108 protein-coding genes, 4 pseudogenes and 1 other annotated feature (2 of these 113 running past the window's edge) are annotated in these 113,921 nt (G+C 61.8%); of the genes and pseudogenes, 44 read left to right on the top strand and 68 right to left on the bottom strand.

Annotated elements, in window-relative coordinates:
* The 3 genes from hisC to AABF56_RS31385 all read right to left on the bottom strand — a co-directional run.
* Positions 1–129 carry the 5' portion of a histidinol-phosphate transaminase gene (gene hisC, locus AABF56_RS31395; protein ID WP_145926141.1) on the bottom strand. Its footprint begins 909 nt before the window's first position, so 129 of the gene's 1,038 nt are visible here — the first part of the coding sequence; its start codon is at positions 127–129; its stop codon lies off the left edge, out of view.
* Positions 130–263: 134 nt separating this feature from the next.
* Complete coding sequence (locus AABF56_RS31390) at positions 264–1,364, bottom strand: FAD-binding oxidoreductase (protein ID WP_024271188.1); 1,101 nt, start codon at positions 1,362–1,364, stop codon at positions 264–266.
* Between the two features lie 11 nt (positions 1,365–1,375).
* On the bottom strand, positions 1,376–2,422 hold the full coding sequence (locus AABF56_RS31385; protein ID WP_035228497.1) for an aromatic ring-hydroxylating dioxygenase subunit alpha: 1,047 nt from the start codon (positions 2,420–2,422) through the stop codon (positions 1,376–1,378).
* A 124-nt stretch (positions 2,423–2,546) separates the two neighbouring features.
* Here AABF56_RS31385 and AABF56_RS31380 point away from each other — a divergent pair, with 124 nt between their 5' ends.
* Positions 2,547–3,488 carry a LysR substrate-binding domain-containing protein gene (locus AABF56_RS31380; protein WP_023513006.1) on the top strand — a complete coding sequence of 314 codons (942 nt, stop codon included), beginning with the start codon at positions 2,547–2,549 and terminating at the stop codon, positions 3,486–3,488.
* Between the two features lie 50 nt (positions 3,489–3,538).
* A pseudogene (locus tag AABF56_RS31375) lies at positions 3,539–4,488 on the top strand (IS3 family transposase); the annotation flags it as partial.
* Positions 3,820–3,936 (top strand) — a sequence feature (AL1L pseudoknot). (Overlaps the previous pseudogene by 117 nt.)
* 49 nt (positions 4,489–4,537) lie before the next feature.
* Here AABF56_RS31375 and AABF56_RS31370 read toward each other — a convergent pair.
* The 4 genes and pseudogenes from AABF56_RS31370 to AABF56_RS31355 all read right to left on the bottom strand — a co-directional run.
* A pseudogene (locus AABF56_RS31370) lies at positions 4,538–4,612 on the bottom strand (hypothetical protein); the annotation flags it as partial.
* 83 nt (positions 4,613–4,695) lie between these two features.
* Positions 4,696–4,887 (bottom strand): annotated as a pseudogene (locus AABF56_RS31365) (VIT1/CCC1 transporter family protein); the annotation flags it as partial.
* Positions 4,888–4,982: 95 nt separating this feature from the next.
* A complete protein-coding gene (locus AABF56_RS31360) occupies positions 4,983–5,537 on the bottom strand; it encodes a cytochrome b/b6 domain-containing protein (RefSeq protein WP_051795984.1) in 555 nt (184 codons plus the stop codon).
* Positions 5,534–5,812, bottom strand: a complete 279-nt coding sequence (locus AABF56_RS31355; RefSeq protein ID WP_035219788.1) for a PepSY domain-containing protein — start codon at positions 5,810–5,812, stop codon at positions 5,534–5,536. Before AABF56_RS31355 ends, AABF56_RS31360 begins: the two co-directional genes overlap by 4 nt.
* Before the next feature lie 129 nt (positions 5,813–5,941).
* Here AABF56_RS31355 and AABF56_RS31350 point away from each other — a divergent pair, with 129 nt between their 5' ends.
* The 4 genes from AABF56_RS31350 to AABF56_RS31335 all read left to right on the top strand — a co-directional run bounded on the left by AABF56_RS31350 (position 5,942) and on the right by AABF56_RS31335 (position 9,101).
* The gene (locus AABF56_RS31350; RefSeq protein WP_035219790.1) at positions 5,942–6,274 is read left to right on the top strand and encodes a PepSY domain-containing protein; all 333 of its coding nucleotides are present in this window, start codon (positions 5,942–5,944) and stop codon (positions 6,272–6,274) included.
* Entirely contained in the window at positions 6,274–6,933 is a 660-nt protein-coding gene (locus AABF56_RS31345) for a response regulator transcription factor (protein WP_117371557.1), read from the top strand. Before AABF56_RS31350 ends, AABF56_RS31345 begins: the two co-directional genes overlap by 1 nt.
* On the top strand, positions 6,930–8,294 hold the full coding sequence (locus AABF56_RS31340; protein ID WP_035219791.1) for a sensor histidine kinase: 1,365 nt from the start codon (positions 6,930–6,932) through the stop codon (positions 8,292–8,294). Before AABF56_RS31345 ends, AABF56_RS31340 begins: the two co-directional genes overlap by 4 nt.
* Positions 8,295–8,414: 120 nt before the next feature.
* Entirely contained in the window at positions 8,415–9,101 is a 687-nt protein-coding gene (locus tag AABF56_RS31335; protein WP_035219792.1) for a YoaK family protein, read from the top strand.
* Between the two features lie 211 nt (positions 9,102–9,312).
* Here the strand turns inward: AABF56_RS31335 and AABF56_RS31330 are convergent, their stop codons facing one another.
* The 6 genes from AABF56_RS31330 to AABF56_RS31305 all read right to left on the bottom strand — a co-directional run bounded on the left by AABF56_RS31330 (position 9,313) and on the right by AABF56_RS31305 (position 15,061).
* Complete coding sequence (locus AABF56_RS31330; RefSeq protein ID WP_051795987.1) at positions 9,313–9,696, bottom strand: hypothetical protein; 384 nt, start codon at positions 9,694–9,696, stop codon at positions 9,313–9,315.
* A 398-nt stretch (positions 9,697–10,094) separates the two neighbouring features.
* Entirely contained in the window at positions 10,095–11,117 is a 1,023-nt protein-coding gene (locus AABF56_RS31325; protein ID WP_133037114.1) for an FAD:protein FMN transferase, read from the bottom strand.
* On the bottom strand, positions 11,098–13,305 hold the full coding sequence (locus AABF56_RS31320) for a PepSY domain-containing protein (protein WP_133037113.1): 2,208 nt from the start codon (positions 13,303–13,305) through the stop codon (positions 11,098–11,100). The genes AABF56_RS31325 and AABF56_RS31320 overlap by 20 nt, the downstream gene beginning before the upstream one ends.
* Positions 13,306–13,317: 12 nt before the next feature.
* Entirely contained in the window at positions 13,318–13,785 is a 468-nt protein-coding gene (locus AABF56_RS31315; protein WP_272809018.1) for a DUF2271 domain-containing protein, read from the bottom strand.
* A 268-nt stretch (positions 13,786–14,053) separates the two neighbouring features.
* Positions 14,054–14,569, bottom strand: coding sequence for a cytochrome b (locus AABF56_RS31310; protein ID WP_023513013.1), 516 nt, complete (start codon positions 14,567–14,569; stop codon positions 14,054–14,056).
* A gap of 54 nt (positions 14,570–14,623) precedes the next feature.
* Entirely contained in the window at positions 14,624–15,061 is a 438-nt protein-coding gene (locus AABF56_RS31305; RefSeq protein WP_023513014.1) for a PepSY domain-containing protein, read from the bottom strand.
* 104 nt (positions 15,062–15,165) lie between these two features.
* On the opposite strand from AABF56_RS31305, the gene AABF56_RS31300 reads away from it, so the two are divergent.
* From AABF56_RS31300 to AABF56_RS31290, 3 genes are read left to right on the top strand one after another with little or no spacing between them, the layout of a single operon-like run.
* Positions 15,166–15,825 carry a response regulator transcription factor gene (locus AABF56_RS31300; RefSeq protein WP_024271189.1) on the top strand — a complete coding sequence of 220 codons (660 nt, stop codon included), beginning with the start codon at positions 15,166–15,168 and terminating at the stop codon, positions 15,823–15,825.
* On the top strand, positions 15,822–17,150 hold the full coding sequence (locus tag AABF56_RS31295; RefSeq protein ID WP_035219798.1) for an ATP-binding protein: 1,329 nt from the start codon (positions 15,822–15,824) through the stop codon (positions 17,148–17,150). The genes AABF56_RS31300 and AABF56_RS31295 overlap by 4 nt, the downstream gene beginning before the upstream one ends.
* Before the next feature lie 44 nt (positions 17,151–17,194).
* Positions 17,195–18,460 carry an MgtC/SapB family protein gene (locus AABF56_RS31290; RefSeq protein ID WP_023513017.1) on the top strand — a complete coding sequence of 422 codons (1,266 nt, stop codon included), beginning with the start codon at positions 17,195–17,197 and terminating at the stop codon, positions 18,458–18,460.
* Between the two features lie 158 nt (positions 18,461–18,618).
* On the opposite strand, the gene AABF56_RS31285 is transcribed toward AABF56_RS31290, so the two are convergent.
* From AABF56_RS31285 to AABF56_RS31235, 11 genes are all read right to left on the bottom strand, one after another.
* Positions 18,619–18,858: a YdcH family protein gene (locus AABF56_RS31285; RefSeq protein ID WP_023513018.1), complete on the bottom strand. Its 240-nt coding sequence runs from the start codon at positions 18,856–18,858 to the stop codon at positions 18,619–18,621.
* 35 nt (positions 18,859–18,893) lie between these two features.
* Positions 18,894–19,295 carry a hypothetical protein gene (locus AABF56_RS31280; protein WP_023513019.1) on the bottom strand — a complete coding sequence of 134 codons (402 nt, stop codon included), beginning with the start codon at positions 19,293–19,295 and terminating at the stop codon, positions 18,894–18,896.
* 315 nt (positions 19,296–19,610) lie between these two features.
* Positions 19,611–21,590 carry a heavy metal translocating P-type ATPase gene (locus AABF56_RS31275; RefSeq protein ID WP_023513020.1) on the bottom strand — a complete coding sequence of 660 codons (1,980 nt, stop codon included), beginning with the start codon at positions 21,588–21,590 and terminating at the stop codon, positions 19,611–19,613.
* Positions 21,591–21,592: 2 nt separating this feature from the next.
* Positions 21,593–22,288: a VIT1/CCC1 transporter family protein gene (locus tag AABF56_RS31270; protein ID WP_023513021.1), complete on the bottom strand. Its 696-nt coding sequence runs from the start codon at positions 22,286–22,288 to the stop codon at positions 21,593–21,595.
* A gap of 306 nt (positions 22,289–22,594) precedes the next feature.
* Positions 22,595–22,912 carry a PepSY domain-containing protein gene (locus AABF56_RS31265; protein WP_272809017.1) on the bottom strand — a complete coding sequence of 106 codons (318 nt, stop codon included), beginning with the start codon at positions 22,910–22,912 and terminating at the stop codon, positions 22,595–22,597.
* A 139-nt stretch (positions 22,913–23,051) separates the two neighbouring features.
* Entirely contained in the window at positions 23,052–23,768 is a 717-nt protein-coding gene (locus AABF56_RS31260; RefSeq protein ID WP_024271190.1) for an ABC transporter ATP-binding protein, read from the bottom strand.
* A gap of 1 nt (position 23,769) precedes the next feature.
* Positions 23,770–24,972 (bottom strand): ABC transporter permease, encoded by a 1,203-nt coding sequence (locus AABF56_RS31255; protein WP_272809016.1) that lies wholly within the window; start codon positions 24,970–24,972, stop codon positions 23,770–23,772.
* Positions 24,969–26,162, bottom strand: coding sequence for an efflux RND transporter periplasmic adaptor subunit (locus AABF56_RS31250; protein WP_023513025.1), 1,194 nt, complete (start codon positions 26,160–26,162; stop codon positions 24,969–24,971). Before AABF56_RS31250 ends, AABF56_RS31255 begins: the two co-directional genes overlap by 4 nt.
* A gap of 118 nt (positions 26,163–26,280) precedes the next feature.
* The gene (locus AABF56_RS31245) at positions 26,281–26,886 is read right to left on the bottom strand and encodes a TetR/AcrR family transcriptional regulator (RefSeq protein ID WP_023513026.1); all 606 of its coding nucleotides are present in this window, start codon (positions 26,884–26,886) and stop codon (positions 26,281–26,283) included.
* Positions 26,887–26,964: 78 nt separating this feature from the next.
* Positions 26,965–30,165, bottom strand: coding sequence for an efflux RND transporter permease subunit (locus AABF56_RS31240; RefSeq protein WP_272809015.1), 3,201 nt, complete (start codon positions 30,163–30,165; stop codon positions 26,965–26,967).
* A complete protein-coding gene (locus AABF56_RS31235; RefSeq protein ID WP_272809014.1) occupies positions 30,162–30,548 on the bottom strand; it encodes a hypothetical protein in 387 nt (128 codons plus the stop codon). Before AABF56_RS31235 ends, AABF56_RS31240 begins: the two co-directional genes overlap by 4 nt.
* Positions 30,549–30,663: 115 nt before the next feature.
* Between AABF56_RS31235 and AABF56_RS31230 the strand changes: the two genes are divergently transcribed.
* The 3 genes from AABF56_RS31230 (at position 30,664) to AABF56_RS31220 (ending at position 33,507) form a co-directional block, all read left to right on the top strand.
* Positions 30,664–31,802, top strand: a protein-coding gene (locus AABF56_RS31230) for an IS3 family transposase (protein WP_306040543.1) whose coding sequence is annotated in 2 segments (ribosomal slippage) — positions 30,664–30,922 and positions 30,922–31,802 — 1,140 coding nt in all. Because the reading frame shifts where the segments join, the coding sequence is not laid out codon by codon here.
* A gap of 117 nt (positions 31,803–31,919) precedes the next feature.
* Positions 31,920–32,162: a hypothetical protein gene (locus tag AABF56_RS31225; RefSeq protein WP_133037281.1), complete on the top strand. Its 243-nt coding sequence runs from the start codon at positions 31,920–31,922 to the stop codon at positions 32,160–32,162.
* 214 nt (positions 32,163–32,376) lie between these two features.
* Entirely contained in the window at positions 32,377–33,507 is a 1,131-nt protein-coding gene (locus tag AABF56_RS31220) for a DUF3800 domain-containing protein (protein WP_272809171.1), read from the top strand.
* Positions 33,508–33,583: 76 nt separating this feature from the next.
* On the opposite strand, the gene scpB is transcribed toward AABF56_RS31220, so the two are convergent.
* Complete coding sequence (gene scpB / locus AABF56_RS31215) at positions 33,584–34,270, bottom strand: SMC-Scp complex subunit ScpB (RefSeq protein WP_272809170.1); 687 nt, start codon at positions 34,268–34,270, stop codon at positions 33,584–33,586.
* A 2-nt stretch (positions 34,271–34,272) separates the two neighbouring features.
* On the bottom strand, positions 34,273–35,226 hold the full coding sequence (locus AABF56_RS31210; RefSeq protein ID WP_133037094.1) for a DUF1403 family protein: 954 nt from the start codon (positions 35,224–35,226) through the stop codon (positions 34,273–34,275).
* Between the two features lie 124 nt (positions 35,227–35,350).
* Between AABF56_RS31210 and AABF56_RS31205 the strand changes: the two genes are divergently transcribed.
* Complete coding sequence (locus AABF56_RS31205; RefSeq protein WP_272809169.1) at positions 35,351–36,490, top strand: tyrosine-type recombinase/integrase; 1,140 nt, start codon at positions 35,351–35,353, stop codon at positions 36,488–36,490.
* A gap of 113 nt (positions 36,491–36,603) precedes the next feature.
* Here the strand turns inward: AABF56_RS31205 and serA are convergent, their stop codons facing one another.
* Complete coding sequence (serA, locus tag AABF56_RS31200) at positions 36,604–37,842, bottom strand: phosphoglycerate dehydrogenase (protein WP_272809168.1); 1,239 nt, start codon at positions 37,840–37,842, stop codon at positions 36,604–36,606.
* Positions 37,843–38,238: 396 nt separating this feature from the next.
* Here serA and AABF56_RS31195 point away from each other — a divergent pair.
* Positions 38,239–39,102 (top strand): annotated as a pseudogene (locus AABF56_RS31195) (lytic transglycosylase domain-containing protein).
* A gap of 46 nt (positions 39,103–39,148) precedes the next feature.
* Here the strand turns inward: AABF56_RS31195 and AABF56_RS31190 are convergent.
* The 7 genes from AABF56_RS31190 to AABF56_RS31160 all read right to left on the bottom strand — a co-directional run bounded on the left by AABF56_RS31190 (position 39,149) and on the right by AABF56_RS31160 (position 46,253).
* The gene (locus AABF56_RS31190) at positions 39,149–39,559 is read right to left on the bottom strand and encodes a hypothetical protein (RefSeq protein ID WP_272809167.1); all 411 of its coding nucleotides are present in this window, start codon (positions 39,557–39,559) and stop codon (positions 39,149–39,151) included.
* Positions 39,560–39,584: 25 nt separating this feature from the next.
* Positions 39,585–40,370, bottom strand: a complete 786-nt coding sequence (locus AABF56_RS31185) for a helix-turn-helix domain-containing protein (RefSeq protein ID WP_272809166.1) — start codon at positions 40,368–40,370, stop codon at positions 39,585–39,587.
* Positions 40,371–40,650: 280 nt separating this feature from the next.
* Complete coding sequence (locus AABF56_RS31180; RefSeq protein ID WP_272809165.1) at positions 40,651–41,544, bottom strand: DUF3991 and toprim domain-containing protein; 894 nt, start codon at positions 41,542–41,544, stop codon at positions 40,651–40,653.
* 192 nt (positions 41,545–41,736) lie between these two features.
* Positions 41,737–43,020 carry a plasmid replication protein RepC gene (gene repC, locus AABF56_RS31175; protein WP_272809182.1) on the bottom strand — a complete coding sequence of 428 codons (1,284 nt, stop codon included), beginning with the start codon at positions 43,018–43,020 and terminating at the stop codon, positions 41,737–41,739.
* Positions 43,021–43,257: 237 nt separating this feature from the next.
* On the bottom strand, positions 43,258–44,313 hold the full coding sequence (repB, locus tag AABF56_RS31170; protein ID WP_272809164.1) for a plasmid partitioning protein RepB: 1,056 nt from the start codon (positions 44,311–44,313) through the stop codon (positions 43,258–43,260).
* Positions 44,310–45,533 carry a plasmid partitioning protein RepA gene (gene repA, locus AABF56_RS31165; RefSeq protein WP_272809163.1) on the bottom strand — a complete coding sequence of 408 codons (1,224 nt, stop codon included), beginning with the start codon at positions 45,531–45,533 and terminating at the stop codon, positions 44,310–44,312. Before repA ends, repB begins: the two co-directional genes overlap by 4 nt.
* Positions 45,534–45,896: 363 nt before the next feature.
* Positions 45,897–46,253 (bottom strand): transcriptional regulator, encoded by a 357-nt coding sequence (locus AABF56_RS31160; RefSeq protein WP_272809162.1) that lies wholly within the window; start codon positions 46,251–46,253, stop codon positions 45,897–45,899.
* Positions 46,254–46,348: 95 nt separating this feature from the next.
* On the opposite strand from AABF56_RS31160, the gene AABF56_RS31155 reads away from it, so the two are divergent.
* The 16 genes from AABF56_RS31155 (at position 46,349) to AABF56_RS31080 (ending at position 59,523) form a co-directional block, all read left to right on the top strand.
* Positions 46,349–46,888 carry a hypothetical protein gene (locus AABF56_RS31155; RefSeq protein WP_272809161.1) on the top strand — a complete coding sequence of 180 codons (540 nt, stop codon included), beginning with the start codon at positions 46,349–46,351 and terminating at the stop codon, positions 46,886–46,888.
* A gap of 2 nt (positions 46,889–46,890) precedes the next feature.
* Entirely contained in the window at positions 46,891–47,577 is a 687-nt protein-coding gene (locus AABF56_RS31150) for a lytic transglycosylase domain-containing protein (RefSeq protein WP_272809181.1), read from the top strand.
* A complete protein-coding gene (locus tag AABF56_RS31145; protein WP_272809160.1) occupies positions 47,574–47,873 on the top strand; it encodes a TrbC/VirB2 family protein in 300 nt (99 codons plus the stop codon). The genes AABF56_RS31150 and AABF56_RS31145 overlap by 4 nt, the downstream gene beginning before the upstream one ends.
* A gap of 4 nt (positions 47,874–47,877) precedes the next feature.
* Positions 47,878–48,219: a type IV secretion system protein VirB3 gene (locus AABF56_RS31140; RefSeq protein WP_272809159.1), complete on the top strand. Its 342-nt coding sequence runs from the start codon at positions 47,878–47,880 to the stop codon at positions 48,217–48,219.
* The gene (locus AABF56_RS31135) at positions 48,212–50,593 is read left to right on the top strand and encodes a VirB4 family type IV secretion/conjugal transfer ATPase (RefSeq protein ID WP_272809158.1); all 2,382 of its coding nucleotides are present in this window, start codon (positions 48,212–48,214) and stop codon (positions 50,591–50,593) included. Before AABF56_RS31140 ends, AABF56_RS31135 begins: the two co-directional genes overlap by 8 nt.
* Positions 50,593–51,291, top strand: a complete 699-nt coding sequence (gene virB5, locus AABF56_RS31130; protein ID WP_272809157.1) for a P-type DNA transfer protein VirB5 — start codon at positions 50,593–50,595, stop codon at positions 51,289–51,291. Before AABF56_RS31135 ends, virB5 begins: the two co-directional genes overlap by 1 nt.
* Complete coding sequence (locus AABF56_RS31125; protein WP_272809156.1) at positions 51,288–51,521, top strand: EexN family lipoprotein; 234 nt, start codon at positions 51,288–51,290, stop codon at positions 51,519–51,521. The genes virB5 and AABF56_RS31125 overlap by 4 nt, the downstream gene beginning before the upstream one ends.
* A gap of 5 nt (positions 51,522–51,526) precedes the next feature.
* The gene (locus AABF56_RS31120) at positions 51,527–52,462 is read left to right on the top strand and encodes a type IV secretion system protein (protein ID WP_272809155.1); all 936 of its coding nucleotides are present in this window, start codon (positions 51,527–51,529) and stop codon (positions 52,460–52,462) included.
* Positions 52,463–52,497: 35 nt separating this feature from the next.
* Complete coding sequence (locus AABF56_RS31115; protein WP_272809154.1) at positions 52,498–52,764, top strand: hypothetical protein; 267 nt, start codon at positions 52,498–52,500, stop codon at positions 52,762–52,764.
* Between the two features lie 4 nt (positions 52,765–52,768).
* Entirely contained in the window at positions 52,769–53,440 is a 672-nt protein-coding gene (locus AABF56_RS31110; protein WP_272809153.1) for a virB8 family protein, read from the top strand.
* Positions 53,437–54,291 (top strand): P-type conjugative transfer protein VirB9, encoded by an 855-nt coding sequence (gene virB9, locus AABF56_RS31105; protein ID WP_443021293.1) that lies wholly within the window; start codon positions 53,437–53,439, stop codon positions 54,289–54,291. The genes AABF56_RS31110 and virB9 overlap by 4 nt, the downstream gene beginning before the upstream one ends.
* A gap of 13 nt (positions 54,292–54,304) precedes the next feature.
* Entirely contained in the window at positions 54,305–55,474 is a 1,170-nt protein-coding gene (virB10, locus tag AABF56_RS31100; RefSeq protein WP_272809152.1) for a type IV secretion system protein VirB10, read from the top strand.
* A gap of 7 nt (positions 55,475–55,481) precedes the next feature.
* A complete protein-coding gene (gene virB11 / locus AABF56_RS31095) occupies positions 55,482–56,477 on the top strand; it encodes a P-type DNA transfer ATPase VirB11 (RefSeq protein ID WP_272809151.1) in 996 nt (331 codons plus the stop codon).
* 168 nt (positions 56,478–56,645) lie between these two features.
* Positions 56,646–57,386: a LuxR family transcriptional regulator gene (locus AABF56_RS31090; protein ID WP_272809150.1), complete on the top strand. Its 741-nt coding sequence runs from the start codon at positions 56,646–56,648 to the stop codon at positions 57,384–57,386.
* Positions 57,387–57,481: 95 nt separating this feature from the next.
* The gene (locus tag AABF56_RS31085) at positions 57,482–58,510 is read left to right on the top strand and encodes a class I SAM-dependent methyltransferase (RefSeq protein ID WP_272809149.1); all 1,029 of its coding nucleotides are present in this window, start codon (positions 57,482–57,484) and stop codon (positions 58,508–58,510) included.
* The gene (locus AABF56_RS31080) at positions 58,510–59,523 is read left to right on the top strand and encodes an MFS transporter (RefSeq protein ID WP_272809148.1); all 1,014 of its coding nucleotides are present in this window, start codon (positions 58,510–58,512) and stop codon (positions 59,521–59,523) included. The genes AABF56_RS31085 and AABF56_RS31080 overlap by 1 nt, the downstream gene beginning before the upstream one ends.
* 313 nt (positions 59,524–59,836) lie before the next feature.
* Here AABF56_RS31080 and AABF56_RS31075 read toward each other — a convergent pair.
* Positions 59,837–60,975 (bottom strand): IS3 family transposase gene (locus AABF56_RS31075; protein WP_168168997.1). Its coding sequence is split into 2 segments (ribosomal slippage): positions 59,837–60,717 and positions 60,717–60,975, totalling 1,140 coding nucleotides; the frame shifts between segments, so codons are not numbered across the junction.
* Positions 60,976–61,221: 246 nt separating this feature from the next.
* On the opposite strand from AABF56_RS31075, the gene AABF56_RS31070 reads away from it, so the two are divergent.
* The 3 genes from AABF56_RS31070 to AABF56_RS31060 all read left to right on the top strand — a co-directional run bounded on the left by AABF56_RS31070 (position 61,222) and on the right by AABF56_RS31060 (position 63,419).
* Complete coding sequence (locus AABF56_RS31070; RefSeq protein WP_272809147.1) at positions 61,222–62,412, top strand: hypothetical protein; 1,191 nt, start codon at positions 61,222–61,224, stop codon at positions 62,410–62,412.
* Positions 62,413–62,488: 76 nt separating this feature from the next.
* Positions 62,489–62,995, top strand: a complete 507-nt coding sequence (locus AABF56_RS31065; RefSeq protein WP_272809146.1) for a GNAT family N-acetyltransferase — start codon at positions 62,489–62,491, stop codon at positions 62,993–62,995.
* A 181-nt stretch (positions 62,996–63,176) separates the two neighbouring features.
* Positions 63,177–63,419, top strand: coding sequence for a helix-turn-helix domain-containing protein (locus AABF56_RS31060; RefSeq protein WP_272809179.1), 243 nt, complete (start codon positions 63,177–63,179; stop codon positions 63,417–63,419).
* On the opposite strand, the gene pepT is transcribed toward AABF56_RS31060, so the two are convergent.
* The 6 genes from pepT to AABF56_RS31030 all read right to left on the bottom strand — a co-directional run bounded on the left by pepT (position 63,411) and on the right by AABF56_RS31030 (position 71,168).
* Positions 63,411–64,640, bottom strand: coding sequence for a peptidase T (gene pepT, locus AABF56_RS31055; RefSeq protein ID WP_272809145.1), 1,230 nt, complete (start codon positions 64,638–64,640; stop codon positions 63,411–63,413). The genes AABF56_RS31060 and pepT overlap by 9 nt on opposite strands.
* 57 nt (positions 64,641–64,697) lie before the next feature.
* The gene (locus tag AABF56_RS31050; protein ID WP_272809144.1) at positions 64,698–65,933 is read right to left on the bottom strand and encodes a CapA family protein; all 1,236 of its coding nucleotides are present in this window, start codon (positions 65,931–65,933) and stop codon (positions 64,698–64,700) included.
* A gap of 94 nt (positions 65,934–66,027) precedes the next feature.
* The gene (locus AABF56_RS31045; protein WP_272809143.1) at positions 66,028–67,710 is read right to left on the bottom strand and encodes a dipeptide ABC transporter ATP-binding protein; all 1,683 of its coding nucleotides are present in this window, start codon (positions 67,708–67,710) and stop codon (positions 66,028–66,030) included.
* Entirely contained in the window at positions 67,707–68,582 is an 876-nt protein-coding gene (locus tag AABF56_RS31040) for an ABC transporter permease (protein WP_272809142.1), read from the bottom strand. Before AABF56_RS31040 ends, AABF56_RS31045 begins: the two co-directional genes overlap by 4 nt.
* A 16-nt stretch (positions 68,583–68,598) precedes the next feature.
* Positions 68,599–69,573, bottom strand: coding sequence for an ABC transporter permease (locus tag AABF56_RS31035; RefSeq protein WP_272809141.1), 975 nt, complete (start codon positions 69,571–69,573; stop codon positions 68,599–68,601).
* 2 nt (positions 69,574–69,575) lie between these two features.
* Complete coding sequence (locus tag AABF56_RS31030; protein ID WP_443021292.1) at positions 69,576–71,168, bottom strand: ABC transporter substrate-binding protein; 1,593 nt, start codon at positions 71,166–71,168, stop codon at positions 69,576–69,578.
* 466 nt (positions 71,169–71,634) lie between these two features.
* On the opposite strand from AABF56_RS31030, the gene AABF56_RS31025 reads away from it, so the two are divergent.
* On the top strand, positions 71,635–72,300 hold the full coding sequence (locus AABF56_RS31025) for an acyl-homoserine-lactone synthase (protein WP_272809140.1): 666 nt from the start codon (positions 71,635–71,637) through the stop codon (positions 72,298–72,300).
* A gap of 63 nt (positions 72,301–72,363) precedes the next feature.
* Positions 72,364–72,720, top strand: coding sequence for a hypothetical protein (locus AABF56_RS31020; protein WP_272809139.1), 357 nt, complete (start codon positions 72,364–72,366; stop codon positions 72,718–72,720).
* A 557-nt stretch (positions 72,721–73,277) separates the two neighbouring features.
* Here AABF56_RS31020 and AABF56_RS31010 read toward each other — a convergent pair.
* From AABF56_RS31010 to traA, 3 genes are read right to left on the bottom strand one after another with little or no spacing between them, the layout of a single operon-like run.
* Positions 73,278–75,746 carry a zeta toxin family protein gene (locus tag AABF56_RS31010; RefSeq protein ID WP_272809138.1) on the bottom strand — a complete coding sequence of 823 codons (2,469 nt, stop codon included), beginning with the start codon at positions 75,744–75,746 and terminating at the stop codon, positions 73,278–73,280.
* A 2-nt stretch (positions 75,747–75,748) separates the two neighbouring features.
* Positions 75,749–76,018 (bottom strand): hypothetical protein, encoded by a 270-nt coding sequence (locus tag AABF56_RS31005; RefSeq protein WP_272809137.1) that lies wholly within the window; start codon positions 76,016–76,018, stop codon positions 75,749–75,751.
* A gap of 31 nt (positions 76,019–76,049) precedes the next feature.
* Entirely contained in the window at positions 76,050–80,669 is a 4,620-nt protein-coding gene (traA, locus tag AABF56_RS31000) for a Ti-type conjugative transfer relaxase TraA (RefSeq protein ID WP_272809136.1), read from the bottom strand.
* A 223-nt stretch (positions 80,670–80,892) separates the two neighbouring features.
* Between traA and AABF56_RS30995 the strand changes: the two genes are divergently transcribed.
* Genes AABF56_RS30995 through traG form a run of 3 tightly spaced genes read left to right on the top strand, consistent with a single transcriptional unit; the run spans position 80,893 to position 83,331 of the window.
* Positions 80,893–81,180 carry a TraC family protein gene (locus AABF56_RS30995; protein ID WP_272809135.1) on the top strand — a complete coding sequence of 96 codons (288 nt, stop codon included), beginning with the start codon at positions 80,893–80,895 and terminating at the stop codon, positions 81,178–81,180.
* A complete protein-coding gene (locus tag AABF56_RS30990) occupies positions 81,170–81,412 on the top strand; it encodes a conjugal transfer protein TraD (RefSeq protein WP_272809134.1) in 243 nt (80 codons plus the stop codon). The genes AABF56_RS30995 and AABF56_RS30990 overlap by 11 nt, the downstream gene beginning before the upstream one ends.
* On the top strand, positions 81,409–83,331 hold the full coding sequence (gene traG, locus AABF56_RS30985; RefSeq protein ID WP_272809133.1) for a Ti-type conjugative transfer system protein TraG: 1,923 nt from the start codon (positions 81,409–81,411) through the stop codon (positions 83,329–83,331). Before AABF56_RS30990 ends, traG begins: the two co-directional genes overlap by 4 nt.
* Positions 83,332–83,345: 14 nt before the next feature.
* Here traG and AABF56_RS30980 read toward each other — a convergent pair whose 3' ends face one another.
* A complete protein-coding gene (locus AABF56_RS30980) occupies positions 83,346–83,717 on the bottom strand; it encodes a hypothetical protein (RefSeq protein ID WP_272809132.1) in 372 nt (123 codons plus the stop codon).
* 242 nt (positions 83,718–83,959) lie between these two features.
* Positions 83,960–84,229, bottom strand: a complete 270-nt coding sequence (locus AABF56_RS30975; protein ID WP_272809131.1) for a hypothetical protein — start codon at positions 84,227–84,229, stop codon at positions 83,960–83,962.
* 596 nt (positions 84,230–84,825) lie between these two features.
* On the opposite strand from AABF56_RS30975, the gene AABF56_RS30970 reads away from it, so the two are divergent.
* On the top strand, positions 84,826–85,164 hold the full coding sequence (locus AABF56_RS30970) for a WGR domain-containing protein (RefSeq protein ID WP_272809130.1): 339 nt from the start codon (positions 84,826–84,828) through the stop codon (positions 85,162–85,164).
* Between the two features lie 94 nt (positions 85,165–85,258).
* On the opposite strand, the gene AABF56_RS30965 is transcribed toward AABF56_RS30970, so the two are convergent.
* The 3 genes from AABF56_RS30965 to AABF56_RS30955 form a co-directional block, all read right to left on the bottom strand.
* Positions 85,259–85,459, bottom strand: coding sequence for a hypothetical protein (locus tag AABF56_RS30965; RefSeq protein WP_006472601.1), 201 nt, complete (start codon positions 85,457–85,459; stop codon positions 85,259–85,261).
* Positions 85,460–85,719: 260 nt separating this feature from the next.
* The gene (locus tag AABF56_RS30960; RefSeq protein ID WP_272809129.1) at positions 85,720–86,043 is read right to left on the bottom strand and encodes a DUF736 domain-containing protein; all 324 of its coding nucleotides are present in this window, start codon (positions 86,041–86,043) and stop codon (positions 85,720–85,722) included.
* A 712-nt stretch (positions 86,044–86,755) separates the two neighbouring features.
* The gene (locus AABF56_RS30955) at positions 86,756–87,292 is read right to left on the bottom strand and encodes a hypothetical protein (protein ID WP_272809128.1); all 537 of its coding nucleotides are present in this window, start codon (positions 87,290–87,292) and stop codon (positions 86,756–86,758) included.
* A gap of 226 nt (positions 87,293–87,518) precedes the next feature.
* On the opposite strand from AABF56_RS30955, the gene AABF56_RS30950 reads away from it, so the two are divergent.
* Complete coding sequence (locus AABF56_RS30950) at positions 87,519–87,956, top strand: VOC family protein (protein WP_272809127.1); 438 nt, start codon at positions 87,519–87,521, stop codon at positions 87,954–87,956.
* A 34-nt stretch (positions 87,957–87,990) separates the two neighbouring features.
* Here AABF56_RS30950 and AABF56_RS30945 read toward each other — a convergent pair whose 3' ends face one another.
* From AABF56_RS30945 to AABF56_RS30905, 9 genes are all read right to left on the bottom strand, one after another.
* Positions 87,991–88,386: a type II toxin-antitoxin system VapC family toxin gene (locus tag AABF56_RS30945; RefSeq protein WP_272809126.1), complete on the bottom strand. Its 396-nt coding sequence runs from the start codon at positions 88,384–88,386 to the stop codon at positions 87,991–87,993.
* Positions 88,383–88,649 (bottom strand): type II toxin-antitoxin system Phd/YefM family antitoxin, encoded by a 267-nt coding sequence (locus AABF56_RS30940; protein WP_272809125.1) that lies wholly within the window; start codon positions 88,647–88,649, stop codon positions 88,383–88,385. Before AABF56_RS30940 ends, AABF56_RS30945 begins: the two co-directional genes overlap by 4 nt.
* A gap of 85 nt (positions 88,650–88,734) precedes the next feature.
* Positions 88,735–89,676 (bottom strand): DUF2493 domain-containing protein, encoded by a 942-nt coding sequence (locus AABF56_RS30935; protein ID WP_272809124.1) that lies wholly within the window; start codon positions 89,674–89,676, stop codon positions 88,735–88,737.
* 323 nt (positions 89,677–89,999) lie between these two features.
* On the bottom strand, positions 90,000–91,034 hold the full coding sequence (locus tag AABF56_RS30930; protein WP_272809123.1) for a DUF7146 domain-containing protein: 1,035 nt from the start codon (positions 91,032–91,034) through the stop codon (positions 90,000–90,002).
* A 12-nt stretch (positions 91,035–91,046) separates the two neighbouring features.
* A complete protein-coding gene (locus AABF56_RS30925; protein WP_272809122.1) occupies positions 91,047–95,483 on the bottom strand; it encodes a strawberry notch-like NTP hydrolase domain-containing protein in 4,437 nt (1,478 codons plus the stop codon).
* Positions 95,484–95,600: 117 nt separating this feature from the next.
* Entirely contained in the window at positions 95,601–95,912 is a 312-nt protein-coding gene (locus tag AABF56_RS30920; RefSeq protein WP_272809121.1) for a hypothetical protein, read from the bottom strand.
* A gap of 97 nt (positions 95,913–96,009) precedes the next feature.
* Positions 96,010–96,414, bottom strand: coding sequence for a hypothetical protein (locus AABF56_RS30915; RefSeq protein WP_272809120.1), 405 nt, complete (start codon positions 96,412–96,414; stop codon positions 96,010–96,012).
* Positions 96,398–96,712: a DUF6117 family protein gene (locus tag AABF56_RS30910; protein ID WP_272809119.1), complete on the bottom strand. Its 315-nt coding sequence runs from the start codon at positions 96,710–96,712 to the stop codon at positions 96,398–96,400. Before AABF56_RS30910 ends, AABF56_RS30915 begins: the two co-directional genes overlap by 17 nt.
* A gap of 64 nt (positions 96,713–96,776) precedes the next feature.
* Complete coding sequence (locus AABF56_RS30905) at positions 96,777–96,977, bottom strand: hypothetical protein (protein ID WP_272809118.1); 201 nt, start codon at positions 96,975–96,977, stop codon at positions 96,777–96,779.
* Between the two features lie 289 nt (positions 96,978–97,266).
* On the opposite strand from AABF56_RS30905, the gene AABF56_RS30900 reads away from it, so the two are divergent.
* Positions 97,267–98,457: a DUF1173 domain-containing protein gene (locus AABF56_RS30900; protein WP_272809117.1), complete on the top strand. Its 1,191-nt coding sequence runs from the start codon at positions 97,267–97,269 to the stop codon at positions 98,455–98,457.
* A 90-nt stretch (positions 98,458–98,547) separates the two neighbouring features.
* Entirely contained in the window at positions 98,548–98,757 is a 210-nt protein-coding gene (locus AABF56_RS30895) for a hypothetical protein (RefSeq protein ID WP_272809116.1), read from the top strand.
* Positions 98,758–98,762: 5 nt separating this feature from the next.
* Here AABF56_RS30895 and AABF56_RS30890 read toward each other — a convergent pair whose 3' ends face one another.
* From AABF56_RS30890 to AABF56_RS30860, 7 genes are all read right to left on the bottom strand, one after another.
* Positions 98,763–99,740: a hypothetical protein gene (locus AABF56_RS30890; protein ID WP_272809115.1), complete on the bottom strand. Its 978-nt coding sequence runs from the start codon at positions 99,738–99,740 to the stop codon at positions 98,763–98,765.
* Positions 99,741–99,814: 74 nt separating this feature from the next.
* Positions 99,815–101,005, bottom strand: coding sequence for a DUF932 domain-containing protein (locus AABF56_RS30885; RefSeq protein ID WP_272809114.1), 1,191 nt, complete (start codon positions 101,003–101,005; stop codon positions 99,815–99,817).
* Between the two features lie 98 nt (positions 101,006–101,103).
* Entirely contained in the window at positions 101,104–101,517 is a 414-nt protein-coding gene (locus AABF56_RS30880; protein WP_272809113.1) for an antirestriction protein, read from the bottom strand.
* A complete protein-coding gene (locus AABF56_RS30875; protein ID WP_272809112.1) occupies positions 101,517–101,963 on the bottom strand; it encodes a hypothetical protein in 447 nt (148 codons plus the stop codon). Before AABF56_RS30875 ends, AABF56_RS30880 begins: the two co-directional genes overlap by 1 nt.
* Positions 101,964–102,040: 77 nt before the next feature.
* The gene (locus AABF56_RS30870) at positions 102,041–104,188 is read right to left on the bottom strand and encodes a ParB/RepB/Spo0J family partition protein (protein ID WP_272809111.1); all 2,148 of its coding nucleotides are present in this window, start codon (positions 104,186–104,188) and stop codon (positions 102,041–102,043) included.
* 100 nt (positions 104,189–104,288) lie between these two features.
* A complete protein-coding gene (locus tag AABF56_RS30865; protein WP_272809110.1) occupies positions 104,289–104,879 on the bottom strand; it encodes a hypothetical protein in 591 nt (196 codons plus the stop codon).
* Positions 104,876–106,021 carry a phosphoadenosine phosphosulfate reductase domain-containing protein gene (locus AABF56_RS30860; RefSeq protein WP_272809109.1) on the bottom strand — a complete coding sequence of 382 codons (1,146 nt, stop codon included), beginning with the start codon at positions 106,019–106,021 and terminating at the stop codon, positions 104,876–104,878. The genes AABF56_RS30865 and AABF56_RS30860 overlap by 4 nt, the downstream gene beginning before the upstream one ends.
* Positions 106,022–106,458: 437 nt before the next feature.
* On the opposite strand from AABF56_RS30860, the gene AABF56_RS30855 reads away from it, so the two are divergent.
* Positions 106,459–106,755 carry a hypothetical protein gene (locus AABF56_RS30855; RefSeq protein ID WP_272809108.1) on the top strand — a complete coding sequence of 99 codons (297 nt, stop codon included), beginning with the start codon at positions 106,459–106,461 and terminating at the stop codon, positions 106,753–106,755.
* A gap of 149 nt (positions 106,756–106,904) precedes the next feature.
* On the opposite strand, the gene AABF56_RS30850 is transcribed toward AABF56_RS30855, so the two are convergent.
* The 3 genes from AABF56_RS30850 to AABF56_RS30840 are packed head-to-tail and all read right to left on the bottom strand — an operon-like array spanning position 106,905 to position 112,355.
* Positions 106,905–110,168 carry an error-prone DNA polymerase gene (locus tag AABF56_RS30850; protein ID WP_272809107.1) on the bottom strand — a complete coding sequence of 1,088 codons (3,264 nt, stop codon included), beginning with the start codon at positions 110,166–110,168 and terminating at the stop codon, positions 106,905–106,907.
* Complete coding sequence (locus AABF56_RS30845) at positions 110,165–111,679, bottom strand: Y-family DNA polymerase (RefSeq protein WP_272809106.1); 1,515 nt, start codon at positions 111,677–111,679, stop codon at positions 110,165–110,167. The genes AABF56_RS30850 and AABF56_RS30845 overlap by 4 nt, the downstream gene beginning before the upstream one ends.
* Positions 111,597–112,355, bottom strand: a complete 759-nt coding sequence (locus AABF56_RS30840) for an ImuA family protein (RefSeq protein ID WP_272809105.1) — start codon at positions 112,353–112,355, stop codon at positions 111,597–111,599. Before AABF56_RS30840 ends, AABF56_RS30845 begins: the two co-directional genes overlap by 83 nt.
* Before the next feature lie 207 nt (positions 112,356–112,562).
* Between AABF56_RS30840 and AABF56_RS30835 the strand changes: the two genes are divergently transcribed.
* Positions 112,563–113,921, top strand: partial view of an ATP-dependent helicase gene (locus tag AABF56_RS30835; protein ID WP_272809104.1) — the 5' portion only. The gene runs 711 nt beyond the window's last position; only the first 1,359 of its 2,070 coding nucleotides appear in the window; the start codon lies at positions 112,563–112,565; its stop codon lies beyond the right edge, outside the window.

Here is a 113,921-nt window from a genome sequence, read left to right as displayed (position 1 = left end):
ATACCGCGCCGGATTGAGGCCGGCGAGGGCTGCGGCGACCTTCGGCGAGCAGCCGTCCGGGTTCTCGTTGCTGGCGAGCGCGGCGATGTCCTGCCGGCCGCTGTGCTTCTGCGCGGCGGCGATGTTCATGCCGGCATTGTAGGGCGGCAGACCGGCGACATGCGGGTTGAGCGGAATTTCATCTCGGAGCAGTTTCGTCACGGGTTCTCCTTCGGGTGGCGAGGCCCCCCCCGGTTCAGGCCGCAGCCTCTTGGTCACAGTCGCTACAGATCGAGCACGAGCGAGGATTTCGGCCGGGTACAGCACAGCAGCACCCGATCCCTCGGCATCACGTCCAGCGGCTCCTCGAAATAGTCGACCTCTCCGGAGACGAGGCCCTGCTCGCAGGTTCCGCAGACCCCAGCCCGGCAGGAGAATTCCGGCTCGATGCCCTGTGCCTCCAGGAAGGCAAGGATGGATTCGCTCGTGCCGTCCCAGGAGAGCCTGCGCCCGGATTTCTGAAGAACGATATGAGGTCCGTCGCCTGCGGGGGATTGGTCGTCGGCGGGCGGCTTGACGGGGTGCGGTGTTGTCTGCGCGGCTTCCTTGAGAAGGCTTGCCGGGCCGAAGAACTCATAGGCGATACGTTCCTTGCGGACGCCCAGGCCGGTGAGAATACCATAGAGCGCCTGCATGAAGGGGGGCGGGCCGCACATGTAGATGTCGTAATCGTCGAGCGGCAGAAGTTCCTGGAGGGTGGCGCGTGTCAGGAAGCCTTCGGAATGGCACCGCATCGTGTCGAGGTCGGCGCTTTCTGCGAAACGGTAGCAGAAATGCACGGTGACGCCGGGTCTGAGGGCGGCAAGCTGTTCGACCTCGCCGCGCAGGGCATGGACGGCCCCGCTGTCGCAGGCGTGGATGAACCAGACGGGACGGTTGCTTTCCCGCGCCAGCACATCGAGCATCGAGACCGTCGGCGTCAGCCCGACGCCGCCGGAAAGCAGCACGACGGGCCGGCGGCTCGACGTGTCCAGCTTGAAGGCGCCGCGCGGCAGGTCGATCTCGACGATGGCGCCGGGCTCGATCTCGTCATGCAGCCAGCACGAACTCACACCCGCCGGCACGTCTTGCGACGGTGCGGCCTCACGCTTCACGGTGATCCGATACGTGCCCTCCTCGCGTGGGGACGAGGAGACCGTATAGTTGCGCAGGACATGGCCACCCTTGCTATCGGGAACCCGTATCGTGAGGAACTGTCCGGCCTCGAACGGCCGCCAGTGCTGCCGGTCGAGAGGGGCAAGTCGGAAAGACGTGATGGTGGTGCTTTCGCGTGCCTTCGAGATGACTTCGAAGGGGCGGAAGCGCGAGGCCGCGGCGTCCAGCATTCGGGCGATCCTTACTCAGCCGCTGCGTGGGCAGGCCCGGCTTGCGCCTCGGCAGCGATCATCTGGGCGAGCTTGCGGCGGAAGCGCATCGGGCCGACGTCGATCTTCAGGTCGAGGTTCGGCGTCTGCATATTCGCCATCCCGTGATGGACGGCCTCCAGTACGATACGGTCCTCCTCGAAGGCGCCGCGCACGGACTTGGCGAAGCTCTCGGAAACCTTGGCGTCGTCGGGCGCGAAATTGCGCATCTGGAACCAGTAGTATTTGGTGCGGTTCTCATCGACCGGCGTCATGAAGTTGTAGCTGTCCATGAGGAAGGTGTTTTCCGGCAGCGCGCGGCCTTCGCCGCCCGTATGGGCCGGCGCGAAGATCGCCTTGATGATGGCGTTGCTCGGGTAGCGGACCTCGTAGTGCTGCTTGCGGTCCGTATTGCCCTCGAACTGCAGGAAGGGGGCATAAAAGGGTGCCGGTTCGGAGTCGATCATCCAGCGCCAAACGGTCACGCCATCGTCCTTCACGGTCGTCTCCAGCGGCGTTTCCTCGCAGGCTGAGCTTGCGAAGGACGATTGATGGACCCAAGCGACGTGGGACGGATCGAGCAGGTTGTCGGTCATGTAGAGGTAGTTGCAGTTGAGCGTCATGGACTCGCCGCGATTGATGCCCCATGCCGGGTCGTCGAAATACTCCACCTCGAAAATGTCCTTCGGGTCGGCCTTTTCCGCCTCGCCCATCCATATCCAGAGCAGGCCGTAGCGCTCGTGAACGGGGTAGGAGCGCACCTTGGCGACATGGGGAATACGCTCTGCACCCGGAACGCGGGTGCAGGTGCCCGAACAGTCGAAGGTCAGGCCGTGATAGCCGCATTCCACGTCGTCGCCCTTGATGCGGCCCATGGAGAGCGGCAGCTTGCGATGGGGACAGGCATCCTCCAGCGCGGCGGCCTGGCCATTCTGCCGGCGGTAAAGAACGATCTTTTCGCCGAGGATGGTGACGGGCTTCAGCTCGCGGCTTACCTCGTGATCCCAGGCCGCGACGTACCAGGCATTCTTGAGAAACATCTCGCTCTCCTTGCGTTTTGATAAGCGAATGTTCGTTGTTTTCTCGGCGCCAACAAGTTGCCAGCTGCTGCGTTCTATTTTAGAAAATCTAAATTGGGATGCGTCGCGGGAGGAATGCGTAAAGATGTCGAACCCGTCCTTGCGTGGCTTGCAGGCCTTTGAAGCCATTGGACGATGCGGCTCGGTGAGTGCTGCCGCGGAAGACCTCGGCGTGTCGCCGGGAGCCGTCAGCCAGCTGGTGCGCAATCTGGAGCAATGTCTTGGATTGACGCTTCTGGAGCGGCGCGGCCGGCGGGTGGAATTATCGTCCTGGGGACGGCTGTATTATCGCGAGGTTGCGAAGGGTTTTCAGCAGCTTTCCCACGCCGCCAATGTCCTGACGCGTGCGCGCAACGAAAGCGGCATCGTGCTCAGCGCCCTGTCCTCGGTCGCCAGCCGTTGGGTCAGCCGCAAGATCTTCGATTGGCAGTCGCTCTGTCCGGGCTCGAACGTGCGCATCCTCGGCCAGGAACAGGAACCTCGCCTCGGTGCGGAGGAGGTGGATTTCCGCATCACCTACGGCCGGCGTTCCTACGCCCACGAACACGTAGCAGTTCTGTTCACCGATTGGGTCGTGCCGGTCTGTTCGCCTGCGCTCATTGCAAACGGCGCTCCGCGCTGTCCGCAGGACATCCTCACATTTCCCCTGCTCAATGTGGAATGGGAGGCAGACTACAAGGCGTCGCCGCAATGGAAGGACTGGGCAAGCCTCATCGATGCCGATGGCCGGCAGACCTTTTCCGGCCTTTCTTTTACCTTGTCGAGCAGCGCCATCGACGCGGCCGCCAATGGGCGCGGATTTGTACTCGCGCAGGTTTCCATGGTGCAGGACGAGATTGCCTCGGGCAGTTTGATCGTTCCCTTCGACATTCGCATGAAGCTTTCCGAAAGCTACTATCTCGCCTGGGACAGGACCGCTCTTGAAAAGCCGTTCGGCCAAAGGTTCCACAAATGGCTCCTCGGAATTGCCAGGCAACAGGATCAGTATTCGGCGCCAGCGCTTCCAACAGCCGTCGCGTCATTGTGAACCGCGCCGGGTTTGCCGGAGGCTCCAACTTCTGAGAAAGTGGAGCCGATATGAGCAAGACAACAAACAAATTTTCACCGGAAGTCCGCCAACGCGCCATCCGTATGGTGCTGGATCACGAGGCAGAGCATCCGTCGCGGTGGGCAGCCGTTTCATCTATTGCGGGCAAGATCGGTTGCTCGCCAGCCACGCTGCATGAATGGGTGAAGAAGACCGAGGTCGACAGCGGCAAACGAGCAGGCCTGCCGAGCGACGCGGCCGAGAAGATGAAGGCTCTGGAGCGGGAGAACCGCGAGCTTCGTCAGGCCAACGAGATTTTGCGTAAGGCGTCTGCTTATTTCGCGATGGCGGAGCTCGACCGCCCCTTCAAACGATGATCTCGTTCATTGACGAACACCGTGGCGTGTTCGGGGTCGAGCCGATCTGCAGGCTTTTGCCGATTGCCCCGTCAACCTACTATGAGAACGTCGCCAAGCGCCTGGACGTGGATCGCCTGTCGACCCGCGCCCGCAGCGATATCGGCCTGAAGATCGAGATACGCCGGGTGTTCAATGAGAACTTCCAGGTCTATGGCGTGCGCAAGGTCTGGCGGCAATTGCAGCGGGAGGGCTTCGACATCGCCCGCTGCACTGTCGCTCGGCTTATGAGGGTGATGGGGCTGCAAGGCATCATTCGTGGCAAACCGATCCGCACGACGATCAGTGACAAGACCGGCCCATGCCCGCTCGACCGGGTGAACCGGCACTTCTTCGCGCCTGCGCCGAACATGCTCTGGCTTTCTGATTTCACGTATGTCGCGACCTGGCAGGGCTTCGTTTACGTCGCGTTCGTAATCGATGCCTTTGCTCGCCGCATCGTCGGTTGGCGGGCAAGTCGGACTGCCCATGCGGGTTTCGTTCTCGATGCACTCGATCAGGCGCTTCATGATCGGCGGCCCGTGCACCGTGGTGGACTGGTCCACCATTCCGACCGCGGATCGCAATATGTGTCCAGACGCCATCGGCCGGCACGCGGGCGCCGGGCCGCAGGATCACGACATCCCCGACGACAAGCTCCGCTGCGGGAACCTCCAGCACCGAGCCATCGGCCTGCCAGCGGAACGCCGTTTCGGGACGAAGCGCCATCAGCGCCTCGACGGCGCGGCGCGCACGGCCGAGCGCCTGGTGCTCAAGCGTCGTCGACACGCTGAACAGCGTCAACAGCACCGCGCCATCGACATCGCGCCGGCCACCAGCCCGGCGACACCGGCGACGAGGATTTCCTGCGATGCAGCGGTCGCCGCCGCGACACCGACGATGAGGCTCGACGTCGAGATCAGCCCGTCATTGGCACCCAGCACCGCCGCGCGGAGCCAGCCGATACGTTCGATGAGTTGGCTTTCCCTGTGGACGGCGCGCATGGCATCTCCGATTTCAGCAGATCGGCTGTGGTTACACGACTTCAGGCAATGGATTTAGAATTATTCTAAATGTATGCCATAGAGACGGCAGCACATCAATCTTCGCGGCGCTTTCTTCCCGTCACCATGGCGCGAACGAGGTTTTCCCGGTGCTCGACGCTGGCTAGAACAACGCCGGCGATATGCAGGGCGACCAGCCCGATGGTCGAATAGACAAGGGCCTTATGGACATCCTCCACCCAGCCGACACCCCAATAGGCATCCGTGGTCATCATATAGCCGGTGGTCACGATGCCGGACACCGCCGCGAGCAACAGAACGACCATGGCGCCCCCCGCCGGATTGTGGCCGAGATACCGCTTGGCGCGGAAGGCGAGGCTGTCACGGAGGAACGCGAGAATCGTCGTAGGGGCATAGAGGAAATTGGCGAAGCGGGCGTGATGCGGCCCCAGCAGCCCCCAGACCAGGCGCAAGGCGATCAGCCCGGCGATGGCATAGCCGGAGAGGATATGGGCCTTCTTCCATTCGTCGCCGGTGACGAAGGAGAAAACGAAGAGGCAGACCAGCGACCAGTGAAAGACCCGCACGAGCGGGTCCCACACCTTGACGCTTTCCCCCGCCCCGCTGGTTCGGGAGAGTGGCGCCATCATTCCGCTCCTTCCGAGCCGACCGGCTCGCCGGTCTGCGGATTGAAGATCGTCTCGACCTTGGCGCCCTTGGCATCGATCGCATAGACTTCGTAGCAGCCGTTCTCGACCTTTATCCGCCGGACGTCGAGGCCCATCGCCTTGGCCTTGTCCTTCATGGCATCCTCGGTCATCCATTTGTCCTTCGGCACGTCGCAGCTCTTGCCCTCATCTTCGGCACGGGCCGCACCGGCGGCAAAAAGGCCGAGAAGGGCGGTTGCGAGAAGGATTGTCTTCATGGAATTTCTCCTTGTGGCCGGCCGGAGCACCCTGCCCCGACGCTGGACGCACCATAGGCAGCCGTGGCTGAGCGATGGCTGACGGGAAATGTCAGCAAAATTTCAGCCTCGCCGTGCTAGGCTTCGAACATGCGTGTGCTCTTCATGTCCGTCATCACCCTTTCCCTTGCCGGGCTCCTTTCGGCCGGCGCAATCGCTCATGCAGACGATGAGGGGGACGACGCGGACGGACGCACCCTCGACGCCGTTCAGGAGGCGGTCGAGAAGGGCGCGATCAAACCGTTTTCCGAGTTGCGCGACATCGTCAGCCGGCGTTTCCGGGGCGATATCGTCCGCGTGGAACCACGCCGGAAGCACGGGATCTTCCTCTACAAATTCAAGGTTCTGTCGCCCGAAGGGCAGCTCGTCGAAATAGAGATCGACGCAGCGAGCGGCACGATCCTCGAAGTCGAGAACGAATGATGCGCATCCTGCTCGTTGAAGACGACCGGCTGATCGCCCGCGATCTCATCGCCCATCTGGAGCGGGCGGGCTATGTCGTGGACCATGCCCGCGACGGCGAAGACGGCTGGTATCGCGGCGACAGCGAGGATTTCGCCGCCGCCATCCTCGATCTCGGCCTCCCCTCCATGGATGGCATGACGATCCTGAAACGCTGGCGCAAGGACGGGCGCCGCTTCCCCGTCCTCATCCTGACGGCGCGCGGCAATTGGGAAGAGCGCGTGGAAGGCATCGATGCCGGGGCGGACGACTATCTCGCCAAGCCCTTCCAGATCGCGGAAGTCCTCGCCCGCCTGCGCGCTATCCTGCGCCGCTATGCCGGCGAGCCGAGCCCCGTCCTCAGCGCCGGCGGCCTACACCTGGACCCGCGCGTCAAATCGGTGACGCTTGGGGACCGGCCGGTCGACCTGACGCCGCTCGAATATCGCTGCCTGCACCATCTGCTCCAGAACCGCGAGCGCCATGTCAGCCAGCAGGAACTGACCGAGCAGCTCTACGCCCAGGATTTCGACCGCGACAGCAATTCGGTGGAGGTGCTGATCGGCCGGCTGCGGCGCAAGCTGGGCAAGGCTTTCATCGAGACGCGCCGCGGCTACGGCTACCGGATCGCCGCCGCATGAGATGGCCAACCTCCATTCGCAGCCGCCTCCTGCTGATTTCCGCGTTGACCGTGAGCCTCGCGCTGACACTGACCGTCACCTTGCTGGTCTCGCTCTTCTCCAGCAACATCCGCAACCGCATCGATGCGGAGCTGACCAGCCATATCAACACGCTGGCCGGCGCGCTGTCCTTTGCCGCCGACGGCACGCTCCAGCGCCCGGAAAGCCCGCTCGACCAGCGCTTCGCCACGCCCTATGGCGGGCTTTACTGGCAGATCGTCGACGATGCGCGGGGGCAGACCGTCCGCTCGCTGTCGCTGTTCGACACGGCCCTTGCCCTGCCCATGGACAGGCACGCCGAGGGCGCGGTTCATCGCTACCTGCTGCCCGGCCCGGCCGGAAGTTCATTGATCGTCCTCGAGCGGCTCGTGCAGGTCGCTGCACCGGAGGGGAAACGCGCGCTGCGCATCGCGGTCGCCATCGACGCGCAAACGCTGGAGGAGGCCAGAGCCGCCTTCATCCGCGACATCCTGCCGGCCGTCGCCGGGCTCGGCGTCTTCCTCGTCGTCGCGTCGATCCTGCAGCTCACCCTCGGGCTGCGGCCGCTGGCGGCGCTGAACGAAGGGATCGTGCGCATCCGCGAGCGGCGTGCCAACCAGTTGACCGGCGCCTATCCCAGTGAATTCCAGAGCACCGTGGCGGCAGTCAATGCGCTTCTGGATACGCAGGAAGCGATGATGGGCAAGGCGAGGAAGCGCGCGGCCGACCTCGCCCACGGCCTGCGCACGCCGCTGACGGTGCTCTCGAACGATGTCCTCACTCTGCGCGACAAGGGTGAGGCGGCCATGGCGGACGAACTGGAGCACCTGGCGTCCGTCATGCGTAATCATGTGGAACGGGAACTGGCGCTTGCCCGCATCGCCGCCAGCGCGGACCTGCGCCGTTCGGACGCCGACGTAGCCATGATCGTCGGCGAACTTGTGCGCATCCTCAAGCGCTCCCCTTCCGGCGAGCGGCTGCGGTTCGAGATCGACGGCCCAAACACCGAGACCGTGCCCATGGACCCAGCCGACTTTCGCGAACTCATCGGCAACCTGCTCGAAAATGCCGTCAAATGGGCGACGGCCGAAATTCGCGTGCGCTGGAAGCGCAACGAAGACGGCCTGCGTCTGACGATCTCGGACGACGGTCCGGGCGTGCCGGAGCAAGAACTCGGCAATCTCACCCGCCGCGGCTGGCGTCTTGACATGGCATCCCCCGGCTCTGGCCTCGGTCTCTCCATCGTTCGTGAAATCGTCGATGTCTATCGCATCGGTTTTATGCTGCGGAACAGAAAGGCCGATAGCGGGCTGGAAGCCGAGCTTCTGTTCGCTCATACATGATGCAAACCGTCACGCAGATGGACGCCCCCCATCGACTCTCGCGCTTCGGCGTTGCATCCTGCCCTACAGAAACGACACGCGGTTCGTTCCCCACCGCATCCATAGCAATGTAAAATCGAAATGCTCATCCAAGAAGGCGACAAGAGGACTCCGGCAACAGACCTGATGCTGGCTTCAATTCTGGCGTTCGTCGCAGGCGGCGTGAACAGTGCCGGTTACCTTGGCTACCGCTATTTCTCAGCCAACATGACCGGCAATGTCTCGATGGCCTCCGATTTCCTCGCAGTCTCCCGGTCCGACCTGGCACTGGGATTCCTGACGATCGTCGTGATGTTCATCCTTGGTGCCTTCATCGCCTCGTGTCTCATCGAAGTCGGCAAGCGGCAGCTACGTCGTAACATCTACGCCCTCACATTGATCGTCGAAGCCGCGCTTCTGATGCTTGTCGGGCTTTTCATCACCCTGAGCGCACGCTCCCCGAATGGTGTGCTGGTGGTGGGCCTGTTGAGCCTGACCATGGGATTGCAGAATGCGGCATCGACGCGGATTTCCGGCAGTCGCGTAAGAACGACCCACGTTTCGGGTGTAGCAACCGATATCGGGGTGGGCATCGCCATGCTTCTGGGAAACAATTCCAGCTCCGACAGGCTGGCCATCGTGCTGCGCTTGAAACTCCACCTCGTCACGATTGTCTTCTTCGCACTCGGTGGCGTATTTGGCGTTCTTGGATACCAGCACCTCGGGGGATTATCCTTCTGCGCTTTGGCGATGCCTCTACTCCTGCTAAGCATCAGATATCTCCGGTAATGCAGATGGAGAAATGCTGCCCGCTCTGCCGGACGGCGCGCACTTGCAAATTGAGCAGACTGTCGGCTTTGAAGTGTCACAACTTTAGACTGAAGGACCATAATAAAGGCGCAAATATACCTCTACTCCAGCCGGATACCGGCCAGCACCGACACATCGCCATAGCAACCGTCGACTATCCCAAGAACACAATTCAAATCCGAATCTACTGTTATTCTGGCCCACGATCACCGTATTTGAGCAGCCCCTTCACCGCCTCGCCATCCAAAGCCTGCGCATCGAACAGCGCCGTGGTGAGCGCGTCGAGCTTGTCGCGGTTCTCACTGATGATTTCGACCGCCCTCGCAAATGCCCTTTCCAATCCCGCATGGATGCGGGCTGCGAGATCGGGATTACCGTCGAGCACGGCGGTCGGGTCCTTGTCATCGCGGTAGAGCAGCGGCTGAATCGCACCGAAGCCGAGGGAACGCTCCATGGCGAGCGCCATCTTCGTTGCCCTGGCGAGACCGCTTTCGTCCGAACCAGCGGACCCGGCGGACACCTTGCCGACCACGATCTGCTGGGCGGCGCGCCCCGCCATGAGCATGGCAAGCATGTCCTTACGGTACCCCAGCGTATCAGCATTTGCCTAAACCCGCAATCTTCCAACCTATCGGTCCCACCAATTGTGGGTTGCTATGATCCGGGCCGACTTCATGGCCTGAGTAAAGTCGTAGGAGCTACGGCGGTTAAGAAATTCCTACATTAAGCAACCTGTGATGAAATAAACAGCAGAGAGATCAGAAATTAAACTTGATAAATTTCAAAAGGTTAAGCGTGCAAATCCGCGCCTCTCACGTTCTGGCGCATTCTCCACATCAACTGTCGCGATATGAAATCTTGGGTTGAATGGAATTTGGAAGCCGATACGGGGTCCCGTTACAACGTCGATTGACAAGAATAGCTGGCCAAAGTCCAGCCACCACCAGGAGGCACGGCCATTTTCCGGTCCTGTCAGTCCGAATTGTGCGATTGCTTCAAACTTTGCCCATAAACCTCAGGAACCCTTCGACAGGTCTCCCGGCCTGCCGAAAAAAGAGGTCCTGTCGCTATCGGCCGGACTCCGCCCGAGGCGTCTCGCAGAAGAAACAGCACGTCTAGGCCAAGGTGCTGGGCAAGCTCGGTCCCGGACGTCGGACCGAGAACCGTCAACGCGGTCGCCCAGGCATCGGCTTCAGCGCAGGTTCGCGCGACGACCGTGACCGAAGCGGGCGACGACAGTAGCGGCGCACCGCGGCGCGGATTCATGGTGTGCGAGAGACGGCGACCGTTCACGACAGTCCAATGCCGGTAATCGCCAGAGGTGGCGACCGCAGCCTCCTGCAAGGCGAGGACGGAGTGCGGCGCTCGACGGGCCGCGTCGGGACCTTCTACGGCAATGTTCCACGGTTCACCATCGGGGCGCAGACCGAGCGCCCTCATCTCGCCGTCAATTCCCACGAGGCCGGAAGTTATGCCGAAGCGCCCGAGGATCGCGACCAGCCGGTCGACGCCATATCCCTTGGCAATGCCGTTGAGGTCGATCGTGATCGGCGCGCGCTTGCGCACCGCCGCGCGAACAGGATCGAGCTCGAGCGCCACATGGGCGGGTTGGCGCGATGTCGCGAGTGCCTTCCGGATCAGGGCCCGGTCGGCCGCTTGCGGGCCAAAACCCCAGGCAACGACCGCATCGCCCACGCCGATATCGAAAGCTCCGCCCGACGCACGGCCGATTTCGAGCGCAAGATGCAGAACGTCTGCCAGACGCGCCGGCACATCGATCCAGTCGCCGACGGGACCGGCGTTCAACCTCATCAGAGCGCTGTCGGGCTTCCAGGTGGACATCTGCGCGTCCACCTCGTCCATTTCCGCCTGAAGAGCGTGCCGAACCGCCTCCGGATCGAACCCTGCCTCCGTGTAGAACAGCGCGGACCAGCGCGTTCCCATGGTCGGTCCGTTGAGCGCGTGCCTCATCGGATCAGTAGACGTCTTCGACATAGCGTCCCTCCGCCTTGAGCAGGGCCGGCGTCAACCCTACCGGCGCGAGAATCTCGGCAAGCGCCGCCGAAACGCCGACGGCCATATCCCGCCCACCACAGACCATGATGCGCGCGCCGCCGCGGATCATGGCCGCGATCTGGGCGGCTTCCTCAAGAAGAGCGTGCTGGACATAGCGCGGCATCCGCCCGCGCGAGCAGGCCCCGACGAGCCGGTGAAGGCGCCCTTCGCGATGCCAGCGCGTCAGTTCGTCCTTGTAGAGGAAATCACTGGCAGGATGACGCATTCCGAAGAACAGGTGGATCGGACGGCGACGCGCATTGGCGCGCACGAAGCCCGCCAGCGGCCCTATCCCTGTTCCAGCTCCGATCAGGATCAGCGGTATCCTGCTCCTGCCGGCATGGAAGCCGGGATTGGTTCGGATGAATGCGCGAACGGCACATCCTGGCTCCAGATTGAAGAGCTGCCCGGAACAGAGCCCCGCCGGATGCTTCTTCACGACGATCTCGATGAAGCCATCGCGCCGTCCCGAAGCCAGCGAGTAGAACCGGGGAACGGACGAGCCCTCGGGCAGCACGCCGAGAAGATCGCCTGCCGAAAACCGGCCGAAGCCACGCCCGGCCAACCGATGCCAGAACGGGACTTTGGGCAGCGCGAACTGCAGGATCACTGTCGGAGCTTGCACCTCCGCGCCGTATTCGCGCCGCGAAACGAGGGTCAGTGGGGAGGCCGCCGGCAAGGCTGGCCGATGGACAAGCTCCAGCCCGATCCCCATCGCCTCACCCAGCGATCGTCCCCAACGGGCAAAATCCTGCGGCGACTGCCGGTCGACGGTTTCGTATGGGATGAGCGTGCTCCCCCCTCGCGCCTCGGCGGCCCTCGCAACGACCTGGGCAAAGGCGCAGTAGGCCGGGAAGCTGCGGTCACCGAAGCCGAGCACGGCGATCGGAATGGTTGGCTCTACCGGCAGGGTTTGCAGGCGATCGAGAAACCCCCGCGCCGAAGCGGGCGCATCGCCATCGCCATAGGTTGCCGCAAGGATGACAATGCGCCGGGCATGCCGGTAGCGCTCAGGATCGAATGACGACATCGGCGCGGTGTGAACCGCCTGCCCGAGCTTCGTCAGCGCGGCGTGCAGTGTCGCAGCGAAGCTCCATGTGCTGCCGCTCTCACTGCCGACAAGCAGGATCGTTTCCGCACGTCCAGCCGTTACATTGCCGTGAATCCGTGGCCGCCCGCGCCGCCCCGCCAGCCACAGGATGAGGCCGGTGCCCGCCATCGCCGGCACGCCGAGCGCCATCATGCCGAGCACGAGGCCCAAGGCGGCCGCGCCGTGGCCGGTATGCAGCATATAGATGGTCTCCGAGAGACGCTGCCATCGGGTCAGGTCGCTCCAGGCCAGCAGCACGCCGGTGCCCTGATCCAGATAGCCCGTGCCGCGATCGGTCTTGAGCGTGAAGACATCCGTCGCATCGGCCGGATCGGGAAACGCCAGGCTGCGCAGTTCGGTGACCGGTGTCCGTTTCAGCAGGTCGATATGCGATGCGGCCATGCCGGTCCGGCCGCTCGCCTCAATGTGGGCGACGGGAGATATGGCGACGTCGGGAAGGAGATCGAATATCGACGCCGTCATCCACAATGCAGTGGCCGAGGACAAGACGAGGCCTGCGACGGCGACGCGCGCGATCTCGACATGCAATCTTCCGGCGAGCGGCCCGCGTATCGGCGCGAACCATCGCCGCCAGCCGCCAGCCCTGCGGGCAACGAGCATGGTGCCGGACACAGCCAGGACCAGCATGGCGGCAGCGCCCATTGCCGCTGCGATACGCCCGCCGTCACCGAGAAAGAGCGACCGGTGCAGACCGGTAAGCCACTGCTCGACGGCATTCGGATCGCTGGAGGCGACACCCAGCCCTGTTGCGGGATCGATGATGGCGGCCTGAGGTGCCCCATCCTCGAACCAGTAGGCGGTGATCTTACCGGAGGGCGCGCGACGTATCTGTTCTATTTGAGGGTGGATGGCGAGGATACGTCCGGCCAGCGTCCCGACGGAAAGCCCTGCCTCGGCCTGCGGGGCGGACAACCGTTCGGCGGCGGGAAACAGCGAGAGTGCTGCACCGCTAAGGCTCAAGACCAGTAGAAAAAGAGCGGCCAGAAGGCCTGGCCAGCGATGGATGGCACGGATCATGTCGTCCACCGCCTAGAAGGAGTAGGCAACGGTCGAAACGTAGCGTCGACCGCGAACAGACGCCTTTGCGCCCGCAGTGGTCAGGGGAACGGCGACCTCGTTGGGGCTGTCACGCATGTCCTCCACGGCTGCGTCGACATGCAGCGTGTAACCTGCGTCGAAAAGCGCATCGGCAAGGTCGAGCGAGATCTCCAGCGTGCGCCCCGCACCGACGCTGGCGCCGGTAATGCCGTCGATGCCAGCGCGGCCGCCAGTGGCGCGATACCAGCCCGATAGATGCTCGTAATATTTGGACTTGCCGCCAGCGACCCAGAGCGTGCCGGCATATTTGCCCTGGGGATCGGTGACATAGAGCGCGAGATAGGCGCCGTCGCCGCCATAGTTGGTCAGCGTTGTGGTCAATGTCACCGGCCGGGCCATGGCGAGGCCGGGGAACGTGAGGGCGGTTGTCATGGCGAGAGCTGCGAGAAGCGATTTCATGTCGGCTTGCCTTTTGCGAGGAAACGGTGTCCGGGTCGTCGCAGAGCGCCGACCCGTCCTCGTCACTGTGGCGAAGCCGCCTGAGAGCTGCCTGACGGTCATCGGGATTTTCCGTCAGCACTTCGTCAGGAAACATCGGACACGGTCAGGTCCGCAGCAGATGCAGGAGCGGCCGGCCTGTCGGCAGGCCAGCCGCGAAAACTCCGGGGACTGAACAAGACGGCAGCCAGCCACGCTCCGCTCAGGCGCGTGGCTGGCTGCCGCTGCGTTAGCGCGGAGACATCCGCTGCAACGTCCCGTCGCGCAGGACGTACTGGTGCCAGACCGCCATCGCGGCATGCAGTCCGGCAAGGTAGAGGATGATCGTGCCGGCATTCTCATGAATGTCCGCGATCAGGCCCGGTGCGCCCTGCACCCGCTCGGTGATCGCCGGAAGCTGGAAGCCGAAGAAAGAAACGGGAACACCGAGGCGCGACGCCGCGTACCAACCGCTCAACGGCAGGGCAATGAGGAACAGATACAACAGCACATGTCCGGCTTTGACGGCAAGGGCGAGACGGCCATTGGACTGCGGCGCGTCCGGGGTTCCGCCCGCAAGGCGCAGGATCAAGCGCGGAAGCACCAGGACGAGCACGGCCAACCCGAACGAGAAATGCAGCAAGGGCGGGTTTTCGGCCATATGACGGCCTCCCGTCGAGGTCAGCCAGGCCCCGAGGATCAGCAGGGCTGTCAGCCAGTGGATGACGATCATGCTTCTGGAATAACGGGCCGGATCATGAGGCATGGCGGGATCTCCTTGCGACGGTCGCAGCGCTTGAGCGATAGCGAGATGGGATTGCTACTTGATGGTGGTCTTGGGCCGCACGGTCGTCCCGAGCAGGGTGTTGGAGGATGTTCCGCCTACGGTGTCGTTCTGCGAGGCTGGCGGCCGCTGACGCCTCGATCCGTGACGGTCGTCATCGCGATCCCTGTGCCGGAACTTGACGATTTCGAGGGTTTCCGGATCGACCTTGGCCTTGAAAGCCAGGCCATTCCGGTCGGTTCCCCGGATTTCGTAACAGCCGTCATCGATCTTGATCCTGGCAACGGTCCAGCCTTGACTGGCGGCCATTGTTTCGACCGCTTCCCGCGGCTTCCATCGATCCATCGAGACATGGCAATCGTCGTCGTCAGCCTTGGCGATACCGGGACCGGAAAACGCCAGAACGAGGATCGCGGCCAGCAAATGTTTCATCGTTTCATTGTTCCTGATCAACGCGCTTTCGGGGGGAACCATGGCACGCTCTCCTGACGAACGCCTGAAGCAGCGATGGGGCGGTCTTCAGCAAACCGACAGCATCGGACGCTAGGCAGGAGGATGGCGAGACGGGTGACCCTGGGATGAGAGTTCTACTGATCGAAGACGATGCTATCCTCGGAAAGGCCGTGCGCGAGCAGGTTGCCGCCCTCCACTCGGTGGACTGGGTGACACGGCTCGATGCGGCGCGCGAACATCTCCAAAGCGCGGCATACGATCTCATCCTGCTCGATCTGATGCTCCCGGACGGATTGGGCATCGCCTTTCTCAAAAAGCTTCGAGCCGAGGGCAGCGTGACGCCGGTCATCATCCTGACGGCGCTCGACCAGATCTCCGACCGCATCGCGGGCCTCGATGCCGGCGCCGACGACTACATGATCAAGCCGTTCGATCTGTCGGAACTCTCCTCGCGGCTGAATGCGGTGGCGCGGCGATACAGCGGCAACCCGAATCCTCTCATCGAGATCGGCGACCTGCGCATCGATCTCGCCGCCCGGACCGTGATGCACGGCGCGCGCCCTGTTGAGCTTACCGGTCGCGAATGGGCGCTGTTCGAAGCATTTCTGCAGCGGCCCGGCATCGCGATGACCAAGGCGCAGCTCGAAGATCGGCTCTATGCATTCGGCGCAGAGGTCGAGAGCAATACGATCGAGGTTCACGTCAGCAGACTGCGCAAGAAGCTCGGCCACGGCGCGATCGATACGGTGCGGGGCATCGGGTATCGTCTTGGAACGGCAAGATGAAGCGGCCCAGGAGCCTGCAATGGCGGCTCTCGCTATGGCTGGGGCTAGGGCTAACGGTGTTATGGGCACTTGCCGCGGTCGTGACCGCGCAGATGCTGCGCCACGAAATGGACGAGGTGTTCGACAGCGCCCTCGAAGAGACGGCGCAACGCATCCTGCCGCTTGCGGCGATCGAGATCATCGGCCGCGATGCCGACGACACCGAACAGCGCGTTGCCACGCTCCGCCAGCACGACGAGTATTTCACCTATGTCGTGCGCGATGCCGCGGGCAAGGTTCTGCTGCGATCGCACAGCGCCGATCTCGCGGCATTCCCGCCGTTTTCCGGAATGGGCTTTGCCACGACGCCGACGCACCGCCTCTACTCCGACGCGACCCTCCAGCAGAATCTGACCATCACCATCGCGGAGCCCCTGTCGCATCGCCGGATGACCGCCGGGCGACTGTTGCTCGGGCTGAGCCTGCCGCTGGCCGTCATTGTCCCGCTCGGCTTGATCGGCATCTGGGTCATTGTCCGGCTGTCCATGACCCCGGTTCGGACCTTCCGCTCGCAGATCGAGGCGCGCGGCGGCGGTGATCTGACACCCATCGACGCGGAGGACCTGCCCTCGGAGATCGGCCCCGTCGCCAAAGCGGTCAACCACCTCCTGGACCGATTGACGCGTACCTTGCAGGCCGAGCGCAGCCTGGCGGCCAAATCGGCCCATGAGCTGCGGACACCGGTGGCTGCTGCACTGGCGCAGGCGCAGCGCATGATCGCGCAAGCGCCGGACGACGCCACGCGCGAGCGCGCCGAGGATATGCAGACCGCCTTGCGGCGCCTTTCCCGCCTCACCGAGAAACTCATGCAACTGGCGAGAGCCGAGGGCGGACGCCTTCTCGCCGAGGCGCCGGTCGAGATCGGCGCCATCCTGCGGATGGTTGTGAGCGAATTCGACGGGCAGGCCGAGACTGCAGGGCGCATCGACCTGACACTGCCAGACGCGCCGGTATTCGCAAGCATCGACGCCGACGCCTTCGCCATCCTGGCCCGGAACCTGATCGAAAACGCCCTCAAGCATGGCGTGCGGGACGAACCGGTCGCCGTCACCTTGTCGGCAGACGGCTGTCTGCGCGTCACGAACGCCGGCCCGGTCGTGCCTTCCGCAGTGCTTGCGCGGCTGAGCGAGCCCTTCGAGCGCGGTCAGGCTCTGGTGCGGGGGGCCGGCCTGGGGCTCGCCATCGCCCGGACCATTGCTGCCGGAACAAATGGACGGATAGAACTCCAATCTCCCGCAAGCGGCAGGATTGACGGGTTTGAGGCAAGGTTCTTCATAGACAAATGATCATCGACATCGACGCCAGATGCTGAAAGGCAACTCGGGAGACCATGGACACTGACGCCCTGCTCAGCCGCCTTGCGGTATCGCTTTCGATCGGTCTGCTGATCGGCCTGGAGCGTGGATGGCGTACCCGCAACGAGGAAGACCATCTGCGCGCGGCAGGTCTACGAACGTTCGCGCTGACCGGTCTCACCGGCGGCATTACCGGCGCCCTGGCCCGGCAGTTCGACTCTGGCCTCGTGATCGGTCTTGTTTTCCTCGGGTTCACCGCGGCATTCGCCTCCTACCACTGGCTCGAAGCGCGGGCCGAGCGAAATTACAGCGCGACATCCGTCGTCGCCGGCATAGCCACGTTCCTGCTGGGAACGCTTGCCGTCGTCGGCGACCTTGCAGCCGCCATCGCCGGGGCTGTTGCCACGGCTGTGCTGCTTGCCCTGCGCGAGCCGTTGCATCGTTGGGTCGCGTCGCTGAGCTGGAATGAGATCCGGTCGGGCCTGACGCTTCTGGCAATGACCTTTCTCATGCTGCCGATCCTGCCGAACAGGCCGGTCGATCCCTGGGGCACCGTCAATCCATATGAGATCTGGTTGCTGACCATCCTGATCGCCGCGGTCTCCTTCGCCGGCTACGTCGCCGTCCGCGTGTTCGGGGACCGGCTTGGCGTCCTGATGACGGCGATCGCGGGCGGGCTCGCCTCTTCGACAGCGACGACCTTGACGCTGGCAAGGCTTGCCCGCCGGCACCCCGAGTCCAGCACGCTGCTTTCCTGTGGCGTGCTTCTTTCCGGCTTGACCATGATCATCCGCGTTGCAGTCGTGGCGACGGCCTTGAACCCAAGCTTGCTTCCGCATCTCAAATGGCCATTGCTCATCGGCGGTGGCGTGCTCGCCATCGGCGCCGGGCTCCTGCTGCTACAAAGTCGCGGCTCCTCCGAACAGCCGGAACTTACGATCACCAACCCGCTGGAATTGGCGCCTGCCCTGAAAATGGGGACACTCATCACCGTGGTCATGGTGGTGTCGCATCTGCTTCAGCAGTCGTTCGGGAATGCGGGCGTTCTGGTGACCGCCGCCGCTTCGGGCATCGCCGATGTGGATGCGATTTCGATCTCCATGGCCCGCCTGGCGTCGCATTCGATCGAGCCCGGTCTTGCGGCAGATGCGATCCTGATCGCCGTGGCCATGAATACACTTGTCAAAGCCGTGATGGCGGCATGGGTCGGAGGCTCAAGGATCGGCGGGCCCGTCAGCGCCCTTAGCGTGCTCGGCCTTGCGGCCGGCATGGCAGCGTCTCTGTATCTTGGCCGTTCGTGAATTGAGGGGGAGATTGCGGCCGGGCATGCGGCCACACTCGGGCCTTGATGGGTCGGTCTGGTCGGCTGTAAGCGATGGTTTCGGGGAGAGTGGTGTCGCTGATCTCCCCGAAATCGGGTAATGCAAGCGGGGCAGCAAAACGCGGCCTCGCAGTCCCCTCACGCGTTGCGGAGCGATGCCACGATCTTGTCTTTTAACATCAGCCGCTGGCGGCGCAGATCGGCCTCGGCTGCTTCGGAAATGGCGTCGAGACGTGTCTCGGACCGATGAATCTTGTCGTTCACCGCGTCATATTCCGTCAAAACATGCGCAAACTCCGGGCTTTTCGCCTTCAGGGCATGAATGGCGTCCATCTGGTCTGGGAATTCGTCGCCAAGAGTGTGAGGTGTATTCGACAAGGTTCTTTCTCCTTTTCTGCAATTTCGCCCCGGCGTCAGGGCTTTTCGACGCGCGCGACCTGATAGGTGACAAACGCGCCTTCCCGCCCGACCGAGATGTATTCGCCAAGACGGAAGCACTCCTCGCCCAGGCGGAAACCGATCTCGTCGTCCCGATCACCCGGCTCGTAATCGAAATACCACTGCCCGCCGGGCTTGCGCCGCAACAGCCCGATGCGGGCCGTCTTACCGTCCCGAAAATATCGGACGCGACAGGCGTCGCGAGATTTCTTCCATTCCAGCGGATCAAGGAATCCTTCGTGGTTGAGCGGAACCAGAAGATCATAGCCTTCTTCCCGATCTCCCTCCGGATGGTCTTTGCCGCGAGCGAGAACCAACCGCACGTGGTGGAAACTTGAGGGTAGTTCTTGTGCCTTGACCACGATCCGATCCTTCATTTCCCCCCTGATACACCATTGGCAAAGGAACGTTCTTGATCTGGCGCAAGTGAGACGAGGCATGTGTTATCCGATGCCGGCGACTATCCGGAACGGTCGAGATGGGCCTGCGTCAGGATGACCGCGCCGATCGCCGCAGGCTGAACCGGAAGCTTCTCCCAGTTAAGCTCGCGCAGGTTCTTGAGCCCCTGGAACAGCCCGCAGTCGATAAGGATGCGGTGGCGCGCCGAGCGATGTCAAAGTCAGCATCGGTGTCCCTTTGCGGTTTTTAGGACAGGGAAGGTCCGGCTGCCGCCCAATCAGCACTGGGTCCAATCATGGTGTGGTGGGCGAGGTCGCCCGCGATCCGGACGTGCTGCCCGTTTGATCCTGGAACTCATATTGACGAGAATGGTGGAGATAGCCGTCGGTGGCGCGGATTCGGTCCGACAGGAGGCGTAGGCCATTCAGCACGACCAGAACGGTGCCGCCTTCGTGTCCGATCACCGCGAGCGGAAGCGGCAGGTCGAAGAACAGGCCGCCGGTCACAAGTACCAGCATGGCGCCGATCGCGAGGACGAGATTCTGTCGGATGATGACGGCCGTCCGCCGTGCAAGCCGGTGCGCATCGGCCAGCTTCTTCATGTCTTCCGACAGCAGGGCGACGTCGGCGGCCTGCAGTGCGACGTCCGACCCCGCCGCGCCCATGGCGATGCCGACGTCGGCGCGAGCCAATGCGGCGGCATCGTTGACGCCATCGCCGACGAAAGCGACCTTGCCATCACGCGCGAGGTCGCCGACCTGGAGCACCTTGTCCTGCGGCAGCATCTCGGCATGAACCTCGCCGGGCGCAAGGCCAAGTTCCGTACCGATGCGCAAGGCCACCGGCCTGCGGTCGCCGGTCATCATCACGATGCGGTTGACGCCACCGGCGCGAAGCGCGGCCAGCGCCGGGGCTGAGCTGGCTCTTGCTTCGTCCGCAACACTGACCGCCCCCAGAACGGTCGCACCGCGCCCAAGATAGACCACGGTCTGAGAACTGTCGGCGAGTTCACGGAACGCCGGATCATCGACGGAGGCGCCCATGTCCTCGACGAGGTGAGCGTTGCCGGCCCATATCGGGCCGAAGGAATCGTAGCCGACGATGCCGGCGCTCGGATGCGACGTAACGTCCACGACCGCCACCGGCTCAACGCCATGAACCAGGGCCTCACGACGGATGGCGGCAGCGATGTGATGCTCGGAATGCGCTTCCAGCCCGGCAAGGAGCGAAAGGAAACGGCGATCCTCACCATCCAGGGCGACAATGCGCGTGACCTCTGCACGTCCATTGGTCAGGGTCCCGGTCTTGTCGAACGCGAAGGTATCGACAGCGGCGAGCGTTTCGAGCGCACCGCCCCCCTTGAACAGCACGCCGCCTCGCGCCGCGGCGGAGAGCGCCGACAGGATCGCTGCCGGGACTGAGATGACGATCGCGCAGGGACTGGCGGCGACCAGGAGTGTCGCGGCCTTGTAGAGGGCCTGTTCCCAGTCGCGGCCAAGCCAATAGAAGACCGCAAGGGCCAGAGCGGAGCCCAGCAGGACACCGACCGTATAACGCTGGCCGAACCACGCGCTGAAGCGCTCGGACGGCGCCTTCGCTTCCTGCGCCTCGGTGACGAGCTGGATCATGCGCGCGATCGTGCTGTCGCCGACCGTCCTGGTGACGGTCACGTCAAGGACCCCGTCAAGATTGACGGTCGCCTCGAAAACCTGCTCGCCCGGTTCCTTGGAGACCGGCATCGACTCACCGGTGATATTGGCTTCGTCGATTCCGCCACGGCCATGCAGGATCACACCGTCGGTCGGCACGCGTGCGCCCGGACGCAGCACCACCACATCGCCGACGGCAAGCTCCGCAGCAGGAACCTCCACCGTGGTCCCGTCCTCTCCTTTGCGGAAAGCCGTCTCCGGCCGGAGCGCCATGAGCGCCTCAACAGCCCTGCGCGCGCGTCCCAATGCCTGGTGCTCAAGCGTGGTCGACACGCTGAACAACGTCAGCAACACCGCGCCTTCGAACGGCGCCCCGACGATCGCCGCCGCCACGGCCGCGACGACCATCAGAAGATCGATGTCGAGGATATGATCGCGCCACAACGCCGTCAGGGCGCTCCAGGTGGCGGGAAGCCCTCCGGCCAAATAGACCATCGCCAGACCGGGAGATCTTAGAATGGAAAGGCCTTCCGCCGGCGGCCAGGTCCCGGCGACGGCCAGCATCATCCCGAGGACCGCAATTGCCGACATGACGGTCTGGAAATCGAGCGACAGACGTTTCATCGTCACACCGCCCGGCCGATCACGGAGCCGATCAATGCGGTCGAGGCCATCGCGACAGCGCCCCAGAACACCACCCGGATAGTCGGTTTCCAGATGCTGGCGCCGCCCGCCCGTGCCCCGATTGCGCCGAGGATGGCAAGACCGATGAGGCAAGCAAGGGACACGGTCCATGCAGCCGTTCCGGCCGGCGCAAGCAGGGCGACGATCAACGGCAAAGCCGCACCCGCCGCAAACGTGACCGCCGAGGTCAGCGCAGCTTGAACCGGTCTTGCCATCACATGGCTCGCCAATCCGAGTTCATCCCGCGCATGGGCTTCGAAGGCATCCTTCGCCATCATCTGTTCGGCGACCTGCCGGGCCAGCTCTGGGGCCACGCCGCGCTGCTCGTAGATTGCCGCGAGTTCGGCCAACTCGGCCTCCGGCTGCGTCGCCAGCTCGTGCCGTTCCCGCGCCATGTCGGCTTCCTCGGTATCGGCCTGCGAACTGACCGACACATATTCGCCCGCCGCCATCGACATCGCCCCGGCCACCAGACCGGCAACACCGGCAACAAGGATCTCATGCGAGGCGTTGGTCGCCGCGGCGACACCGACGATCAGGCTCGACGTCGAGATCAACCCGTCATTGGCACCCAGTACAGCCGCCCGAAGCCAGCCTATCCGTTCGATGAGATGATTTTCCTTGTGAAGGGCGCGCATGAATGGTGCTCCGAGCAGTGATTGTGTGTGCAGCGGGATGATGCTGCGTCGACGCAACCTCATTCCGTGATGGAAGGAAAACGCAGAAAAATGTTCAGTTTAGAATTATTCTAACTAAAGGACTAATTCAAGATACAACCGGCCTTTGGAACCTCACTCGCCAACCACACGGTCTACGGCCATTGGGCGATCACCGGATCCCGGCAGGTCTGCGATCAAGACCAAGATCGCTCGCCCGCCGGACGACCCGGTGTCACCCACAGATAGACAGCTTCGAGGCTAAGCCTACTCGCAAGGCAACCATCGCTAGTCCAATTCCGTCTCCGGCGACGTACCGATGGTACTGCCATCGCCGAAGCGCTTGACGCTGCCATCGACGACCTCGAGCGTTGCGGGATCGATCTTCACCTTGAGGACGTTCCCGCTGGTGTCAGTGACCCGAAGTTCGTAGCAGCCATCGTCGATCTTCATCTTGTCGATGGTCCATCCGAAGTCGCCCGCAAGCTTCCCGAGAGCTTCGAAGGATTGCCTCTTCTGAGGCGGAACGTCGCACGCCTCTCCAGCAAACGCAGCCGTTGCCGGAAACACCGCGAGCAATGCAAGCACTGCCAATGTCTTTCTCATGATTTCTTCTCCTGGGCTGTGTTGTCGATGGAGGAAATCATGCACAGAGGGACTGACGGGCTACTGAAGATCGGCAGAAATTGCCGTCAGCTTCCGGTCAGCAAACACCGCCATCGTTGCAGCGGAAAGATAATCGTTCTCACGGGCCCGTTTCGAAGCCGCGCCCTTCGCCTGCTTCTTCGTGGGTGACCCCGTCGCGGATGTGGTAGATGCGCCTGAAGGTGGGGATGATCTTTTCGTCGTGCGTGACGACGATGATCGCCGTTCCGAATTTCACGGCCATGTCGTTGAGGATCCGGATCACGGTCAACGCGCGCACACTGTCGAGCGGGGCGGTCGGCTCGTCGGCAAGAATGACAGGCGGCCGGTTGACCAATCCGCGCGCGATGGCAACGCGCTGTTGCTCGCCGCCGGAGAGCTGCGATGGCATCGCATCGGCTCGGTGCTCGACATCGAGTGCTTTTAGAAGCTCTCGCGCGCGTTGGCGTGATTCATGATTTGGGATGCCGGCAAGCATGGGAAGCAGGGCGACATTGTCGGTCACGTCCAAAAAGGGAATGAGGTAAGGCGCCTGGAAGACAAAACCGATCTTGTCGCGCCTCAACGCACGCAGATCGCGGATCTTCCATCCATCGTCATAGATCAGCTCGTCACCAAGGGTCATCCGCCCACCGCTCGGGTCGATGACCGCCCCCAGAGCTTTGAGTAAGGTACTCTTCCCAGAACCCGACGGTCCAATCAAACCGACGACCTCGCCGGGCGCGACCCGCATATTGACGTCTTTGAGGGCATCGACGGCGGTGGAGCCGCTGCCATATCGCTTGCGGATTTTCTCGATCAGTATCCCGCCGCCCATCTCAGCCACCGATCGCCTCGGCGGGGTCGACCTTCAACGCCATCCGGATCGCGACGATGCTGGCGAGCGCGCATATGCCGATGACAACGATAACGCCGATGATCGTATCGGCGGAAAGAAGAAGGACGAATTTCGGAAACAACGGCGCTGCAAAGGTCGCCGTGATCTTGCCAACGACGAAGCCGATCAGCCCGAGCACGATTGCCTGCTGCAGGATCATGGATGCGATCGTGCGATTGCGGGTACCGATCAGCTTCAGCACAGCGATCTCGCGTATCTTGTCCATTGTCAGTGTGTAGATGATGAAGGCGACGATCGCTGCGCTGACAACGGCCAGGATCGCGAGGAACATGCCGATCTGCTTGGCCGAGGTGGCGATCAGCTTACCGACCAGAATCTCCTCCATCTGCGGGCGGGTGTAGACCGTCAGTCGCTTCCACCTCGCGATGTCTGTCGCGATCCGGTCCTGGTCGTATCCCGGTTTGGTGCGCACCAGAACGGCGTTTACATAAGGGTTGCTGTTTTGCGAGGCGATGATGGCGTCCAGCAAGCCGGGAACGCCCGGCCGATTGAACTCGGGATTCTCGCTAGTGCGCCGGCGCTGACGGACAATGGAGTCGTTGTCCTTGAGGAATTGCGCTTCCTGCGCGTCCTTCAGCGGGATGAAGACCATCGGGTCGCCGCCCGACGACACCGTCCGTCGCGTCAAACCCACAACGGTAAAATGGTTCCTTCGGACAACGATCCTGTCTCCCAGAGAAAAACCAGTGGCGACATCGGCAACCGCCTCGTAGTGGCTGCGCGTGATGTGCCGCCCGGCGACAAGGAAGGGCGGTCGGCCAGGTGTCGCCATGTCCCCTGGCGCAACGCCCACCACCATGGATCGCACGTCGGAGGTTCCTTTGCGGACCTGCATTGTAAGATAAGTCACGTTGGCGGCTCGCTCGACACCGGGGATCGCCAGGATCATGCGGTAAATGTCATCGTTGATGCTCGAGGACTCGGCGTATGGACCGAGCGTGTTCTGCTGGACAACCCACATATCGGCGCCACTATTGTCGAGCAGCACCTTGCCGTCATCGACCATCCCCCGATAGACGCCTGCCATGGTGAAGGTCACACCGATCAGCAGACCCAGACCGACACCCGTGAAGACAAACTTCCCCCAGGAATGCAAAATGTCGCGTCCGGCAAGACTGATCATTTGAGGAGCTCCGCCGGATTGTCAGCGACACGAATGCGGCTCGTGCTGAGCAATTTCGAGGCGCTGTAGACGACAATCTCGTCGCCAATTTTCAGACCCTTCGTGATCTGCACGGTTCCTTCCAGGTCGGCAGCCCCCAGTTGGACAACCGTAAACCGGATCTTCCCACCTTCGATCTTCCAGACACCCAACTTGCCGCCGAGGTTCTGGACCGCGGCATTCGGAATGGTCGGCGAGGCGGCGATCTCGGGCAGGGCGACCGATACTTCGGCCAACTCGCCAATTGAGGGCAGCGGCACGGGAAGCGTGTCGAAGTTCACCTTTGCAAGATTTTCTTCCGTCACCGCATCCGCAAGGACTTCCACCCGCGCAACGCTTCCCGGTAATCCCTCGCCGGCGCGTGAGCGCAGCGCGATCGTGGCGGGCAAATCCTGCCGCAAGCCCGTGGCGGCAATCTGATCGAACCTGGCATTGATCCAGAGATTTTTTGGATCAATCATTTCCACGACCGATTGGCCTGCGACCACGGTCGTTCCCGGTTCTGCTTTTCTTGCGGAAACGACACCGTCTACCGGCGCAAGCAGAACCAGGTTCTCCCGCTGCTTGACCAGACCGTCACGGTCGGCGCGGTTACGATGGAGATCCTGCTGCGAAGCGAGAAGATTGGACTGAGCGGCCGAGAGAGCGGCCTGCGCCACCTCGCTCTCTTGCCGCTTCGTTTCGACTGCGACCTCACTCACGGCGCGGGTCTTCCAGAGTTCTTCATACCGCTTCGCCTGAGCAAGTGCGTAATCCTTGCGCGTCCTGGTATCGACCACCTGCGCTTCGGCGACTTTGATCGACGCTTCCGCTCGGCCGATCGCCGCTTCAAGTGCCGCGATGCGGGCATCAAGGTCTACCGGGTCCATTTCGGCCAGGGTCTGGCCGGATCGAACCTGATCACCCACATCAACAAGAATCCTGCCGATACGTCCCGCGCTGGTGGGGCCGATCTTGTAGGAGAAACGCGCTTCGACAGTGCCAATGCCGAACAACGCCGGTGAAATCGAACGGGCCTCGACGACGGCAGTCGTAACGGACACCGGCGCGAGAGGGCCGGAGCGCAGGACCACATAGCCAAACAAGGCCGCGGTCACAGCTCCAACGCCAATGAGCAACAGTGTGCGGCGCTGCAATGAAGGCAGTTTCATCGACCTGCCTCCAGGCAAATCTGCGTCATTGAATGATCTGCGATGGGGGTGACGCGCCTCGCTGACGACGTCTTGATCGAGCGAACGGGAGATTTCGTCGCCGAGGAATGCCGATCGATCATCTCGGCACCTCGACAGCGCGCCGATACAACGCAAAAACACCTGGGGCGATTGCACGTATCTGCGCAACATCGCCAACTAGCAGGGATTGCATGACAAGACCCTGGATCGCCCCGATGAAGAGCGCTACGGCGGCCTTGTCATCCAGCGTGTCGGCGAATTCACCCTGCTCCTTGCCGTCCGCGATGAGCCGCCCGAGACGCTCGCCGTAGCGTTGGATCAAAGTATGCGCCATTCGCTTGGCAAGGGTCTGCTCCGCGCGCTGCAGTTCGCCGAACAGCATCCTGGGCACACCGGGATGTTCCATGATGAACTCGATATGCGCGAAGAATGCCGCTTCCAGTGCGTCAATCGGAGAGGACGTCGCGGACGTGGCCTTGTCGATGCGCGCCAGAAGGCGCTCCGCTACCCACTCCATAACCGCCTGAAGAATGGCGTCCTTCGATGGGAAGTGCCTGAACAAGGCGCCTTGTGTCACACCCATGCGCTGCGCGATCGCTCCGGTCGTAATGTCCGCAGGGTTTTGTTCGGCCGCCAGATCGATGACGGTCTCGACGGTCACCCTGCGTCGTTCCGGAGCTGAGAGGTTGGTCGAGCGCGGCATCAGCGGTTACCCCAAAGATAGTAATTAATTACTATCTTACAATTTAGACCATTTTTCAAGAGGCTATGCAAGCGCCGATCATTTCAGCGCCACATAGATCGCCGGAATGACGAGCACCGTGAGAAGCGTCGAGGAGACGAGACCGAACAGCAGCGCGATGGCGAGCCCCTGGAAAATCGGGTCGGTCAGGATCACGCCCGCGCCGATCATCGCGGCGAGCGCGGTCAGCAGGATCGGCTTGAAGCGGACGGAGCCGGCCTCAAGCAGTACATCGACCATTGGCCTGCCCTGCCCCCCGGAATGGCGGATGAAATCCACCAGCAGGATCGAATTGCGCACGATGATGCCGGCAAGCGCGATGAACCCGATCATCGAGGTTGCCGTGAACGGCGCCGCGAACAGCCAATGCCCGAGCATGATGCCGATGAAGGTGAGCGGGATCGGCGTCAGGATGACCAGCGGAAGCTTGAACGAGCCGAACTGCGCGACCACAAGGATATAGATGCCGAGGATCGCCACCATGAACGCCGCGCCCATGTCGCGGAAAGTAACCCAAGTCACCTCCCACTCGCCATCCCAGAGCAGGATCGGGCGGGTTTCGTCATCGGGCTGACCGTGGAGCGCGATCACCGGCTTCGGAACATTGCCCCAATCCGCCTTGGAAATCGCATCGTTCACGGCGAGCATGCCGTAGATCGGCGCTTCGTAAGCGCCGGCAAGCTCTGCCATGACCATCTCCGCCGCCCGGCCATTGTGCCGGAAGACAGGATACGATGCCGGCTGCTCGGAGACCGACACGACGTCGCCGAGTTCGACGACACCAAGGCCCGCCGGCAGCGCGTTGGCCGGGACCGGCGTGGTGAGCGCGCGTTCGTCGATCACCTTCTCACCCTTCGGCAGGGCGATGCGGATCGGGATCGGCTGACGGCCGCCGCCGCGATGCGAATAGCCGACCGTGGTGCCGCCATAGAGATAACGCAACGTGTCATAGACGTCGGACTGCTCGACCCGATAATAATCGAGATTGTCCTGGTCGATCGCGACACGCATACGCTGCGGCTGATTGTGGTAGCTGTCGTCGACGTCGACGATGAAGGGCACGCTCTTGAAGGCCTCGCGAACCTTTCCGGCGACGGCACGGCGCGTCTCGGCGTCCGGTCCGTATATCTCAGCCAGCAGCGTCCCCAGCACAGGCGGGCCAGGCGGCGGTTCCACCACTTTCGCCACTGTTCCCTGCGGCAGCGCAAGGCCCTCGAGGCGCTTGCGAATATCAAGGGCGATCGCATGGCTCGCGCGGCCGCGCGAGCCTTTGGGCAGAAGGTTGACGACGATATCGCCCTGCTGCGGTTCGGCGCGCAGATAATAGTGCCGCACCAATCCATTGAAGTCGAAAGGTGACGCTGTTCCGGCATAGGTCTGGAAGGATACGATCTCCGGCATGTCGCCCAGCCGCTCCACCATTTGCTGCAATGTCCGGTCCGTATCCTCGACCGAAGAGCCCTTGGGCAGGTCGACGATCACTTGAAGGTTGGTCTTGTTGTCGAAGGGCAGCAGCTTGGCGGTGACGTGCTTGGTGTAGAGAAGGCCAAGCGACGCGATCGTGGCCATGCCGACGACCAGCAGGAACGCCCAGGCCCGGGCGCGGCTCCGCAGGACAGGCCGCGCGACCATCGCGTAAATTCTGCCGAGACGCCCTCCATCGGCCGCGGCATGAGCGTGTCCGCGCACTGCCTCCTTCCGGCCGAGCTTCATCATCAGCCAGGGCGTAAGGATCACCGCGACGAAGAAAGAGAACAGCATCGCTGCCGAGGCGTTCGCCGGGATCGGGCTCATATAGGGTCCCATCATCCCCGACACGAACAACATCGGAAGGAGCGCAGCCACGACGGTCAGCGTGGCGACGATGGTCGGGTTGCCGACCTCGGCAACGGCGTCGACAGCGGCCGCGCTGCGCGATCGGTCGTCCTGCATGGCCCAGTGGCGGGCGATGTTCTCGATGACGACGATGGCGTCGTCGACCAGGATGCCGATCGAAAAGATCAGGGCGAACAGGCTGACACGGTTCAGCGTATAGCCCATGAGCCAGGACGCGAAGAGCGTGAGCAGGATGGTGATCGGAATGACGACCGCGACCACCATCGCCTCGCGCAAGCCGATGGCAATGGCGACCAGGAAGACGATCGAGACGGTTGCGAGCCCAAGATGGAACAGGAGCTCGTTCGCCTTCTCGTTGGCGGTCTCGCCGTAATCGCGCGTGACCGTCATCTCGACATCCTTCGGAAAGATCTGGCCGCGGGTCTGCTCCAGACGCTTTACGATATCATCGGCAATGACCACGGCATTGGTGCCTGGCCTCTTGGCGATCGCAAGAGAAACCGCCGGAACCCTTTGCAGCCCATCTGCTGTCGAACGGACATCGGTGACACGGGCCTCCGCCGGCGAGGTGGCAAGGACCGTTTTTGCGACATCGCGCACATAGACGGGCCTGCCGTCGCGCGCGGTGAGAAGGATGTTGCCAATTTCGGAGAGCTCCTGCAGCGTCTGCCCGGCAACAATCGCGCGCTGCTGGCCGCCTTCGCGCACCGTGCCGACGCGGAAGGAACGGTTTGCCCCCTCGATCTTGGCGGCGAGTTGCTGAAGGGTGATGCCATAGAGCGAGAGCTTTTCCGGATCTGGCTCGACCTCGAACTGCTCGGGCTGCTCGCCAGCGATATAGGTGAGGCCGATATCAGGCAGCTTGGCGACCTCGACCTGCAGCTCGTGCGCCAGCCTTGTCAGCCCGTTGGCGGTCCAGTGCCCGGCGCTCTTCTGTGTTGGCCGCAGCGTAACGACGACGATCGCCACATCGTCGATCCCGCGTCCTACGATCAGCGGATCGGGAATGCCGACGGGGATGCGGTCCATGTTCGCCCGGACCTTCTCATGCACCCGCAGGATCGCGGCATCGGCATTGGTGCCGACCTTAAACCGCGCCGTGACGAGCGCACCATCATCCTCGGTCTGGGAATAGACGTGTTCGACGCCGTCGATCGCTTTGACGATGGTCTCGAGCGGTTCGGTTACGAGCTTGACCGCATCCTCGGTCTTCAAGCCGTTCGCCTGTACGCGGATATCGACCATCGGCACCGAGATCTGCGGCTCCTCCTCGCGCGGCAACGATACCAGTGCAACCAGCCCCAGGACGAAGGCGGCCAGCAAGAAGAGCGGCGTTAGCGGCGAGCCGATGAAGGCACGGGTCAAGCCACCGGCCAGACCGAGATTAAGTCTTGGCGGCGTCATGGCAGCACGATCCGATCGCCGTCATGAAGGCCGGTGAGGATTTCGATGCGGGGCTGGCCGTTATCTTCGAAACGCTCGCCGATGATGACAGCCACATCGATCGCGCCCCCTATTCCAGCGACACGTACGTAGTCGATCCCATGCAGCGTCCGCACCGCTTCCGGCGGCACAGCAAGCACGGAGCGCTTGCCCACCGGGATCGATACGAGGGTCCTCTCATTGACGAAATAATCGCCGATGCCGGCGACCTCGACATCGGCGGTGACACGTCCATCGACGATTTCTGGGTAGACCTTGACGATCCGACCCGGAAGCCTCGTTTCGGATTGATCCGGCGACCGTTTCAGGCCGCGCTCGCCGACTGTGACATTTGCTCCCTGCACGATATCGGCCGCATGGCGCTCCGGCAGAGAAAGAGGTGGCTCGGGAAATCTGCACAGCGGGGATAAGTGGAGTTTCTGCCTGACTTCGGCTTAGATGCCGGGAACAGGAGAGACCATGACGAGACGACCGCGCCGGAACCATAGCCCGGCTTTCAAGGCGAAGGTGGCACTTGCCGCCATCCGAGGTGAGCAGACGCTGGTGGAGTTGTCCCAGCAGTTCGATGTGCACGCCAACCAGATCAAGCAATGGAAAGACCAGCTCCTTGAGGGGGCGACAGGTGTGTTCGGCGATGAAACGAAAGCGGAGCCGTCGGGTCCGACCATCGATGTCAAAACGCTGCACGCGAAAATCGGCGAACTGACACTGGAGAACGATTTTTTATCCGGTGCGCTCGGCAAGGCGGGATTGCTGGGCGGAAAGAAATGATCGACCGCGAGCACAAGCTATCCGTCGTGCGCCAGGCGAAGCTTCTCGGCTTCAGCCGTGGCAGCGTCTACTATCTGCCTCTTCCGGTGTCTGACGGCGATCTGGCCCTTATGCGCCGGATTGACGAATTGCATCTCGACTACCCCTTTGCCGGAAGTCGGATGTTGCAAGGGCTCTTGAGAGGAGAAGGTCTGGAGACCGGGCGGCGACACGTCGCCACGCTGATGAAGAAGATGGGCATCGAGGCGATCTACCGCCGCCCGAACACCTCGAAACCAGCGCCAGGGCACAAAATTTATCCCTACCTCCTACGAAAGCTGGCAGTCACCCGGCCCAATCAGGTGTGGGCAATGGACCTGACCTACATCCCCATGGCGCGGGGATTTGTCTATCTGTGCGCCGTCGTGGACTGGTTCAGCCGGAAGGTCTTGTCATGGCGGTTGTCGATCACGATGGAAGCAGCCTTCTGCATCGAGGCGGTGGAGGAGGCACTTGCCCGTCATGGCAGGCCGGAAATCTTCAATACCGACCAGGGATCGCAGTTCACCTCCATCGACTTCACCGCCGTGCTGAAGAGGTCACAGATCGCCATCTCGATGGATGGCAAGGGTGCGTGGCGAGACAATGTCTTCGTCGAGCGGCTCTGGCGTTCGATCAAATACGAGGAAGTCTACCTCCATGCCTACAAGACTGTGTCCGAGGCACGCGCTGGCATCGGCCGATATCTGAACTTCTACAACACCAGACGCCCACATTCATCCCTTGACCGGCGGACGCCGGATCAGGCCTACTTCAACGCGCTGACACCAATGATGGTGGCCGCATAATCGAGGCGGAAATCCACTTAGCGAAACGCCCGAAGCTGTTCAGACAAACCGAGCCACCTCTATCTGGCCGGAGAGATGTCAGCCTCAAACTGGCGATACCGTCATGCCAAGGAGGCCGTGTCAGAGTTCGTCGCACTCCGCAACACCTTCCGGGTGCAGATGGAGCACGCCGCAGATCCCGAGTTTCGTCGGAAGAATCCGTATCTTCGCCAAGACACTTTTTCGCGGCTCGACCACATTCTCGAATGGGATCACCGGATCGAGAACCCCCAGCAGCGTAAGGATGTCATGACGATGTTCAAGGGAGGAGACTACAGCCTTGTCCTAACTTGGCCGGGACAGCAAGTCGAGACCTTTTGATACGCTTGTAGCAGATGTTCTAGACTCTACTGAGGAAGTATTCACGGATTTCACCGCACTCGTAGAAGGTGACGGCACCCTGTATCTTCTGCGCCGTGATCGCCATGGCAACCCGAAGATCAAAAACGACCCGTTGCAAAAACCGGAGATTGGACGTTGTCTTTTGACTACGGTGTCGCCACTGCCGCGGTACGACTAAACCCTGGGACAAGCCATGTACTACTACATCGATGAAAGCGGAAATACCGGTCTTAACCTATTCGACGCAAACCAACCCAAGCTGTTCTATGGAGTGCTCGGCTGCTCGGCCAATCTTGATGTTATTGCTGAACCCTTGCTGACAGAGCTCAGGAAGGAACTGGGCGTCAGGCGTATCCACGCCGCCGAACTCGGTGTAGGGCGCCTTATCCCGATAGCAAAACGGATCGCAGACTTCAGCAAGAAACACGACCTGCGATTCTCTCTGCTCAAGGTTACCAAAGAAGATCACGCGGTGATCAGCTTCTATGACCAGGTGTTCGACTCCGAAATGAACAAGGCCGTGTCTTGGCATCACTACTTCACTCCCCTTCGTTACCCAATGCTAATGAAGGTCGCATTCCTCTTCGATGACCAACTGAGGAAAGACGCTTGGGCAGCGCGTAGGGAAACCAATTCGGCGAAGAGCGCGTCCGCGTTGGTTACAATCTGCAATGCTCTGCTTTCTCGTGTCGATCGGCTTCCCGACGCACGCTCCCGAGAACTTGTTTCAGGCGCATTGAAGTGGGCAGCGGCGAACCCGTTCGAGATCGAGTATGGCGTTGGCAACAAGGACACGGCCCTGCAGATTTCACCGAACCTAGTCGGCTTTCAGCAGGTTATGCAGGTCATGGCCGTGCAGTCAAACAGGAAGGGGCGCTCCATCCGCAAGATCACGGTTGATCGCCAGACCGAATTCAACAAGGCACAAGGCGAACTTGCGAGCTGGTACGAGAGCCTCCGGGCCGTCAAACATAACACCGATTTCGGTCCAGGTATGCCAAAGTTCGATTATTCGATGATGCCGGAAGTCCCACCAACATTTACGCCCGGCGATGAAAGCGCCGGATTGGAATTGGTGGACGTAACCCTGTGGATCACGAAACGTCTGGAGGAAAAAAAGGATGTTCCCACCCAGCTCAGGCACCTGTTTGCCAGCCAGACCAAGCGCGGACTGATCGACGAAGTTTCACTCGAGGCGATAGACAAGCGCTGGCGGCACCTTTTGTCGCTGCCAGTTCCTGACAAGCCCATTCATGGCGATCTCGAAAGACACTTCGAGGAAGTGGAGGAGGCAAGAAAGGCAACGGTTGCTACGCTGGGATGACCGATACTTTATCGTAAATGAAGACCACGCGCTGGCCGATATTCAGCGACGGTGGGCGGCTAGCGAACCCCTGTCGCTACGGTTCGACGTCATCGGCGTCCGGAAATTCACGGTCGGGAGCAGCAGCCGTTCGGCTGAGCAGCCCGGCATCCTCCAGCGCCTCGATGTCGGGCAGATCGCGCAGCGTCTCCATGCCGAAAGCGATGAGGAAGTGTTTGGTCGTAACGTAGGTATAGGGCGCGCCCGGCGTCGGGCTGCGCGGGCCGGAGGCGAGAAAGTTGGCATTGCGCAGGCTGGCGATGGTGTCGCGGCTGACCTCCTTGCCGAAGATTTTTGACAGGTCGCCGCGGGTGATCGGCTGAAAATACGCGATCGCCACCAGCACCATCGCCTCGAAGTCGGACAGCGCCGGCGGCCCTCCCCCCGTCGACGCTTGCGACGCCCGGATCGCGGACGCGTAGGCCGGACGTGTTAGGTGCTGCCAGCCGCCGGCGACAGAGACGATGTCATAGGGCCGGCCCTTCAACTCCTCGCGCAGGTCATCGATGAGCAAATCGATGCTGCAGTCCTTGCCGACGACACGCGCCAGTGTCTCGCGGCTGACCGGTTCGGCCGCGGCAAAGATCACCGCCTCGACGCGCAGCATCCATTCCCGCCAGCGCAGCTCCGGCGGTAGATTCACCAGCTCCCGATCCAACAAGCGTTCGCTTGCGTCCTTCTTCCGAGACGTCCGTGTTTTGCCAGGTTCATCCGGCTCACCCATCGTCACAGCCCATAGATCCGGAACGCGCTGCGGCCGGACAGTTCGCGCACGCCGCCAAAGCCTTCCAGTCTCTCGAACAGCCGGGTCGCCGCCCAGCGTGAGAGATTGCTGCCGGGCGCCGAGGCTGCCACGGCGTCCTCGTTCAGCAGGGCCTCGATGACGGCGCCGGCGCCCTTCGTCCGAACCTTTGGCGCCGCGGTGCGCAGCGTCTCGGCGCGACGGGCGATCTCGCCAGCGGTGCGCAAGGCCGCGCTCGTCCCCTCGACCACAGCGAGGCAGACGGCGCGGGCGAAGGCGGCATCACCCGGGCGCACGCGGCCCCTGCCCCCAAGCGTCTTAAAGGCGGAGCCATAACGCTCGGCCATCAGCAGCGGCACGGCACAATCCCATTTCAGCAGCGCGGCGATCATCCTATCGGCGAGCATCCAAGCGAGCGGCTCGGCATCCGGCCGCACGGCATGGATGGCCGTGACCAGGTCCGCCGCGGCAAGCGGCGCCGGGCGACCGGATTGCAGCGCGTCATCGGCATAGTCGACGGCCGCGGCCAGCCGATCGTCCCAGGCCAGCCCCAACAGGTCGGCGAGCTCGGCCACCGCTTTCGAGGAAAAGGCGGGTTTTCGCGTGGAAAGCCTTTTGGTGGCCAAAAACACCTTTCCGGCTGGGCCGGGATCGTCGCCAGTTGCGGTGAGCAAAAGCGCGTCCCGCAACGCGGGCTCATTCTCGCTGCGGCCCATCAGCCGGACCGCGACGGCGGCACATTTCAGGGCCTGGCGAGAACGCCAGCAGCCGGCCCAGATGGAGGCAGAGCGGACAAGATCGTCGAGCGATTTCAAGGCGATGCCGGCGGCGAAGGCGGCAGCGAGTTCGTCCGGCTCGCGGCCACGCGGCAGGGCCCAGCCGGGCAACGCGGTCGTGAACGTCGGGGCGGCAACAGACGAGGCGACGGGCGAATCCATGGCCAACAGGTTAGACCAAATGTGCGGACTATGCCAGCATTTTGCCTTATAACCGCACGGCTTGTCTCTCCTCTATAATGATGGATAAGCTTGCCTTATCGTTCATTATGCACATTATAGAGAAATGGCCCAGATCATCGACGAAAACAGCGAATTCAACACTCCGGAGCGCTCTGCGCCGCAACACAGCACGGCGTCGACCGACGGCATTTCCACCGCCGTCGCTGCGGCCTCAACGCCCCCTCCCCTACCGGCCCAGCTGCAGGATCTGACCGAGCGCGCACGCGGTTACGTCGCGGCCGCCAGTTCGGCCAATACGCGGCGGGCTTATGCGGCAGATTGGAAGCATTTTACCGCCTGGTGCCGGCGCCAGAATTTTTCGCCCCTGCCACCGGATCCGCAGGTCGTCGGGCTCTACATCACCGCGTGCGCCTCCGGCAGTGCCATTGGCACCGCCGCTGGCACCGCGACACGCGGTGGGAAACCCGACAGTGTCTCGACCATCGAGCGGCGCCTCGCCGCCCTCGGTTGGAACTATGCCCAGCGCGGCGAGCAGAAACTCGACCGCAAGGACCGGACGATCGCCACGGTGATGGCCGGCATCCGCAACCGCCACGCCGCCCCGCCGCGGCAGAAGGAGGCCATCCTGCCGGAAGACCTGATCGCCATGCTCGAAACCCTCGAGCGGGGAACGCTGCGTGGCCTGCGGGACCGGGCCATGCTGCTCGTCGGTTTCGCCGGCGGTCTGCGCCGCTCGGAAATCACCGGGCTGGATCTCGGCCGCGACCAGACAGAGGACGGCCGCGGCTGGATCGAGATCTTCGACAAGGGCGCGCTGCTCACCCTGCGTGGCAAGACCGGCTGGCGCGAGGTCGAGATCGGGCGCGGCTCGTCCGATGCCACCTGCCCTGTTGCCGCGCTGGAAAGCTGGATCAAGTTCGCCAAGCTTGCCAAAGGCCCCCTCTTCCGGCGCGTGACCGGGAAAGGCAAAGATGTCGGGCCGGACCGGCTGAACGACCAGGAGGTCGCCCGCCTCGTCAAGAAGACCGCACTCGCCGCCGGTGTGCGCAGCGATCTCTCCGAGGCCGAACGGGGCCAGAAATTCGCCGGGCACTCGTTGCGCGCCGGCCTTGCCTCCTCGGCGGAGGTCGACGAGCGACATATGCAAAAGCAGCTCGGTCATACCTCGGCGGAGATGACCCGCCGCTACCAGCGCCGGCGCGACCGCTTCAGGGTCAATCTCACCAAAGCGGCCGGGCTTTGACAGGCCCCTCCCCTTCCCGGCGTGAAACCGTTAGGTCAAGGTTTGCCGTCGGGTTTTTCCTCTCAGGGGGTCAATCCAAATCGGGAAAGAAAAAGCCCCCCCCCGGCCAGCTGTCAGTAGACCAATCGTGCCCGTATCGTTCCAGGAATTTTGCGTAGGGCCTGTAGTATCTCGTCGGCCTTATCGGAGATGCCTTCGGCCTCGATCACCACGTAGCCGGTGTCGCCATGCGTCTGAAGGAACTCAGCGATTATGTTCAGCCCGCGCGACGAGAAGATCTCGTTGAGCTGGATGAGCATGCCGGGGCGGTTTTCATGCACGTGAATGAAGCGCGTGCCGTTCGGGCGCTCGGGCAGTTGTACCTGCGGAAAGTTGACGGCGCCCATCGTTGAGCCGATGTCAGAATACTCGACCAGCTTCCTTGACACCTCTCCGCCGATGCGCTCCTGGGCTTCCTCGGTGGAACCGCCGATATGCGGCGTCAGAATGACATTGCTCAGGCCTTGCAACGGCGTCTCAAAACGCTCGTTGTTCGAAGCCGGCTCCTTGGGAAACACGTCGACAGCAGCACCCGCCAGATGCCCCTCTTTCAGCACCTTCGCAAGCGCATCGAGATCGACCACCGTGCCGCGAGAATTATTGATGAAGATGGCGCCCTTCTTCATTCGCCGCAATTCGGTTTCGGTGATCATGTTGTGCGTCGAAGGTGTTTCGGGCACATGCATTGTCACATAGTCAGAAATTTCGAGAAGCTCGCCGAGCGAAGCCATCGACTCCGAATTGCCGTGGCGCAGCCGATCGGAAAGATCGAAGTAGCGCACGATCATGCCCATGCTTTCGGCAAGTGCGCTGAGCTGCGATCCGATATTTCCGTAGCCGACGATACCGAGCGTTTTGCCGCGGACCTCTCGGCTCCCGACAGCGGACTTCTCCCATCCACCTTGATGCGCGGAAGCCGAGCGCGGAAATATCTGCCGCGTCAGCATGATAATCTCGCCGATCACAAGCTCGGCCACCGATCGCGTATTTGAGTAAGGTGCATTGAACACCGGAATGCCGCGCCGCCGCGCCGCGTGCAGATCGACCTGGTTCGTCCCGACGGAGAAACAGCCGACGGCGATCAATTTCTTGGCGGACTCAAAAATCTCGTCAGTCAGCTGCGTGCGGGAACGAATGCCGATGATATGAGCGTCGGCGATGTGGCTCTTAAGATCCTTGTCGTCCAGCGCCTTCGGCAAATGAATGAGGTTGGCATAGCCGGCCGAAGAAAAGCAGTCCACGGCGGTCTGGCTAATGCCTTCGAGCAGAAGCACGGAAATTCGGTCGCGTGGAAGAGAAAGTTCGCGGGTCATAAATGTTGCTCCGATTTCCGAGAGGCCGATGTGGCTTGGGCACCTATGGATCGTTTATCCGTAGGCCCCGCGCCTGAACAAGGCCCTTGCGGATATAGCGACATGTCGAAGGCCTCCAATTCCATCGACACATTTCGATGACATGTCGTCGCGATAGACATATCCAGCACAAATTGGCCGGAGGAGGCCATGCCCGAATGTCGTTTAGGTCGGACCGCGCTTCCCAATCTTCTAACTTCCCGCGGACGCGAATATAGGCGGCGACCCGCCGGCGCAACATACAGGCTCCTCCCTCGCCTTCCCCACCAGTGGTATGACGTAGCGATGTGGCACGCACGACTAAGATGGGACAGGGAAAGACTTGCCAAGTTGGCTGCGGCCGCGCTGGTCTCCAGCATGCCGACGGATGCCGCATTCGGCCAGATTGAATGGCGAGCGCCGCCTTGTCTGTATTCCACAACCACCAGCGCTGGAAAGCTCTGCGTCCGTGCGGGCAGCTTCAATCGCGATATATGCACGGCGCTTGCCCACTTCGCCGGCGAGAATGATCTGCCGCCCGATTTCTTTGCCCGGCTGATCTGGAGGGAAAGCCGGTTTTGTCCCGATGCGGTCAGCCCGAAGGGCGCGGAAGGGATCGCACAATTCATTCCTTCCACCGCGAGACTGCGCGGCCTCTCGAACAGTTTTTGACGCTCTGGAGGCATTGCAGAAATCGGCCGAGTATCTCGATGAACTGCGGAACCGATTCGGCAATCTCGGCCTGGCTGCCGCAGCCTACAATGCCGGCGAAAGTGGGCTGCAGGCGTTCCTGAAAACCGGAAGCCTGCCGCAGAAAACCGCAACTACGTTCTCGATATCACGGCTCATCCGGCCGAGGACTGGCGCGATAACCCGCCCGCAACCATCGACCTGCGCCTCGATGGGCAGAGTTCCTTCGAGGACGCCTGCATCGCGCTTGCCGAAACGCGGCGCCTCAAGGCCCTGGAATTTGAGGCAGAAGGCGTCTGGGCGCCTTGGGGCGCACAACTCGCTGGGCATTTCCAGAAGGCGGTGGCGGTCAGGCTGTTCCTGTCGACCGTCCGGTCCCTGCCCGAGCCGCTGAACAAGGAAAAGCCACTGATCCAGAAGGAACGCAACCGTGCCTTCGGAACAAGGCTGCGATACACGGCCCGCGTCGGCCGCCAAACCCGGCAGGAGGCCGAGGCCGTTTGCGTTGAAGTCCGCAAAGCTGGCGGCGCCTGCATCGTCTTCGGGAACTGATCGGCGGCAGCGGTTCCCCTCCCTTCATGGCCGTCGATTTCCCAACTCAGGACCGGCGTTTCGACACGCCCTGAGCACACATCGTCCGCTGGCGGAGGGCCGTGATAGCGAGTCCCCCACTGGCTACAATGTGCATCAGCGCCCTGGGATCTGCTGGATTTCCCTCAACAAGCGCAAACAGGAACGCGAGGACGACCCAAATCAGCGAGAACAAGAACGCCGCGTTGCCAATCAGCGCGTCCTCCGGCCGCAGAATGCGAACTGCATGAAGAAATACGATCGCGAAGACGAAGGCGGACGCAGAAAGCGACCAAACGAAAATGTCGGTGCCCGCTGTGTAGAAGAGAAAGGTTCCGGTCAGATGGCCAAGGCCCGCCAGCGCGAGCAACAGGCACAGTCCAAATTCAAACGCTCTCATCAGCATTCCCCAGAAGATGATCAAGACAGCTATGATCATGCACAGGTCAGCTGTGCCGATCTTGCTATTTCAACGGGACCGAATGCAAGGCGGCCGGGGCATGGCCCCAGTGTCGCCGAAAGGCCCGAGCGAAAGCCGAGGGATTGGAATAGCCGCAGTCGCTCGCGACAGCAGCTATCGTCTGCTCTCTGCCGGCGGCGAGCAGTTCGCCAGCTCTCTCCATACGCCGCGCCGTCAAATATTGTCCGGGTGTCTTGCCGAAGGCCGCCTTGAAAACGCGTAGCAAGTGATATGGCGAGAGACATGCTTCGGTCGCGAGGTCTGCCAGGGGAAGCGCCCTGCATGGATCTGCGTCGATCAACGCCTTGGCGCGGAGGACACGACGGAGGAGTTCGGCGCGTCGCGCTGGCTTGCGTGCGTCGATCTTTTCGCAGGATGTGCCGAGCGTTCCGCAGCTCAAGCCAATTTCGTTCAAAAGGCACGCAAACCCTTCGTCGATCGCCAACTCGCAGTCTTCCTCCAGCGCGGTCGATAAGTTCGCTAGACATTGATGGAGGTGCAGTTGCCCAACCAGGTTGAGCGCGTCGAGTCCACGATCGAGAAATTGGCCGATCTGGTTGTCACAGTCTCCTCCAAGCAGGTGCCCCGGAATGAAGACCGAGAAACTGTCAGTCTCGACCGACGTGTTGATCGAACTGGCGTAGATCGTCTCGGGGGCGACGATGAGAATTTCGCCTGGCGCAACGCGCACTCGTCGGTTCGCGAAATGATAGGTTTCGCTCCCATGAAACACGGCCTTGATCGAGAAGGGGCCGCCATGAGGCTCAACGTCGAGCCTTTTCGTTCGCATATGGAACGCTACAGGCCTAGTCCTAAAGCGGTCAAACCAGGTATGTCTCTCCTCGTCGCTCGATGACGAGACCTGGAATGGTTCGTGTGAGAAATCCACTGGCAATCGAGCCTGCCTCCTCCCTCAGTCGGTAACGCTTTGTCCCAGAATGCGAGAACATCACCGCATCCGTCACGCCCTATCCGCCAAATCATAAACGGGGCGACTAAGCATAACGCGGTCAAGGCTGTCGCAGACGTCAGCTGTGTGTGTGCTCGGTTGCCGGTTACAGGCCAGTCGTCTATCGTATCTCACGGAGTTGTTCGTTCCAATCCTCTGCCTCCGGCCAAAGCCTGATGAACTCGGCGCCGGCCTGCTCTGCGATCTGCTTGAGCCTAGCAGCATAGACATCGCCTTGATCATTTCCATCGCAGGCGGCAACAAGGTGACTTCCTGGACGTGCCGCTAGGGAAGCGATGCGATCGGCTGTGATCGGCGACCAGCCGCCGCCGGTGCTGACATAGAGACTATCCTCTCGACAAAGTTCAATCGCCGCAAGGCTCATCGCATCGATTGCAGCCTCCGTTACGCACAAGCGGAGCGCGTCATTTGCGCCAAGAGAGAACAGCGTCTTAGCCCCTCCGCTGGAGAAACCTCTCCACTCAGATCCACGCTCCTCCCACCCCGTTACCTGCTCTATAGAATTCGTATGCGCGGCCCAGACCGTGCCCTTCGGCCCCTCCTTCAGCTTGCCAGCGGCGATGGCTCCCAAGACAACGAATTCGGGGATGGCACGTTGCACCGTCAAATACGACCACGCAGCGGATCCACGGTTCACGTTGGGGCGCACCGTCCACCGGCCTTCGATTTCTCCTAACCCGTTTTTCGTAGACCTCCGCTGCCATGCAGGCGCAGTCGGTTCAAAGCCGACCAGTTTAGCGACGGTCTTCAAAGCGGCGGAAAAATTCGGTGCTCCGAGGTGTTTGGCTAGATCGAGCACATCTCCTTTGGCATCGGACGTCGGATCGAACCACCCTCGTCCTTGGTGGACGACGATCACAATTTCGCCTTCTCCACGTCGGTATTTCATTGCCTTTGGAGTGGTCTCCCGGAGATCAACTTTCCAACCAGCTTTCTCAAGGAGCGACGAGCAGGGTACGTCGGCCTTCAGCTTGTCGATATCATAGCTGGGCACAGGCACCTCCTGACATTGCGAAGCGTATTACCCCGGAGAGGAGATGTACCGTCACATCTGTTACTCCACTTTTATAACTTACTGAATATATACGTTTTTCTACGAAAAACGCGCCTTCAGCTATAGGCAGCGGATAGCATCCCACGCTTCTCCGCACTCGGGGAGTCACAGCTGTGACTCCTGACGGCACACTCACGAGGGTACTCCGCTCACGCGCCTAAGTGCGCCGTCAGCCAGCCCGAACAGGCTCCTTTCAAGATGCAGGCTGCCTTCTACGGCGCGATCGATCATCGCTCTAAAATACCCGCCGGGGCTCGAAATCTGTTCGGGTGAACGGGCGGCCTTTTCAAGAACGGTGGCCAGGACCGCGGCCGCCGCGAACCGGCCAGCCCGCGAAACACCATCCATCCAGCCGACCTCGGACAGGCCTATCATGACCCTCATGGTTGGAGCCGCCGCCGCCAACTCCGGCCAGTTCCTAAATTCCACGCCGGCCATTTCGCAGGCATGCGGGCAAGCCGACCGGACGAGGCCAACTGAGACGGACGCAAGCACGTTGGACTGGATTTGGTCTACTGAACTAGCGTGCTTTGCTGCCTTGGAACCTTGGCTTTCTGATGGAACCGCCGCAGACTTTTTTTCGATTGATGCTGCGGCCGCGTAGCGGCCGTAAGCCGAGGGAATTATTCCTCGCTCGTTAGAGCGAGACCGTTTTTTATTACTTTCATAGGAGTTTTGAAGGGTTGTATTAATATTAGGAGCGACACCGATGTCACCCTCGCATGACATTTCATGTGGTTCATACTCGACGGTGACCTCTTGTATGATGCGGGAGTGAAAGGCCTCCAGAGCTTCCGCCTCGCCTTCCTTATCCAAACCCATCGCCTTCACCCGCTGGAGTTCGTCATACCAAGCATCGGCGCGCTCAGGGTAAGCGTCACATGCGTCCACGATCGCTCGCGACGCACGCGTGATCACCCGACGGGCCTCCTGCTCGCTGTTCAAGCGGGCCTGAAAATCGTCAACGAGGGCCTTCAACTCTTGAAGGCGAACCCTCGCCGGAGTGAAATCCAACCCATAGCCTTTCGAAATATCGCCATCCTTGTCACGATAGACGAACCTTCTTCCAGTTGGACTATCACGATATGCGACGATGCCGGCCTCCACGAGCCGACGGATGCAGCGGCTCACCTGCCGTTCGGAGCGCGCCGTGTACTCTGCCAGTTTGGCATTCGAGATAGCGACGATAGGGCGTTTGGAGCCCTTCCAGTCGTCGGCCCGCGACAGGCCGATGAGAATATCCATAATATGATAGGTCGAACCATCGATCCCGAGGATCGGCGCCGCCTTCTTGAGAATGATAGCAACCTCGGCCTTTGAGGCCTCGGGGATGTCGTTTGCCATAGCGAGCCGAGCGCTCGCGAGTATTCCAGGAGTGACGCGCCTGAAGGACGCAATCTCGGTACCTCGGACCATAGCTGACCATTCCGTGATCGAATCGATCACGGCTCCAACGTCTGAGTTGATGACAGGCCAGCAAAACACGCACAAAATATCGAGCCGGGGATTGAGCCCAAGGCTTGATTGTGTGAGCGCTCCGTCCTAGAATCAGTTTGCACTGCTGATGCTGACAGAGCGGAAACGGTCTGTTGGCCACGGATCAAAGGGCTCCCCGATTGCCGTCGGTGAGCCCTTTTCCTTTCAGGGCTTAGTTCATGAGTTCCTCGCCTCGTTTGAACGTTTGAATTCTTCCATCAATGCCGGCAGGCGTTCCACGAGCCAGGACGAAAGACCTGGCGCCGGCGCATGAGGAATTGAAATCTGCATTGCCTTCGAGGTGCGCTTTGTCGTCACGACGACCCCATGGCCAAGATCGATCTCGCCCGTCGCCTTTTCGTTCTCGGAGCGTGACGGCCGATCCAGAATACGCAAAGCCGCAAGAAACCGCTCATCGGTGGTCAGCGACAAAAACTTTTCCGAGCCGACCAGTCCATTGAGTGCGGAGTTAATCTCCGCCGGCAGTTTTTGGTCGTTGAAGAAGGATCCAAGCTTTTCCCATTTCGGGCGGCCAATTGCCGGCGCTGGCCCAATCTTGCGGACAAGAGCTTCAGGTAGCGCACTCGCGGTCGCGGTGAGCATCGAGATATAGGCCAGTCCCTTTTCCTCGTTGCGCCCGAGTGCCCTCGCAATCGTCTCACGCGTGAAACCACGCTTCTTGAGATCGACCGCGTACATGGCCTGTTCGATAAAGGAAGGATTCGCTCGCTCGGCATTTTCGATGCCTTGGGCAACGACCAGTTCTTCATCCGTCAGCGGCGCGACGACCGCTCTGACGGGTATCCCTATAATCTGGCAAGCCCGATGACGGCGGTGGCCATAGGCAATCTGGTAACGGCCAGGCTGATCGGGAAGGGGACGAACCAAAATGGGAAGCTTCTGACCCTCTCGCCTGATACCGTCGACGAAACCGGCAAATTCAGGGCTATCCTCGAAGTCCATTCGATCGCGCACGAATGCTGGGATGATATCGGCGGGATCGAGCTCGATGCCGCTTTCGCCAGACTGAAGCTGCGTGCGCAGCCGCTCGTTCTCCAGCTCAACAGCCGAGAAGGTCTGCTGCATCGACTTCACTGCGCCCGACATGCTGCCCGACGTCGATGGTCGGCCGACGGCGGCGGCCGGGGAGGGGATGTGTTTCTCGAGCTCAGCCCGATCGACGTTCGCGAACAGGCTCTTCATGCGGTTGGAGCGATCCTTGGCGTTCGTCATGTCCGCCCCCAGACGAGCTTGAGGTGGTTCAGGATCTCCTGATTGACGCTATCGACGGATTCGAGCGCTCGATTAAGCGTGTCCCGGCCGACCGTTCCACGAGCCATTTCGTAAAGGCTCTTCTTCTCAAGTCCCGCGCTCGCAATCGCAGTTGTTTCCACGACGACAGGTGCCAGCACGTCCTCGCCGAAAAGGGAGCGCAGAAGCGCAACGATGTTGACTTGGGGAACATCATTCGGATCGTGGCGCGTTAACACGTAGCGGATGAAATCGTGTTGCAGATGACCACCGTTTTCCTCAATGACCTGGAGGATATCGCTCGTCATCTTGAGGAACTGGTTCATGCTCGACACATCGAGCATCGCAGGATGGACAGTGACGAGGAGGGCGGTTGCCGCATAAAGCGCACCAAGCGTCAGGTAGCCGAGCTGCGGGGGAGCATCGATAAGGACCACGTCATAGTCGTCTTCGACGCTTGCGATAACCGATCCAAGCCGGCGGAAGAACATGCCTTCGCCGCGGCCGTCACCGCGCACGATAGCCTGGGGGGTCTCGTGCTCATATTCCATGAGCTCAAGATTGCCCGGCACTAGGTCGACACCCTCAAAATAGGTCTTGCGGATCACGCTCTTGAGCGAAACACGCTGCTCTTCATCGTAGCGGATCGCACCGTATACGGTCTGATTGTCTTCAACATCAATCTCCGGCTGGTAACCGAACATCGTCGACAAAGATGCCTGTGGATCGAGATCGATCGCAAGGACGCGCAGGCCTTGGAGCGCGAGGAAATGTGCAAGATGGACCGTGGTGGTGGTCTTGGCCGATCCACCCTTGAAATTGGCGACTGCTACGATCTGGAGCTTTTCACCGGTCCGCCGACGCGGAAGGAAGTCCAGCGCTTCCTTCGGCCGTTTCTTAGCAAGATGCTCGCGAATCTCGTTAATTTGAGCGAGGGTGTAGGCGCGACGGCGGTTATCCTTGCCGTGCAACTCCGGGGCCGCGCTCTCTCCATCAAGAGACATCTGTCTCAAGGTCGATTCCGCGACGCCCACCATCGTCGCCGCTTCGCGGGAGGTGAAGGTTTTGAGGGTCTTCTTCGCCTCAGGCGGATACATTTGTGAGCGGAGCGACTGAAGCTGCGCCGCAAGCAAATGCGAGTGGCGCGTAATTTTGGAGACGGACTCCTCGATAAGAGGCTTGGTGGCTGCAGCAGCGGGCATATCGCTCTCGACGGAAAAAAACTGACAATCGCTGAAAAAACGTCGCCCAACGATTACGCGATTCCATAAGCCGGTCAAATCTTAATTGGTTAACAGAAACTTAACGGCTTAAGAGGCTTCCTCCCCGGCACTACAAATATCCAATGAAACGGGTCACTTAACGAATTCCTTAAGCTCCCCGCGGCGTGACAAAAAAGAGTCGATAACCTCGCGTGAGCCATATTCCGCACCGCTCGAAGCAGCTTTTCATCGCGACTCGGCGAAGTCCGACACGTTACGGCCCGAATGATGAAACGCGATTATCGCAGACCCCTAGCTATTTGGGAGTGTTGGTCGCGGCATACTTTAATCAGTTAAATCAACCTAGCTCGCTCCAGCGACTGCCCGAAGCAACTCAAACACGGTAGGGGACAATTCAAACTGCCTTGCCGTTCCTCGCCCCATAGAATTCTTTCCTAGCGTTTCAACGAGCACTCCGCGCGCAACGAGCAGGTCCATCGTCTCGACGACACCATTGCGGGTCATTCCGGTAAATTTCATGATATTTGAAAGCGTTAGCGCTTCGCCGGCTAGGTGCATCATATAAAGGATGTTCAACACGCCGATCTGCTTGATCCGGGACTGTGGCGTCTCGCCTTCGAGCGGCTTCTCCAAGATCTCACGCACCGCGAAGGCCGATAGCGCCTGGTTTTTCCATCCGTCACTCAATTTGCTTGCCATCGATTTAACTATCTATTATTTGCATAGTATGAGCGTTGGGGCGAGGCGATTCTTCGTATGCCGTCCAACGAAATTTCAATCGGAGGGTAGGGGGCATGAAGAGCCTTTTCTTTCGAACGGTCATGGCGGCGTTAGGGTTCGGTTCACTATACCTTAGTTCTGGACAAAGTGCTCGTGCCGACGAATGGGGTTGCCAGGTTATCCTGTGCCTATCCAATCCCGGTGGCCCGACACAATACGCTGAGTGCCGACCGCCTATCCAGAAACTCTGGAGATGGCTCGCCAAGGGACGGTCATTCCCGACCTGCAGCGGCGTTGGCTTTCAGAGTTCGCGTCCTCGCTACGAACCTCTGTATTGCAACGAAGGCTACCGCCTGACCGGCGGATATGGTCCGCGCGGACAAGACGCGACTTGCGTGTCGACCGCCATGCAGGTTGTGAGCAATGACCTCTGCCGGCCCGATCGCGGCGGGGGAACGGGACGCGCCGGTTTGATCTCCTCCGCTCGATGGCAATGGGATGGCGGGCGCCAGCGGTGCGTAGCTTACACCATGAGCCGCCCTCTGGTCCGCGAGAAGCCTCGATACATCGATGTGACCATCGACGGCGTCGGCAAGCAGAGGGTGTGGTTCTAGGCATGCCCATAGCTTTTCTCGATCTTGCGCAGACCTGCGCACCCTTTGTTGCGTCCGAAACCCTGGCCGGCGTCGTCAGTCTTGAAAGCCGCTTCGCGCCTTTCAACATCCGCATCAACAGCGGCCGACCGCTCAAGAAGCAGCCGGCATCCAAGGCGGAGGCAATCGAAATCGCCACGTCACTCGTTGCCGAGCGTCACGACATCCAGCTCGGTCTCGGTGGGATCGGGTTGGAGGAACTCCAAAAACTAAAGCTCTCGATCTCCGACGCCTTCGACCCCTGCCTCAATCTCCAGGCCACAGGCACGCTGCTGGATGGCTACTACCGCCTAGCCGTCAAGGCCGGAGCCGATCCCGCCAGGGCCGAGCAGGTGATGCTGCAATCCTACTACGGCCGCGACGATCCCTCCGTCGGCGCGATGGTCAACTACGACGATCAGGTCCGCCGCGAGATCAAACGGCTCTCGCCGACGATGGCCAAGCTGACGATCGGCGACACGGGGGAGGGGAGGGGAAACGGCGACCCGCCCGCATCGTCCGCTGTCGACGTCATCGCGGAGGTGGTTGCCGAAAGCGCCGAACAGGATACCGCATCGATCACAGCGGCGCCGACATGGGACGTCTTCAAAACCCGACGCCGGTCGTCCGTCCTGGTGTTTCAGAATAGTCAAATGGAGCAGAGTGAATGAGTATTAGTTCCCGTATCCGCGCGTTTGCGGCCCCGTCTGCGATGGCATTCGCCACACTAGTGATGCTCGTCGAGCCGGCCTTCGCACAGGCTGCCGGCATCGAGACGATCCTGCAGAATGTTGTCGATCTCCTGCAGGGCAACATCTTTCGGCTGTTCGCCACCATCGCGGTTATCCTGATCGCCCTTGCCTGGATGTTCGGTTACATGGACCTGCGGCGCGCTGGTTACTGGATCGTCGGCATCGGCGTGATCGCCGGTTCCTCGGAACTCGTCAGCACGATCGTCGGAAGCTGATTGCATGGCGACCGCGCGACCGACACTTGAGGAAGATACGCTGTTCATCGCCTGCACCCGGCCGGCGATGATCGCCGGCGTAACGATGGAAGCCATGGGCATCAACGTCATGGCGACGACCATCTTCTATCTCGCGGCGGGCTCGGTCGCCTATGCGCTCGTCGGCGTCGTCTTCCATTTCATCTTCCGGGCGCTCGTCAAGCACGACCACAACATGTTCCGCATCCTGGTGGCCTGGGTCGAGACCCGCGGACGAACCCGAAACGGCGCGTATTGGGGCGGATCAACGCTTTCGCCGTTGCGGCTCGCCCGGCGCTATGACGAAAGGGATCTCGGATATGCCTAGCGTCGCAACCCTCAAGTCTCGCGAACTCGGCCCGGAGACCTTCATCCCTTATGTGCGTCATGTCGACGAAAGCACCATCGCGCTCGACTCTCGCGCCCTGATGGTCATGATCGCCCTCGAAGGCGTGTCCTTCGAGACTGCCGATGTCCTCGACCTCAATGCGCTCCACCGCGACCTGAACACGCTTTACCGCAACATTGCAGATGAGCGGCTGGCCCTGTGGACGCACCTCATTCGTCGCAGGGACAGCGATTATCCCGACGGAACGTTTGCGACGGCGTTCTCGGCCGCGCTCAACGAGAAATATCGCGAGCGCATGGTCCGCGAGGACCTGTTCCGGAACGACCTTTACTTGGCGATCCTGTGGTCACCGGCGCGTGATCCGGCCGAGAAGGCAGCCAAGCTGCTGTCTCGCCTCCGGCGCGCGCATCGATCCAGCGTCGAGCTCGATGAGGAAGCGCTGAAGCAGCTTCAGGACAAGGTCGTTGACGTCACCGCTGGATTGCAACGCTTCGAGCCGCGGGTTCTTTCCCTTTACGAGCACGACGGACTGCTGTTTTCCGAGCCGAGCGAGGTCCTCCACCAACTGGTGGGCGGCCGGCGTGAACCAATCCCATTGACCGAGGGCCGTATTTCCTCGGCGATCTATTCGGACCGGGTGATCATTGGTCGCGAGACCATCGAGATCCGGCACGAGGCGGAAAGCCGCTATGCCGGCATGCTGAGCTTCAAGGAATACCCGGCCCGCACCAGGACTGGGATGCTCGATGGCGTCCTGACCAGCCCCTTCGAACTGATCCTGTCGCAATCCTTCTGCTTCACGTCCAAGGCAGACACCCGCGTCATCATGGGCCGCAAGCAAAACCAGCTGGTCAGCAGCGGCGACAAGGCCGCATCGCAGATCGACGAACTCGACGACGCGATGGACGATCTGGAATCTAACCGCTTCGTGCTCGGCGAACATCACCTGACGCTTGCCGTCTTCTCGGCCTCGGTGAAAGAACTGACCGACAATCTCGCCAAGGCCCGCGCCGCACTAACCAATGGCGGCGCTGTGGTGGCGCGCGAGGATCTCGGTCTCGAGGCGGCCTGGTGGGCGCAGCTGCCGGGCAATTTCCGCTACCGCGCGCGATCGGGCGCGATCACCTCACGCAACTTCGCAGCGCTGTCGCCCTTCCATTCCTATCCGATCGGACAGAAAGACGGCAACGAATGGGGACCGGCGGTCGCCTTGCTCAAGACGGCATCAGGTTCTCCCTACTACTTCAATCTCCACTATGGCGATCTGGGCAACACGTTCATGTGCGGCCCGTCCGGCGCCGGCAAGACGGTGATCGTGAACTTCCTGCTGTCGCAGCTGGAAAAACACGACCCGCACGTCGTCTTCTTCGACAAGGACCGCGGCGCGGACCTTTATGTCCGCGCCGCCGGCGGCACCTATCTCCCCCTCAAGAACGGCACGCCGACCGGCTGCGCTCCCCTCAAGGCCCTCGACCTGACGCCGGAGAACAAGGTGTTCCTGACACGCTGGATCGGCAAGCTGGTGGGATCCGGCACGCGCGAGCTGACGGTCTCCGAACTGCGCGACATTGCCGGCGCGGTTGACGGTCTTGCCGATCTGCCCACGGACCAGCGGACGATCGGCGCGCTGCGGACGTTCCTCAACAACACCGACCCTGAAGGCATCGCGGCGCGGCTGCGGCGGTGGGAGAGGGGAGGGCCGCTCGGCTGGGTGTTCGACAACGTCATCGAGGATATCGGCTTCGGCGAGTTCGGCGGCAGCGGCAAGTTCATCGGCTACGACATGACGGATTTCCTCGACAACGAGGAAACCCGCACGCCGCTGATGGCCTATCTCTTCCATCGCGTCGAGCAACAGATTGACGGCCGCCGGATCATCATCGTCATCGACGAGTTCTGGAAGGCGCTCCAGGACGAGGGCTTCCGCGATCTCGCGCAGAACAAGCTCAAGACGATCCGCAAGCAGAACGGCCTGATGCTGTTCGCCACGCAGAGCCCGCGCGATGCACTGATCTCACCGATCGCGCACACGATCATCGAGCAATGCCCCACGCAGATCTTCCTGCCCAACTCGCGCGGCAACCACGCCGACTATGTCGAGGGGTTCAAGCTGACCGAGCGCGAGTACGAATTGATCGCGCGCGAACTTTCGATCGAGAGCCGCAGGTTCGTGCTGAAGCAGGGGCATAACAGCGTCGTCGCCGAACTGAACCTCACCGGCTTTGACGACGAACTCGCCATCCTTTCCGGCCGCACGGCCAATGTCGAACTTCTCGACGCTATCCGCGCCGAAGTCGGCAACGATCCGAAGGACTGGCTCCCCGTTTTCCAGAAAAGAAGGAGTGCAAGCTGATGGCTTCCTATCGACTTCATGGTGCAGCGCTTGCGTCTGCGCTCGTCCTCACCGCGGGCGGCGCGGCAGGGCAGGGGATCCCGGTGATCGACCAGACGGCGATCCTGAAGCACATAGAAAGTATCGCCCAGTTGAAATCGCAGCTCGATGCCCTCCACCAGCAGATCGAACAAGCCCAGCAGCTCTACGGCTCGCTCAACAAGCTGACCGACATGGCGGACCTCGCGAGCGTGCTCAACGACCCCGCGATCCGCAAGGCGCTCCCGTCCGACTTCGCCGCCATCGAGGGCTTGCTCAAGGGCGAGGGAAGCGGCGTGTTCAAGGATTCCGCTTCGAAGTTCCTGGAGGGCAACTCCACGTATCGCACAGACGCCGACGATTTCTATGCCAAGGAACTCGCGCGCGTGCAGAACAAGAATGCCGGGCAGATGAGCCTTGGCCAGCAGATGTACGATGCCGCCACCAAGCGCATCGATGGCATCGATCAGCTGCGTGAGAAAATCTCTACCGCAAGCGACGCCAAGGAAATTGCCGACCTGCAGGCGCGGCTGCAGGCCGAACAGGCGTTCCTCCAGACGGACGTGCTGCGGATGGAGGGTTTGCGGATGGTCCAGCAGGCGCAAACCCAGGTCGATGAGCAGCGGAAGGCCGAGGACTGGCGCCAGCGGATGGATGCGATGAAGGCGGCGCTGCAATGAGACGGTTTCCATTCCTTGCCACGCTGTTAGTTCTCGGAGCCTGCTCCGAGAAGACTGAGCAGGCCTATACCGTCGACGAGCTGATCGCCGATGAGGCGCTGCTGTCCCGCATCGTAACCGAGTGCCGGAACAATCCTGGCGAGCTGCGCGAAACCACCAATTGCCGAAACGCGGAAGCCGCCGACGGCAAGCTACGGCTTCAGAACATGCGCCGCGCGCTCGGAGGCTGACCGCCATGTATCAGGTGTTCGAGTTCATCGACGGACAGTTCAAGCGGCCGTTGGAAATGTTCGTTTCCGAGGGAACCTCAAACATCGCCGAGTGGGTCACCGGGCCGCTGACGGCGGCGGTCACGCTCTACATCATCATCTACGGCTATCTCATCTTGCGCGGGTCCATCCAGGACCCCGTCATGGAGTTTGCGTTCCGCGCGATCAAGCTCGCGATCATCGTCATGCTGGTGAAGAACGCCGGCGAGTACCAGACCTATGTCACGAACATCTTCTTCGACGTCTTGCCACGCGAGATCGCCCAAGCTCTGAACACCGGCGCGACGCCCAGCGCCAGCTCCTTCGACAGCCTGCTCGACAAAGGCCAGGCCTCGGCCACCGACATCTGGTCGCGCGCGTCCTGGCCGGTCGATATCGTCACCGGCGTCGGCGGCATGATGGTGATCGGCGTCAGCTTCCTCGTCGCCGGGATCGGCTATGTCGTCTCGCTCTACGCCCGGCTGGCGCTCGCCATCGTGCTTGCAATCGGCCCGATCTTTATTGCTCTCGCCATGTTCCAATCCACTCGTCGCTTCACCGAGGCCTGGATTGGACAGCTCGCCAACTTCGTCATCCTTCAGGTTCTGGTCGTGGCGGTCGGCGCTCTGCTGATCTCCTGTATCGACTCCACCTTCACGGCGATCGATGCCTATTCTGACGTGCTGATGCGGCCCATCGCGCTCTGCGCCATCGCCATTGCCGCGCTCTACGTCTTCTACCAGCTCCCAGGCATCGCATCGGCATTGGCATCGGGCGGAGCGTCCCTGGCTTATGGCTACACCACGGCACGGGACGCGCATGAGGGCATGCTTGCACGCGGAACCCGCTACACCGGGCGGTTTATCGGACGTGGCGCTCGCTTTGCCGGGCGCGCGCTCGGCTCCAAAGGGGCCGGCGGATGATTGCTCCCCCCAGGAAGAACACAAGGCTTGCTGAAATGACCAAGACCACCGTCCTGCTTGTCGTTCTCGCCGCGCTGGGAGGGTGCGCCTCGCTCACCTATCCGCTCCCGAAATGCGACGGCTATTCGCGGCGGCCGCTGAACCGCTCGATGTGGGAATGGGAGGGGGACCGCAAGCTGCAGCGCGAGGATTCGAGCGCTCGGTCCCCGACATCGGCCACCCCCTATGTCGAGGAAGACAACACACCCGCGGCGTTCGCGCATCTCGATATCGACGGCTCCCATCGCCGTTGCGCGGGGTGAAAGCATGGTCTCGACAGACAATCTCAAGAGCTATTTCGAGAAGGCGCGGCGATTCGACCAGGACCGCATGATGCAGATCGAGCGATCGAACCGGATCGCCTGGGCGATCGCGATTGCCTCCAGCATCGTTGCCGGCGTCGCCGTCTTCGCCGTCGCCGGCTTGACGCCGCTGAAGACTGTCGAACCCTTCGTCGTGCGCGTCGACAATTCCACCGGGATCGTCGATGTCGTCTCGGCGCTCACCTCGACAGCCGGCACGTACGACGAGGCGGTGACGAAGTATTTTGCCGCAAAATATGTCCGCGCCCGTGAGGGTTACGTCTGGAGCGAGGCGGAGGAGAATTTCCGCTCGATCGCACTGCTGTCGACCCAGGCGGAGCAGGCCCGCTTCTCCGCCAGCTATCGCGGGAGCAATCCGGAATCGCCGCAGAACATCTACGGCCGTGCTGCGACCGCCCGGATCAACATCGCGTCGATCTCGCTGATCAACCAAAACGTCGTGTCGGTGCGCTACATGCGCACGATCACCCGCGGCGAGGAAACGCGCACCTCCCACTGGGTGGCGACGCTCACCTACTCCTACGCCAACGCCCCGATGTCTTCGACGGACAGGCTGGTGAACCCCCTCGGCTTTGCGGTCAGTGAATACCGCGCCGATCCGGAGGCAATCAATTGATACGAAAGTCAATTCTTCTTGCATTGCTTGTCGCCGGAGCAGCCTCTTCTGCCCTTGCACTCGACATTCCCCGCGGGGCGTCGCAGGACAGCCGGGTCCGCTTCGTGAACTATCAGCCCTACAACATCACCCGCATCGTCGGCACGCTGCGTTCCTCCGTGCAGGTCGAGTTCGCGGCCGACGAGGAGATCGCCCATGTCGCGCTCGGCAACAGCGTTGCCTGGGAGGTGGCGCCGGCAGGCAACATCCTGTTCCTGAAGCCACGCGAGAACCAGCCGGTGACCAACATCTCCGTGGTGACGACCCGGCGAGATGGCTCGACGCGCAGTTATCAGATGGAGCTTACCGTTAGAGACGGCTCGGTCGCGGTCGGACAGAACACCTATTTCTATGTGAAATTCCGCTATCCCGCAGATGAGGCGGAACTTCGCCGCCGGCAGGCGGCGGCGCGCGCGCTTGCCAACCAGGCGAAGCATGCTGACGATGTGCTTGCGCTCCATGAAGCGTACGGCCCGCGCAACTGGCGCTATTCCGCACAAGGGTCGCAAGCTCTGGAACCACAGAGCGTCTACGACAACGGCAAGATCACCACCTTCGCCTTCGTCGGCAATCAGGAGATGCCGGCCATCTACATGGAAAACTCGGACGGCTCCGAGAGCCTCGTCCCGAAATCCGTCGACGGCAATCTCGTAATGGTCCACGCGATCAGCCGCAAGTTCATCCTGCGGCGCGGCAAGGATGTGCTGTGCGTGTTCAACGAGGCCTACGATCGTGTCGGCATCAATCCGGACACCAACACGACGTCGCCCTCTGTGGAACGCATCGTCAAAGACGATGCTTCGGCGCAATAGGGGAGGGGAGGCCATGATTCAGGAAGAGGAACATCGCATCCCCGGCGAGCGCGCCGAGACAGTCACCGGCCGACGCATCGACCAGAATCCGGTCTTGAAGCGCGGCGCGGTGGCGCTTGCCGTCGTGGCGTTCATCGGATTTGCTCTCTGGTCAACGACGGGCAAGAAGGCGCAGGACGAGGACTCGCAGCCGGAGCGCGTCGTCATTCGCCAGACCACGCCGTTCGAGGCGGCCAAGGAGAAGGTCGAGCCGAAGGAGGTCGTCCCGGAGGTGAAGCTGCCGACGCCTGTCGTGGAATCGGTCGCAGAGGAGAAGGACGAGCTGCTCGATTCCGCACGCAGGGCACCGGTGATGGCGTTCAGCGGGGGGCAGAAAAATGCCACCCAGCGCCGAGAGAACGATTCCGAAACGGCCGCGAATAGCAATTTCCTTCCGCTCGACGGCAACATGATGGGACAAAACCAGCAGAATAGCGATGAACAGCGCTTCGACGGCCTGCTGCGCCCGACCAAGCTTGAAGGCTCGCGCGCCGGCACGCTCGGCAATCGCGACTTCATCGTCGCTATGGGGACATCGATCCCCTGCGTGCTGGAGACAGCCTTGGCCTCCGACCAGCCCGGGTTCACCAGCTGCGTGATCAACCGCGATATTCTCTCCGACAACGGCAGGGTCGTCCTCATGGAGAAGGGCACCCAGGTCGTTGGGGAATACCGCGGCGGGCTGCAGCGCGGGCAAAAGCGCCTATTCGTTCTCTGGAACCGCGCGAAAACCCCGAAAGGGGTGATCGTCACGCTCGCCTCTCCAGCGACCGATGCGCTCGGCCGCGCCGGCGTCGACGGTTATGTCGACACCCATTGGTGGGTGCGCTTCGGCAGCGCCCTGCTTCTTTCCATTGTCGGTGATGCGACCAGCTACGCGAACAGCCGGTTGCAGGATAGCGACGTCGATGCGCAGAATACCACAAGCGCCGGCCAGCAGGCGGCGGCGATCGCCGTCGAACAATCCATCAACATTCCGCCGACGCTCAACAAGCACCAGGGCGAGCTCGTCTCGATCTTCGTCGCCCGCGACCTGGATTTCTCGGGGATTTATTGCCTGCGGGTAACGGAGCCGAGGAACCGCATCCTCGATCGGGCGGTGGTGGGGGATTTCGCGCCAGACTCGAAGCTGGTAACGAAGTAGCGCGGCGATGACAGAAGCGCAGGATGCGGCAGTCGTTCGTGAGTTGCTGAAGCCGTTTTCGGCATTCTTGCAGGATCCCTCACTCTATGAGGTGATCGTCAATCGGCCTGGGCAGGTGCTGACGGAAGGACCCGGCGGGTGGCGGATCCATGATCTTCCGGAGCTTTCCTTCGACAAACTCATGCGCCTAGCCCGGACCGTCGCCAGCTTCTCGCATCAACACATCGATGAACAGCGGCCGATCCTATCGGCAACGCTTCCGGGCGGGGAGCGCATTCAAATTGTCATCCCTCCTGCCACGCTGAAGGGGACGGTGAGCATCACCGTCCGCAAACCGTCGTCGGTGGATTTCACATTGGACGATCTGGAAGATAGGCAGTTTTTTGCGCGCACGCGGACTGTTGAGACGGATGCGCCAGGCGAAGACGACGAGCTACGCGACCTATACCGCGCTGGTGAGGTCAAGGAGTTCCTGCGGCGGGCGGTTATCTCCCGAAAGAACATAATAATTTCGGGAGCGACAGGATCGGCAAAAACGACGCTTTCGAAGGCCCTTATCAAACATATTCCCGCGGACGAGCGGATCATATCGATCGAGGACACGCCGGAAATCGTCATCTCGCAACCGAATAACGTGCGGCTGTTCTACTCGAAAGACCGGCAAGGGCTTTCTCAAGCCGGGCCTAAGGAGCTTCTGGAATCTAGCCTCCGTATGCGCCCGGATCGTATACTGCTGCAGGAACTGCGCGACGGAACTGCGTTCTACTACATCCGGAATGTCAACTCCGGCCATCCAGGCTCAATCACAACAGTCCATGCAGATTCCGTGTCGCTAGCGTTTGAGCAGTTGACCCTTTTGATGAAGGAGTCAGATGCAGGTCGAGACATTGACCGTGCCGAAATTCTGAGCCTGCTGACGGCTGCGATTGATGTGGTTGTCCAATGCAAACGGACGGCTGGTTTGTTTCAGGCGACAGAGGTTTATTTTCGTTCACGTCTTTAAAGCCGGGCATCGGGTCAGGCTACGCTCGACTATCGCGCGTTGCATTGCTATGCAACCCTCGATATTACGAGCAACAACGGAAATTCAAAGTTCCATAAATTGTATTATGCAATCTAGGATTGTCGTTGCTGGCACCACACTGCCCTAACATGTACGGAGGCAGACACTTTGAAGGAATTAGATCGACCCGAGCGTCTGGAAAAGCTCACAGCCGAGATCCAAGGCGCCCCTACCGTTTCCGATGCCCTTTGGATTTTCCAGCGAGCCTATGATCTCGACTTCCTCACCTATCATCTCGCATTGACTATCGCCGATGTGGTCGACACACCGTATGTGCGGACGACATACAACGACACGTGGGTATCGCGCTATTTGCTGCGAGGATACGTCAAGATCGATCCCATCTTACGCGACGGTCTCACCCGCTTCATCCCATTCGACTGGCGCGAGGTCGAAGTCTCAGCAGCGGCCGAAGAATTCCTGGCCGACGCACAACAGCACGGTATCGGCGCCAACGGCTTCTCCATTCCCATCGTAGATAAGAAGCGACGCGCGCTCTTATCATTAAACTCTAGGCAGAATCCCGATGAATGGGACAAGGTAGTTGCACGATATCGCTCTGAATGGCTGGACGTCGCGTATTTGATCCACCGAAGAGCAGTCTTCGAACTTCATGGCGAGCACGACCCAATTCCCCACCTTTCCAATCGCGAGATCGAGTGTCTTCACTGGAGCGCCCTCGGCCTGCACAGCAAGGACATCGCGACGATACTCGGCTTGTCCGAGCATACTACACAAAGTTACCTGGCATCCGCCCGGCACAAGCTTGGAGCGGCGACAATTACGTCGGCGACTTCTCTCGCAATTCAACTCCGGCTGATCAATCCCTACAGCAATACCCAGACCTAAGGGGGCTGCTTTCTGGAGATTTATCGCATCGGCGATCGGCGGCATGCTTCTCTCGCACAGGCTGAACGCAACCTGGCGATGAGGAGGAGCTCGCTATGTCAAAGGCTTCATCGGAATTCATGCGGGAATGCGACGGCGCGCCTCGGCTGAACGAGATGTTCCAATTCTTTTCTGCGACGGCCGCCGGTAGATCGGGCGCGCCCGAAAATCTTCCGACCGCGGACTTCCGGTTGCTGCAGCACGACACCCGCCTGCTTGAGTTTGCCGAACGACACCGCGCTTTGTGGGGCCAGTTCGACCCGCACTTCTTCAGCAGTATTCCTTACGTCCTTGAAGAAGAAATCAGGCACGGCGACGCCCTGCTGGAATACGCCAAAAGCAAGCAGCGCTCACACTCTCCAGTAGGATACTACGTGCTTGGAGGCGCAGAAGGGACGTTGGCGCGCACGCTCGGAAGCATGGCGGGCGGAGCAATACTCACGTTGTCATGCAGTCCGAACAAGGAGAACGAAGCGAGTTTCCTCAGGCACGGTCAACCGCGATTTTCTTCCTTTTTCCATGGCCCCTTTCACCGACTGACATCGGAATTTCTCCTCAGCGACGCCGTTCTGAAACCGCTCGGCGGCAAGTTCGATGTCATTCTCGAGGATACAACATTCCAGATGTATTCCCCGAACCGCTCGGGGCAGATCAGCTTCGTCAAACAATATCTGAAGGACGATGGAGTATTCCTCTTTGTCGAAAAGTTCCGACATGAAGGCTCCGCCGAATATGTGCGTCGCGAACTACAAAAAGACTATGGGTATAAGGCCAGGTATTTTTCGGCTGACGAGATCGCTCAAAAAAACAAAATAATCCTCGAGCGGATGAACCTTAACGAGGTTACGATCGAGACAATGGCCGCAGCGCTCCGCGAACACTTCGTGCATGCCTGCATGACGTGGAATAGTGGCAATTTCTACGCAATAGCCGCCAGCAATAATGCGCAAAATCTCTTCGATTTCGTCGGAAGAATGTGTGAACCGTGCATACCGCACGAATACAACTACGAGAAGCTGCCGAGGCCCCTGCCCGGATTTTCGTTTGACCTGCCCCCATTTCGGCACGTGAAAAGAGCGCCGTGATGGTAAAACCCGAAGGTTGGCTAGCAGCTAGGAAAGGCCGTTCGACGCTGCTCCTGTTCTTTGCTGGAATGCTGGTCTCAAACGTAGGCCGAAACGCATATTTCGTCTGCTTAACATGGATCGCCCTTACCAAGTCGAACAGCGTGCGACTGGTAACGGTTTTGCTATTTGCGAGCACGCTGGTGCAATTCCTGTCCAGCGGCATATCCGGCCATTTGGCCGACGTGATCGACCGACGCCGCCTCGCGGTCGGCTTCGACGTTGTTCGAACTCTGGTGGTGGCGCTGACTGGATACGCCGTCACTGCCGAAGCCGGCCTTTGGGCGCTGTTCTTGTCGGTTGCCCTCTACTCGGTTGCCGACCGTGGGTATCTCACCTCCATGCAGTCAATGATCCCAGACTTAACTCTCCGGACGAGCGCAATCGCCGCGAACTCGGCTTCGTATTTAATGATGCAAGTGGGGACCTTTTTGGGCGCGCTGCTGGCGGGCTATCTTCTTCATGCGATACCATACGGAGTAGGACTGTCATCAATCGCTGTCACATTCGCCATTTCGGTCATCGTGCTTTACGCCGCGCGAATGGAACTGCGCGCCCCCGCGACAGCAACGCAATATAGAGCCAACCTACTAAGCCAACTGTTTTCCATAAAACAGCTAACTCGAAACAGGCTCATCGGCTCCGCGGCGTGTTACGGGCTCACTCTTGGCCTGGCGGCCTTATTCAGTTCTCTGCTCGCGGCATACGTTCTGAAGGAAATGAAAGGCGGAGCTGTTCAATTTGGCCAGATGGAATCTGCTTGGGCGCTTGGTGCAACTGTCGCCTGCCTACTTCTCTCGATTGGAGTCGGAAAGTCGCTGACAGACCTTAGCCTGGCACCTCTCCTATTCCTCTCCGGGGTTGGGCTTATCCTTTTATGGATGTTTCCCGGACCTGCCTCGGCAGCTACGACGCTCGTCGCGCTCGGCGTCATCTACAACGTGAACCGAATCCTCGTGGACGCGCGAGTATAACAAACCGTTGAGAGCTCGGCAATTGGAAGAACCAAGGGGGCGATCAACACCGTTGGGACTGGGATTGGTTTGCTTGTCTACGCCCTCATCGGAGTGGGTGGGGATAGATTCGCACCTTCTGAGATGTTTGCCCAGTATGGGGTGTTCATCGCTGCCGCTGCGGTGGGTTTTCTCCTGGCTGCATCAAGAGATCGGTCGTGCCCCAGCGAACGAAACGGGAGTGATTGAGAAATGCAGAGCCCCCGTGACATCAGAGGTGGCTCGGTTTGTCTGAACAGCTTCGGGCGTTTCGCTAAGTGGATTTCCGCCTCGATTATGCCGCCACCATCATTGGTGTCAGCGCGTTGAAGTAGGCCTGATCCGGCGTCCGCCGGTCAAGGGATGAATGTGGGCGTCTGGTGTTGTAGAAGTTCAGATATCGGGCGATGCCAGCGCGTGCCTCGGACACAGTCTTGTAGGCATGGAGGTAGACTTCCTCGTATTTGATCGAACGCCAGAGCCGCTCGACGAAGACATTGTCTCGCCACGCACCCTTGCCATCCATCGAGATGGCAATCTGTGACCTCTTCAGCACGGCGGTGAAGTCGATGGAGGTGAACTGCGATCCCTGGTCGGTATTGAAGATTTCCGGCCTGCCATGACGGGCAAGTGCCTCCTCCACCGCCTCGATGCAGAAGGCTGCTTCCATCGTGATCGACAACCGCCATGACAAGACCTTCCGGCTGAACCAGTCCACGACGGCGCACAGATAGACAAATCCCCGCGCCATGGGGATGTAGGTCAGGTCCATTGCCCACACCTGATTGGGCCGGGTGACTGCCAGCTTTCGTAGGAGGTAGGGATAAATTTTGTGCCCTGGCGCTGGTTTCGAGGTGTTCGGGCGGCGGTAGATCGCCTCGATGCCCATCTTCTTCATCAGCGTGGCGACGTGTCGCCGCCCGGTCTCCAGACCTTCTCCTCTCAAGAGCCCTTGCAACATCCGACTTCCGGCAAAGGGGTAGTCGAGATGCAATTCGTCAATCCGGCGCATAAGGGCCAGATCGCCGTCAGACACCGGACGAGGCAGATAGTAGACGCTGCCACGGCTGAAGCCGAGAAGCTTCGCCTGGCGCACGACGGATAGCTTGTGCTCGCGGTCGATCATTTCTTTCCGCCCAGCAATCCCGCCTTGCCGAGCGCACCGGATAAAAAATCGTTCTCCAGTGTCAGTTCGCCGATTTTCGCGTGCAGCGTTTTGACATCGATGGTCGGACCCGACGGCTCCGCTTTCGTTTCATCGCCGAACACACCTGTCGCCCCCTCAAGGAGCTGGTCTTTCCATTGCTTGATCTGGTTGGCGTGCACATCGAACTGCTGGGACAACTCCACCAGCGTCTGCTCACCTCGGATGGCGGCAAGTGCCACCTTCGCCTTGAAAGCCGGGCTATGGTTCCGGCGCGGTCGTCTCGTCATGGTCTCTCCTGTTCCCGGCATCTAAGCCGAAGTCAGGCAGAAACTCCACTTATCCCCGCTGTGCAGATTTCCCGAGCCAGCTCTATCCGCTGCGCTTTCGACCGTCTCCTCCCTTTGGTCAAGGGCTACTGGGAGGAGCCCTTACCGGCATACGCCGCAGCAGTTTACGAAGGTTTCGATCTACCAGGTTTGGATATTAGGCGCGACGCATTAACAAAGCTATGTTCGCTCCTCCGGCGACGTGCGATGGAGTCTGGACACAGCGAAACACTAGCACAGCTTTTAATCGAGCAGATTCATCGTAGACCAGTGATCCAGACCGGGCCACATTGCCATCTCGTGGTCGAGCCGGATGCGTTCTTCACCCATCTGTTCAACCTCATGGCTCTGAAAGCTCACTCAGAAGCTTGGTATCTCAACTATTCCGTTTCAACGGTGAAGTTTACTGAACGGGCCAAGAAAGGGCCCGGATGGCTTCTGCTCGATGGGCAAAATGTCAATGTGTTTGGACTATCCCATAGGCAGATGGAGCCATACAGCATCTGCGGCCGTCATGCTCCGCGGCGATTTGCAATGAGGCCAGCTGATCCCCACGTCGATCACCCTATGCGGGATCGCTTACAAGCCGTTCTTCCTGACAGGGAATTCTCCTCGGCCGCAGATGCGGTCAAATCGGCAAACGAGTGCCTGTGGCGCGCTTGCGTAGGACGCAATGTCCACTTCCTACAACTGGATGACGCCGATGTGGCAACGCTTGTCATCGACCATCTCCGGGATCGGGAATCCTGGTTATCGCGCCACTTCATCAATTGCCCCGCTACGCTAGCCACTTTTGCGGGCGCCGTGCGCGAGCTCAATTCTGGGCCGTGGGCCGGCTGGTTCACGTTCAACACCGATTTCTTTTGGCTCATTCACGGCGGGCGGTTGAAGCGGTTACATCTAGAGGGAGGCAAGTTGCGCGACAGCTTGGGGGACTTCGAGGTGGATTTCAATGCCGACTCGTTGGCGGAATCGCTCGAGGCGCGAGAAATCGTTCCGAGTCTGTTCCTAGTGTTCATGGTTGTTGCGATCCTCCCTGCCCTGCGCGCACTCGGCGGCAGCCGGCAGATCATCTATTATCCGTTGATGCGCGCCGCATTGTTGAAGGCATTGGAGCGCTCATCCGTCCTAGTCAACAAAGTGCTAGCAGAGAGCTTGCGGCTTGATCCGACGCCGAGTGTATGGGGGCACCGCACGATAGCTCCGACCTGCGACGACCCTTGGCGAATGCTCGCAGCTGGCGGACCCGCGGCGACCGCGAAACTGATCAACACATTCGCGAGCATGTCCTTGAATGACGCGAGCGCCGGTCTGCCCGGGTTTGTGAATGATGAACTCTGGCAGCAATGCTGCACTGCGCTGAAGGATAATAGCTTGCCCATTTTGCCAGCGAATTGAGAAACGCTCGATCGGCGAGACTTGACCGGTAAACCTGTGGGAAAGTGCACCGGCTGCACCGGACCGGAGACATCGAATGAACACGCCCCCCATCACCATCAGGCGCCTTTCTGCACCGGACGTTGGTACTTTCCAACAAGTCCGACTGGAAGCCCTTTCGTGCGAGCCATCATCCTTCGCGAGCACACACGAGGAATGGGCTTCGTTGCCCATAGAGGCCTGGCTGCGACGGCTGAACGACCCGGTCTTTGTCGCGTTCCAAGGTGGGGATCCAGTCGGTTTGATTGGCCTGATCAGAGAACCTCGGGCCAGATCCGCCCATCGTGCGACAATCGTTATGGTCTACGTCACGAAAACTCTGCGCGGGCGCGGACTTGCGACACGCCTTCTCGATACCGTTGAAAAATTCGCTCGGGGCATAGGCGTGACGCAGCTGGAACTGACGGTAAGCGCCCAAAATCCAGTGGCGACAGGCGCATATCTTCGTCACGGGTTCGTTGAGGTCGGCAGAATCCCGAACGGGTTCATTCACGACGGGAGAGGAATCGATGAAATTCTGATGGTGCGTCCATTGGTACCTTAGCTGGTCCGCACGTGTGAGGTCCCTATTCCAGGCCGATTGCCGGCTGGACGAGAAACGAAGCGGTCTCGTCCGAGCAGTGCGCCCTTATTTTAGAGATCGCGGCAGCGCCGTGTATCGCATTTTGTTACTTTGTAGAGTTTACTCCGTAGATGAATCCACCGCAGCGCGCATGACTGCGATCATGACCATTCGTGAGATTTTCGCGCGCAACCTCAGAAAGCTGCGACAGGCCAAAGGTCTGTCCCAGGAGAAGCTTGCACATCGCGCCGGCATTGATCGTACCTATATCAGTTCCCTTGAACGATGTGTTTATTCGCCCACAATCGACATGGTCGAGACCCTGGCGGAGATTTTGGAGGTTTCCCCGGCTGACCTGCTAGAGTCGGACCGTGGCAAGCCGCGTAGCGCCCCGAAATCAACTTGAATCAGCCGCGAGTTCGCATATCAAGGCCGCGACCTGGAATGACTTCACAAATGCAGGAACTGGCAGAAATTCGAACCGAGAATGGAAATTGTACGCGCCCGTGAACATGTTGGGCGTTGGGATGCCGCGCTCTGAGAGGACCGCTCCATCAGTCCCCCCACGCATCGACAAGAACTTAGGTATGATGTGGAGTCTATCGAGCGCGGAACCGAGTAGGCTCATCGGAAGCGGATTCATTGAAAGACAGGGACCGACGTTGCGGTACTCGTCCGCTATTCGGTACTGAATATTCCCCGATGCATATTTCTGTCTCACTGCTTCAACGACCGTCGCAATCTTCGTCTTGCGGCCCTCAAATGCAGTGTTATCAAAGTCGCGGATAAGAACCTGTAACCGCGCGCTGCTGTCATTTGCGACCAGATTGGCAACCCAGCAAAATCCTTCGCGGCCCTCAGTGTGTTCAGGGGTATCCATTGGATCAAAGTGGCTGATAAAATCGTGCGCCATCAGGATCGGGTTTACGAGTTTGCCCTTCGCCGACATGGGATGAGCACTCGCCCCTTCGAAAACGATTTCGGCTGAGGCGGCATTGAAGTTCTCAATGACCACCTCGCCGAGTTCACAACAATCGATGGTATAGGCGAAGTCGCAAGGGAAACGATCAAGGTCCAATGCCTTTGCCCCCCTCAGGCCGATTTCCTCGTCAGGCACGAACGCGACGAAAATGTCTCCGTGGGCCTCCGGGTCTTCCTGCCGAGCCAGGACCGTCATGATTACAGCAATCGCAGCTTTGTTGTCGGCGCCGAGGACACTGGTTCCGTCGCTTGTGATGATATCCGCATTCAGCCACTGGCGAAGTTCAGGATGTTCGTCGATCCGTAGCCATATTGACTGCTCGCTATTGAGGCACAGGTCGCTGCCGGAGAAGCGGTGGATTTGAGGTCGAACCGCCGGAGACAAACCAATGTCGGCGGTATCCAAATGAGCGATAAACCCGACCCGCGGTGCCCTCGACCGAGTACCGCGCCGAACCCCGGTTACGATTGCCTGGTCATCGACGACCACGTCTTGAACGCCCAATTCTCGTAGCTCTTCTGCCAACAAAAGAGCCAGAGACATTTGGCCGGGCGATGAAGGCAGCTTCATCAATGAGCTATCGCTTTGGCTTGCGACCGCAGCGTAGCGAAAGAAGCGCTCCGTCAGTTCCTGGCTGATATCCATGTGAAGCCCCGTGCGTTCATCAAAATTCCGGTAAATGACCATAACAAGAGGACCACCTCACGTCCGAATTCGCGCGCAACCGCTGGATATGTCCACATCGGTTCCAAAAGCTGCCGACTGGTGGGCGAGGCGGCGCAAGATGCGATCCGCGTTTCGGTGATCTGCAAGCTCCGGAACTAGGCGCTTTTCAAATTCGGATCGGCGCAAGGCGTTCTCTCCGCCGATAATCAGTGGATGAAGCGATACTTCGGTGAGATTGTTGCGCTCATCAAAGGAACATGCCCCGATCACGCTCTCCCAGACCTCCGGCGCTCGCCATGTTTCCTCCTCTGAAGGAACGTGAAATATGAAGTTGCCCAAACTGTAGAATATCGGGCGCCGGCGGTAAATTTCTACTCCCTGAAGAACCGGAGCGCCGTGACTGACGAACGCGGCGGCGCCAGCGTCAATGCATTGCTTTGCTACACTGCCGACCCAATCGGGAACCTGCAGCCAATCCGACGCCCAGTGGTGGTGATGTAGGTAGGCGACGACAAAGCGTCCGTCCCGAGCAGCGGCCGCGATCGCATTGAGGTTCCGAGATAGATCATGGTCGTTGATTTTCACACTCCGTCTAAATCCTGTCGACCGCCGAAAGACCGCTCGAGCGATGCAGACTTCTTCGGATTCATCGATCGCAAACGGGTCATTCGGCTGGATGTCGTTCACCAGGGTGATGTCGGTATACCCAACCCTGTCGCGGACCGAGCGAAGCTCCTCGAACATGTTGTTGTCGACATCAATGACCTGCGATATGCCGAGACGATTGACGCCCGGGCGTTCGGGACGCTCATTCCTCGCATCGTCGGCATACATGATATCCGGCCCCGGACCACCATCCATGGCGACAACCGCCACCCTCCGCCCCCCAATCTTTCCCACACCCGCAGTGGCCGCCTCACCATGATTGCGTCCGATACCAGCGTGCAGAAAATCGCGTTGCTCGACTTCCTCAAGCGTTGACAAGATACCCGATGGTCCGAGATCGAAGGCGTGATTGTTCGATAGCGACAGGGCGCGAAAGCCAATGTCTTTCAGAGCGTCCAAAACAATGGGTTTACTGCAATCGAAATAAGAGCCCTTCAAAGGCCAGCCGCGATGACGTCCGAAAATCGTCCCTTCAAAGTTGGTAAACGCCAAATCCGTATTTCTCAACAACGCACAAACCTCTTGGAACCCTGGGTTAGAGACACTGCGGGTGTCGTGTTTGATGAGAGATTGCCCGGTGACCGCGACAGTAAAGTTGCTGCTCATAGATTGACCTCTAATAATATGACGCGCCGGAACGCCAAGGGTGCGATCCGCGCCCTACCCTCGGCTGCCGCCCGCTTAGTGGATTGTTCTGGTTCTATTGGACAAATTTCTGAGAGCGTGCCTCGACGAGACTACGAGTGTAGGCATTCTGCGAACGGGAAAAGATCGTCGCTGCCTGACCAGAGTCCTCTACGCGCCCTCCTTTGAAGATGTAGATGTGGCTACAAATATCCTGAACGACGGCAAGATCGTGGGAGATGAAGAGCATCGAGATACCATCGTCGAAAACTCGTTCTTTCAGGAGCTTGACGATCTCGGCCTGCACGGAGACGTCGAGCGCAGAAGTAGGTTCGTCGGCCACAATGATCTGTGGCCGCGCGAGTAACGCACGCCCTATGCAAACGCGTTGTTTCTGTCCGCCGGATAGCTGATGCGGATAGCGGGCCAGGACGTTTCGCGCGAGCCCCAGCCGATCCACCATCTCATCCACATTCGAATTGGTCCGATTGCCGGAAGCGTGCATGCCGAACCGGATGGCCTCCTGAAGAGTGTCGTCGATCGTCATCCGCGGGTTCAACGAAACCGACGGATCCTGGAAAATCATTTGAACCCGCCCGAGAATGCCACTCTTGCCGCCCTTCCTCGAAATATCGAACCTCGTATCGTCGATCACGATCTCGCCCTCGCCGGCCGTTTCAAGCCCCGCAATGATCCGGCCGATCGTCGTTTTGCCGCTGCCGCTCTCACCGACAATACCGGTGATACTTCCACGTGGAATTCTGATCGAAACATCGTCGAGGGCACGCTTCGGCGACCGTCTGATGAATGGCCAGGACAGCCCTGAGGAGCTAAAAGCTTTGGAGACCTTTCTAGCGACAAGGATGTCGGCAGCGCCGCGCGTGTCGTGCTCCGGATTCTCCCGCCGCGCCTCGTTGATCCCCGACCCATCCTGGTCGCTATTGTGTTCGGACACCTGCAACCTTGGCACCGCGGCGAACAATGAGCGCGTGTAGTCGTGCTTCGGATCATCCAGAATGACGCTCGTCAGATTTTGCTCGACAACCCGACCATGTCGCATCACCAAGACGTCGTCGGCGATTTCCGCGATGACACCCATGTCATGGGTGACCAGAACAATCGAAACTCCGGTTTCGTCGACAAGCCTGCGCAAAAGCGCGAGGATCTGCTTTTGAACGGTTGCATCTAGTGCGGAGGTTGGTTCGTCCGCGACGATAACTTCAGGCGAGCCTGCTATTGCCATCGCAATCACGATGCGTTGACGCTGACCACCGGAGAACTGGTGCGGATAGTCGCTAAATCGACGCTGCGGATCAGGAATGCCGACGCGCTCCAGGAGTTCGAGACAACGGGCGCGGATCTCCTTGCGGGAGATCTTCGGATCGGAAGCCCTGATAGTTTCGCTGAGCTGCGCGCCTATCGGCATCAAGGGATCTAGCGATGCCGTGTGGTCCTGGAAGACCGCTGAAATGCGTTGCCGCGAGATAGGGGTCCGCCCATTTGTTCCTACTCCGCCGACGGGCTGACCGGAGAGCTTTATTGTTCCGGACGTCTCTTCGAACTGCGGCCCTAGCATCCGCAACACTGCGTTCCCCAATGTCGATTTCCCGGCGCCGGATTCACCTATGATGCCGAGGATCTTCCCTTTTTCGAGAGCGGCGCTTACATTTTGAAGAATTTGGAGCGAACCGCTCGCCCCTCTGTACTCAACCGAGAGATTGTTGATTTCCAGCAGGCTGGTGCTTGCATGTTCAGTCATCGTTGCTTGCTCCTGGGATCCAATTTGCGCCGAACATCCTCGCCAACGAAGTTTACGCTCGCAATCAACGCGAACAGGGCGAGACCGGGAAAGAAGCTGATCCAGTACTGTCCGGTCAGCAGATACTGGAACCCGTTCGCAACCGCAGAGCCAAGAGACGGTTGATCGACTGGAACGCCTAGCCCGAGAAAGGACAACGTTGCCTCAAGCGCGATAGCGTGGCCTACCTCAATCGGAATCAGGGTGATTGCCGGCGCGATGCTGTTGGGAAGAAGGTGGCGGAGAATCACGCGAATTGTAGGCAGCCGCAGCAAATGAGCACTGTCGATGTATGACTTGCTTCGTTCGCTTAATGCGACGGCACGGGCGACCCGGGCATAGTTTGCCCATTGGACGATCACGAGGGCCAAGATGATGCGATCGACGCCCGGACCAAGCGTTACGACGGCAATAAGGGCAATGAGGATCGTCGGTAGGCTCAGAAACAGGTCGACCGTGCGCATGATGCCGATATCGATCCAGCTACCAAAATAGGCTGCGGAAACGCCGGCGGTAAGGCCGATCAGAGCAGCGACCGCCGTGCTGGTGAGGGAAACTACCAGGCTAATGCGCAAGCCGAAGAGAATTGTGCTGGCAATATCGCGTCCCAGACCGTCGGTTCCCAGCACATAGGTATAGCCACCACTTCCAGGCGTTCCTGGTGGAGACGACGCTTCCCAGCCGAAGATCTGAAGCGGGTCGTAGGGGTTTTGCGGCGCAATTAGCGGTGCGGCAGCAGCAACGAGGACGAAGGCAACAAAAATGATTGTCGAGGGCGTTATAGAAAGAGCTAGATCGTGCTTCCGCCATCTCCGGAGCGTTTCGGATTTCATCTGAGCTTACCTTCTGTCAGGAGTGACGTATGCGCGGATCGAGCGCCGCATGGAAAAGGTCGACCAGCGCGTTGAGCACCACGAACGTTACCGAGACGAACGTTAGCGTCGCCATCACGACAGGACGGTCGAGGAGCTGGATCGAGTCGATCAGAAGCTTTCCGACCCCTGGCCAGGCAAAAATCGTCTCGACAACGACGGCAAAGGCCAGCATCGCGCCGAATTGCAGGCCGATGACCGTGACAATCGGCACGCTGATGTTAGGGAGCGTGTGGCGAAACAGGATCCTCGACGACGACAAGCCTTTCGCACGACAAAACCGCGTGAAATCCAGCTGCTCCACCTCTACGGTCCCAGCACGGGCTAGCCGCGCGATCAGTGCAGTATTCGGAATCGCCAGTGCAAGGGTAGGGAGGACGAGGTGGCGCAATCCGTTGGTTGTCAGAAAACTCCATTCCAGCCCGAACAAATGGCTCGTTTCGCCTCGGCCCCCTGAGGGGAGCCAACCTGTCAGCACTGCGCCGGTCAGGATCAGAACCATGCTCAGCCAGAAGGCTGGAATGCTCAGCGCGAAGACGCTCGTTTGCGCAATGATCCGGTCGAGCAAGGACCCCTGCCGTCTTCCGGCAAGTAGTCCCAAGAGAATACCCGTCGGTGCCCCCACCAACATCGCCAATGCAGCAAGTTCGAGTGTCGCCGGCAGCTTACTCATCACGAGAGCGAACGCCGGGAGATGATAGATATACGACGTCCCGAATGACCCCGTCAGGAGCGACTTGGCAAATATAAGGTACTGTCGCCAAAGAGGCTGATCGAGCCCAAGGGCAATCGTGGCGTTCTGTATATCCGCAGCGCTTGCGGTCTCCATATTGACGATGTTGAAGACGGGATTTCCGACACTGTGCACCCCAACGAACCCGATGAGAGACATGACGAAAAGCAAAACCAAGGCCTGCCCGAGCCTGCCCATGACGGTGGCAACGATGCCCATGGTCATTCCTCCGCCGGCGTGGCTTGCATAGCCGTGGTCCATCCACGGGGGTGAACCGTATAGGTGGCAATGTGCTGGCCATAGCCGGCGATATGATGGAAATGGTAGAGCGGAACGATAGGATAGTCCGCCATGACGAAATCGGTGGCGCGTGCTACCGCCTCATCCCGCTTCGGCCCGACCTCGATTGTCTCTGCGTCAGCAAGCAGCTTGTCGAACTCTGGATTACGGTAGTCGCCATAATTCAGCGAACCGGTCTTTCGTTCGTCGTTCTTTGACGCCAGGACTGCGTCGAGGCAGATCGTGACTGTGTTGCCCGAGCAGCCAGCGTACCAGGCCGGGTATTCGCCTTGGGTAAGTTTATTGGCGTAAACCGAGTACGGCGCGACAGCTGGCCTCACCCTGACACCGATACGTGCCCAATTCTGCGCCACCGCCTGGAGGGAGTCGCTGTCGCCGGGATAGCGCCCGGCAGGTCCCCCAAGGACGATATCGAACCCGTCTTGAAATCCTGCTTGCGCCAGCAACTCCTTCGCCCCCTCAAAATCAGGCTTCGCGACCGTGAGTTGCTCCGATGTTCCGGGCATTCCCTTCGGAAACAGCTGGGAGGCCGGGGTGCCATAACCCAGCAAAATCTTCTCCGCCAGGAAATCGCGATCCGTCGCCATCGCAAGCGCTTTTCTTACACGGACGTCCCGAAACGGATTCGAAATCGCGCTGCCCGATTTGTCAGTTACACCGGGCAACTCTTCGCGTCCGACGTCGAACTGCAGAAAGTTGGAACGGGCTGCGCTCGTGCTTGTGATACTTACACCTCGCTGCTTGAGCGTATCGACATCGCGCGCCGGGACAAAGTCGGCGAGATCGACCTCCCCCGTTGTCAGGGCGGCGACGCGAGCGGCGGGACTTTCAATGATTCGGAAAGTCACATCCGACCATCCAGGTTTTGCGCCCCAATACCCGTCGTTGCGGACAAGTTTCAGCGTTTCTCCCGATTGCCAGCCCTCGAACTTGTAGGGCCCTGTGCCGATCACGAATGAGCCACTATTCATGTCATCCGTGGTTTTGAATCCATCGTCCTGATGCCGCACGATGAAAACAGACGACAACGCGAGTGGTAGCGTCGGCGAGGGCGCGCTCGTCTCGAAGATGACAGTAAGCGGATCAGGTGCGCTTACTTTGGTGACGGCCTGGGTATATGCTGCCAACCCGCCGCTCGGCGGCTTCAAAAAGTGTTGAATGCGCTCGATGGTGGCAATGACATCTTGCGCGGTGAACGGCGATCCGTCGTGAAACTTTACATTTTCACGAAGCTTGAATTCCCACTGCGTGTCCGTGACTTGCGCCCAGGATACTGCAAGACCGGGCTTCGGCTCCATTTTTTCGTCCTGGTAGACCAGCCGTTCAAAAATATGGGAGAGGAGCGACGTGTTTTCGTTCAGGTCGGCATAGTGCGGATCGAGCGTCATGAGCTTGTAGGCGGTTGCCACTTTCAGCGCTTGCGCATTTGCTCCAGTCGCCGACAGCCCTCCCAGAACTGAAATTCCCATCCCTGCAATAACCATTGCCGGGCGGAGTACATTCATGAATACCATTAATCTGCTCCCATTTGCTTGTGGCACGCCGGCTCAAGCGGCCGGCCTTTTGCGCCAATGACTGCTCCTTCCCCAGACGAGCGTGATTCACTCGTGAGGCATGCCATTCCACTGTAATGTAGAGTTTACTCTGTAATGGAATACTCTACAAAAGGCAACGCGCTTGACAAGGGAAATCGCGGGCCTTTGCCCCAGCCGAGCAATCTGAGGCTCATACGAGAATTCTGAGGAAGACCTGTTCTTCACATGGATGTCCTCCAGCCACGTTCCGCAGGTCGGTTGGTGAGGGAAATCGCCGCGCTTCGACATTTCAGGGCTGGCAGAGGCGCTCGGCGTCAGGATGGTGAGGGCCCGGCTTCGACCTGTACCACTCAGCAATACCCAGAACTTGGGGAACCGTTTTCTGGAGATTTATTCCGCTCGGAAACGACAGCATCCTGCGCTCGATCACCCGATGGAGGCAAGCATGTATCTCCTTGTTCAAGCAAACGAATATTACAAATACGCAGGCCTGCTCGACCAATCGTTCCGCCTACGGAAAAAGGTTTTCGCGGACCGATTGGGGTGGAAGGTCTCTGTCTCAGATCACCGGGAGCGCGATCAGTATGACGATTTGGACCCTGCATATCTGCTGTGGTGCGACGACCGCCATGACCAGCTCTACGGCTCCATTCGTCTGATGCCGACGACAGGACCAACACTGCTCTACGACGTTTTCCGACAGACCTTTCCCGACGCTTGCGACCTGAGTGCACCAGGCATCTGGGAAGGCACGCGGATGTGTATCGATGACGAGGCAATCGCACGAGATTGTTCGGACCTGCGTCCCGACCGTGCTTTTGCTCTCCTGCTGCTGGCGCTCTGCGAAGTCGCACTCGACAGCGGGATCCACACCATGATCTCGAACTACGAACCGCATATGCGCCGCATCTACAGGCAAGCCGGTGCGGAACTGGACGAGCTGGGCCGAGCCGATGGATATGGACGCCGCCCTGTCTGCTGCGGCGCCTTTGAAGTCTCGACACGCGTGCTCACCGCAATGCGCTCCAGCTTGAATGTGAGCGAAACGCTATATCGCCGCCCGCCGCTTCCAAGCCGCGCGCTTTCGTCCCCCATTCCCGTTGCTGCATGACCGGACCGTGCTGAAGGACAAGAACCCGCCTTGTCCGATCTGCCACCATATCAAGGAGGCCTCGTGTACAGCTACGCCACGCATTTCGCCGCAGAGACATTCGTTCCGATCACGGATGCCGATCGGTTCGTTGAGACCTTCGGCATGAACTTCCGCGAGTACATCCTGTCGAGCGGCTTGGAGAGCGCAGACACGGTGATCGATTTCGGGGAGGGAAAAGCAATCCTCCGGCCGGGCTTCATCGGCCTGAGGATCAGGATCGCTTCGGACAGCCTCTGGGGATATTTGGGCTGCCGGGAACTACTCCATCTCCACCTATTCGATGCTGGGATGGTTCGAGACGTGGACTATATGTGGATGCCGGCAAGCGACGTACCCTTCGCCGTGCCGGCGAACCGGGCAAACCACGGGCGGAGGTAACCAAACCTACGCCCATCATCGAGGAGGGTACCGGCTGATCAAGCGCTCAGCGCCCGCCTTCAGGGCAGCAAGAAGATGCTGCCTGTCGAGCGGCCGGATTCCATTTCGGCATGAGCTGCATCGATATCGTCCAATCGATATTCGGACCCGACCTAAGAGACGATACCAGCTTCGAAGTCGCGAAGGGCAGCAATCGCCGTTTCACGGTATCGGCCGACATCTCCGCACCAAGCCTTGATGCTCGGACAAGCAAGGAATTATCCGGGACCGCAGATCCTCGACGGCGACCGGCGGAATTGGCCGCGCGGCCTGGCCAAAGCTAGTGTCTCACCGCTGAACATCCCTGCGGGACCGGGCAAAAAAAATGGGCCACCGGAAAAACCGTGGCCCATGGAGTGTGGAGATCAAAACCTCCAGAGGGGAACAGGTGATGCGGCGGTACTGGGAGGAGAAAACCGCGATGTGCATCAACTACAAGCATAATGCCCGTTTCCTGGGCGCATGAACACTATCCATTGTGCAATGCAGCTATGCGCTTCCGCGCACCAGCCCCGAACCTAGCGTCGCATCATCAACTGGGAGGTTCGCGCAAGCTCCCGGTTTTGCCTCATGGCTTTCTCCTGCAGGGCGCCAGCGCGCTCGTGGACGAGGCGGAGCGCCGCGGCCTGCTCATGGCCGATGCAAAGCGAGGATGCTATTCTGGCAACATTCCCTCCCTTCAACTCGGCTTTCTCGGCCGGGGTCAATCGTTTTGAGATCGCCAGCGAAAGAGCCTCCAATTCACGCGTTAGTGTCGGCGCTGCGTTCAGCCGACGAACCTGTTCCTGGCCATCGGCCGCCAGCACTACAGACAACTCCCGCGATGGCCGCGGAATTTCCACCCTCTGACGAGCCTGCTCGTCACGATGGCGCATGACGATCTGCTGCCGCTCGAAATCCATCGCATGACCGTAATCGGCAAGCGCCGCCGCCAGCCGCGGCGCATGCGCTTCGGCGGACTGGCGAGCCGGGCTCGGTCCTCTCAGCCAGCCCCGCCCCTCACCCGCCAATTCGCCGAGACGGCCGGACCCCACCTCGTCGCTGGCGGCCGTGCCGCTGCGGGCATCAGTGATCTGCTGCACCGAGGCGGACACTGCCTGGCTATTGCCGAACACCAGCAGGGACAGGTTTTCGATCTCAGCGCGCTTTCCCGCCAAGCGCGCGGACCCGCGCAGGCGTTCGGCGATCTCACCTTCGGAAAAATCGGGCAGATGCCGGGTCGGCACAAGCACGTCGGTCTGGGCCGCGCGACGATCCTGCGTTCGGTTCATGCCAAGGGTTCGTTCGTTCTCGACGATGCCGCGCACAAAGTCATCGGCCGCATGCCTTCTCGTTGCGTCAAGCCGGTCATGCCGTGCCGCCTCGGTGAGGATCGCCTCCATCATCAACTTGGCCCGCGCACGGTTTTCCAGGTCGGCTGTGCGCAATCGAAGCTCACCCTGGACTGCGTGCAAGGGCTCGCCGCTCTCCCCGACGATCGTGCTGGCTATCGCCACGCGCTCGGCAATTGCCATGTTTCGCTCAAGACGACCGCGCGTCCGGGCTATCGCCGCAAGATAGCCGGGCTCGATGACGTCGGACATGGCCATGTCGGCCGCGACCCTGCCGGATGCGACGGCGTTGGCGGCGCGGCCGAGTGTCTCGCGCATGCCGGCTGCCTCCAGCCAGGAGTCGACGACATTTGCCATACGGGACAGGCGATCGGTTCTGGCAAAGACATCCCGATCGACAGCCACTCGGTTCAGCTGAACCTCGAAATGCTCCGTCAGCCGCCGCCGCGAGCCGTCCGGCGTTTCCACCGATAGATCGGCGGGAAGACGATGGGCAGCTGGAAACTCCTGGCTCCCGCGCTTGTCCTGAACCATCGCTCGTGTCGAGACGATGGTGGCGCCATCCGGCAAAAGGCCGAGGTCGCGGGCCGCTTCGACCAGCTTCAACGCCATATAGCTGTGCGACAGGCGGCCAACCGCATGCGCCTCGACGTTTCCGATCGGCCGGCGTTCCGCATCGCGCAGCGCGTTATCGTAGAGTTCGACGAACATGCCGAGCGCATCGGCCCGGTTCTGGAAAACCGATCGGCCGCGCCGCTGGCCCTCCTCGCTATCCGCGGCTCGCCGCTGTGCGCGAAGGTGATTGACGTCGTCCGCGGCCTGTGACCGGACCGTGGCAATCCGATCCTCCGGCGCGCGTCGCTCTTCCATGCGGGCGAGAACGTGGTTCCAGTCATCGGAAAAGCGCTGGAGCTCGCCGCGTGTCATCGGCCGCGACTGCTCACGCTCGAGCGCGAGCCGCGCATGCGCCTGTGACCAGCCGGCCTCGCTTCGCTCATTGTCATAGAGGATCGTGCCGCCGCGCGTGCGTAGCTGGACGCGGTCGACCACGTTTTCACTTTCCAGTTTTTCGAGGCTGACGTGCAGGCCGGCGACAGCCGCATCGTGGACATGCCGCGGCGGGATGCGCGCCGCATCGCCGGCACGCAGCATTTCCTCAAACCGAAAATGGTTTCCCTGCCAGCTGAGCCGCGGATTGACGGCAACCGCCCGAGCCTCGACCTCGTACCCGGCAGCGCGGGCTAGGCCGATGACGCGGACGACATTCTCCGGCCTGCGCATCGTCGTTTCGAACACGACATTGACCTTGCGCTCGGCGGCCGCCGCCAGCAGCTTCTCGGTCCAGCGCCCAGCATCGAGCTGCGTGAACTGCGATGCCGTTTCCGGATCCTGCCGCTGGAACGTCCGAAACTGCGGATGGTAGGAGCGCAGATCGTCGCCGACGATGCGGATCGTCGGCCCCGATTGATCGAGTTCCGCCTGGCTTGCGATCAGGACCGCGGTTTTCCCCGCGCCCGGCTGACCGCCGAGCAGGATCATCCGAGGACGCGCCGCGGGTGTCATTGTCGCCGGCAGATAGTCCGGGAGAATGTCGTTGCGGAAAATGCTCTCGTTTCGCTCCAGCGAAAGCGGACCGGTTGCCTGATCCTCCGCCATGATCAGAACTCCGCCCAGAACCGGGCGTCGTCCTTCACGCGAGGCCCCCAAAGCGCGATGACGTCCTCGACGGAATCACGATCGGTGACGTTGATGCTTTGCTGCAGGGCAATCAGATCGCGCCGGCGAGACCGGAGCATTTCCGCGGCATCGGGATCTGTGTCCTCGATCTCATAGACGCGCGCCGTCACGATGGACCGCGCCTGATTGAGGATTTCGATGGCGATTTCGGCGCGGACGATCGCGTCGTAAGGGACTTCCTGTTCCGTCATGGTCTTCTCCTTGTCTATATCGTCGAAACATTCACCGGATGACGCCCCGGCCGCGGTCGATTGCCCGGCGCTGGCGTTCCGCAACGATCCGCTGGCTGCTGCCCATGCGAACCGTCTGTTGCAAAATTTTTAGGCGTTCCTGCATCGCCTCGAACGGGCGGAGCTGCGCGGGTGACAAGCGATTGATCACGTCCTTCTCACCGCGCAGGATCGCGTCGCGTCCAAACCGCAGATCGAGCGATTTGCTGACACCGGCAAATTCCTCCCAGAGGCGGGCATCGATCGACCCGGCTGCAACATTCAGCTTGGCGCCCCCCTTCTTCATTGCTGCCGCAAGCTCTCGCAATGCCTCATCGGCTGCCGGCGACAATCCCGGAATCGCGACGGCCATACGCTGGCGCTCTTGGGTGATCGCCTGGGTCTCGGTCGCGAGCGCTGTGGCATAGGACGCGCCCAGCGACCGAACTCGGCCCACCGCGTCCGGCACGGCCTGAAGCGCCTCTTTCCGCTCGCGGCCGACAGCCAGCAACCGGTCCATGATGCGATCGGAACCGCGCAGCGCGCCATAGGCTGCGGGATCGTTGTCGACCGCCGCAGCGATCCGCTCGCCCGCAAAACCTTTCACGATCAAAGCCTCGATCTTGTCGATGGCGCCGGCGGGATCGCGCCAGATGCGTCCGGCCGTTTCGACAAGGACCGCCCGGTTGTAACCGTAGTGGGCAACTTCGCGCGCCCTCACCCGCGCCTCTTCTTCCACCGAGGTTTTGAACTCCGTCACGGCGGCGAGCATAGGCAACACGGCACTGGTCTCCTTCCCCGGCTCGATGCTGGCGCCGGCAACCACTTTCGACCGGTCCTTGCGTTCGGCAAGATGCTGTTCCTCGGCGAACCGGCGCACGACGGCGAACAGCCGCGCCAGTTTCTCGCGCCGATTCGGAGCAAGATCGTCCGGCATGCGCTCGACCGTGTTGCGCGTGGCAATGGCGTCGGCCTTTTCCGTGAAGGCGGACCATCCAAAGCGCGCCGTCAGCGCTTCGTTGACCGCCTTCACGTCCTGGACCAGCAAACGGTCCTCGACAGCATAGGCGAAGGCCGTCTTATAGGCGTCCGGCCCGCCGCGTTCGCGGACCGCCTCGATTTCAACTAGACGCGCCATTGCCGGGATCGAGAGCGCGGGGATGGACAGCGACATATGCCCACGTCTCTGTTCTTCGCGGATACCGACGCGTTCGGCCTGACGGCGGAATTCCGTCGCATGGGCGCGGGCGAGCGGCAGGAGATCCGACAGAGCGGCTATCGCTGCGTTCCGCTCGTCTCGCGCGGCCCGGCCATCGACCAGGTGTTCCGATCCCCGCAGGCGACCGAGGCGTTGCGGCCGATCTGCAAGATCATGGGCAAGGTGGCGCGGCTCCATGCCGGCATCCGACGCCAGCGCATTCAACCTCGCCAGCGCGCCGTCGGGATCGCGGTAGATCTTCTCAAGGATAGGACGAAGAATGGCCTCCCGCTCCTTCCAGCGATCCGAGCCGAGTTGCGCACGGCGGGCGTCCTCCTCGATGCTCCGGGCAAACCGGGTCGTCGGCGGGATCAGATATTTTCGATCTGCGGGACTCTGGGCAGCAAGGTTCTCGGTCCGCTCCTCATTATAAGAGACGCTTCTTTCGCGCTCGATGGCAAAGCCAAGCGCTACGCTCGCCCGCTCCCAAAGCTTCGCCACCTGCCCGCGCTTCTCCGCAAGCCACGCCAGCCGCCGCGCAGCTCCCTCCTCCATACCGGCCGCGACCTCGGCAGCCAGGTCGATCCCGCGGCGCCGGGCAAAGTCGCGCGCGTGGGCCTGGTAGCCAGCTTCGCTTTCGAAATCGAGCGTCGTGGTTTTGGCGCCCGAACGGCCGAGACGTTCGACCATCTGCTTGAACAGTTCAGGCCGATGGCTCTCGCGCTCGATCCGCTCTTGGCGGACATCCGCCGCTTCCTTCAGCTCTGCCGTCCAGACATTTCGCTCGACCTCGGGCTTCTCCGTCCGCTTTTCGCCTGTCTCCTCATCTGTGACGACGACATCCACCTTGACCGTTTCGACACCATCCTTGCGGAGCGTCACCGTGTCGCCTCCAAAAACGCCGCCCTTGGCCAGAGCCTTCGGCAGGCTTACGCCCCAAACACGATGGACGGCGCCGTCATCCGTGCGGACGTCGGCATAAGGGCTTTCCTTGGCATCCTCATCGTCCGGCCGGAACTTTGCCTGGCCCGTCTCGACGAGCTCGCCGGTGACGCCGACAGCATGATCGGCGCGCGGCTTGCCGCCCCATTCCGGCTTCGGCTCAAAATCTTCCCGGGCCGCATACAGGATGGCATCATCGCGATGGCGGGTCATCGCCACATAGGTCAAATGCTGGTCCATCATGCCGGTGGCGAGCACGAAGGTCCGGTCGACGGTCGCACCCTGCGACTTGTGGACCGTCGCCGCGTAGCCATGGTCGATATTGCGATAGCTGTCCTCGCTGATGACGACGTCGCGGCCATTGTCGAGACGGACCGACAGCAGCGGACCGCCGCGCTTGTCGCCGGTGGAAAGGACGGTGCCCAGCATTCCGTTCTTGACGTATTGCGGCCCGAGTCGCTTTGCCCGCGGTTCGAGGAAGCGGGCGTTTTCGAGAAAGATGATGCGATCGCCGGCGGCGAATTCCCGGACGCCGCGCGCCGTCTGGAACGCGCGCGCGTCCGTCAGCGCGCCCTCCCTGTTCATCACCGTGCGAAGGGATTCGTTAAGGCGCTTCACATCGTCGTTCGTATGGGCGAGCACGAGCATCTCGTCGCCCCGCAGCCGGCCGTCGTCGCCTACCGCCCGTGACCGCGCGATGGCTTCTTCGCGCGCCTCGCTCCAATCGACAACGATGCGCTCCACGACTTCGGCGCGGCGCTCGGCTTCGAAGATGCGCCCCTGCTGGGCATAGGCGTCCAGCCCCTCCTCGACCTTGCCGCGGGCGAAGAGCTGCGAAGCATCGCGCGCCCATCCCTCGCGCTGACGACGCACACCGGCAAGCTCGGCGGAACCGATCCGCTCCGCGATCGCGCGGAAGGCTGCGCCCGCCTGGATCGGCTGAAGCTGCATCGCGTCACCGACCAGGACGACTTTTGCGCCGGCATCCTCCACTGCCTTCAGCACCCGCGCCATCTGCTGTGAGGAGACCATGCCGGCCTCGTCGACGACAAGGATGTCGCCGCGATCGAGCAGATCGCGCCCGTTCTCCCATGCCAGTTCCCAGGAAGCGAGTGTGCGGGATTGGATGCCGGAACTGTCCTCAAGTCCTTCGGCGGCCTTGCCCGCGAGCGCCGCACCGAAGACGCGATGATGTTCACCCTCCCAAGCGACGCGGGCGGCGGCCAGAAGCGTCGACTTGCCGGCCCCGGCGAGACCAACGACGGCCGCTATCGCACTGTCGCCGGTGACGTGCCTGACGGCATCGACTTGCTCCTGGTCGAGCTTGAAGGGATTTTCCGGATCGGCCGTTTCGACCTGACGCACGGCTGCGGCAACCTTCCCATCGACAATGCCGAAACCGGTGCGCTTGGACAGGACCTCCGCCGACTGCGCCATGTCATATTCGATACGCAGGATCTCGCGCGTGGTGAAGATTGCTGCCTCCGCCACTTTGCCGGTCCGCCGGTCGACCTGCTGCGGCTTCAACAGCACGAGATCGTCCGACGCCATCAGCCGGGCGCGGATATTGACGAAGTCGGCGGGATCGTCGACATAGCGATGCAGCGCCTTGGCGATATCCTTTTCGTCAAAGGTCGAGCGCTCGTTGCCGAGCTGCTTCAGCAGAAGCGCCGGATCGGCAAGCAGCCGGTCAGCCATTTCCTGGCGGCGCGCACGATCGGCCGGCGCGAAATACATCTCGAAGCCCTTGCGGGCCAGCGCCGCTTTTTCCGGGCCGAGGTGTTTTTGCGCGACGCCGTCGAGGCCCTGTTCGGCGTAAGAGCGCCCGTCAAGACGGATATCATGACCGGCGAGCGCCAGATGCCGGTTGGCGGTTTCCGCCCAGCCGATCTTCCACGCCTTCATCGTCTCCTTGTCGCCGGCCCAGAGCTTGTAGACGATCTTGCCCTTCGGCCGATCCGGGGTCACGACGCGCAGTGGCTCACCGTCGGCGCCGAGAACCGGAACCTTCTTCGGCCCGAACCCATCCTCCGTGAGGGGGCGCAGCGCCGTCATCAGATGGATGTGCGGATTGCCGTCCTTGTCGTGATAGACCCAGTCGGCGATCATGCCCTTCGAGGTCAGATTGTCCCGGACGAATTCCTGGACCAGCGCGATGTTCTCCGCCCGTGTCAGCTCCTCCGGCAGCGCGACGATCAACTCGCGGGCAAGCTGGGCATCCGCCCTCGTCTCGAATGCATCGACCGCGTTCCACAGCGCCTCGCTGGCAGCGGCGACGGTCTTTCCCTTGATGGCCGTCCGCAGCCAGGCGGGGATCTGGCCCGGGAGCGCCAGCTCCTCATGCTTCAGTTCGGCCGCACCGCCGCGATAGCTGAAGGAGGTTCCGGCCTGTCCGTCCATCATCCGGGCGCGGTGACGATACGCGGCGGCCGAGACGATGCTGCGCCCTGCCCCTCTGCTGATCACCTGCGCTCTGACAAACATGATCGCCACTGATGTCTCCTGACCTCCCAAGCACGTCGCGCCAGCGACGTATATTGCGCCCTCAAATCGATCGGACCGCAGGTCCGATGCCGCTTTTCCGGAAGACGGCCCAAGCCGGAATTCCGGCATCGACGTTTTGGGGACTTGCACAAGGTAGCTTATTTTACTATCGTTTTCCAGTCAGTATAAACGCCCTACGGCAATATTCATCGCAGAAGAGGAAACCGCATAAATGGCTGCAAAATCGTCAATCATGGATATCGATGCGCAAATCGAAAAGCTGCGGGAACGTAGAAAAATGTTGATAGTAAAATCCGCAGAGCGTTTCGCGCGGGCCGCGACGAAGGCCGGGTTGGCCGAGATGGAGCTTGCTGACGAGGAGGTCGATCGCATGTTCGAAGAGATCGCCGCGCGATTTCGCAAAGCGGAGAAGAAAGGGACTGGTGGCGCAGCTGCTTCGCCGCGTGGACAACCAGATGGTCGCGTTGGAGCGGCGACGGAGGTTCCTCATGACGGCTGATCGCAAGAAGGAAGCCCGCGAAAAATTCCTGCTCGGCGGCATTGTTGTCCGCGCCGGACTATCGCCGGCCGACCGGGCGTTCCTGCTTGGTGGTTTGATCGAACTGTCGCGCGTGACGCCGGGCTCGCCGGAGCACCGCCGCTTGCGCGATATCGGCGAAGTGGCCTTCAGGACTATGCCGACCGAAGCCGGCGACCGGTTGTCCACGCGGATGGCGGAGGCTGCCGAATGACGGCAATGGCGAAGCCACATCCAAGCCTGCTGCTTGTTCTCGTGCCTGTTGTCGTCACCGGCTTTGCCTTCTATGTCGCGAACTGGCGCTGGCCCGAACTGGCCACCGGCATGGCCGGCAGAACGCAATACTGGTTCCTGCGAGCTTCGCCCGTGCCGGTGCTTTTGTTCGGACCGCTCGCGGGACTTGTGGCCGTCTGGGCGCTACCGCTGCATCGGCGGCGGCCGATTGCCATGGTGAGCTTCCTGTGCTTTCTGCTGATGACCGGCTTTTATGGGCTGCGCGAGATTGCCCGGTTATCACCCTATGTCGATAGCGGCGCGCTGTCCTGGGACGGGGCGCTGTCCTTTCTCGACATGATTGCCGTCGCAAGCGCCGCGCTCGGCTTCATGGCGGCGGCGGTGTCAGCGCGCATCTCCAGTGTCGTGCCCGAACCGGTGAAGCGCGCCAAGCGCGGAACCTTCGGCGATGCCGACTGGCTGCCGATGGCGGCGGCGGCGCGGCTGTTCCCGGAAGATGGCGAGATCGTCGTCGGCGAGCGCTACCGCGTCGACAAGGAACTCGTCCATGCACTGCCATTCGATCCGAACGATCCGGCAACATGGGGACGGGGCGGAAAAGCGCCGCTCCTCACCTACAAGCAGGACTTCGATTCCACCCACATGCTCTTCTTCGCGGGATCGGGCGGCTACAAGACGACCAGCAACGTCGTGCCGACCGCGTTGAGCTACACGGGCCCCATCATCTGCCTCGATCCGTCGACCGAGATCGCCCCGATGGTCGTCGATTTCAGGCGCAGAAAACTCGGGCGCGAGGTCGTCGTTCTCGATCCGACAAACCCGATCATGGGCTTCAACGTCCTCGACGGCATCGAGACGTCGAAGAAAAAGGAGGAGGACATTGTCGGCATCGCGCACATGCTGTTGTCGGAGAGCGTCCGCTTCGAAAGCTCGACCGGTTCCTACTTCCAGAGCCAGGCGCACAATCTGCTGACCGGCCTTCTGGCGCATGTGATGCTGTCGCCGGAATATGCCGGCCGGCGCAACCTGCATAGCCTGCGCCAGATCGTTTCCGAGCCGGAGACGTCGGTGCTCGCCATGCTACGCGACATCCAGGAGCATTCGGCCTCGGCCTTCATCCGCGAAACGCTCGGCGTGTTCGTCAACATGACCGAGCAAACCTTCTCGGGCGTCTATTCGACCGCGTCCAAGGACACGCAATGGCTGTCGCTAGACAATTACGCCGCGCTGGTCTGCGGCAACACCTTCAAATCCGCCGAGATCGTCGAGGGCAAGAAGGACGTCTTCCTCAATATCCCGGCATCGATCCTGCGGTCGTATCCGGGCATCGGCCGCGTGATCATCGGTTCGCTGATCAATGCGATGATCGAGGCCGACGGCGCGTTTCAGCGCCGGGCGCTGTTCATGTTGGATGAGGTCGACCTGCTCGGCTACATGCGCGTGCTGGAGGAGGCGCGCGACCGTGGCCGCAAATACGGCATCAGCATGATGCTGATGTACCAGTCGGTCGGCCAGCTGGAGCGGCATTTCGGTAAGGACGGCGCGGTGTCCTGGATCGACGGCTGCGCCTTTGCCAGTTACGCCGCGATCAAGGCGCTCGACACGGCGCGCAACGTCTCGGCGCAATGCGGGGAAATGACCGTCGAGGTGAAGGGCAGCTCCCGCAATATCGGCTGGGACACGAAGAACAGCGCGTCGCGGAAATCGGAGAACGTCAACTTCCAGCGCCGGCCGCTGATCATGCCGCACGAAATCACTCAAAGCATGCGCAAGGACGAGCAGATTATCATCGTGCAGGGGCATAGCCCGATCCGCTGCGGGCGCGCGATCTATTTTCGGCGCAAAGAGATGGATGCCGCGGCTGCGGCCAACCGGTTCGTCAAAGCGGCCAAGCCGTGAAAGCGCGCAAGCTGTCAGCGCCAATCGGGACGGCGATACCGGTCGGCGGGGTCTTCCGTGCCTGATGGTGCGATCAAGTCGACGAACTTCGAATAGCCCATGGAGATGCCGACGAAGCCGGCGGCCATCAGGAGGAAAACCCAGAAGGGCATCCCATTGGCGGCTTCGGGTTTCACGAAGGCCACGAACGCGACCAAGGGCATGATGACGCCGCCGAGCATGAGAACGTTGACGACCGGCCGAAACAGGCAAAGCAGGAAGTAGACGAAATGCCAGACGGAAAGGAGGATGCCGCGGACGATGCCTGTCGCGAGGGCAGCAACCGCCCGCGCGACATGCCGCAGCAGCCGGGAAAGCGGGTTCCGCTTATCCGGTCGTCCGTTCATTTTGACAATGGCTCGTTCTTCGATCACTGCGACACCACCTTGTTCTGGAGGGGTGCGCCGTTGTCGCCAGACGGCGCATACTCTCGGATTTGAGCGAGTCTAGGCTCGGCGGTTGACCGGGGCAAGCACAGATCGATGAAGTGGACGACATTCATGGAGCTGCCAATCGGAGAGACCGCCAAGGGATAATCATCTCAGGCCAAGAAAATGAAGGGAGGCGCAAGCGCCTCCCTCCTTATGGTTCAGACGCGCGCGGCGACGAACTCGATGCCCGTCTGCCGACGGATGCGGTCGAGAATATCGCCGAGGTCGCCCAACTGCTCGGAGGGAATGACGGTATAGTCAAGGCCGATCCGGCAGGCTTCCCCTTCGAAAACGACCTCCTCGTAGATCTCATCAAGGATCGAGATCGGGCCCCTTTCCATCCACAGATGTTCGAAGGTCGGGCAGGTGTGGTAAGTCTCATAGAGGAAATCACCGTCCTCAGTCCCCTTGCCTGCGGCGAGCCGCATTTTCGTCTCGGCTTCCTCATGAAGAGCGGCAACCGCTTTGTTGAGCTTTGCGGCGAGTGTGTCATGCAAGGCGGTCGCAAAAGCCGTCTTGCATGCGGTGCGGTTCGCGAGGACTTCGTCGCGGAAGCCTGCGATGGTCGGGACGAGCGCCTGCGCTTGAACGTCATCATGTATGTCTCATTTCGATTGACGAAAGGTGTCGACGTTGTAGCCCGGCGGGGGTCAAGGACCGCGGAACGCGGCTTGCAAGCGGATAGGCGGATTTTCTGATGTCGCCTTTCGGGGGCGGCGGCAGAAAATCCGCCTATCCGCGCCGTCCATGAGGCCCGTTGGGCTGGCATACAATTGGACGTCAGAAGAAGAGCCCCCGCGCCCGTTGGGGCGCGGTCCGTATCCGGCGATCAGCCGGCGGGGAGCGTGAGGGGAAGCCCCTTGCGGCGAGGCGGCCGGTCGATCCGGCCGTTTCGCCCCGCGAGAGTGAGCGTCACCGGCCACGCCGGCTCGGGGAGCGACGGAACGGCGCGAGTAGGGAGCGGCCGGCCGCAGGCCGGCTCGCCCAAAGCACCCTCTATCCTGAGCCGGGAACCATCACGAAGATGAATCGGACCGTCCGGATCGATTCAAAACTGTCGTTGGACGCCGGAAGCGGCGTGGGCGATTCTACGCTTATGCTTGCCCAGCCCTATCACCTCTATGTCGAGCGCGTGGATCCGGACCGGAACATGGCGCGCTTCTATGCGCTCGCGATCGAACCCACGCTGTTCGGCACGCCACGTCTGCTGCGCCGCTGGGGGAGGATCGGTACGTCCGGTCGGACGATGGTGCATGATTTCGAAAGGGAGGAGGAGGCTGTCGCGCTGTTTCTCGACTTGCTGCGCGAGAGGCGTGCCCACGGATACCGGGTGAAGCGCATTGAGGCGCTGGCGCGCGGATGATGCTCGGCGAAGACGCGGGCGTGAGGCGCAGCCTCGGGCCGGGGCGCCGGTCGATCCGGCGGATCGGCCTCATTGTTCAAGGCAAGAGCCTCCCTCAGTGGGGAGGCTCGGCATCTTCTGCGGCGATGAGCGCGGCCAGTTCCGCGCGGGCCTGTTCCAGTTCGGCCTCGATCTGGGCGCGCTCGGCCGGGTCGCAGTGGTTCGCTTCGCGGCGCAGTTCTTCGATGTGGTTTTCGAGGGTCATCGTCATCGTCGTCATCTCCTTGTTGATGTGAAAGATGACGGTGTCGGCCATGACGGAGCGGTGTGGGTCAAAACCCGCTTTAGCGGCTCGCGCGTGGGGGAGCCGATTTTTTTGTCGAGCCGCTTCAGCGGTTCGGCGGAAAATTGGGGGTACCACGCGGTTTTGACGCGCGCCGCTTCGTCATGGCAGACTTGGCTTTCTGAGCAGACAGACCTTCCTCTCGTGGGGCACCCTGACATGCGCGCCGCTTCGCGATCGTGGCTGGAAGCACGCGAGGAAGCCGGCCCCTTGCGGGGCCGGTTCGGCTCGGCTCACTCCGGGTTGTTCCAGAGGAGCACCTTCCTGCCGTCTTCGCCGCCCGGTGCGGGGGCGAGGTTCCCGAAGATGACGCCGATCTCGGGGGCTTCCATCCGGATCGAGACGTATTCTGCCCCGCTGCGCGGCGAGACCCGGTTCCAGCCCGCGCCGATCTCGAACCCGGTGCGCTTGTTGATGACGCGGTAGTCCGGGGCGTCCTCGCGGGACTTGTGGGCGTTGGGGAGGACGGCGATCGGGGCATTGACGCGGAGCGTGGCGAAGACGCCTTCCATCGAGCCATCGGCCTTGGTGGTGAGGTTTGCGATCGTGGATGCCATGGTAGTTCTCCTTCGGTTCCATCGGGACCGTTCCCGATGTCGGCAAAGGAGAGGGCTGACCTGCTGCGGTCAGCTCGGCGGAAAATTTTGCAAAATTCGATTTGCCGCCAAAGCGGACAAACCGAAATCGAATTTTGCAAAAATTTCTGTCGAGTCTTACCCCTTCAGGGGTTGGCCGCAAAAGCAGGCAGTCCTCTACAAAGTCGGCATCAATGGGAACGGACCAGGTGGAACCGGAGGCGATGCGTGCCCTGGCGTCCCGGCTTGCAGCCTCTGCGCCAGCGCCTGCGGCGGCTCGTGGATGCACCTCTGCCTATCGGTCTGCCTGCCATTGCCTTCGCCGCCCTTGCCGCTCGACCACTCCTCGATGGCACTTCGGGGTGCCGACGTCATCGCAAGCGCCCGGCGTTCGATGGCGCGGGCTGGGACCGGGCTGAGGCGTGCAGCGGGTCCGATATGCCGTGTCCCGATCCGGATGGAGGTCTTCGGATCCGGCGTTATCTTCCGCATCGGTCCTGGCCGTCGCACCGGGCGGCGAAGACGGCAAGAAGACGATCTTTCTTCGCACGACGCCGGAGGGGCCGAGCGGACTGGCCGCGCCAGGGGCCGGCTTCGTTGCGGGCGGCGGGAAGCCACGAGGATCGTCGCGGCAAACGTCAGCGTGCAGTCGGCCGGCGGCCGCGGCAGGCACGACGCCCGCCGACCAGGCGCTTCATGACCCGTTGGCGAGGATGCGCTCGTCGTCCGTCATGCGAGCATCGACCTGCTGCAGGACGTCCTGGCCAGCACCGCGCAGCATTTCGTGCCAATCGGGAAGGCTTCGGAGCGTGAGCTGTATGCTGCGGCTCGTGTCGTAGACGACGCAGGGCGCGCCGACTGCCGCAAGGCGCAGCATGTTGAGGCATGTTCCGGGTGAAGCGCCATCCCAGATCATCAGCCCATAGTCGGCGCGCCGCGCCATCTCCCGGTCCTTTTCGGCATGAAAGGCGTAGCCCTGCGCGCCACCCGGCGCGGGCCGGTGATAGGCTAGCCAATCGCCGAGATTGTTGCGCGGCTCGCTCCCGGCATGGAAGACGCCGACATGCTCATAGCCATAGCCGGCGAGCAGCGTCTGCGCCTCCGCGTCAGCGCCGGGTGCATCGCCCACCAGCACGCCATGTTCGGCGGCGATCATCGCGCCGATGCGCGCTATCGCCGGTTCCGGCAGCTCGAATATGTCGCGTGATCCGCCTACAAATATCATCGCCATGGTCGCTCTCCTTTTCTACCAACAGACCTTCCCCCTCCCAGCCTGACTCTCCCCTCTCCGAGCGATAGGATCGTCTCCGAAAACGAGCCGGCGAAGCCGGCTCGGGGAGCGCCGGAACGGCGCCAGCAGGGAGCGGTTGACCTCGACCCCCGCGGCCCGCGCCTCGCGGGTCGTTGGCTGGGCCGGCACCACCATGTAGGCTGAGATGACACCAGGGGAGGTCGTGATGGCGCTGAAGAGAATGGACAATGTGGGAATCGTCGTCGAGGATCTCGACGGGGCGGTCGAATTCTTTCGCGCGCTCGGCCTCGATCTCGAAGGCCGGACCATGATCGAAGGCGAATGGGCCGGACGGGTGACAGGCCTCGGCGATCAGCACGTCGAGATCGCGATGATGCGTACACCGGACGGTCACAGCCGGCTTGAACTGTCCCGCTTTCTGAGGCCAGCTATTGTCGCGGACCATCAGACCGCCCCAGTCAACGCACTCGGCTATCTCCGCGCCATGTTCACCGTCGACGACCTCCACGAGACGCTTGAAAAGCTTCGGGTCTATGGCGCGGAGCTGGTCGGCGACGTCGTGGACTACAAGGACGTCTATCGCCTCTGCTATATCCGCGGTCCCGAAGGCCTACTCATCGGGCTCGCCCAGGAACTGGGCTGAGCCCTTCGACCACGCGCGCCGGACGTGGGGACGGTCAGGCGGTAGAGTCCGAGCACGTCATGAACGGAACGCCATAAAGCGGCACGTTTTGATCTTCCGAAACGAAATGCGCATCCTCGGCTAGCGCCTGCGCCATGAGAAGGTGATCGAACGGATCGCGGTGGTGAACCGGCAAGCCGGACAGCGCGATCAAATGGGCATCCGCGATATCGAGGCGTTGGAACCCCTGATCCGGGAGGATGCCAAGGATCTCTTCGATATCCGCATCAAGCTTACCAATGCGCAGCTTCACGGTGATCTCCCATAGGGAAACCGCGCTGACAAGAACGTCGTTCGCAGGATCGCCGATCAGGCCGCGTGCTCGGGCTCCCAGCTTCTCGTCGTCATTCAACCACCACAGCAGAGCATGGGTATCGAGCAGAAGCCTCACGCGCCGTCTTCCATCGCCTTCAGGACGTCCGCAGGCAGAGCGTCGAAATCATCGGCAAGCTTGATCTTGCCGCGCAAGGCGCCCGGCTTGCGGACTGCGACATCGGACGACGGCGGCCCGATCTCCGCAACGACCTTGTGATGGGAGGTCAGGACAAAGCGTTGCCCTTCCTCGACCTGACGCAGGAAGGATGTCAGGTTGCCGCGAAACTCCCGCACGCCGACGCGGCGGGGGGAAGATATGTTGGGTCGAGGTTCAGCCATTGCGTCGCTCCATTTCCGAGGAAATGTGTACACAATTCCTCGGAAATGCAAGGCTTGAGATCAATCGCGTGAGGAAAACGACGCTTCACGCGCCGTCTCCTTTCAATTCCCAGACGGTGATGCCGAAGCGGCGGGCCTTGTCGCGAAGGTTCTCGGTGATGCCGGAGCCGGGGAAGATGATGACGCCGGCCGGCATCACGGAAAGCATCTCGTCGTTGCGGCGGAACGGGGCGGCCTTCGCGTGCTTGCCCCAATTCGGCTTGAAGGCGATCTGCGTCACGCCGCGGGCTTCGGCCCAGCAGGCCGCGATGCGTTCAGAGCCCTTCGGCGAGCCGCCATGCAGCAGCACCATGTCGGGGTGCTTGGCGAGGGCCTTGTCGAGTGCGGCCCAGATCCGGTCGTGATCGTTATAGTCCAACCCGCCGCCGAAGGCGATCTTGGTGCCGGCCGGGATCAGAACCTCGGTCTCGGCGCGGCGGCGGGCAGAGAGGAAGTCTCTGGAGTCGATCATCGCCGCGGTCATGTTCGCGTGATTGACCTTGGAGCCGGTGCGCGGCCGCCATGTCGAGCCGGTCTGCGCTTCGAAGAGGTCGGATGCATAGTCGCGCATGAATTCGAAGGCGTTGCGGCGTTCGAGGAGCGTGATGCCCTCCATGATATGGCGTTCGAGCTCGACGCTTCTGACCTCCGAGCCGTCCTGCTCCTTCTGCCCGTTCCTCTGGGCGTCCTCGTTGCGCTGCAGCTCGCGCTGGATGCGTTCGCTGGCGCGGTGGAAGAGATTGACCGTCGACCAGAGCATGTCTTCGAGATCGGGCTCCAGCCGCGTATCGCCGAGCATTTCGAACATGGCGTCGAACATCGCGGTCAGTGCGGACTGGACGACCGGCTCCTCCGGCAGGGCGCGCGGATCGGGCTCGTCCTGGAAGGGACGATAGCCGTAGACCTGCATCTCGTAGATGACCCGGTCGGTCGGAGACGATGCGTGGTGCGGTTCGGTAGCGGCGTCGATGGGAAGCAGGACGTTCATGATGGTCTCCGTCGATTGGGGCCGCGCCTCTCGCGGCCTGACGGCGATCCCTTTCCATCCGGCGGGCGGGCCGGAACCGCGGCGCACGCGCCGCGGCCCAGCGCAGCGCCGGGCCGCCGGGGACAGGTTTTTTGCTCCGCGAGGAGCGCCGGCTTCGCTGGCGCGGGGAAAAAACCGGGCCTCCGGCGGTTGGAGGACCGAACGCCTGATGGTAAGGGTCGCCTCTCGGCAGGCCCGCAGGCGCGCTCATCCGAACGCGACCGGCAGGCCCGGCCCTCCCCTCCCGCGGCCACCGCTCCGCCTCATCCCCCATCGCGGCTTCATCACGACGGCAGAAAGACTTCGACATCTTCCGGGGCAAGCTGCGCCCTGAGGCTGGCGAGCATCCGGCTCGGATCAAGCCGCAGATCGTCGTTGAAGTCGCCGAGTTCCGGGGCGAGCACGAGCGGCAGGATCCCGCGGGCCTGCGCCCGCCGGCTCAATCGCTCGATGCCGTTCCGGCCGGCGGCATCCGCGTCCGCGGCGATATAGAGGCGCACGCAACTGGGCGGCAGATCGAAGGCCGCGAGGTGATTGGCCGTCAGCGCCGCGGCCATCGGCATTCCGGGCATGACGTGCGACAGGGATAGGATGCTTTCGAGGCCTTCGCCGGCTGCCATGACAGGCACCGGACCGCAGGTGGGGAAGGCGAAGCGAACGGCATTGCCGAGCAGACCGCCAAGCGCGCGACGCGGATCGTCGACCTGTGCCTTGCCGCCACCGTCCGGGTCCAGCCAGGTGCGATGCACGCCGGTGATCGTGCCGACGGGATCGGTCACGGCTGCGATCAGCGCGGGGAAGCGGTGCGTCCGGCCCGTCACGAGATCGCGATAGTAGCAGGACGGATGATAGCGGAGCGCGGGATGCAAGGATGCGCGCAGGATGCCGCGCTGGCTCAGATAGCTGTCCGCCAAAGTCCCCGCCAATGGCTGCGTCATGCGAAAAAGGCGCTGCGCGCGCTCGTCTGCCGGCCTGTCGGCCGGCGGGTCGATTCGGGCGTCGCCCCTGCGGGACGCCGCCGGGTCGGGTTGCGGAAGGCTGAGGAACCGTCGCGCCTCGTCCGCGACGTCGCGGAAATCGACGAGCCCGCAGGTCTCGCGCACGAGATCGAGCAGGTCGCCATATTCGCCCGTCGCTCCGTCCGCCCAACGGCCCGCACGGGGGCCGGTGAGATGGACATAGAGCGATTTACCTTTGTTGTTGGCGGTATCGCCAACGATCCAGTAGTTGCCGGCCTTGCGGCCGGCGGAGAGATAGTGGCGGCAGACCGCCTCGGCATCGCGCGCGAGACGGTTCGCCAGTTCGGAGGCCGAGAGCATAACGGTCCTCCTTCAGTGCCGGCTGATGACATCGAGCAAGCGATGGCGCTGCACCAGGCGCGAAAGGATCGCGGAGCCCTCATCGGTGACTGGTATGAAGAAGCGCAGTTTCCAGGCGATCATCTCGGAAAAGAGGCCGATAGAGCGCAACCAGTCACGCATGCCATCGGTGAAGCCGGTCAATTCGACGCGGTTGTCATTCATGACCCGCACGTGGCGGACCGTCATCTCGCCGGCAAGGCTGATGACAGAGGAGCCATCGATCACCGACCGCCATGCCTGCTCCGGGTCGAGCACCTCGCTCCGGTCGATCCCGAAATTGTTGCATAGCCGGGAGAGACCGGCCGGCGCGATCACGCGTCCGACGATGCGCTCGCCACCGTCGGTTTGCAGGCGATAGACCCTGCAATAGTCCTGCGGCAGGAGTTTCCAGATCGGCAGCAGCAGGCCCGACACGACATGCAAGGTCGAGGTCGAAAACTCCGGCACGGTGGCGACCTCGGCATTCCAGGCGGCGGCGAAGATCTGTTCGTCCGCCTCTTCCCAGTTCGTCTCTTCCAGGTGCCTTGTTTCGAAGCGCAGTTCGTCCATCGGACGGATCAGCGCGACGCGCGGCTGGAGCGAGCCGTCATCGAGCATGATGGAGCGCGTCGGGGCCATGACAGCGGCGCGTTCGGACTTTCCGTTGATCATCAGTTTCGCGCGCGGATCCCGCGTCACAAGATAAAGGGCCTCCTCAAGAGGCATTGGCTGGTTGCGGTCCATGCGCTCGATTGTCAGCAAGTGCGACTGCGCGCCCGTCACCGGATGGGTGTAGACCAGCTTGCGATCCTTGAGCGTCATGCGATCGGCGGTCAGCGTCTCCAGGCCCTTGTCATAAACGGCGGCTGCAATGGCGCCTTCGATCCGCGCCGCCAGGAGTTCCTCGAAGGTCTCGAACAGGACGTTCTGCATGGCGATGGTCAGCGCTAACATCCGGTTGAGGAAGGTGTGGATCGGCGGCAGCTCATCCTTCAGCCCGCCCTCCTCGTCGCAAAGGGATAGGCCGGTGATCGACTCGAAGGTTTCCAAGGAGCAACCGGACACCTCACCGCGGTGGATCCGCTTGTAGAATTGCCTGAGCGCATCGCGGGCGTATTGGGATTCGAGATTGTCCTCGCTGCGGAACATGCCCTGCCCGCCGGTCTGGCGCTGGCCGCGGGTGATCGCGCCGAGGGTGTCGAGACGCCGGGCGATCGTCGACAGGAAGCGGCGCTCGGCCTTGACGTCGGTCGCGACCATCCGGAATTTCGGGGGCTGGGCCTGGTTGGTGCGATGGCTGCGGCCGAGGCCCTGGATCGCCACATCGGCGCGCCAGCCGGCTTCGAGCAGATTGTGCAGGCGCTGACGCTGGTTTTTTGCGCCGAGGTCGGCATGGTAGGAGCGCCCCGTCCCGCCCGCTTCCGAGAAGACCAGGATCGGCTTCCGGTCGTCCATGAAGGCGCGCGTCTCGTCGAGATTGGCGCTGCCCGGTCGGCTCTCGACAGCGAAACGCGGGAACGAGCCATCGCCATCGCGGCGAACGATGCGGCGGGAACGACCTGTGATCTCGGCGACGGTGTCCGTCCCGAAGTGCTGGACGATCTGGTCGAGCGCGGCCGGGATCGCCGGCAGGCTCCCGAGCTTTTCGAGCAACTCGTCACGGCGGGCGACGGCTTCGCGGCACAGAACCGGATTGCCGTCAGCATCATAGACGGGCCGGGAGAGGAGATTGCCCTCGTCGTCCGAATGTTCCTCGAAGAGCTGGGTCGGGAAAGAGTTCATCAGGTACTCGGCGACGATCTCTCGCGGAGTGACATCGACCTGAATGTCGTTCCATTCCTCTGTCGGGATTTCGGCGAGCCGGCGTTCGGTTATCGATTGCCCCGTCGAGATGAGCTGGACAATGGCCGCATGGCCGTCCGCGACATCCTGGTTGATCGTGCCGATCAGCGTCGGGGTCTTCATGCTGGTCAGGAGGTGATTGAAAAAACGCTGCTTCGTACTCTCGAAGGCGGAGCGCGCTGCAGCCTTGGCGTTTTTGTTAAGCGTGCCCGTCGGCGAGGTGATGCTGCAAGCCTCCAGCGCCTGATCCAGTCGATTGTGGATCACCTGATAGGCCTCGGCATAGGAATCGTAGATGCGGACCTGCTCCTCGGTCAGCGCATGTTCGAGGATCTCGTATTCGACGCCCTCGAACGACAACGAGCGAGAGGCATAGAGCCCCATGGCCTTGAGGTCGCGGGCGAGCACCTCCATGGTCGCGACGCCGCCGTCTTCGACCGCCGCGATGAACTCGCTGCGCGTGGCGAAGGGGAAGTCGGCGCTGCCCCACAGACCGAGCCGTTCGGCATAGGCAAGCGACTCGACCTCGGATGCACCAGTCGCCGAGACGTAGACGACGCGGGCATCGGGCAAGGCGCGCTGCAGGCGCAGGCCGGCGCGGCCCTGCTGCGAGCCCGCCTTGTCGCCGCGGTCGGATTTGCCTCCCGCAGCATTCGCCATGGAATGCCCCTCATCGAAGATCACGACACCGTCGAAATCGTCACCCAGCCAGTCGACGATCTGCTGGACGCGGGAGCGCTTGCCCTCACGCTCGTCGGTGCGCAGCGTGGCAAAGGTGCAGAAGAGAATGCCCTCGTCCAGCATGATCGGCTTGCCCTGTCTGAAGCGCGACAGCGGCGTGACCAGCAGCTTCTCCTGGCCGAGCGCGCTCCAGTCGCGCTGGGCGTCCTCGATCAGGGTCTCGGATTTCGAGATCCAGAGATGCCGCCGGCGGCCCTTCAGCCAGTTATCGAGGATGATGCCTGCAGCCTGCCGGCCTTTGCCCGCACCGGTCCCGTCGCCGAGAAACCATCCCCGGCGATATCGCACCGCGCCTTCGGTGTCCGGGCTGACGGCTGTGAGATTGTCGAAGGAGGCGTCGACCTTCCAATGACCGGCGAGGTGGCCCGAATGCGCCTCGCCGGCATAGATCACGCTTTCGAGCTGGGCGTCCGAAAGATCGCCGGTGGTGATCACGTTCCTGGGGAGATGGGGCCGATAGCTGGGCTTCGGCGGGGCGACCGACGCCATGGCGACAGACTCGACCAGCTTGTCAGGATGCGGCTTGGCCTCCGGAATGCGGATCGCTCGCAGCTCATAGGGCTCGTAGATGCCATCGGCTGCATCCACCCGGCTCGACGGCGCCGCGTCGCGCAGCTCGTAGGCGAGTTCGATGATCTCTTTCTTGGCTGGCGTGGGGGCCAAGGACACCCGGTTCGGTGCGCGGGGAGAGATCGCCGGATGTGGCTGCATCCCGGCGACCGCAGCGGGGCGCAGGGTTTCGGCGGCCTTACGCGCTGCCATTTTCGCGGCGCAGGCGCGGAATATGCCGTTGGACAGCGCGCCGATGGAGTTCGGCGCGGTCGACGGCGAGCGCGGCGGCAGGCCCGAGATCCAGGATAGCAACGTGGTGAGGTCTGGTGCGACACCCATGCTCGTCACCAGCTTGGTCGGATCGGCGGCAGCAATCTTGTCGATGACGGTTAGCCGCGTTTCCATCGTCGTGCCATGCCGGGCAAAGACGCTGCCTGCGATCGCTGCGCTAAACACGACCGTGCCGCGCTCCTGCAAGCGAATGAAGGCATCACGCCATTTGGGATTGTCGGGAGAAAGGCTGGAGCCGGTGATGGCAACCAGGCGGCCGCCGGGCGCGAGACGCGCGAAAGCCGAGGTGAGATGCCGCCACGCTGCATCGGCCATGCGGCCCTCGACATGCACACCGGCCGAGAACGGCGGGTTCATCAGCACGACGGTGGGACGCGCGACCCGATCAAGATAGTCGTCGAGATGGGCAGCGTCGTGGTGCGTGACCGGCGTTCCGGGAAACAGATATTCGAGGAGGGAGTGGCGGACCGGCGCATACTCGTTGAGAACGAGGCGCGCGTGGGCGAGTTCGCCGAAGATCGCCATGAGGCCGGTCCCGGCGGACGGCTCGAGCAGGACGTCGCCCGCCATGATCGAGGCGGCCCGCGCCGCGACATAGGCGAGTTCGACGGGCGTGGAAAACTGCTGGAGCCTCTGGGTTTCCTCGGACCGGCGCGTGTGCGTCGGGTTGAGCGCCGCGAGCCTGGTCAGGATGGAAAGCGCCGCCTCGGGCATGTTCGTCCGGGCGGAAATGGCTGAGCCGAATTTGCGAAGGAACAGCACCTGGGCGACTTCGGTCGCCTCGTAGGCATCCTTCCACGACCAGTATCCCTCGGCGTCCGAACCGCCGGATTCAGTGGTCAGGACGGCGCGCAGGTGGGCCGATGTGATGGACTGGCCAGCTTCGAGAAGCGGCAGGAGCGCACCCCCGGCTGCAAAGATGTTGCTGGCGCGGCTGCGTTGTTCGGGCATGCGGGGCTTACTGGCAAACGGGTTCATGGCGAAGGAGGACCGAGCGTTCATGGGAAACCTCATCGAGAGCGGGAAAGAGCCGGCCGCCGGGCGCTCTCCAAGCCCGCCAGGCCACCCCTTTCCGGCCCCTCTCTCCCTCTGGGCGGCAGAGGCGACGGCGCCCGGCCTTCAGCCGGGCGCGAGCTTGAGGTTTCCGAACGCCGCGACGCCGGCGACCGAGACCTCGTGGAGCACAGCCTTGCCGCCGGCGGCGATCCACGCTGCGGCTTCGCCGGCGGACAGTTGTTGGACGTGGACGAAGTTTCGTTCGGCGCAGAGGCGCTGACGATCGAAGGCGTCACGATCCTCGAAGGCGTAGAGCGTGTCGCCCGGTCCGTCCCAATAGACGATGGCGAAACACACCGGCACGACGACTTTCGAACGAAAGTCCAGGAAGACCGGGTTGGCGATTGGCGGGCAGGCAAGGACAGACAGGCTCATGTTGCTCTCCGGAAATGTGGAAAGGCCCGGTGCTCTTGCGAGCACCGGGCCTGGATGGGAAAAGACGGCAGGACGGGCGGGCATTCGCCCGCAATAATCAGGGCCGGGCGGCCGCCATCGGCTCTACGAAGGCCTCGTCGCTGTTGGCTCCGAGCAGCTTCAAAATGCGGCCGTGGACGGCGACGCACTCGTTGATCCAGTTGCGATCGAGCTTCGTGTGCCGGCCGAGGCGGTCGGCCGGCACATAGACGACCGTGAAATGCGGATACTCGCGGCCGTCAGCGGCGCGATGGACAACCGGCCCCTCGACGGCGATGACGATTCCACGCGAACCGTAGGAGGTCCGTACCGCCATGCCTGGTCGCACGAGCGCCGGGACATCAGGAGCACCCGGCGGCGTCACCCGATAGCGGCCGGGATCGTGCCCGCCGAGATCGGCCGAATAGAGGGAATGGGCGAGATGCCGTGGTGCGACCGGTCGCGATTTACGTCGGGTTTCCATGGCCGCCTTCCTTATTGTCGGCAGCCGTCGAGGTCTCGACCGCATTCGCGTCGCTCCCGCTTAGAAATCGACCGGCATTGCCCGGGTCCGGAGGAAGGTAGGCGTCGTACGGATTGCCGCCCGCGAGGTGACCAAACGGCGTGAACACATAGTCGCCATCGTCGCGCCCGACCGCGCAGAGAACGAAACGGGTTTCGTCGGTGCGGGCATCGAGGCACTCCATGAGCGCGAGATTGCCGTCCTGGGCGGCGCGAAGCAGCGTCCGGAAATTGACTCGAACATATTCGGGTATCGCCATGGTCTCCTCCTGAAGCGAAAGCCCGGCTGTCGCCGGGCGATGGGATGGAAAGGATTGAGGTGGTTCAAAACCGGAAGGCGTTGGCGAGGTCGCGCTGGTCGGCGCGGTACTCAGCGAGCATCGAGCGATAAAAGCGCTTGCGCGCGGCGCGGAAGGCTGGATCCTGCCGCATCTGACGGTCGAATTGGAAGGCAGCGGCGCGGACGACGTGGCGCCAGCCGGCGTCGGCCCGGATGCGCAGGCGTCTATAGAGAAGGTCATTCATCTGGGGGTTCCTCGGAGCGCGGGGAGGAAGCCCAATCCGATCTGCGCTCTCTCCAAGATCAGCCGGGCCGATCGGCCCGCAGCCCACCTCCTCCCCGCCGCCGCTGGCACCACCCTCCCCGCTTCGGCATTTCCGATTTCCGTCGCGCGTGACGGGAAGGGTTGGATTGCAACGATCCCTTCCCATCGGCCCAGAATGGATCGGCCGGCACGGCACTTTTACTCGCTAGTTTTAGATAGTAAAAACTGGCATCGCGATGTAGGTTCGACCGGAACAAGGGAGAGCGACGGTGCGGAAATTCATCATTGGCGAGCAGACTTTCGATGAATCCTCGCCGGAGCTTCGAGCAGTTCTATCGGATGCCTACGAGCAGCGGATGCGGCCTCTGTGCATGTGCAAGGACCCGGCGGTCGCCATGTATATCGCGCGGCTGGATGATCAGTTCGTGGTCAAACGGATGCCCCTATCAGGGCGCGAGCATGATCCGGCCTGCCCTTCCTACGAGCCGCCTTATGAGCTCTCCGGTCTCGGGCCCTTGATCGGAAGCGCTATCCAGATCGATGCCAGCGGCAGGGCCGAGTTGAAGCTGGATTTCTCGTTGACGAAACGCGGGCCTCGGGCAGCGCCTGCCGCGCCGACGGAAGCATCCGAGCCGGGCATCCGCAGCGAACCCCGGAAACTGTCGCTGAAGGCGATGCTCCACTATCTCTGGGAGGCGGGCGAATTGACCGAGTGGCGGTCGGCCTGGGCTGGGCGGCGGGGGTGGGGGCGAGTTCGCTCCAGCCTTCTCAATGCCGCCGCGCAGATGTCCGCACGAGGCGGCCCCTTGAGCGAGATACTCTATGTGCCGGAGGTGTTTCAGGCGGACGACAGGGATGGCATTGCCACTAGGCGCGCGGTCGCGCTGAAGGGTGTGCACGCGGCGGGAGGGGGACCGCGCAAGCTGATGATGATCGTCGCCGAGGTGAAGGAGTTCTCCCCGGCCCGCGAGGGCCAGAAGATCGTCGTGCGGCATATGCCCTTCCCGCTGATGGTAGAAGACGGCGCATGGCGAAGGCTGGCGACCCGCTATGAGACCGAGCTCGAACTGTGGCGGTCGAGCGAGGCGTTCCATCTGATCGTCATCGCCACCTTCGGGATTTCCACCGCGGGCATCGCATCGGTGGAAGAGGTCGCGTTGATGGTGGTCAATGAGCACTGGCTGCCCTTCGAGGACATTCATGACCTGCGACTTCTGGAGAAGCTCGGGCATCTGAAGCGGAAGATCGTCAAGGGGCTGCGTTTCAACCTGCCACGCGGCGCGCCGATCGTTTCGGTGACCCTTCCGGAACAGAAGCCGGACCCCGTCGCGATGTTCATCGTCCCACCCACGGCCGATGAGGAATACGATCGCGCCCTCGCCGACATGATCGAAACGCGACCGGAGATTACCCCCTGGATCTGGCGGGTGGCGGACGGAGAGATCCCGCGGCTTCCGTAATACGGGATATCGCGCCATGGGCCGTTGACAGGTTCCGACGAATAACAACACCTGCCGCGCAGATATCCATAGCCTGTTCAGCGGAGCATCATGAAGTCTCAGAAGAAGCCGTTCGTCGTCGAATTCAAGAACCGGCGTCGCCTCTCCCGGAAAGAAACGTCGATCTGGGGGCGTGTCGATCTGAAAGGCGCCGGTGACGAGTTTGCGGCAGAGGAGACTGCCACGGAAGCTGCCGCCGGTATCGACATCCGCCTTCCCGAGACCCCGCCGGTACAGGACGCTGCCGAGATCGGCGCCTGACCAGGTCATCGACCGGCGTTCGAAGCAGATAGAGCAGCGGCCGCAACATCCTGTCGCCGAAGCCTGACCGCCGCCATCACACTCTCGAGGAAGTCCTCCGGTTCGCCCTCACGATGGGGTCCGCCCTGCGACCACCGCATCGTTCCCACGACCGCGGGAACGAAGTCGAAATCGAAGGTGAAGCCGCCGTCGTCAAGCACACCGGAAAGGGCGGCGTAGGCATCCTGCACGAGAGTCACGATCTCCAGGGCGCACAAGCGCATGGCCTGCCAACCGGTTGCGTCCCACAGCTTCGACATCTGATCGATGCCATCGGGAACAGCACGTCCGTCCTCGCGCAGGCCTCGGAAATACAGCATGGCTTCCCAGATGCAGAGTGCCGCCTCGGCCTCCCCGACCGTGAGCAGACGATGTCCGTCAGACGCTGGCGTCCGAAGTGATGAAGCAGGCAATGGGCCTGCGAGCGACAGACCGCGATCCTGCAATCGGAAACGGGCCAGGATATCCTCGCTGGTGGCGTGATGAATGGCCGTGGCGGTGATCAGCGATACGCTGGCACCGTAGGTCTCGAGACGCTGCGACCGGTGGTTCATCCATTGGATCACCGTGACCTCCGACAGGGTCGGCGACCGCGAGACGATATCCTGGACGATGAACGGCCACGGAAACGCGCCGAGATCGATATCGACAGCTGCGTCCATGTCGAGCGGACCCGACGGCGCCGGCAGAAGCGCAAGAACGCGGCTTGCGATGAAAGTGTTGAGCGCGCTCTCCGCCTGCGGCGCCGATGCTCGGAACGCTTCAAGCAGCAGCTTGCGCTTGACGCTGATGGGATTGTTCGGACCGACATCGGTGAAGAGGACAAGGCCGGCGTCGGTCTCGCTGCATTCGAGCACATGCGTCAGAACAAGCTTTTCCAGCGGCGTGATGTCGGCGAACGGGATTGGAGGGTGAGTATAGATCTGGGTTTCGAGCTTGGTCATGGGATTGCCTTTCGGTGAATACGAAAAACCCGGCGCCATGGCCGGGTTGGTCGGCGACTGTCGGATGGAGGGGTTCAGGCTGCGCTTTCGAGCAGTCTGCGCGCCTTGCCTTCGAGTTCGAGCCGCGTGTCCTGGTGAGCTTTCCCGCGCGCCAATGCGGTGATCCCCTGCACGAAATCGAAGATGGACTCCGGTGGCCGTCCCTCTTCCGACAGCACCGTCTCGATGATCTTGCCGGTCTCGGCCTTCGAGAACCCGCGCTTGCGCAGGAAATCGGAACGGTCCTCCTCGTTGCGAGCGACGACCCGCTCCCGCGCGGCACGGATACCCGCGATGAACGGCGCGGGCGACGAATTCGCAAAATTCGCCAGCGCCGGGGCCGCCTCATGCGCGAAACGCTGGGCAGCAAACTTCGAGTGCCGGATGGTGATTTCCTGGAAATCTTCCGTGCCCCACAGATTGCGATTGGCGCAGACCGCTCGTAGGTAGAAGCTTGCAATTCCAAGCGTTTTCGAGCCGACTTCGGAGTTCCAGGCATAAAACCCGCGGAAATAGACGTCCGGCTCACCGTTGGGGAGGCGACCGGCCTCGATCGGATGGGTATCGTCGACGAGGAACAGGAAAACGTCCCTATCGCTGGCATAGAGCGTCGTCGTATCCTTGGTGATGTCGACGAACGGGTTGTGGGTCATGGTCGACCAGTCCAGTACGCCAGGCACCTTCCACATCGTGTCGCCGACGCCATCACCGGCGATGCTCATCACCGCGGCGACAAGGTCCTTGTCCCAGATGCGGCCGTATTCGGGACCGGTCACCGCCCGAAGCTCGACACGCCCGTCATCCATCTCCAGCGTTTTGACCATCTCGGCGCTGTGGTTGAGAAGGCCGTGCTGGAGATTGATCGCCGCCAGCGGCGCAGGTAGCTGGCGCAGGTAGCTCGCCGGCGCGCCTACCAGGCTACAAAGCTGCCCATAGCTCCAATGCGTCGGCGCCAGCGGCACGCGGCTGCCGGGAAGGACAAGCGAAAGGCGCTCGGCATTGCCGCGGGTCGCTTCTACACGGATATCCGCGCTTTCGACGGTGCGAACGCGGGCGCGCTCGGCCCGATCGCTGACAGCACGATGAAGATCCGACAGCGAGAGGTAGCGCTCGTCATCGGGGCGCGAGAACCATTCTGACGATACTCGGCCGATGCGCTCGCCGCGGGAGATGTCGACCTTGAAGCCGGTGGATACAGGGGATGGTCTGGCGATCATGGTGTTCATGTTGATTGCTCCTGAAACGAAAGGGCCCGGCCGGCGCTATCGCGCCAACCGGGCCGGTGTGATGGAAGGGGAAGGAGATCAGGCGACGGTGAGGCCGCTTAGTCGATCGCCTGGAAAATCTCCGAGGCCTCAAGGTGATCCGCCGAATAGGCGTAGAGGCGCTCATAGCCTTCTACGAGTCGTTCGGTCTCGAACTTGAATGACAGGTGGGAGAAGGCGAACATCGTCGCGATAATGCCGGCGGCCTCGGCGGAGACCTCGCCCTGGAAGCATGTGACATCACCGGTAATCCGGAACCGCGTCTTGGATTTCGGCGCGAGGAAAAGCGGTTTGCCCTGGTGCTCAAAGAAATCCCAGGAACCCCCACGATAATCGAGCGGGCTAAGCCTCTCCATCCAGGCATAGACAGCAGTCTCCGCGACGATCAGGTGCGAACGACCGAAAAGGGTGGGCAGAAAATTCTGACGGGCGTTGTCAGCAACGATCACGGCGCGACGAGTACGGTTCACCATTACGCCATCCTCCCTTCCACCAAGGCGGCCGCGACCTCGTCTGCGGTCACTTCCTCGAAGACGGGATCGGGATAGCGATCTCCCTCGACCATGGCCCAATGCTCTGCCTCGACGCGGCTGCGTGCGAGATAGACAAGCTCAGCGTCGTGACCCGGTCGGTCGAAGACCCGAACGGAGCCAATCGGCGGCCGTTCAACGATCGTGAACCGAAGCGGATAGTCGATTTGGAAGGTGTAGAAATCGCCTTTCAGGATGGTTATTGCTGGGCACAGTCCCGGATCTCCGCTGCCGCGCTCGCCCTGCGTTTTGACCAAGCGGCCGCGATTGTTGTGGAATAGCCACTCAGAGTGCAGGGTGGAGGTGCGTTTTGGCGGACACCGCGTACCGTCGGTCCAGGCAATCAGGGCGCCGATTGGCGCGCGTTCGTAGATGGTCATGAACGACATGTTCGTCTCCATATCGAGAAACAGAGAGGCCCGGCGCGGCGGCCGGGCCTTGGATTGATGGTTCGTTCCGGAAGGGTCTATTCCGCGGCTTCGAGATGCCCGCCCTCGTCCTCATCGGGATCGGAGGCCGTCTGCTCGCCCTCGACGTCCTCGGTCAGGAACGCCGGCAGCGTGACTTCGACGGCTTCGGTATCGCCTTCGTTGACGATCACCATTTCATCTGCCTCCGAATTTCCGCCTTCATCCGAGACTTCATCGGCAGGATAGCGCAGCACTTCGGGAAGCCACCCGCTACCGTCGAGCAGCCGGGCCGCTTCGCGCGCCATGTCCTGCTTCTTCAGATGATCGATCAGCTGCGCCGACTGATTGCCCTTTGCTTCGCGAACGGCCTGCAGGATGTGGGCCTTGGTCACGCGGCCGAGATAGTTGTCGACCGTCGGCGTCCAGCCCGCACCGACCATGCCGAACCCGATCGTCTGGGCCAGCTGCACGGCATGCTGGTTTTCCCTGGTCCGCCGGTTCCATTGCTGGATCGTGGCGTTCAGCGACATCGAAGCGCAATGCGCAAACAACGCCATCTGGCTATCGTGATCGAGCGCGATCAGGTAGGCCCAGACCGCATCGGCTTCACCGGGAAGATCGTGACCCCAGTTTTCCTGGCGCTGTTCGATCTCCTTAGCCCAAACCGTGTCGGCAAGGCCGGGCGTCTTGGTCGACACCGTATGCTGCACCGTGATTTCCAGGCAAGACGACGTGCCGTAGTGATAGAAGGTCTTCAGCACGAGAAGGTGCAGCACGGCGATGAAGGCCACCGTCGGCTCGTTGGCGAGCGCGTTCCTGAGCGCAAGCGTGCGGGCCGCGGTGAGGTCCTCGATGAGGCGTTCTGCGAGCGGCCGGATCTTGCCGTCGTCTTCATCCGGCTCCTCGACACCAACGGGCTTGCCGTTAATCGGCACACCACCACCACCTTCCGCGGCGGTGGCGTCGTCGCCATCGTTACCGTTCTGCTCGACGCCATCGCCATCTTCCGCACCGGCGACAGGCTCGTCTTCCGGGCGGACGAAGCCGCGCTCGATCCTGAGTTCGCCGTTGCCGGCTAGCGAGATGAAGGCGCCGCCGCGAGCAACATCCTCGGGATCGAGGACAAAGGGTCGCTCGTTCAGCGCCGTCAGCTGAGCGTCGAGATCGTCGAGGTCCGCTTCCGTCTCCTCCGAATAGTCGTCGGCAGCTTCGTATTCCGCGTTGAGCTTGTCGAATTCTGCCGTCAGGGCATCATGAAGCGCCAGCTCCTCCTCGGTGAGCTCCGCCTGCTTGCCGTAAAAGCGGCGAAGGCCGGAAGCGTGGCCGAAATGGAAGTCGATGGCGGAATCGACCCACTTCCAGCCCTCGTCGGTCTTCAGCGCCTCCGCGTCTGCCGTCAGCTTCTCCAGCACGAGCTGTTCGAGCAACGCCGGATCCTGGAGCCATCCGCCGTTGTCCTGCTCGAAGAGATCCCGCATGACGATGCCGCCGGCGGCCTCATAGGCTTCGATGCCGACATAGACCGCACGGCGGTCGCTCGCCCGGATCGCCGTTTCGGTCAGCAGCCGGCGGATATAGTAGGGATCGGTGCTTTGCGTGCGCGAAATCGTCTCCCAGACCTGCTCCTGCCGGGCATGATCCTTGGTGATCGAGAACGCCATGACCTGCCCCAGCTTCATCTGGTCATCGCCGTAGAGTTCTAGCAGGCGGGGCGACACCGAGGCCAGGCGGAGACGCTGCTTCACCGTCGCGACCGAGATGTGGAAGCGGGCGGCGATTTCCTCCTCGTCGAGCCCCTGCTCGCGCAAGACCATCATCGCGCGAAATTCGTCCAGCGGATGAAGATCGGCGCGCTTGACGTTTTCGGCAAGCGAGTCTTCGGCCTCGAGGGTCTCGCCTTCACTGACGATGCAGGGGACGCCGGTCGTCTTGGCGAGCTGCTTCCGGTCGACCAGCAGCTTCAGGGCACGATAGCGGCGGCCGCCGGCAGGGATGCGGTAGATACCGGTCTCCCTGCCCTCGGCATCGAGCTCCGGGCGCACGTTGATGCTGGTCAGCAGCCCGCGGCGCGCAATATCGTCGGCAAGTTCCTCGATCGAGACGCCGGCCTTGGTCTTGCGCACGTTCTGCTGGCTGAGAATAAGCTTGTTGAAGGGGATATCACGCCCGACATTGAGCGCGATTTTCTGAATGGCCTGTGCCATGTCATTTCTCCGCGGCGGACCGGCCAGAGCCTCTCTCCAGCCACCTCAATCCGCCACGAACGCCCCTTCCCCCCTCTCCCTCTTTCCCGGACCGCCGCCCTCACCGCCTGCCGCCAGCACCCGCGCCGGCGCCCGCGTCGCCGACGGCGTCGCGCGAGGAACCGTTCAGCCAGATCCTCATCTGCTGGCGCATGATGCCGATCGGCGCGCAGATTTCCGTGACCGGCGCGCTCCCTGTGACAAAGCCATCCTCCTGGAACAGGTCAACGAAGTGCTGCATGACGTCGAGATAGAGAGCGCCACCGACCAGGCAGACCTCGACGAACGGTTTCCGGCCGCGCTCCGTCATCGAGGCAATGTGCATGCCCGGATGCTCGCCCGAAGGCATCGCGCGCCGCTGGGTTTTCGGCCGCGGCCATCGCGTGCCGAGGCCCCCGGCCTTCATCGCGGCCGCGATCTCCGGCGTCATCCGCCGGTCGTAGTTTTCGATGGTGGTCCTGGCCTCACGAAAACCGTACTCGGCCGACAGGAAGGCTACCTGTGCCTTCTGCTCGTCGGGATCGACATGACGCAGCGTGCGCCAGAGCGGCCCATCGTATCGGTCGCGCGCCGGCATGTATTGCGGGCCGTCGTGCTTGGTCATCGAGCAGGACAGGATGAGCAGGCGGCGGGAGGGTGACGTGTAGGTCATGCAACCCTCCTCCTGGCGTGCAGTTCAAGCAGCTCGGCATAGCGCGCATGGATCGATGCCCGATCACGGTAGCAGGCACGAAATCCCAGCATCGCGCTGACCTCCGAGCGCACCTCCGCAAGAAGATCGGCCTCGCCGTCGGACAGCATCCGGGTCGGCCAGCCTTTCACATAAAGCATCGGCTTCGTCAGCCGGCGTTCCGCCTCACGGCGACGGTCTGCTCGGTCCTTGGCCATGGCCAGGCGATCCCGCATCCTCGGCTGAAGGAGCTGGGGAGCGATATCGCCTAACCACCGGCTGCTCTGAAAGGCAAACGTGCTGCGGCATTCCAGGCCAACCATCTGACGATAGAGATCGTGAGCTTCCGGCTGCGCCGCCGCGGCCACCAGATCGGGAAGGCTCGACATGATGCAGAAGCGGCAGGAGACACGCGTGAGTCCGAACCGGCGATAGGCGGGATGGGGTTCGATGCCCCAGAAATCGAGCGACGAAAAAACCTCCGCCTCGGACCACTCGAGTATCGGCCGCCAGATCCATATTCGCTCGCCCGGCTTGTGATCGAAGATCTCGGCGCGGGCGCGTTGCGGGCTTTCCTCGCGCCGGACGCCGGTCACGCTGACGATCGGCAGTCTGGAGAACCGGCGTTTAAGTTCCCCGTGGATTTTCGAGGTCTTCATCTCGGACGTGCAGAATCTCATCGCCGGCGTGCTCCAGCATGGCACGAGCGTCACGGTGCTGAGATTTTCGTAGCGCGCGACGTTGGATCGCCAGCGGCTTTCCCAGCGATCCATCAGCCCACCTTGCTTGCGCCGGACGACAATGAGTTCGGCGCCGAGGCGATCGGACAGGCGCTCGCAGGTGGGGAGCGAGTCCGACCATTCTACAGAACCGAGGTCGGCATGGATCAGCAGGCGCGGGCCGGAATGTCCGATGCGATCGAGACACTCGAAGGTCGCCATGGCTGCGGCCTGGCTGTCCTTGCCGCCCGAAACACCGATGGCGACGGCCGCGTCCTGTTTGAGAAGGTCCACGATGGGCGGGACGATGGAGACCGATGGAAAGGTACGAGTAATCGATACTGAAGATGGTGTGAAAGAATCGGTTCGATGGCCTGCAGGATCGACGTTCAGGTGATGATGCATGGGGCGGCTCCATGGCGGGCAGCCGGAACCTCTCTCCAGCCTCTCAACCCGCCACCGCCGTTCCGCCCCTCTCTCCCTCTCCCTTCGCCGACGCGCCTTTCCCATTTCCGGCCGCCTGCGCCATCGGGCCGGTTTGGAAAGTGGCGCGTTGCGCGGACGAATGAAGAAATTTCAGGACAAATTCAACGGGATGACATATCGTCTGCGGCGAAGCGGTACGCGCCGCTTTGGGGCGTGGAAACCCCTGTGAACGGTTGATGCTGGCCGATACAGCATCACACTCCTTGGCCTTTTGGTCGGGGAGCCTGAAGCTATGTCCAGGTTCTCCGAACTAAAAGCTCAGGGCCGTTTCACACGGTTTCCAACTCCCCGATCACGGGGTCAATGAGCATTGGATGGCGGGGGCGCACCGCCGAAACTGCTTCAGGGAGAAACCGTTGACTGAAGGGCTCACCTACACCTTCTACACCTATTCCGATGCAGCAGTTCCGCTCGCGGAACGCTGGCAGCCGACCGGGCTGAGGGAGATTTTTTTCGCCGATCGTGAAGAAGCAAGACGTGCAGTGCTCGCCATGCGCGACGATATCGCTGCGGATCCGGAGATGGAATGGGCGGCCACGAAGATCGAAAAGGTGGTGACCGTGCCCATCTCTCAGTCCAACCTCTTGCTGCTATTAAACAGTGGTCCCGGTGCCTTCATTGCGGAGTATGAAATCCTTGAGACCGTGGTTTGATGGAGTTTGCCGCACCTTATGGGCGAATGTTTCACTTTACCCCGCGCGAGGGCTCCCGACCGGATCTTTCACCTTCACCGACCTTGGAGGGCATTACGGGTAGAGGTCCGTTTTGCTGAACCCTTTGCGGATGACCTTCTCTCCGTCGGCTAATGAAAATTCCGGCTCTTGACCTTCAACCGATCAATCAAGAAGTCTTGTATGTAGATGTCCCTCGCCGGCGCCGCCGCCTTCGGCCGCTCGCGCGGGTCCGGCGCGCCGTTGCCGCGCGCAAACTCATCACCGCGGCCATGTGGCAAGGGAAACTGCTCGTCCCGTTCGCCCAGCCGCCCGAGATCATCGGATAGATCGAACAGCCGCTGCGCAACGAGATGAACGACATCGCCTTCGCGCTGGATCTTGCCGTTGATCGCCAGCATTGAGGCTGAAAGCACAAGCCGGCGCTGGCGCTCGAATAGCGTCGGCCAGACGACCGCGTTGACGATGCCAGTCTCATCCTCGATCGTCATGAACATCACGCCTTTGGCGGAACCCGGTCGCTGACGCACAAGCACGAGCCCGCCGGTCATCAGCCACCGGCCGTCTCGGGCGGCCATGGCCTCGGCGCATGTGACCATCCGCTTCTCGCGAAGGTCTTTTCGGAGGAAGGCGACCGGGTGCTGCCGGAGGGTAAGGCCGGTATGGGAATAGTCCTCGACGACCTCGTGTCCAGCCCTCATCGAGGGCAAAGCTACCGAGGGCTCCTGCACTTCAGCGACCTGGCGCGCCTCGCGCTCGGCGGCTGCGGCCCAAAGCTCAAGCGGCTCATCGCGCAAGGCTTTAATTGCCCATAGAGCGCCACGGCGCTGGAGCTGCAACGACGGCAAGAAGGCATCAGCTTCGGCAAGCTTGACGAGGGCAGCCGTCGGCACACCGGATCGCCGCCACAGGTCATCGGCAGATTCGAAGGGTTCGTCGGCGCGCGCCGCTACGATCCGGGCGGCGTCCGCGGTCGAAAGCCCTTTCACCATCCGCATGCCCAGGCGAACGACGCAGAGGCGGCTTCCGTCGATCTCCTCGAGGGTGCAGTCCCAACGAGAAGCGTTGACGCAGACGGGCCTGATCTCTACGCCATGCGCCCTCGCGTCCGAAACGATCTGGGCTGGCGCGTAAAAACCCATGGGCTGCGAGTTCAGGAGCGCCGCGCAAAAGGCGTCCGGGTGATGGCATTTCACCCAGCTCGACGCATAGGCGATCAATGCGAAGCTGGCAGCATGGCTTTCCGGGAAGCCGTAGGAGCCGAACCCTTCCAACTGCGAGAATGTCTGCTCGGCAAATTCGGTCGTGTAGCCATTCTTCACCATGCCGGCGACCAACTTGGTTTTGAATTTGGAGACACCGCCGGAGAATTTGAAGGTGGCCATCGATTTCCTCAACTGGTCCGCCTCCCCACCCGAAAATCCGGCGCAGACCATCGCGACCTTCATCGCCGACTCCTGAAACAATGGGATGCCGAGCGTCTTCGACAGCACCGCCTCCAGCTCCGGCGTCGGGTATTCGACCGGCTCCTTACCCTCACGGCGCCTGAGATAGGGATGGACCATGTCGCCCTGGATCGGCCCAGGCCGAACAATCGCTACGTGGATGACGAGATCGTAAAACGTGCGCGGCTTCAAGCGCGGCAGCATGGACATCTGCGCCCGGCTTTCGATCTGGAAAGTGCCGAGCGTATCGGCCCTGCGGATCATCGCGTAGGTCCGGGGATCTTCGGCCGGGATCGAAGCGAGGTCGCGCTCCTCACCCTTGTGGTCCCGCATCAGGGCAAAAGCCTTGGCCATGCAGGTCAGCATGCCGAGCGCCAGCACGTCGACCTTCATGAACTTCAGCGCCTCAATGTCGTCCTTGTCCCATTCGATGACCTGGCGGTCGTCCATGCGCGCAGGCTCGATCGGCACGAGATCGTCAAGGCGATCTTGGGTCAGGACAAAACCACCCGGATGCTGGCCGAGATGGCGCGGTGCGCCCATCAGCTGCTGCGCCAATTCCAGGGTCAGCTTCAGGCGATAGTCGGCGGCGTTGAGATTGTTTTCTCGAATCTGCCGTTCAGTGACACCTTCCGACCAGCCCCAGACGCCGGACGAGAGCTGCGCGATCATGTCCTCTGGTAGCCCGAGGGCCTTGCCGACGTCGCGAAGCGCACCCTTGGCGCGGTAGCGGGTGACGGTGGCACAGAGAGCGGCCCGACGTCGGCCATAGGTCTCATAAATCCACTGGATGACTTCCTCGCGCCTCTCGTGCTCGAAATCCACGTCGATGTCCGGCGGTTCGTCCCTTTCTTGGCTGACGAAGCGCTCGAAGAGCAAGTCGTTGGTATCGGGGTCGATAGAGGTGACGCCGAGGCAATAGCAGACGGCGGAATTGGCCGCCGAGCCCCTGCCCTGGCAAAGGATCCCTTTCGAGCGCGCAAAACGCACGATCGAATAGACGGTGAGAAAATATGGCGCATAGTTCATCACGCGGATCAGTTCGAGTTCATCCTGCAGGGATTTCCACACTTTTTCCGGCACGCCCTCTGGATAACGGTTGGCAGCGCCTTCCCAGGTGAACTTGACTAGAGATTGCTGCGCATCGAGGCCGGGCACGATCGCCTCTTCCGGGTATTGATATTGCAGCTCGTGCAAATCGAACTTGCAGCGTTCGACAATCTCGCGGCCGCGGGCGAGCGCTTCCGGATAGTCGCCAAATAGGCGGTGCATTTCCTCAGGCGCCTTGAGAAAGCGATCGGCATGACGCTCTCGGTCGAAGCCGACATCGTCGATGGTGGTGCGGGTGCGGATACAAGTCACGACATCCTGGAGCTGGCGCCGGCTCGGTTCGTGAAACAGCACGTCGTTGGTGACCACAGTGCGGACCTTGAAGCGCGTGGCCATGGCGGAGATGCCGTGCAAACGCAGACGGTCGAGCGGCCGACGGCGCAGGCAGAGGCTCACATAGGCGCGATCGCCGAACAACTCAGCCATCTTGCGAAGCTGGACGGCGCAGGCCTCGTCTGCTTCGTCCGGCACCAGCACCCCGATCATGCCCGCTGCGTGTTCGGCGAGATCGGCAAAATCGATCAGGCAGTTTCCCTTGCCGCCGCGGCTTTTGCCGAGAGACAGCAACCGCGTCAGTCCCGAATAGGCCGGTCGGTCCATGGGATAGACGAGGAGCGACATGCCGTCGGTGAGATCCAAGCGGCAACCGACGACCAGTCGGACGCCGGTGGTCTTGGCGGCTTCCCAGGCCCGCACGATGCCGGCGAGGCTGTTGCGGTCGACGACACCGAGCGCGTCGATGCCGAGCGCGGCAGCGGTGGCGAACAATTCATCGGCGCTGGACGCGCCTCGCAAGAAGCTGAAATGCGTCGTGACCTGAAGTTCGGCGTAGCGCGTCATCCGAACACCCCATGCACGAACCACAGGTGCGAACCGGTTTCCGGATCGATGCCGTCGCCGGCGCGATAGACCCAGTAGCGCTCACCAAGCTCGTCCTCGACCACGAAATAGTCCCTGACCGCCTGAAACTCGCGTGGTCTCCGCCACCACTCTCCAAAGATCCGCTCCGGGCCATCGGCGCGCAGGACCTTTCGGCGCTTGCCGCGCCAGGTAAATACCGCCGGCGGCTGGTCCGGGAGGAGCGCGATGACCTCGACGCGTTCGGGATTGGCGAAAAGCCGCGTCGGCCGCGGCCATTTCACCGCCCAGGCCTCGCCTATATCCGGCGCGGTCGCGGCGATGCGCCGGACCGAGCGCTCCGGCACATCTGAGGCGACGGGCGCGACCCGGAACAGCCGGTGGCCACGATTGCCGAGGATGTCGACCAGCGGCGTGATATCGGCAACTTCCTCCTCGATGAGCGGGGAGGCGGCCTGCCGCTCTTCCAGCGGCTCGGCGAAGACGGCGACCAGAACCATCTTCTCGATACCGAAACCGGGGTCGATCGTCTCGATCCGGTCGCACAACAGTTTTGAGAGCCGCGCCGGGTCACGGACCGGTTTGGCGAGGCCAGCGCGCAGATGCTGCCTTGTGTTGTCGACGCGATGGATGAAGAGATCGCAGCGCCGTGCGCCGAGGCCGTCCTCGGCGAGCCAGGCCGAGAGCTGGCCGACCAGCCGACGGACATATTTGGCGATGGTTTCCGGCGCGCCGATGGGCTCCGCGAAATTCTTCGCGACCTCGACAAGCTCGGGCGTGCGGATCGGCTCGATCGGTTCGGCTAGCCGCCCGAACATTTGGTCGAGCCGACGCGCCGGCTCCGGGCCGAAGCGTAGCGTCAATGGTGCGCGCGGCATGGCCGAGAGCTGGCCGACCGTATCGATGCCGAGCACACGCATGCCTTGGACGGTCTCCGCCGGGAGCCGCAGCGCGACAATCGGTAGATCGATGACCGCCTTCGTCACATTGTCCACCGGCACCACCGTCGTTTCCGCCGTCAGGAGCCGGGCGAGCGCGTGCGCGGCGCCCCAGGTGTCGGCAACGGCAGCCCGTGCCGTCAGCCCCCGGCCGCGCAGCAGATTGACGAGACCGGAGATCAGAAGCGGCTCGCCACCACGCAGATGATCGGCACCCTCGGTATCAATGACCAGCCCATCGGCGCCATCGACGGCAACGACCGGGCTGTATTGCCGGAGAGCCCAAAGCGCCAGGCGCTCCAGCGCCGCCGCATCCTCGGCCGGTGCGGCGTCGACCATCAGGAGATCCGCGACCATGGCTTGCGCCTTGCTGGCGGGCATTCCTATCCGAAGACCGAGCTTCAATGCGGCAGGGTCGGCGGCCGAAATCCAGCGCTTTGAGCCGCGCCTTGCGACAACGACGAGCGGCTTGTCAGCCGGCAAGGCTTCGCCAGCGTGCCGTCTGATCCGCTCGGTCGAGAGCTGTGGGAAGTAGACAGATACGACCCTTGGCATCGGGGGCTCCAATTTCAAATTCGGCGCATTCGCCCGCCTTGACGCGCATGAGTTCTGCCAGCCAGCGGGCCCTCCCCACGCCCGCGACCGGCAATCGTTGCGATGGCAGCGTGCTGATGCGCCACCGCGTCGTCGATGCTGTCGGCTGCCCATAGTCCGAGGCCTCGTTCTGTCGTCGCCAGCGCCGGAGCACGATGCCCATGGCGCCCGTTTTTTCCGCTGCCAGTTGCAGGCGTCGCGAGGCGTTCATCGGCAGACGAACGAGCTCGCCGACGACCGCGGCAAGCCCGCCGAAAGACAGCCCCTCTTCCATGGCGGACAGCACCTCCTCCTCGCGATCGCTTTCACAGAAGACGACGCGGTCCGGATGCAGCCCGGCCTGGGCAACCGCGGGGAAAAACAGGTCCGGGCGCGTCATGCACCAGAGTACCTTGCCGCGCGACCGCGCAGCGATCCCCGCCACGAAGAGCGCGGCCGCAGCCCCGTCAACCGTTCCTCCCCCGCCGCCGGCAACCTCGTGCAGCGCGCCAAAGGCAAGCCCTCCGCCCGGCAAGGCCCGGTCGACCTCCGCAACGCCAAAAGGCAGGACCTGCCTTGCGCGCTGCGGGACGCCTTCTAGCTGGCCGATGCGCTCGCGAAGCTCCGCCAGGACAGGGTTGAGGGCATGGTTGGCCACGGTTGAATTGTTGCTCCTTCAGGGTTTCCAGCGGTTCTCTAAGCTGATATGTTCATTATTTGTTCCGATTGCCCAACTGAGTCAATCGGGCCTCCGATCCGGAAATCGCACCTCGGCTAAGTCGTTGAAACGAATCCCTTAGCTGCATCAAGGAGATATCCACGGAGCGGAGGTGCAGGAAAATTTTCTTAAGGCAGCTGGGGACAAATGGCGGCGGCGCATCTTGAAAAACTGAACGACCGACAGCGTGAGGCGGTCGAGCATGGCGTCGGCCTGCCGGATGGACAGATCGGCGGGCCGCTCCTGATCATCGCCGGCGCTGGAAGCGGCAAGACTAACACGCTGGCTCATCGCGTCGCCCACCTCATCGTCAACGGCGCCGATCCGCGTCGCATCCTGTTGATGACCTTTTCGCGGCGGGCGGCGTCAGAGATGGCGCGCCGCGTGCAGCGTATTTGCCGGCAGGTGCTCGGCGACAACGCCGCCGTCATGACCGATGCGCTTGCCTGGGCCGGGACGTTTCATGGGATCGGCGCGCGGCTCTTGCGCATGTATGCCGAACAGATCGGCCTCAGCGTCGACTTCACCGTCCACGACCGTGAGGACAGCGCGGACCTGATGAACCTTGTCCGGCATGAGCTGGGTTTTTCCGCCAAGCAGAGCCGGTTCCCCACGAAAGGGACGTGCATCGCGATCTATTCGCGGGTGGTCAATTCGCAAGTCTCAATCAGGGAGATCCTGAAATCCTTCTATCCCTGGGTGCTCGAATGGGAAGACGAGCTGAAGCAGCTCTTCGCGGCCTATACCGAGGCCAAACAGGCGCAGAATGTCCTGGATTACGACGATCTGCTGCTCTACTGGGCGCAGATGGTTTCCGAACCGGAGCTTGCCGAGGATGTCGGCAAGCGCTTCGACCACATCCTCGTCGACGAATACCAGGACACCAATCGCCTGCAGGCCTCGATCCTTATGTCGCTGGCGCCCGGCGGCCGCGGGTTGACCGTCGTCGGCGACGATGCGCAGTCCATCTATTCCTTTCGCGCGGCAACCATCCGCAACATCCTGGATTTTCCGCAGGAATTCTCACCGAAGCCTGCCGACGTCATCACGCTCGACCGCAACTATCGTTCGACGCAGCCGATCCTGGCCGCCGCCAATGCCGTCATCGAATTGGCCCGTGAGAGGTACACGAAGAACCTATGGACCGACCGCGCGTCGGAACAGCGACCGATGCTTGTCACCGTCAAGGATGAGGTCGATCAGGCCGCCTATATCGTCGAGCAGGTGCTCGCCAACCGTGAGATCGGCATCTCCCTCAAGCAGCAGGCCGTGCTGTTTCGGACCTCGAGCCACAGCAGCGCACTGGAAATCGAGCTCACCCGGCGAAACATCCCCTTCGTCAAATTCGGCGGCTTGAAGTTCTTGGACGCAGCCCACGTCAAGGATTTGCTGGGCGTTATGAGGTTTGCGCAAAACCCGCGCGATCAGGTTTCCGGCTTCCGGGTGCTTAAACTGCTGCCCGGTATCGGACCGCAAACCGCCGGGAAAATCCTCGACACGATCGCG

The organism is Shinella sp. WSC3-e (assembly GCF_945994535.1).
GTDB classification, from domain to species: Bacteria; Pseudomonadota; Alphaproteobacteria; order Rhizobiales; family Rhizobiaceae; genus Shinella; species Shinella yambaruensis.
This window is presented reverse-complemented; position numbering and strand designations above follow the sequence as displayed.

Excerpts from the sequence above, each read along its gene's own strand:
- AABF56_RS31390 (WP_024271188.1), bottom strand. The coding sequence starts at position 1,364 with ATGCTGGACGCCGCGGCCTCGCGCTTCCGCCCCTTCGAAGTCATCTCG.
- AABF56_RS31385 (WP_035228497.1), bottom strand. The coding sequence starts at position 2,422 with ATGTTTCTCAAGAATGCCTGGTACGTCGCGGCCTGGGATCACGAGGTA.
- AABF56_RS31380 (WP_023513006.1), top strand. The coding sequence starts at position 2,547 with ATGTCGAACCCGTCCTTGCGTGGCTTGCAGGCCTTTGAAGCCATTGGA.
- AABF56_RS31360 (WP_051795984.1), bottom strand. The coding sequence starts at position 5,537 with ATGATGGCGCCACTCTCCCGAACCAGCGGGGCGGGGGAAAGCGTCAAG.
- AABF56_RS31355 (WP_035219788.1), bottom strand. The coding sequence starts at position 5,812 with ATGAAGACAATCCTTCTCGCAACCGCCCTTCTCGGCCTTTTTGCCGCC.
- AABF56_RS31350 (WP_035219790.1), top strand. The coding sequence starts at position 5,942 with ATGCGTGTGCTCTTCATGTCCGTCATCACCCTTTCCCTTGCCGGGCTC.
- AABF56_RS31345 (WP_117371557.1), top strand. The coding sequence starts at position 6,274 with ATGCGCATCCTGCTCGTTGAAGACGACCGGCTGATCGCCCGCGATCTC.
- AABF56_RS31340 (WP_035219791.1), top strand. The coding sequence starts at position 6,930 with ATGAGATGGCCAACCTCCATTCGCAGCCGCCTCCTGCTGATTTCCGCG.
- AABF56_RS31335 (WP_035219792.1), top strand. The coding sequence starts at position 8,415 with ATGCTCATCCAAGAAGGCGACAAGAGGACTCCGGCAACAGACCTGATG.
- AABF56_RS31330 (WP_051795987.1), bottom strand. The coding sequence starts at position 9,696 with ATGCTTGCCATGCTCATGGCGGGGCGCGCCGCCCAGCAGATCGTGGTC.
- AABF56_RS31325 (WP_133037114.1), bottom strand. The coding sequence starts at position 11,117 with ATGTCGAAGACGTCTACTGATCCGATGAGGCACGCGCTCAACGGACCG.
- AABF56_RS31320 (WP_133037113.1), bottom strand. The coding sequence starts at position 13,305 with ATGATCCGTGCCATCCATCGCTGGCCAGGCCTTCTGGCCGCTCTTTTT.
- AABF56_RS31315 (WP_272809018.1), bottom strand. The coding sequence starts at position 13,785 with ATGAAATCGCTTCTCGCAGCTCTCGCCATGACAACCGCCCTCACGTTC.
- AABF56_RS31310 (WP_023513013.1), bottom strand. The coding sequence starts at position 14,569 with ATGCCTCATGATCCGGCCCGTTATTCCAGAAGCATGATCGTCATCCAC.
- AABF56_RS31305 (WP_023513014.1), bottom strand. The coding sequence starts at position 15,061 with ATGGTTCCCCCCGAAAGCGCGTTGATCAGGAACAATGAAACGATGAAA.
- AABF56_RS31300 (WP_024271189.1), top strand. The coding sequence starts at position 15,166 with ATGAGAGTTCTACTGATCGAAGACGATGCTATCCTCGGAAAGGCCGTG.
- AABF56_RS31295 (WP_035219798.1), top strand. The coding sequence starts at position 15,822 with ATGAAGCGGCCCAGGAGCCTGCAATGGCGGCTCTCGCTATGGCTGGGG.
- AABF56_RS31290 (WP_023513017.1), top strand. The coding sequence starts at position 17,195 with ATGGACACTGACGCCCTGCTCAGCCGCCTTGCGGTATCGCTTTCGATC.
- AABF56_RS31280 (WP_023513019.1), bottom strand. The coding sequence starts at position 19,295 with ATGAAGGATCGGATCGTGGTCAAGGCACAAGAACTACCCTCAAGTTTC.
- AABF56_RS31275 (WP_023513020.1), bottom strand. The coding sequence starts at position 21,590 with ATGAAACGTCTGTCGCTCGATTTCCAGACCGTCATGTCGGCAATTGCG.
- AABF56_RS31270 (WP_023513021.1), bottom strand. The coding sequence starts at position 22,288 with ATGCGCGCCCTTCACAAGGAAAATCATCTCATCGAACGGATAGGCTGG.
- AABF56_RS31265 (WP_272809017.1), bottom strand. The coding sequence starts at position 22,912 with ATGAGAAAGACATTGGCAGTGCTTGCATTGCTCGCGGTGTTTCCGGCA.
- AABF56_RS31260 (WP_024271190.1), bottom strand. The coding sequence starts at position 23,768 with ATGGGCGGCGGGATACTGATCGAGAAAATCCGCAAGCGATATGGCAGC.
- AABF56_RS31255 (WP_272809016.1), bottom strand. The coding sequence starts at position 24,972 with ATGATCAGTCTTGCCGGACGCGACATTTTGCATTCCTGGGGGAAGTTT.
- AABF56_RS31250 (WP_023513025.1), bottom strand. The coding sequence starts at position 26,162 with ATGAAACTGCCTTCATTGCAGCGCCGCACACTGTTGCTCATTGGCGTT.
- AABF56_RS31245 (WP_023513026.1), bottom strand. The coding sequence starts at position 26,886 with ATGCCGCGCTCGACCAACCTCTCAGCTCCGGAACGACGCAGGGTGACC.
- AABF56_RS31240 (WP_272809015.1), bottom strand. The coding sequence starts at position 30,165 with ATGACGCCGCCAAGACTTAATCTCGGTCTGGCCGGTGGCTTGACCCGT.
- AABF56_RS31220 (WP_272809171.1), top strand. The coding sequence starts at position 32,377 with ATGTACTACTACATCGATGAAAGCGGAAATACCGGTCTTAACCTATTC.
- scpB (WP_272809170.1), bottom strand. The coding sequence starts at position 34,270 with ATGGGTGAGCCGGATGAACCTGGCAAAACACGGACGTCTCGGAAGAAG.
- AABF56_RS31210 (WP_133037094.1), bottom strand. The coding sequence starts at position 35,226 with ATGGATTCGCCCGTCGCCTCGTCTGTTGCCGCCCCGACGTTCACGACC.
- AABF56_RS31205 (WP_272809169.1), top strand. The coding sequence starts at position 35,351 with ATGGCCCAGATCATCGACGAAAACAGCGAATTCAACACTCCGGAGCGC.
- serA (WP_272809168.1), bottom strand. The coding sequence starts at position 37,842 with ATGACCCGCGAACTTTCTCTTCCACGCGACCGAATTTCCGTGCTTCTG.
- AABF56_RS31190 (WP_272809167.1), bottom strand. The coding sequence starts at position 39,559 with ATGATCATAGCTGTCTTGATCATCTTCTGGGGAATGCTGATGAGAGCG.
- AABF56_RS31185 (WP_272809166.1), bottom strand. The coding sequence starts at position 40,370 with ATGCGAACGAAAAGGCTCGACGTTGAGCCTCATGGCGGCCCCTTCTCG.
- repC (WP_272809182.1), bottom strand. The coding sequence starts at position 43,020 with ATGGTCCGAGGTACCGAGATTGCGTCCTTCAGGCGCGTCACTCCTGGA.
- repB (WP_272809164.1), bottom strand. The coding sequence starts at position 44,313 with ATGACGAACGCCAAGGATCGCTCCAACCGCATGAAGAGCCTGTTCGCG.
- repA (WP_272809163.1), bottom strand. The coding sequence starts at position 45,533 with ATGCCCGCTGCTGCAGCCACCAAGCCTCTTATCGAGGAGTCCGTCTCC.
- AABF56_RS31160 (WP_272809162.1), bottom strand. The coding sequence starts at position 46,253 with ATGGCAAGCAAATTGAGTGACGGATGGAAAAACCAGGCGCTATCGGCC.
- AABF56_RS31155 (WP_272809161.1), top strand. The coding sequence starts at position 46,349 with ATGAAGAGCCTTTTCTTTCGAACGGTCATGGCGGCGTTAGGGTTCGGT.
- AABF56_RS31150 (WP_272809181.1), top strand. The coding sequence starts at position 46,891 with ATGCCCATAGCTTTTCTCGATCTTGCGCAGACCTGCGCACCCTTTGTT.
- AABF56_RS31145 (WP_272809160.1), top strand. The coding sequence starts at position 47,574 with ATGAGTATTAGTTCCCGTATCCGCGCGTTTGCGGCCCCGTCTGCGATG.
- AABF56_RS31140 (WP_272809159.1), top strand. The coding sequence starts at position 47,878 with ATGGCGACCGCGCGACCGACACTTGAGGAAGATACGCTGTTCATCGCC.
- AABF56_RS31135 (WP_272809158.1), top strand. The coding sequence starts at position 48,212 with ATGCCTAGCGTCGCAACCCTCAAGTCTCGCGAACTCGGCCCGGAGACC.
- virB5 (WP_272809157.1), top strand. The coding sequence starts at position 50,593 with ATGGCTTCCTATCGACTTCATGGTGCAGCGCTTGCGTCTGCGCTCGTC.
- AABF56_RS31125 (WP_272809156.1), top strand. The coding sequence starts at position 51,288 with ATGAGACGGTTTCCATTCCTTGCCACGCTGTTAGTTCTCGGAGCCTGC.
- AABF56_RS31120 (WP_272809155.1), top strand. The coding sequence starts at position 51,527 with ATGTATCAGGTGTTCGAGTTCATCGACGGACAGTTCAAGCGGCCGTTG.
- AABF56_RS31115 (WP_272809154.1), top strand. The coding sequence starts at position 52,498 with ATGACCAAGACCACCGTCCTGCTTGTCGTTCTCGCCGCGCTGGGAGGG.
- AABF56_RS31110 (WP_272809153.1), top strand. The coding sequence starts at position 52,769 with ATGGTCTCGACAGACAATCTCAAGAGCTATTTCGAGAAGGCGCGGCGA.
- virB10 (WP_272809152.1), top strand. The coding sequence starts at position 54,305 with ATGATTCAGGAAGAGGAACATCGCATCCCCGGCGAGCGCGCCGAGACA.
- virB11 (WP_272809151.1), top strand. The coding sequence starts at position 55,482 with ATGACAGAAGCGCAGGATGCGGCAGTCGTTCGTGAGTTGCTGAAGCCG.
- AABF56_RS31085 (WP_272809149.1), top strand. The coding sequence starts at position 57,482 with ATGTCAAAGGCTTCATCGGAATTCATGCGGGAATGCGACGGCGCGCCT.
- AABF56_RS31080 (WP_272809148.1), top strand. The coding sequence starts at position 58,510 with ATGGTAAAACCCGAAGGTTGGCTAGCAGCTAGGAAAGGCCGTTCGACG.
- AABF56_RS31070 (WP_272809147.1), top strand. The coding sequence starts at position 61,222 with ATGGAGTCTGGACACAGCGAAACACTAGCACAGCTTTTAATCGAGCAG.
- AABF56_RS31065 (WP_272809146.1), top strand. The coding sequence starts at position 62,489 with ATGAACACGCCCCCCATCACCATCAGGCGCCTTTCTGCACCGGACGTT.
- AABF56_RS31060 (WP_272809179.1), top strand. The coding sequence starts at position 63,177 with ATGACCATTCGTGAGATTTTCGCGCGCAACCTCAGAAAGCTGCGACAG.
- pepT (WP_272809145.1), bottom strand. The coding sequence starts at position 64,640 with ATGGATATCAGCCAGGAACTGACGGAGCGCTTCTTTCGCTACGCTGCG.
- AABF56_RS31050 (WP_272809144.1), bottom strand. The coding sequence starts at position 65,933 with ATGAGCAGCAACTTTACTGTCGCGGTCACCGGGCAATCTCTCATCAAA.
- AABF56_RS31045 (WP_272809143.1), bottom strand. The coding sequence starts at position 67,710 with ATGACTGAACATGCAAGCACCAGCCTGCTGGAAATCAACAATCTCTCG.
- AABF56_RS31040 (WP_272809142.1), bottom strand. The coding sequence starts at position 68,582 with ATGAAATCCGAAACGCTCCGGAGATGGCGGAAGCACGATCTAGCTCTT.
- AABF56_RS31035 (WP_272809141.1), bottom strand. The coding sequence starts at position 69,573 with ATGGGCATCGTTGCCACCGTCATGGGCAGGCTCGGGCAGGCCTTGGTT.
- AABF56_RS31030 (WP_443021292.1), bottom strand. The coding sequence starts at position 71,168 with ATGGTATTCATGAATGTACTCCGCCCGGCAATGGTTATTGCAGGGATG.
- AABF56_RS31025 (WP_272809140.1), top strand. The coding sequence starts at position 71,635 with ATGTATCTCCTTGTTCAAGCAAACGAATATTACAAATACGCAGGCCTG.
- AABF56_RS31010 (WP_272809138.1), bottom strand. The coding sequence starts at position 75,746 with ATGGCGGAGGATCAGGCAACCGGTCCGCTTTCGCTGGAGCGAAACGAG.
- AABF56_RS31005 (WP_272809137.1), bottom strand. The coding sequence starts at position 76,018 with ATGACGGAACAGGAAGTCCCTTACGACGCGATCGTCCGCGCCGAAATC.
- AABF56_RS30995 (WP_272809135.1), top strand. The coding sequence starts at position 80,893 with ATGGCTGCAAAATCGTCAATCATGGATATCGATGCGCAAATCGAAAAG.
- AABF56_RS30990 (WP_272809134.1), top strand. The coding sequence starts at position 81,170 with ATGACGGCTGATCGCAAGAAGGAAGCCCGCGAAAAATTCCTGCTCGGC.
- traG (WP_272809133.1), top strand. The coding sequence starts at position 81,409 with ATGACGGCAATGGCGAAGCCACATCCAAGCCTGCTGCTTGTTCTCGTG.
- AABF56_RS30980 (WP_272809132.1), bottom strand. The coding sequence starts at position 83,717 with ATGAACGGACGACCGGATAAGCGGAACCCGCTTTCCCGGCTGCTGCGG.
- AABF56_RS30975 (WP_272809131.1), bottom strand. The coding sequence starts at position 84,229 with ATGCGGCTCGCCGCAGGCAAGGGGACTGAGGACGGTGATTTCCTCTAT.
- AABF56_RS30970 (WP_272809130.1), top strand. The coding sequence starts at position 84,826 with ATGAATCGGACCGTCCGGATCGATTCAAAACTGTCGTTGGACGCCGGA.
- AABF56_RS30965 (WP_006472601.1), bottom strand. The coding sequence starts at position 85,459 with ATGGCCGACACCGTCATCTTTCACATCAACAAGGAGATGACGACGATG.
- AABF56_RS30960 (WP_272809129.1), bottom strand. The coding sequence starts at position 86,043 with ATGGCATCCACGATCGCAAACCTCACCACCAAGGCCGATGGCTCGATG.
- AABF56_RS30955 (WP_272809128.1), bottom strand. The coding sequence starts at position 87,292 with ATGGCGATGATATTTGTAGGCGGATCACGCGACATATTCGAGCTGCCG.
- AABF56_RS30950 (WP_272809127.1), top strand. The coding sequence starts at position 87,519 with ATGGCGCTGAAGAGAATGGACAATGTGGGAATCGTCGTCGAGGATCTC.
- AABF56_RS30940 (WP_272809125.1), bottom strand. The coding sequence starts at position 88,649 with ATGGCTGAACCTCGACCCAACATATCTTCCCCCCGCCGCGTCGGCGTG.
- AABF56_RS30935 (WP_272809124.1), bottom strand. The coding sequence starts at position 89,676 with ATGAACGTCCTGCTTCCCATCGACGCCGCTACCGAACCGCACCACGCA.
- AABF56_RS30930 (WP_272809123.1), bottom strand. The coding sequence starts at position 91,034 with ATGCTCTCGGCCTCCGAACTGGCGAACCGTCTCGCGCGCGATGCCGAG.
- AABF56_RS30925 (WP_272809122.1), bottom strand. The coding sequence starts at position 95,483 with ATGAACGCTCGGTCCTCCTTCGCCATGAACCCGTTTGCCAGTAAGCCC.
- AABF56_RS30920 (WP_272809121.1), bottom strand. The coding sequence starts at position 95,912 with ATGAGCCTGTCTGTCCTTGCCTGCCCGCCAATCGCCAACCCGGTCTTC.
- AABF56_RS30915 (WP_272809120.1), bottom strand. The coding sequence starts at position 96,414 with ATGGAAACCCGACGTAAATCGCGACCGGTCGCACCACGGCATCTCGCC.
- AABF56_RS30910 (WP_272809119.1), bottom strand. The coding sequence starts at position 96,712 with ATGGCGATACCCGAATATGTTCGAGTCAATTTCCGGACGCTGCTTCGC.
- AABF56_RS30905 (WP_272809118.1), bottom strand. The coding sequence starts at position 96,977 with ATGAATGACCTTCTCTATAGACGCCTGCGCATCCGGGCCGACGCCGGC.
- AABF56_RS30895 (WP_272809116.1), top strand. The coding sequence starts at position 98,548 with ATGAAGTCTCAGAAGAAGCCGTTCGTCGTCGAATTCAAGAACCGGCGT.
- AABF56_RS30890 (WP_272809115.1), bottom strand. The coding sequence starts at position 99,740 with ATGACCAAGCTCGAAACCCAGATCTATACTCACCCTCCAATCCCGTTC.
- AABF56_RS30885 (WP_272809114.1), bottom strand. The coding sequence starts at position 101,005 with ATGAACACCATGATCGCCAGACCATCCCCTGTATCCACCGGCTTCAAG.
- AABF56_RS30880 (WP_272809113.1), bottom strand. The coding sequence starts at position 101,517 with ATGGTGAACCGTACTCGTCGCGCCGTGATCGTTGCTGACAACGCCCGT.
- AABF56_RS30875 (WP_272809112.1), bottom strand. The coding sequence starts at position 101,963 with ATGTCGTTCATGACCATCTACGAACGCGCGCCAATCGGCGCCCTGATT.
- AABF56_RS30870 (WP_272809111.1), bottom strand. The coding sequence starts at position 104,188 with ATGGCACAGGCCATTCAGAAAATCGCGCTCAATGTCGGGCGTGATATC.
- AABF56_RS30865 (WP_272809110.1), bottom strand. The coding sequence starts at position 104,879 with ATGACCTACACGTCACCCTCCCGCCGCCTGCTCATCCTGTCCTGCTCG.
- AABF56_RS30860 (WP_272809109.1), bottom strand. The coding sequence starts at position 106,021 with ATGCATCATCACCTGAACGTCGATCCTGCAGGCCATCGAACCGATTCT.
- AABF56_RS30850 (WP_272809107.1), bottom strand. The coding sequence starts at position 110,168 with ATGACGCGCTACGCCGAACTTCAGGTCACGACGCATTTCAGCTTCTTG.
- AABF56_RS30845 (WP_272809106.1), bottom strand. The coding sequence starts at position 111,679 with ATGCCAAGGGTCGTATCTGTCTACTTCCCACAGCTCTCGACCGAGCGG.